Annotated in this window: 64 protein-coding genes and 3 pseudogenes; 39 read left to right on the top strand and 28 right to left on the bottom strand. The window is 70.8% G+C overall.

The annotated features are described in order from the left end of the window. Positions 1–96: 96 nt before the first annotated feature. On the bottom strand, positions 97–1,095 hold the full coding sequence (locus tag ABZ624_RS33325; RefSeq protein ID WP_360097515.1) for a TAXI family TRAP transporter solute-binding subunit: 999 nt from the start codon (positions 1,093–1,095) through the stop codon (positions 97–99). 106 nt (positions 1,096–1,201) lie between these two features. Here ABZ624_RS33325 and ABZ624_RS33330 point away from each other — a divergent pair, with 106 nt between their 5' ends. Beyond that, positions 1,202–1,630 carry a MazG nucleotide pyrophosphohydrolase domain-containing protein gene (locus ABZ624_RS33330; RefSeq protein WP_360097518.1) on the top strand — a complete coding sequence of 143 codons (429 nt, stop codon included), beginning with the start codon at positions 1,202–1,204 and terminating at the stop codon, positions 1,628–1,630. A 67-nt stretch (positions 1,631–1,697) separates the two neighbouring features. On the opposite strand, the gene ABZ624_RS33335 is transcribed toward ABZ624_RS33330, so the two are convergent. The 3 genes from ABZ624_RS33335 to ABZ624_RS33345 all read right to left on the bottom strand — a co-directional run bounded on the left by ABZ624_RS33335 (position 1,698) and on the right by ABZ624_RS33345 (position 4,261). Next, positions 1,698–3,134 (bottom strand): hypothetical protein, encoded by a 1,437-nt coding sequence (locus ABZ624_RS33335; RefSeq protein WP_360097521.1) that lies wholly within the window; start codon positions 3,132–3,134, stop codon positions 1,698–1,700. A gap of 246 nt (positions 3,135–3,380) precedes the next feature. Beyond that, positions 3,381–3,824, bottom strand: coding sequence for a MarR family transcriptional regulator (locus ABZ624_RS33340; RefSeq protein ID WP_360097524.1), 444 nt, complete (start codon positions 3,822–3,824; stop codon positions 3,381–3,383). 77 nt (positions 3,825–3,901) lie between these two features. Further along, complete coding sequence (locus ABZ624_RS33345; RefSeq protein WP_360097527.1) at positions 3,902–4,261, bottom strand: DUF6204 family protein; 360 nt, start codon at positions 4,259–4,261, stop codon at positions 3,902–3,904. 171 nt (positions 4,262–4,432) lie between these two features. Between ABZ624_RS33345 and ABZ624_RS33350 the strand changes: the two genes are divergently transcribed. Continuing rightward, positions 4,433–5,182 carry a protein phosphatase 2C domain-containing protein gene (locus ABZ624_RS33350; protein ID WP_360097530.1) on the top strand — a complete coding sequence of 250 codons (750 nt, stop codon included), beginning with the start codon at positions 4,433–4,435 and terminating at the stop codon, positions 5,180–5,182. A gap of 64 nt (positions 5,183–5,246) precedes the next feature. Continuing rightward, positions 5,247–5,525, top strand: a complete 279-nt coding sequence (locus ABZ624_RS33355) for a hypothetical protein (RefSeq protein ID WP_360097532.1) — start codon at positions 5,247–5,249, stop codon at positions 5,523–5,525. A gap of 49 nt (positions 5,526–5,574) precedes the next feature. Here the strand turns inward: ABZ624_RS33355 and ABZ624_RS33360 are convergent, their stop codons facing one another. Beyond that, positions 5,575–6,000, bottom strand: coding sequence for an SRPBCC family protein (locus ABZ624_RS33360; protein WP_360097535.1), 426 nt, complete (start codon positions 5,998–6,000; stop codon positions 5,575–5,577). Between the two features lie 30 nt (positions 6,001–6,030). On the opposite strand from ABZ624_RS33360, the gene ABZ624_RS33365 reads away from it, so the two are divergent. Beyond that, a complete protein-coding gene (locus ABZ624_RS33365) occupies positions 6,031–6,540 on the top strand; it encodes an ATP-binding cassette domain-containing protein (RefSeq protein ID WP_360097538.1) in 510 nt (169 codons plus the stop codon). Then, complete coding sequence (locus ABZ624_RS33370; RefSeq protein WP_360097541.1) at positions 6,467–6,940, top strand: ATP-binding protein; 474 nt, start codon at positions 6,467–6,469, stop codon at positions 6,938–6,940. The genes ABZ624_RS33365 and ABZ624_RS33370 overlap by 74 nt, the downstream gene beginning before the upstream one ends. Before the next feature lie 305 nt (positions 6,941–7,245). On the opposite strand, the gene ABZ624_RS33375 is transcribed toward ABZ624_RS33370, so the two are convergent. Continuing rightward, positions 7,246–10,467 carry a CHAT domain-containing protein gene (locus ABZ624_RS33375; RefSeq protein ID WP_360097544.1) on the bottom strand — a complete coding sequence of 1,074 codons (3,222 nt, stop codon included), beginning with the start codon at positions 10,465–10,467 and terminating at the stop codon, positions 7,246–7,248. Between the two features lie 68 nt (positions 10,468–10,535). Here ABZ624_RS33375 and ABZ624_RS33380 point away from each other — a divergent pair, with 68 nt between their 5' ends. The 6 genes and pseudogenes from ABZ624_RS33380 (at position 10,536) to ABZ624_RS33405 (ending at position 18,105) form a co-directional block, all read left to right on the top strand. Continuing rightward, positions 10,536–10,880 carry a hypothetical protein gene (locus ABZ624_RS33380; RefSeq protein ID WP_360097547.1) on the top strand — a complete coding sequence of 115 codons (345 nt, stop codon included), beginning with the start codon at positions 10,536–10,538 and terminating at the stop codon, positions 10,878–10,880. Then, complete coding sequence (locus ABZ624_RS33385) at positions 10,877–11,356, top strand: hypothetical protein (RefSeq protein WP_360097550.1); 480 nt, start codon at positions 10,877–10,879, stop codon at positions 11,354–11,356. Before ABZ624_RS33380 ends, ABZ624_RS33385 begins: the two co-directional genes overlap by 4 nt. 5 nt (positions 11,357–11,361) lie before the next feature. Beyond that, positions 11,362–11,472, top strand: a pseudogene (locus ABZ624_RS33390) (IS5/IS1182 family transposase); the annotation flags it as partial. A gap of 431 nt (positions 11,473–11,903) precedes the next feature. Continuing rightward, positions 11,904–15,854, top strand: a complete 3,951-nt coding sequence (locus tag ABZ624_RS33395; protein ID WP_360097553.1) for a beta-ketoacyl synthase N-terminal-like domain-containing protein — start codon at positions 11,904–11,906, stop codon at positions 15,852–15,854. Between the two features lie 54 nt (positions 15,855–15,908). Next, positions 15,909–17,354: a radical SAM protein gene (locus ABZ624_RS33400; protein WP_360097556.1), complete on the top strand. Its 1,446-nt coding sequence runs from the start codon at positions 15,909–15,911 to the stop codon at positions 17,352–17,354. Continuing rightward, positions 17,344–18,105, top strand: coding sequence for an SDR family NAD(P)-dependent oxidoreductase (locus ABZ624_RS33405; RefSeq protein WP_360097559.1), 762 nt, complete (start codon positions 17,344–17,346; stop codon positions 18,103–18,105). The genes ABZ624_RS33400 and ABZ624_RS33405 overlap by 11 nt, the downstream gene beginning before the upstream one ends. Positions 18,106–18,153: 48 nt before the next feature. Here the strand turns inward: ABZ624_RS33405 and ABZ624_RS33410 are convergent, their stop codons facing one another. Next, complete coding sequence (locus ABZ624_RS33410; protein WP_360097562.1) at positions 18,154–19,053, bottom strand: acyl-CoA thioesterase domain-containing protein; 900 nt, start codon at positions 19,051–19,053, stop codon at positions 18,154–18,156. 153 nt (positions 19,054–19,206) lie between these two features. On the opposite strand from ABZ624_RS33410, the gene ABZ624_RS33415 reads away from it, so the two are divergent. Further along, positions 19,207–21,453, top strand: coding sequence for an MMPL family transporter (locus ABZ624_RS33415; protein ID WP_360097565.1), 2,247 nt, complete (start codon positions 19,207–19,209; stop codon positions 21,451–21,453). 131 nt (positions 21,454–21,584) lie between these two features. Here the strand turns inward: ABZ624_RS33415 and ABZ624_RS33420 are convergent, their stop codons facing one another. The 5 genes from ABZ624_RS33420 to ABZ624_RS33440 all read right to left on the bottom strand — a co-directional run bounded on the left by ABZ624_RS33420 (position 21,585) and on the right by ABZ624_RS33440 (position 27,828). Beyond that, entirely contained in the window at positions 21,585–22,649 is a 1,065-nt protein-coding gene (locus tag ABZ624_RS33420; RefSeq protein WP_360097568.1) for an NlpC/P60 family protein, read from the bottom strand. A gap of 60 nt (positions 22,650–22,709) precedes the next feature. After that, entirely contained in the window at positions 22,710–23,192 is a 483-nt protein-coding gene (locus ABZ624_RS33425; RefSeq protein WP_360097571.1) for a poly-gamma-glutamate biosynthesis protein PgsC/CapC, read from the bottom strand. Continuing rightward, complete coding sequence (pgsB, locus tag ABZ624_RS33430) at positions 23,189–24,466, bottom strand: poly-gamma-glutamate synthase PgsB (RefSeq protein ID WP_360097574.1); 1,278 nt, start codon at positions 24,464–24,466, stop codon at positions 23,189–23,191. Before pgsB ends, ABZ624_RS33425 begins: the two co-directional genes overlap by 4 nt. Before the next feature lie 6 nt (positions 24,467–24,472). Continuing rightward, on the bottom strand, positions 24,473–26,713 hold the full coding sequence (locus ABZ624_RS33435) for a HAMP domain-containing protein (RefSeq protein ID WP_360097577.1): 2,241 nt from the start codon (positions 26,711–26,713) through the stop codon (positions 24,473–24,475). Positions 26,714–27,609: 896 nt separating this feature from the next. Further along, positions 27,610–27,828, bottom strand: coding sequence for a hypothetical protein (locus ABZ624_RS33440; protein ID WP_360097580.1), 219 nt, complete (start codon positions 27,826–27,828; stop codon positions 27,610–27,612). A gap of 295 nt (positions 27,829–28,123) precedes the next feature. On the opposite strand from ABZ624_RS33440, the gene ABZ624_RS33445 reads away from it, so the two are divergent. Then, positions 28,124–29,224: a hypothetical protein gene (locus ABZ624_RS33445; protein ID WP_360097583.1), complete on the top strand. Its 1,101-nt coding sequence runs from the start codon at positions 28,124–28,126 to the stop codon at positions 29,222–29,224. On the opposite strand, the pseudogene ABZ624_RS33450 reads toward ABZ624_RS33445, so the two are convergent. Then, a pseudogene (locus ABZ624_RS33450) lies at positions 29,209–30,271 on the bottom strand (IS5 family transposase). The gene ABZ624_RS33445 and the pseudogene ABZ624_RS33450 sit on opposite strands and share 16 nt — an antisense overlap. An 83-nt stretch (positions 30,272–30,354) precedes the next feature. Next, positions 30,355–30,774: pseudogene (locus ABZ624_RS33455) on the bottom strand (transposase); the annotation flags it as partial. Between the two features lie 731 nt (positions 30,775–31,505). On the opposite strand from ABZ624_RS33455, the gene ABZ624_RS33460 reads away from it, so the two are divergent. Together ABZ624_RS33460 and ABZ624_RS33465 are read left to right on the top strand one after the other, a co-directional pair. Then, on the top strand, positions 31,506–32,243 hold the full coding sequence (locus ABZ624_RS33460) for a G1 family glutamic endopeptidase (protein ID WP_360097586.1): 738 nt from the start codon (positions 31,506–31,508) through the stop codon (positions 32,241–32,243). A gap of 525 nt (positions 32,244–32,768) precedes the next feature. Further along, positions 32,769–33,809 carry an IS630 family transposase gene (locus tag ABZ624_RS33465; protein WP_360097589.1) on the top strand — a complete coding sequence of 347 codons (1,041 nt, stop codon included), beginning with the start codon at positions 32,769–32,771 and terminating at the stop codon, positions 33,807–33,809. Between the two features lie 570 nt (positions 33,810–34,379). On the opposite strand, the gene ABZ624_RS33470 is transcribed toward ABZ624_RS33465, so the two are convergent. Further along, on the bottom strand, positions 34,380–35,735 hold the full coding sequence (locus ABZ624_RS33470; protein WP_360097592.1) for a glutamine synthetase family protein: 1,356 nt from the start codon (positions 35,733–35,735) through the stop codon (positions 34,380–34,382). 277 nt (positions 35,736–36,012) lie between these two features. Here ABZ624_RS33470 and ABZ624_RS33475 point away from each other — a divergent pair, with 277 nt between their 5' ends. The 10 genes from ABZ624_RS33475 to ABZ624_RS33520 all read left to right on the top strand — a co-directional run bounded on the left by ABZ624_RS33475 (position 36,013) and on the right by ABZ624_RS33520 (position 47,344). Then, complete coding sequence (locus ABZ624_RS33475; protein WP_360097595.1) at positions 36,013–36,588, top strand: MarR family transcriptional regulator; 576 nt, start codon at positions 36,013–36,015, stop codon at positions 36,586–36,588. A gap of 225 nt (positions 36,589–36,813) precedes the next feature. Further along, positions 36,814–38,283: an aldehyde dehydrogenase gene (locus ABZ624_RS33480; protein ID WP_360097598.1), complete on the top strand. Its 1,470-nt coding sequence runs from the start codon at positions 36,814–36,816 to the stop codon at positions 38,281–38,283. Then, a complete protein-coding gene (locus ABZ624_RS33485) occupies positions 38,276–39,211 on the top strand; it encodes a 3,4-dihydroxyphenylacetate 2,3-dioxygenase (protein ID WP_360097601.1) in 936 nt (311 codons plus the stop codon). Before ABZ624_RS33480 ends, ABZ624_RS33485 begins: the two co-directional genes overlap by 8 nt. Before the next feature lie 9 nt (positions 39,212–39,220). Beyond that, positions 39,221–40,066, top strand: a complete 846-nt coding sequence (locus tag ABZ624_RS33490) for a fumarylacetoacetate hydrolase family protein (RefSeq protein WP_360097604.1) — start codon at positions 39,221–39,223, stop codon at positions 40,064–40,066. Between the two features lie 42 nt (positions 40,067–40,108). Beyond that, complete coding sequence (locus ABZ624_RS33495) at positions 40,109–41,473, top strand: aminotransferase class I/II-fold pyridoxal phosphate-dependent enzyme (protein WP_360097607.1); 1,365 nt, start codon at positions 40,109–40,111, stop codon at positions 41,471–41,473. A 158-nt stretch (positions 41,474–41,631) separates the two neighbouring features. After that, the gene (locus tag ABZ624_RS33500) at positions 41,632–42,438 is read left to right on the top strand and encodes an acetoacetate decarboxylase family protein (RefSeq protein WP_360097610.1); all 807 of its coding nucleotides are present in this window, start codon (positions 41,632–41,634) and stop codon (positions 42,436–42,438) included. A 20-nt stretch (positions 42,439–42,458) separates the two neighbouring features. Then, complete coding sequence (locus tag ABZ624_RS33505; RefSeq protein ID WP_360097613.1) at positions 42,459–43,949, top strand: aldehyde dehydrogenase; 1,491 nt, start codon at positions 42,459–42,461, stop codon at positions 43,947–43,949. Further along, a complete protein-coding gene (locus ABZ624_RS33510) occupies positions 43,946–44,659 on the top strand; it encodes a gamma-glutamyl-gamma-aminobutyrate hydrolase family protein (RefSeq protein ID WP_360097616.1) in 714 nt (237 codons plus the stop codon). Before ABZ624_RS33505 ends, ABZ624_RS33510 begins: the two co-directional genes overlap by 4 nt. Before the next feature lie 317 nt (positions 44,660–44,976). Further along, positions 44,977–46,506, top strand: a complete 1,530-nt coding sequence (gene miaB / locus ABZ624_RS33515) for a tRNA (N6-isopentenyl adenosine(37)-C2)-methylthiotransferase MiaB (protein WP_360097619.1) — start codon at positions 44,977–44,979, stop codon at positions 46,504–46,506. 124 nt (positions 46,507–46,630) lie between these two features. Beyond that, positions 46,631–47,344 (top strand): class III extradiol dioxygenase subunit B-like domain-containing protein, encoded by a 714-nt coding sequence (locus ABZ624_RS33520; RefSeq protein ID WP_360097622.1) that lies wholly within the window; start codon positions 46,631–46,633, stop codon positions 47,342–47,344. Between the two features lie 411 nt (positions 47,345–47,755). On the opposite strand, the gene ABZ624_RS33525 is transcribed toward ABZ624_RS33520, so the two are convergent. Both ABZ624_RS33525 and ABZ624_RS33530 read right to left on the bottom strand, forming a co-directional pair. After that, positions 47,756–48,040: an antitoxin gene (locus ABZ624_RS33525; RefSeq protein ID WP_360097625.1), complete on the bottom strand. Its 285-nt coding sequence runs from the start codon at positions 48,038–48,040 to the stop codon at positions 47,756–47,758. Between the two features lie 23 nt (positions 48,041–48,063). After that, positions 48,064–48,351 carry a hypothetical protein gene (locus ABZ624_RS33530; protein ID WP_360097628.1) on the bottom strand — a complete coding sequence of 96 codons (288 nt, stop codon included), beginning with the start codon at positions 48,349–48,351 and terminating at the stop codon, positions 48,064–48,066. A 181-nt stretch (positions 48,352–48,532) separates the two neighbouring features. Here ABZ624_RS33530 and miaA point away from each other — a divergent pair, with 181 nt between their 5' ends. The 6 genes from miaA (at position 48,533) to hflX (ending at position 57,234) form a co-directional block, all read left to right on the top strand. Then, complete coding sequence (gene miaA, locus ABZ624_RS33535; protein ID WP_360097631.1) at positions 48,533–49,471, top strand: tRNA (adenosine(37)-N6)-dimethylallyltransferase MiaA; 939 nt, start codon at positions 48,533–48,535, stop codon at positions 49,469–49,471. 107 nt (positions 49,472–49,578) lie between these two features. Next, positions 49,579–50,202: a hypothetical protein gene (locus ABZ624_RS33540; RefSeq protein ID WP_360097700.1), complete on the top strand. Its 624-nt coding sequence runs from the start codon at positions 49,579–49,581 to the stop codon at positions 50,200–50,202. A gap of 139 nt (positions 50,203–50,341) precedes the next feature. Further along, positions 50,342–51,211 (top strand): diaminopimelate epimerase, encoded by an 870-nt coding sequence (gene dapF / locus ABZ624_RS33545; RefSeq protein ID WP_360097634.1) that lies wholly within the window; start codon positions 50,342–50,344, stop codon positions 51,209–51,211. A gap of 283 nt (positions 51,212–51,494) precedes the next feature. Further along, the gene (locus ABZ624_RS33550; protein WP_360097637.1) at positions 51,495–53,762 is read left to right on the top strand and encodes an HD domain-containing protein; all 2,268 of its coding nucleotides are present in this window, start codon (positions 51,495–51,497) and stop codon (positions 53,760–53,762) included. Positions 53,763–53,931: 169 nt separating this feature from the next. Continuing rightward, complete coding sequence (locus tag ABZ624_RS33555) at positions 53,932–55,587, top strand: M1 family metallopeptidase (protein WP_360097640.1); 1,656 nt, start codon at positions 53,932–53,934, stop codon at positions 55,585–55,587. Between the two features lie 156 nt (positions 55,588–55,743). After that, the gene (gene hflX, locus ABZ624_RS33560; RefSeq protein ID WP_360097643.1) at positions 55,744–57,234 is read left to right on the top strand and encodes a GTPase HflX; all 1,491 of its coding nucleotides are present in this window, start codon (positions 55,744–55,746) and stop codon (positions 57,232–57,234) included. An 81-nt stretch (positions 57,235–57,315) separates the two neighbouring features. Here the strand turns inward: hflX and ABZ624_RS33565 are convergent, their stop codons facing one another. Continuing rightward, positions 57,316–58,539, bottom strand: a complete 1,224-nt coding sequence (locus ABZ624_RS33565; protein WP_360097646.1) for a hypothetical protein — start codon at positions 58,537–58,539, stop codon at positions 57,316–57,318. Positions 58,540–58,915: 376 nt separating this feature from the next. Here ABZ624_RS33565 and ABZ624_RS33570 point away from each other — a divergent pair, with 376 nt between their 5' ends. The 3 genes from ABZ624_RS33570 to ABZ624_RS33580 all read left to right on the top strand — a co-directional run bounded on the left by ABZ624_RS33570 (position 58,916) and on the right by ABZ624_RS33580 (position 63,288). Further along, a complete protein-coding gene (locus tag ABZ624_RS33570) occupies positions 58,916–60,352 on the top strand; it encodes a diaminobutyrate--2-oxoglutarate transaminase family protein (protein ID WP_360097703.1) in 1,437 nt (478 codons plus the stop codon). 168 nt (positions 60,353–60,520) lie between these two features. Further along, positions 60,521–62,476 (top strand): IucA/IucC family protein, encoded by a 1,956-nt coding sequence (locus tag ABZ624_RS33575; RefSeq protein WP_360097649.1) that lies wholly within the window; start codon positions 60,521–60,523, stop codon positions 62,474–62,476. A gap of 68 nt (positions 62,477–62,544) precedes the next feature. Next, positions 62,545–63,288 carry a GNAT family N-acetyltransferase gene (locus tag ABZ624_RS33580; RefSeq protein WP_360097652.1) on the top strand — a complete coding sequence of 248 codons (744 nt, stop codon included), beginning with the start codon at positions 62,545–62,547 and terminating at the stop codon, positions 63,286–63,288. A 24-nt stretch (positions 63,289–63,312) separates the two neighbouring features. On the opposite strand, the gene ABZ624_RS33585 is transcribed toward ABZ624_RS33580, so the two are convergent. Both ABZ624_RS33585 and ABZ624_RS33590 read right to left on the bottom strand, forming a co-directional pair. Then, entirely contained in the window at positions 63,313–63,942 is a 630-nt protein-coding gene (locus ABZ624_RS33585) for a ScbR family autoregulator-binding transcription factor (protein ID WP_360097655.1), read from the bottom strand. Positions 63,943–64,096: 154 nt separating this feature from the next. Further along, positions 64,097–64,699 (bottom strand): TetR/AcrR family transcriptional regulator, encoded by a 603-nt coding sequence (locus tag ABZ624_RS33590; RefSeq protein ID WP_360097658.1) that lies wholly within the window; start codon positions 64,697–64,699, stop codon positions 64,097–64,099. A 297-nt stretch (positions 64,700–64,996) separates the two neighbouring features. On the opposite strand from ABZ624_RS33590, the gene ABZ624_RS33595 reads away from it, so the two are divergent. The 4 genes from ABZ624_RS33595 (at position 64,997) to ABZ624_RS33610 (ending at position 69,732) form a co-directional block, all read left to right on the top strand. Next, positions 64,997–66,058, top strand: a complete 1,062-nt coding sequence (locus ABZ624_RS33595) for a ScbA/BarX family gamma-butyrolactone biosynthesis protein (protein ID WP_360097661.1) — start codon at positions 64,997–64,999, stop codon at positions 66,056–66,058. Further along, complete coding sequence (locus ABZ624_RS33600) at positions 66,055–67,290, top strand: acyl-CoA dehydrogenase family protein (RefSeq protein ID WP_360097664.1); 1,236 nt, start codon at positions 66,055–66,057, stop codon at positions 67,288–67,290. Before ABZ624_RS33595 ends, ABZ624_RS33600 begins: the two co-directional genes overlap by 4 nt. 185 nt (positions 67,291–67,475) lie before the next feature. Beyond that, a complete protein-coding gene (locus tag ABZ624_RS33605; protein WP_360097667.1) occupies positions 67,476–68,471 on the top strand; it encodes a LuxR C-terminal-related transcriptional regulator in 996 nt (331 codons plus the stop codon). A gap of 238 nt (positions 68,472–68,709) precedes the next feature. Further along, on the top strand, positions 68,710–69,732 hold the full coding sequence (locus tag ABZ624_RS33610) for an enolase C-terminal domain-like protein (protein WP_360097670.1): 1,023 nt from the start codon (positions 68,710–68,712) through the stop codon (positions 69,730–69,732). A gap of 899 nt (positions 69,733–70,631) precedes the next feature. Here ABZ624_RS33610 and ABZ624_RS33615 read toward each other — a convergent pair. From ABZ624_RS33615 to ABZ624_RS33650, 8 genes are all read right to left on the bottom strand, one after another. Continuing rightward, positions 70,632–71,672, bottom strand: a complete 1,041-nt coding sequence (locus tag ABZ624_RS33615; protein WP_360097673.1) for a TauD/TfdA family dioxygenase — start codon at positions 71,670–71,672, stop codon at positions 70,632–70,634. 5 nt (positions 71,673–71,677) lie between these two features. Further along, positions 71,678–72,811, bottom strand: coding sequence for an aspartate kinase (locus ABZ624_RS33620; RefSeq protein ID WP_360097676.1), 1,134 nt, complete (start codon positions 72,809–72,811; stop codon positions 71,678–71,680). Beyond that, a complete protein-coding gene (locus ABZ624_RS33625) occupies positions 72,808–73,851 on the bottom strand; it encodes an aspartate-semialdehyde dehydrogenase (RefSeq protein ID WP_360097679.1) in 1,044 nt (347 codons plus the stop codon). The genes ABZ624_RS33620 and ABZ624_RS33625 overlap by 4 nt, the downstream gene beginning before the upstream one ends. Beyond that, positions 73,848–74,843 (bottom strand): DMT family transporter, encoded by a 996-nt coding sequence (locus ABZ624_RS33630; RefSeq protein WP_360097682.1) that lies wholly within the window; start codon positions 74,841–74,843, stop codon positions 73,848–73,850. Before ABZ624_RS33630 ends, ABZ624_RS33625 begins: the two co-directional genes overlap by 4 nt. Positions 74,844–74,877: 34 nt before the next feature. Next, complete coding sequence (locus tag ABZ624_RS33635; protein ID WP_360097685.1) at positions 74,878–75,813, bottom strand: transporter substrate-binding domain-containing protein; 936 nt, start codon at positions 75,811–75,813, stop codon at positions 74,878–74,880. After that, a complete protein-coding gene (locus ABZ624_RS33640) occupies positions 75,810–77,150 on the bottom strand; it encodes a methylaspartate mutase (protein WP_360097688.1) in 1,341 nt (446 codons plus the stop codon). Before ABZ624_RS33640 ends, ABZ624_RS33635 begins: the two co-directional genes overlap by 4 nt. Then, entirely contained in the window at positions 77,147–77,608 is a 462-nt protein-coding gene (locus ABZ624_RS33645) for a cobalamin-dependent protein (protein WP_360097691.1), read from the bottom strand. The genes ABZ624_RS33640 and ABZ624_RS33645 overlap by 4 nt, the downstream gene beginning before the upstream one ends. A gap of 176 nt (positions 77,609–77,784) precedes the next feature. Further along, positions 77,785–78,684, bottom strand: coding sequence for a LysR family transcriptional regulator (locus ABZ624_RS33650; RefSeq protein WP_360097694.1), 900 nt, complete (start codon positions 78,682–78,684; stop codon positions 77,785–77,787). 314 nt (positions 78,685–78,998) lie between these two features. On the opposite strand from ABZ624_RS33650, the gene ABZ624_RS33655 reads away from it, so the two are divergent. Then, positions 78,999–80,990, top strand: a complete 1,992-nt coding sequence (locus ABZ624_RS33655) for an ATP-dependent DNA helicase (RefSeq protein ID WP_360097697.1) — start codon at positions 78,999–79,001, stop codon at positions 80,988–80,990. The last annotated feature ends 130 nt before the right edge of the window (positions 80,991–81,120 follow it).

An 81,120-nucleotide genomic window follows, 5' to 3' on the forward strand; every position in this document is an offset into this window, starting at 1 on the left:
CCTCCGTGCGGTGCAGTCCTAGACAGCTCCACCACACCGGAGGTCTTCGCCATGATCAAGCCCCGCGGCTGTCAACAACGCTCGTGATCAATACACCTAGGGCTTCATCGAGCGGTAGTAGCGTCGGGCGCCCTCCTGCAAGGGCAGGGGGTCGGTGTAGATGGCGGTGCGCAGGTCGACCAGCTGGGCGGAGTGGACGTGGGCGCCGATGCCGTCGCGGCTCTTGATGACGGTGCGGGTCACCCACTCGGTCAACCGGGGGTCGACGTCCGTACGGGTCATCAGGACGTTGGACACGGCGATCGTCGGGATCTCACTGCCCTGCTGCACGCTCGGGTAGGCGGACTCAGGGATGTTGGTGGCCCGGTAGTAGCGCGCCGCCTGGCCCTCGCCGTGCAGCTTGGTGACGAGGTCACCCTCGATCGGCACGAACTTGAAGCCGGACTTCTTCGCCAGCGTGACCAGCCCCTTGGTGGGCAGCCCGCCCGACCAGAAGAAGGCGTCGATCTTGTGCTGCGCCAGCCGGTCGGGCCCGGTGTCGATGCCGTCCGCGACCGGGGTGATGTCCTTGCGCGGGTCGATGCCGGCGGCTTTCAGCACCCGCTCGGCGATCAGCCGCACCCCGGAGTCGGGCAGGCCCGTCGCCACCCGCCTGTGCCGCAGATCCGCGATGCTCCTGATGTCCGAGTCGCTGCGCACCACGAGTTGCACGTAGTCGTCATAGAGCCGGGCCACCCCGCGCAGCCGCCCGGCACCGCGGCCCTGATCCAACTGGTACGCCTCCACCGCGTCGGCCGCCGCGATGGTGAAGTCGGCCTTGCCGGTGGCCACCCGCTGCACGTTCTCCTGCGAACCGGCGCTGTTGAGCAGCTTCACCTTCAGGTCGGGCATGTCCTTGGCGAACTCGGCGCGCAGCCGCTCGCCGTACTCCTGGTAGACCCCCCGGGGAGTGCCCGTGCTGAAGACGATCGTCCCGCTCGGCGGCCTCTCGCCCAGGGGCAGCAGCCACCACAGCAGAAGCCCGAGCACCACGGCACCGGCGACCGCGGCCGGCAACGCCCGGCGCCGGCCGATTCGGGGGAACACCTTGGACATGCGGCGATCCTGCCAGGCCGGGAGCGCCGCTGACCAGGGCCGAGGTCACTCCGGACCCGGAGACGGACCACGGGGCCCTGTCAGTGGCGGCCGATACAGTCGTCGCATGAGCACTTCTCCCGCCGGCCTCGTCCGTGAGTTCCATCGCGCCTTCGGCCTCGACGCCCGCAGCACGCCGACGGAGGTGGACCCCGAACTGGCCGCGCACCGTGGGGAACTGCTCGCCGAGGAAGCCGCGGAGGTCGCCGAGGTCGCGGTCGACGGCCCGCTGGACAAGCTCGCGCACGAACTGGCGGACGTGGTCTACGTGGCGTACGGCACCGCCCTGGTCCACGGCATCGACCTCGATCAGGTGATCGCCGAGATCCACCGGGCCAATATGAGCAAGCTGGGCCCGGACGGGCAGGTCGCCCGCCGGGCCGACGGCAAGGTCCTCAAGGGGAAGCACTACCGGGCACCGGACGTGTCGTCCGTCCTGCGCCGCCAGGGCTGGATACCGGCGGGGCAGGACGGTTCTCCGCAGCCGAGCGCCTAGAAGATTTCACAGGCGAGCGCCTAGAAGATTTCACGGGCCAGCGCTAGAAGGTTTCGCAGATGAGTGCCTAGAAGGTGCCGGCCGCCAGCTTCCACTCGCGGTTCAGGGTGCCCAGCGGGATGCTCCGCTGGATGACCGGCGTGCCGAAGACGGACAGCTGGAACCGCAGGGTCCCGGACAGGTCGACCCCGCCGTACACGCTCCAGGCACCTTCGGTCTTCGCCCCGCCGCCGGAGGAGGCGGTGACCGTGCCGGAGGCCTCGCCGCGCAGATACGGGGCCAGGTCGGCGGTGACACCGACGGCGCCGTAGAGGCCGACCGAGGCCTCGGCGCCGAGCGCCGTCTTCACGGTCCCGGCGGTGGTGACCGAGGCGCGTACGGGCGTGCTCGTCATGTCCGACGAGCTGACCGGCGTCCAGCCCTTGGCCAGGCCGAAGGTGCCGCCCGCTTTGAAGTCGCCCTTGAGCTTCTGTTCGACGTCGACGGTGACCTTTCCGTCGCCGCTGATCTGGACGTAGCAGGTCAGATCGAGATTGACGACGACGGGGACGGGGCCGACCTGGAGGACCGGGTCGGCGTGCAGCTTGGCGAACGGGATCCGCAGCGGGGTGCCGGTGGTCATGGCGGCCCGCCCCTTGACCGCCCAGCCGGAGGTCCAGTCGCCGGACACGCCGAGGTAGGCGGAGCCGGGGGGCGCGTCGGTACCGGCGCCGCCGTAGGTGAAGTCGACCTGCGGGGCGACCTGGACGTATCCGTTCACCGAGGCGGCGGCCGAGGCCGGGGCGTGCTGGGCTGCCGGTATGCCGGCGCTCACGTCGAGGCGGAGGCTGCCGAGCGGCACCGTCGCCCCCTTGGGGCCGACGCGCACGTCACCGGCCTTCGCCCAGGACACCTTCACATCGGGGAGCAGCTTGTCGACGGTGAAGGACGACGGGTCGACCGGCACCTCGCCCTTCGCTGTCTCGTCGCCGAGCAGCGCGTTGAGCGTGGCCGGTTCCGTCTGCACCTCGGTGCCGCCGTCCCTCTCGCCCACCACCTCGGTGACCTTGGCGAGCAGCCCGTGCGGTGCCCCGGGCGCGGGCGCACTGGCGATCACGTCACCGACGGCGGCCTTCTGCGGGGCGCCGGAGGGGGCGGGGGAAGAGGTGGGGGAGGGGGTGGGGGAGGGGGTGCCGTGTGAACTCCCCCCGTGTGCGGGCTTGTCGGAGAGCACGGCCCGCCGGGTGTGGCTGTCGTACGAGCTGATGGCGAGCGCCGTCTTGTGCGCCCGCCGTCCGGAACCGGCCGGTCCCGCCGTGGCGGTGGCGGTGGCGCCGGTGGTGGGAGCGGCGGCGACGGCGAGCGAGTGGTCCGGGGCGTCGGCGGATGTGTCGGCGACCTCGACCTGCGGGTGTCCGTTCCCGGCGGTTCCCGTCGGTTCGGCGTGCGGTGCGGAGGAGCAGCCCGCGGAGAGAAAGAGGGCGGTCACGGCGAAGGCGGGCAGCAGGGCACGTCTGTGCCGCATGCGTCTGCGCATGGAGGGTCCTGTGTGGGGTGGGGGGTGGCAGAGAGGTACCGTGCAAGCGGGCTACTCAGAGGTAGAACCGACCGGTAACTCGTGACAGCCCTGAGCATGCCATGCCCTTGTGCAGGGCTCCCTCACAAACCGGCCACAACTCAACGTGACCTGTACCACGGCGAGTTCGAGTCGGCCGTGTCTGAAACCACCGCGGCGGCAGGCATGTTGGCAGCGTCGGCCGGGGTTCGAGGGTCAGCGGCCGGTCAGGCCCCGGCCGCCGAGGCGGGTCAGCAGGGAGGACAACTGGGCGATGTCCTCGGCGCTCAGGGCCCGGGCGGTGAAGATCTCGGTGGCGGTCTCCTCGGCCGTGGCGCGCATCTCCCGCAGTCGCCGTCGGCCCGTCGTGGTCAGCGACGCGTAGGCCACGCGCGCGTCCCGGGCGTCCGCTTCGCGGGTCACCAGCCCGATCCGCTCCAGCGGGGCCAGCCCGCGCGTGACCCCGGAGGCCGTCAGGCCCAGTGCCTCGGCCAGGTCGACCCGGCGCATGCGCCACCCGGGCGCCTGTTCCAGCCGTAGCAGCAGCGTGAAGTCGGCGAGGCTGACGCCGTGCAACCCGCTCAGCCGGGCGTCGAAGCGCCGTACGAGCGCTGCCTGCGCCCGTACCAGCCGTAGTGCCGTGTCCAGGGTGTCACTCATCGCCGCAGCTCACGCCCCTTCCGCCGCTGCCTCGGCCTGCCCGCCGTACTCATTGCCATCTCCTTGAGTGCTCAAGCTCATGAGCCGTTCGAACGGGCCGCGCGCCGCTGCCGCTTGCCCATCGGCGCTTGGGAGAGGTCCTCGGCGGTGGAACGGAGGTTCTTGAAGCCGTAGCCGCGCTCGGTCAGCCAGGCCTTCGCCGACTCCTCGGCCCGCTCGGTCGCCTCCACGACGTCCTGCTCTTCCTCCCCGGTGTCGGAGAAACGGAAGACGAAGGCCGGGCGGGCGGCGATGTCGTAGGTGAGGTTGCCCTCGGGTGTGAACGCGGCGCGCAGCACGTCGTGCTCGGTGGCGTCGGCCAGCAGCGCTGCCCGCTGGGCGTCGGTGAGGCCGTCGAAGACGCCGCGGACGGTGATCCGGAAAGTGCGGGTACTCATCCCGCGACCCTAGGCACAGCAGGACCGCCGCCTCCACCGGGTTTCCGGGGACCGGCGCGCAGCACGCCCTCACCGTCCGTCCCGACGGCCGCGCCCGCATCCTCGCACCACCGCGTAGTGCCCTCTTCCCGGGAGCGCCTACGCTGGAGCTATAAAGGCGGTGGCTGTTCCATGCGGTACGTGGCGGTGAGTGCGCTGAGCCATCCCGGGCTGCTTCGCGAACGGAACGAGGACAGCCTCGTGATCGGGCCGTGGACCCTGTGCGCCACGGTGACGGAGAGTCCGCAGACCCTGGTCTTCCCGCTCGGCAGGCCCCTGGTCGTCGCGGTCGCCGACGGGCTGGGCGGGCATCCCGGCGGCGACGTGGCCAGCGCCCTGGTGGCACGCCGGATCGCGTCCATCGGAGCCGCCCTGACCAGCGAGGACGCCGTCCGCGATGCCTTGAACGGCTGCAATCGCGTCGTGTACGAGGCCGCCGGCGGCGACGCGGGAGGTGAGCTGGCGGCCATGGGGACGACGATCGCCGGCACGGTCGTGCAGCCCGCCTCCCTGCTGCTGTTCAACGTGGGCGACAGCCGGGTCTTCGCGGCCTCCCGTGACGGGTTGCGCCAGGTGAGCGTCGATGACAGCCCCCCACTCGAACCCGGGCGGCGTACCACGTCCATCGTCACCCAGTGCCTGGGCGGCAGCCGCTCGTACCGCGCCATCCGTCCCCATGTGACAGCCTCGCCCCTGTCCCCCGGCGACCGGTACCTGATCTGCACCGACGGCCTGACCGACCCTGTGCCGCAGGACGTGCTCGATGAGGTGATGCGGGAGCAGGACGACGGCCGGGCGGCCTTCCAGCTGTGGAAGGCCGCCATCGGGGCGGGCGGCCCCGACAACATCACGCTGGCGGTCGTACGCATCGCGGACGCTTAGTCCGCCGGTTCGGTTCCCCGGTTCGGTCCGCCGGTTCGGTCTCAGGACCGCCTACGGTGGAGACATGACCGAGATCGTCGTCTACGAAGTCGACAAACCGGTGGCACACCGCTCCTCCACCGGATCGGCGAGTGGCGTGGAACGGCGCGTCCGTAAGGTGCACGTGGCCCCCGCGGCCCCGGGTTCGCGCACCACTGCGGGACCGCGGACGCTGTGCGGCAAGGACACCTTCGCCATGGAGACGGCCCGCTGGACGCCCTCCGAAGAGCCCGGAGCGCTCTGGTACCCCGCGGAATACGCATCCGTGGTCTGCCCGGACTGCGCTGCCGTGATCGAAGTCTGACCGGCGTACCGGCGGCCCGGCACCGCCGGACCCGCCGCGTCCCGGTCGCTCACCCTCGTTCCACGTACTCCTTGAAGTGCTCCAGATCGCTGCGTACGAGCCGTTGGATCGCGTTCGTCTGGGCGAACCCCTTGGGCCCGCCGAAGGTGTCCCGGACCGTGCCGGGGTCGTACTCCAGCCGAGCCTGGATCCGGGTGTGGTTCTGGTCGATCGGCTGAACGGAGAAGGAACCCGTCAGCTCGGGGGTGCCCGTGGTGAGCCACTCCATCACGCGCTCACCGCGGTCGGTGACCTCGGCCTCGATCTCCCGGGCCCGGCCGCCTGTCTCGACGTCCAGGTGCGCGCGGCCCCCCGCCTCCGTACGCGCGCCCCGCACGCCGTCCACGAAGCGCGGATAGTTCTCCACCCGGTGAAGTGTCTCCCAGGCCTTGTCGACCGGAACCTCGACGTCGACGTGCAGTTCGAGGGTGCTCATGGCTCACCTCCATGTGCGGCTCATGGGCGCATGCCCTTCTGCTTACAGTGTGCGCCCGGTGGGAGAAGGTGCAGGCACCGTAATCTGCAGACAGCCGGGGCCGGGGCCGGGCTACGGGACGGAGGACTTCACTTGTTACGTCTTCAAGCAGTGAGCAAGCGCTATGGCCGCGGCGACTGGATCCTGCGAGACGTCGATGTGGAGGCCCCAGCGGGAGAGGTCGTCGCCTTCACAGGCGGGAACGGTTCAGGGAAATCGACGCTGTCGCGGATCGCGGTGGGCCTGTCCCGGCCGACCCGTGGCCGGGTGACCACGCGGCCACCGGTCGTGGGCTACGTACCCGACCGCTTCTCCCCCGACGAACGCATGGTGGGAACACTGCTTGCTGTCTGGCTGCGTTCTGTGGCCCGTTGGGGGTATATGGGTCCCCGTGGGGCTGGGCTGTTTGGGAAACAAGGCGGGCCGTATGGACCGGACGGCAGACGACGACGATCGGGAATCGCTTGTCGGCGGGCTCATTTCAGCTTCCGAGGCGTTTGAGGGCAGTGAGGGGATCGCTGCCGCTCGTGCTCTGGCCCGGTCTTTCCTGACGAAGGTGCAAGCCGTTCACGGACTTCCCGTGTCCGACCGCGTGATGGGCATGGTGCAGCTGGTGGTCAGTGAGCTGGTCACCAACGCCCGCAAATACGCGCCGGGGCCGTGTCTGCTGACGCTGCAGGTCCAGGGCGGCGCCGTCGAGGTGACCGTGTGGGACAGCAGCACCGCTTTGCCCTCGATCCTGGCACCGGATCCCAGCCGGGTCGGTCAGCACGGGCTGGAGATCGTGATGGCCGTCTGCCAGGGCTTTCAGGTCTACCGGGAACCGGTGGGCAAGAGGATCACTGCGGCCATCGTGCTGGCCGATGATCCGGGCGGCGACGTGGCCGGCCGACAGCTTTGACGGCCAGTCGATCACGGCCTTGAAGTGGTCCGGCGTCGACGGCCGCGGCCGGAGCTTCCGTGCGGAAGCTCCGGGCAGGTCGAGTCCATCCGTGGGCGGCCGTGGGCGGCCGTGGGCCGGCGTCCTGACCGTTCCCGCCGTCAGCCACGAGCCGCACCCGTATGACCTCCGTCGGCCGTTCAGGCGTATGCGCTGTCGCCGGGGACGGTGAGCCGGAAGCCGATTCCGCGGACGGTGGCGATCCAGGCCGGGTCGCCGGGCTTGCGATCGTAGCGTCCCCGCGCCGAGCTGGGACCCGGCGGCGATCAGGGCCCGTTGTGCGCGAAGGGCGCCCACACCGTCGGGTCGTGGAGGTGCTCCTTGCGCAGTTCCGCGACCGCGAGGTGCAGGGCCTCGGCGCTGTTCGAGACATCCGCGCCCTTGGCGAGGAGATTCCCGTAGAAGGCGGCTGCGACGCGGGGAGCGGCCTGGTCATGGATGGACCACAACGTGGCCACCACGTGCCGGTAGCCCGCCATGCGCAGCGCTGCCGCGGTGTGGATGGCCTCGTCCGGCAGCTGACTGCTGCCCACGTGCGTGAGACAGGCGGACAGGAACGCCAGTTCCGCTTCTTCCAGGCGGAGGTTCGCGAAGTCGAGGACGTTCATGTCACCGTCGCGCAGGCACAGGCCGGACGTGGACGGCGCTGTCATGTCGAGCTTGCCGTGGCACGCGAAGTGGCTCCACGCGTAGGACGGGAGATGGGTGCGGACCGCCTCCATGGTGCACGCGTCGTCGGCCAGCACTTTCATTCGTCGGCCGGAGAAGCATTCCTTCAGCGCCCTGATTTCCACCTCCACGCCGGGAAGCGGGGTGTGGCCCCGGCGGGTGTCTGTCAGCGCGACCGCCAAAAGCCCCGAAGCAGCGTGTGTGGGAGGCCGGCGGGCCATGACGAGCGAATGCAGGGTGGTGGTGTACGAGGACACCACCTGGTACGGCACTCCGACGGGGGGCCAGGTGTCCCCGGCGCCGCGCGGATAGCGCCCGGCCGCGTGCAGGGGAAGCATCGCCAGTGACGCCGTGGGACACCACCACACGCGCGCCGGCATGCCCTCCCCCGCGGAAGCGAGCCGGGCGAGGACCGGCTGGGCGACGTGCTCCCACAGCCATTCGAGGGTGTCGTGCACGGTGTGCCGCGCGCGTTCCTTCTGCAGAGCGGTGGCGCCCTGTTCCTCCGCCTGCGCGAGGTGGGCGACGTAGGTGTTGGCCACGCGATCCACTTCGGGAACGGTCACGCCGGGTAGCGGGACGACCTGCGGTTGTCCACTCGGCCGGACGATGAGCGCGTCGCAACGGATCGTGCTGATGTTCACGATGACGACCGGCCCCGCTGCGGCGGCCCCTGTGAGCGCGCGGAACGACGGCGGCTTCAGGAACGCCTCGAAACCGGGCTCGGCCCGTACCTCTTCGAGCAGTGTGCTCCACTGGCGTGCCAGACTCACGCGGGTCTCCGCTTCCAGGTCTCCGGTGGTGTGGAGCCGGATTCGGATCTGCTCCAGCTTCTCTGCCGGCACCGGTTGGCGCTCGGCGAGAACGGACAGGTCACCGCGCATGTGCATCGTCGTGCGCCACAGTACCGAGCGGCCCTGCTCCAGTAACTCCACCGCCAGCTCCGGCTGGTCGGTGAGGATGGCCAGGGCCGCGGCCTCGCGGGGCATGGCCGCGCCGTCTCGCAGGCCCTGTTCCTGATCGGCGCGGTCCAGTCCCATCCAGCCGTACCTCTGCAGCAGGGACACCGCGACGCGTGCTCCGGCGAGCGCGTCGACCGGATCACCCGCCTCCAGGGCCACACCGCTCCACACCTGCGAAGCGAACAGGCGGTCTCCCAGGGCTGAACCCGTCGCGTCCGCAGCGGTCCGCAACAGCTTGAGCGCTTCGGTGCGATCGGAGGCGACTGATCGGCTCATGAAGCGCATGAGCAGGGCGGATGCCCACTTGATCAGGACGTCGGCGTAATGGACGGCGCTCTTGTCGCATGCCAGGGCCGCTGCCGCCAGTGTCCTGACCGCTTCGGCCACCGCGGCGTCCGCCGGAGCGACGCCCTGTTCCCCACCGGTCAGCAGCACGCTGCCGAGCATGTGCCGCGCCGCCACCCCTGCCTCCTTGGTCGTCGCGGTACGCACTGCTTCCCGCGCCACCGTGACGGCTTCTTCCCGCTCACCTCCCCGGTGCAGTTCCATGGCCAGCTGAGCCAGGAGCGCCGGGCGTTCCGCATGGGTGGGGGGCAGGACGGCCAGGGCACGGCGGAGGGAGCCGAGGGCGAGCTCGTCGCCGGCGACGCACGCGGCGCGCAGCAGCGTCTGCGGGTGGACCGAGCCGTCCGCGCCCAAGGCAGCTGAGGCTTCGGCCGCGATCGCGCGTGCCCGTCTGGCGTCCTCCGACCTGCCGGTGAGCTCCGCCCGGATCCCCAGCGCCGAAGCCAGGTTGACGGCGGCGACCGGGTAAGCCGAGCCCGGGTCCGCGTCGATCGCCCTGTTCAGCACGGTGACGGCAGCGTCGATGTCGTCCAGGTCGCCTTTCCGCTGTCCTCGGTGCACCAGTGCCCCGCCGAGGTTGACGAGCACCGCACCCCGCCCGGGCAGTCGTTGCAGTGCTGCCCGCCCCAGTTCCACCGCCTCGTCACAGTCCTCGTCGTCCGTGTGCCTGGCCAGCGACACCAGGGCTGCGGCCACAGCCGAAGCGAGCAGTGCCCACGCCTCTTCGTTCTCTTCGCCGTGGCGCAACTCCCTTCTGGCAGCGCTGAGCTGCGCACGCAGTGGCCCGGAGTCGTGCGTCAGTTCGCAGTGTTTGCGCAGTAAATCGATCGTCACCCGCGCGGCGGCCAGACGCTCGGTACTGCCCTGCGGCAGGGCTTGCCAGACGTCCAGGGCCGCCGAGACCGCGTCCCTCAGGTCGGTGTCGTGCCCCCGCAGCTCGTAGCGCTGCCACAGGATGTCGCGCAGATGCGTCAGGAACAGGAGCCGCTGGGGGTGGTCGGCCGAGGCCGTCCGTACCGCTTGCCTGTGCAGGTTCACCGCCCGCACCAGACTCGCGTCCGTCCCGGTCGCGGCGAAGTGCTCATAGGCTGCCTCGGCCTGCAGGTCGAGCACCACAGGCCGCAGCAGTGGGTCGCCGCCGTGGGTCGGTGCAGGCCGGTCCGTGCACAGCTTCAGATTCTCGGCGGCCTGAGGATGGCCGGCGTCGGCGGCGACCCGGAACCAGACCACGGCGGCCCCCGGGTCGTCCGCGTTGAGCAGCAGGCAGCCGAGGTTGTTCGCCGCCTCCGGATGCCCGGCCAGATGGGCACGGACGTACCACTTCCCGGCCTCTTCGGCGCGCCCCATCCGCTCGGTCAGAAGTCCGAGGTTGTACATGGCGTTGAACTCGCCCTGGGCCGCTGCCCGGAGAAAGGCACGTTCGGCCTCCTCGTTGCGGCCGTACGCGACGAGTCGGCATCCGTCGGCATTCCACTTCGACCTGTCGCCGTCAGGCTGTTCGTTCCCGCGCACGCGAAGCCCCCCTCGCAGATTCGGCTCAACTGCCCTGACGATAGGGGCTTTTCGCTAAAGTTGACGGCATGTCGGGATCGCCTGCCTACCTGGCCACCACTGATTTCAACTGGACTGAACGCGCGTTCGAACTTCTGGCGGCGGGGCGGCTCACCGTTGCCGATCACGCCGCGGACGGCGTATCGGGGGTTGTCGTGTCCGGGCCGTGCCCGCGCTGTGACCACCACTTCGTCGACCGGCGCTCCCTCGACGCCCTGACCGGTCTGGCCGGGGTCAGCCGCAACGGTGACAGTGAGCCTTCGGACATCATCCTGGTGGATGTGACCTGCGTGTGCGGCACATCGCACGAAGGAGCGCCGGAGGGCGTGACCGGGTGCGGCGTCAGTTTCCGGATCGAACTGAAGCGGCTGTGACGTTCGAGGCCCGGCCGCCACGTCGGCCGCCCAGCCCGGCGGACCTCGCCGAACGGGACCGCTTCCAGAACCTGGTCCGCAGCTCCCTGCCGAGTGCACGGGCCAGCGCCGAGGCGTGGCGCAACGGACTGGCCGCCTTCATCACCCTGGTCGGCACGGCCATCGTGGTCAAGGGCCGCACCAGCACCGCCGACCTGCCGACCGCTTGGAAGGCCGCCGTCACCGCCCTGGTCGGAGGTGGGCTGGCGCTGGCCGTGGCCGGTCTCTGGCAGGCCCTGGCCGCACAGGCGGGAAGCGATACGCAGCTGCGGTCGCTGGATGACATCCACCGCGTTCACGGATCTATCGACATGTACGAGGTGGCCATGGCCGTGCGCGTCGCCCGCCGGATCACGTTCGCCCGCCGCTTCGTGGCATGCTCCCTGGTACTGCTGTCCGCCGGTACGGTCCTGACCTGGTGGGCGCCGGGCCGCTAAGCCCTGAGGCCGGGGTGTGGCCCCGGCTGCACGAGGTCCTCCTCGCCGGACTCCGCAGCGCGAACGCCCTGGACTTCTCCCGGGCGGCGGTCGACGGCTCCCACCTCCGCGCGCTGAAGAGGGCCCCACGATCGGAGCGATCGTCACGACGGCTTCGTAGTCGCGGTCGGAGTGGTCGACGATCCGCTGCAACGCGTAGATGCCTCCGATGCGGCGCATCAGTCGCGAGCACGGCACGTGTCGCGTGCGTAAACACCTCGTTGCGCCTCGCGGGCCGCCCAGATCACCGGAGGAACACACGGCGCGGGCACACGCTCCCCGTCATGCGCCCCCGCTCTCCGCACGCCCTTCAGGAGCATCGCCCGCCCCGATAGCGCTCCTTGTTACCTCTTCGACCCGCGCCTAGCCTTATGCAGGTGCGCCGAAATGAAACTCGGCCCATGTGCGCCTGTGGAGCCTTGATTCGTTCGGCGCACAGGAATTCAGAATCGAATTCGCTATGACAGTGCCGTTCCCCGTCCTCCGTCCACCGAGGGAGAAGTCTGGCATGGATGCTGAGCCCATTGCATTGGTAGGTATCGGGTGCACTCTCCCCGGTAACGTGCACGGGCCGGAGGACATAAACACAGTGCTGCGGGAAGGACGGGACTGTGTCGAGGAGATCCCGTCGAGCCGCTGGGACGTGGACAGGTTCTACGACCCCGATCCGCTGGCTCCGGGCAAGACCTACATCCGACACGGCGGATTCGTGGACGACGTCGATCGTTTCGACGCGGCGTTCTTCGGGATCTCGGACGCCGAAGCGGTCCGTATGGACCCGCAGCACCGGCTGCTCCTGCAGACCGTGTGGCACGCCCTCGAACACGGCGGGCAGAACCCCGACGAATTCAGGGGCACCGACACCGGCGTTTTCCTGGCGCTGATGAACAGCAACAACTACTCCTTCCTCAAGCACGAGATCGAGGGCCTGAAGGGCGTCACGGCCTACGACGCGATGAGCGACGCGAACAGCATCAGCGCCGGCCGTATCGCCCACTTCCTCGACCTGAAGGGCCCGTGCTTCGCGGTCGACACGGCCTGTTCCGGATCGCTGGTCGCGCTCCACCTGGCCCGGCAGTCCATCCTCACCGGCGAGTGCGACTCCGCCGTCGTCGCCGGTGTCAATCTGATCCTCAACCCCGATGTCCATGTCGCCTTCTGCAAACTGGGGCTGTTCTCCCGCAGCGGCCAGTGCCGGGCGTTCGACGCCAAGGCGGACGGCTACGTCCGCAGTGAGGGCTGCGTGGCCGTACTGCTGCGCCGTCAGTCGCTCGCCGAGGAACGGGGCGACCCCATCCTGGCCACTATCGTCGGTACCGCCATCAACCACGACGGACACACTCCCGCGCTGACCGCCCCCAACGGCCGGACCCAGGAACAGGTGATGCGCTCCGCGCTCCTGCGCAGCGGTGTCGTCCCCGCCCAGGTCGGCTACGTGGAGGCGCACGGTACCGGAACCCCGGTCGGCGACCCCATCGAGATGGGCGCCATCGCCAGCGCCTACGCCGGGTCCCGCACCGCGGACCGACCGCTGTACGTCGGCTCGGCGAAGAGCAACTTCGGCCACACCGAGGCCGCCGCCGGGCTCCTCGGCGTCGTCAAGGCCGCCCTCTCGCTGCACCGCGAGACCATCTACCCCAGCCTCCATCTCGACCGGCTGAATCCCAAGATCGACCTCAACGGCGCCTCGGTGGAGGTCCCCACCGAGTCCATGCCCTGGCCCCGGACGGACGTCCCGCGCCTGGCCGCCGTCAACTCCTTCGGCTACAGCGGCACCAACGCCCACGCGATCCTGCGGGAGGCCCCGCAACCGAGGCGGCCCACCGGCACCGTCAAGCCGCGCCCGGCCGAGTTGCTGGTGCTGTCCGCCAAGTCCCCCGCGAGCCTGGACGCTCTGGCCGAGCGGTGGGCGGAGTACCTGTCCCGGACCGATCGGGAGACCCTGCCGGCGGCCGTCTTCACCGCAGCCGCCGGGCGCTCCGCGCACCGCCACCGCCTCGCGGTGACCGGGCGGGGCGGCATGGAGATCGCGGGTGACCTCCGCCTGTGGCGGACCCGCCGGACACCTCCGTCGGTCACCTGCGGGCACCCGACGAAGCCTGCCAGGACTGCCTTCGTCTTCACCGGCCAGGGCGCGCAGTACCCCGGCATGGCCCGTGAACTGTACGACAGCGAACCGGCCTTCGCCGCCGCCCTCGACCGGTGCGCCGAGCTGCTCGACGCGGAGCTGCCCGTGCCGCTGCGGCAGATGCTCTTCGAGGAGCAGTCCCCGGAGGCGCTCGACGACACCCGCCTGGCCCAACCGGCCCTGTTCGCCGTCGAGTACGCGCTCGCCACCCTGCTGCGTTCCTGGGGAGTCGTTCCGGACGCGGTGGTCGGGCACAGCATCGGCGAGGTCGTCGCCGCCTGCGTCGCCGGCATGCTGTCCCTGGAGGACGCCGCCCGCTTCAGCGCGGTGCGTGGCCGGCTCATGGGCGAACTGCCCCCGGACGGAGTCATGCTGGCCGTCGCCGCCGACCCGGAGACCGTGCGCGGCTGGGTGTCGGGGCGGGAGGCGGACGTCTCCGTCGCCGCCGTCAACGGCCCGCGCGCCGTGGTCGTCTCGGGGCGGGCCGAGGCCGTGGCCGAGGTGGCGCGCCTCGCCGAGGCCGAAGGCAGCCGTACCACCCGGCTGCGCACCTCGCACGCCTTCCACTCGCCGCTGATGGACCCGGTCCTGGCCGAGCTGGGCAAGGCGGCCGCCGGGCTGCGCCCGACCGCCCCGGCCGTCCCGGTGTTCTCCAATGTGACGGGCGAGGCGCTGACGGGTGCGGAGGGGCCGGAATACTGGTGCCGGCAGGCTCGCGGGCCGGTCCGGTTCCGCGACGGCATGCGTGCGGTGGCCGCGCTGGGCTGCACCGTGGTCGTCGAGATCGGCCCGCATCCCGCCCTGCGGCCGTACGTCCCGGAGGCGTTCGGCGACACCGGCGTGACGGTGATCCCGACCCTGCGGCGCGACCGGCGGGACGTGCGCAACGTCCTGACCGCCGCGGGCGCCCTGTTCACGGCGGGCGCCGCCGTCGACCTCCCCGCGCTCTACCAGGGCCCGGGCTACCGCCGCACCTCCTCCGCCCCGCGGTACCCGTTCCGCAAGGACCGGTACTGGCTGAAGCCGGCGCCGGACGCCGGCCACGGCGACACGGCAGACACGGCACCGCGGCGGCAGGCACCGCCCACCGCGCCCGAGGCCGCACCGCAGCCGGCCGGCGTGCGCACCGTCCACCGGCACGAGGTGCAGCCCGGGACGCCGTGGGCCGACCACCGCATCCTCGGGTCGACCGTCTTCCCGGCCACCGGCTATATGGAACTGGCCGTGGACGCCTACACCTCGGCCGACGGCCACGCCTTCGCGCCGCTCGAACTGACCGGCGTCGACTTCCTGCGCCCGCTGGTCCTGGGTCCCGCGAAGCCCAGCAGCGTCCGCGTGGACCTGGAGGGCGACGGCCCCTCGGCGGACGGCCGCTTCCGGTTCACCGTGGCCGGTGGCAACGGGGACGGCCGATCCACCTACTGCCAGGGGAAGGTCGGGCCGGCCGCGCCGCAGCACGGCCCCGGGACACCTCCCGGGGAACTGCGCGCGGCGATGTCCACGGCACTGGCGCCCGGGCGGCTCTACGGGCTGCTGCGGGAGGACGGGATGGAGTACGGCGCGAGTTTCTCCACCGTCCGCGAAATGTGGCTCGACGAGGCGGGCGGGCAGGCGCTCGGCCGGATCACGGCCGCTCCCGACGGTGCGTCGCCCGTGAGCCATGCGCACCGGTTCGCCACGATGCTCGACGGCTGTCTGCACCTGACCGCCGCGGCGGCCCGGGAGGGCGCGGCCAGGGGCACCCACGTCCCGGTCGGCGTCGGCCGGATGGTGCTGCACAGCCCCTTGCCCGACCAGGTCTGGGGCCATATCCGTCTGCGGCCGAACACCACGGGGACCGCGTTCACGGCCCGGTTGAGCGTCCTGGACGACACCGGAAACATCGTCGCGGACCTCGACGACATCGAGTTCCGGCGCGTCGCCTCGCTGACCGACACCTCGGCGGCCTCGCCCGCACCGGTCGACGGCCGCCTCCGGGAGGCCGGCGACTCGCGGCAGGGACTGCGGGAACGCGTCGAGCCCCGGCCGGCCGGAGAGCGCCGGCAGGTGGTCATCGACTGGCTCAGGGACGAGATCGTCGACACCCTCGGGCGGATGTCGACCGAGTTGGAGATCGACCTCCACGAACTCGACCCGTCCCTGGCCCTGCTGGAGATCGGCCTCGACTCACTGAGCATCACCGAACTCCAGCGTCGCATCCAGGAAAAGCTCGACTTCCGCTTCAAGACGATGGAGGCACTGGAGTACCAGAGCATCGAGGAACTGGCGGAATACCTCCTGCACCGCGTGATCCTGGCGGACCCGGCCGCCACCGCCCCCCAGGGCTCCTGAGCCCTGCCTCCCGCCCGGCCGGCAGACCACCGGCAGATCCCACCCAGAGGGGAAGTGCCCGTCACCGTGTTGAGCCCCGACCACGTGAACAGCTACCTCGACAGCCACCTCGCCGAACGCCAGGTCAACAAGATCCAGCACGGCTTCCCGTCCCCGCGCTTCTGGAACGAGCTGTCCGTTCCCCTGGACGAGATCGGCGAGGACCGCCGACGCCTGCGCGCCACGGGCGACCAGTCCACCGTGTTCCTCTACGTCGGCGTCCCGTACTGCATCCAGACCGACCCGGGAAAGTGCGGCTACTGCCTGTTCCCCGTCGAGGAGTTCCAGGGCAACGCCGCGCTGGAGAACTACTACGGCTATGTGGAACGCGAAGCCGAGATGTACCGGGAGCAGATGGAGGGCTCCGTCCTCGCCGGAGCCTACTTCGGAGGCGGCACCTCGAACCTGTACCGGGCCCCCGTCTACCACCGGCTGATGGACATGGTGCGCCGCCTCTTCCCCGAGATCTCGGACCAGGCGGACCTCACCCTGGAGGGCATCCCGCAGCTCTTCTCCCGGGAGAAGATGCAGGCCATCCGCGACTCGGGGATGAACCGGATCAGCATGGGCGTCCAGCAGGTCAACGAACGGCTCAACAGCTTCAGCGGCCGCAAACAGACGACCAAACACGTCATCCAGAGCCTGGAATGGGCCCGCGAACTCGGGCTGGCCGCCAACGTCGACCTCATCTTCGGCTGGCCCCAGCAGACCGTCGACACCATGCTGGAGGACCTGCAGACCCTGGTCTCCTGGGACGTCCACGACATCACCCACTACGAGCTGAACGTGGGCGGCCCCACCGACTTCGCACTCAACCGCTACCACGAGCTGCCCAGCACGCTGGCCAACCTGGAGATGTACCGGGCGGGACGCGACTTCCTGCTCGACCACGGCTACCAGCAGCTGTCGACGTACAACTTCCGCCGTCCCGGCGACCCCGCGGCCCGGGACTTCCGCGAAGGCTACTCCCGCTTCGAGCACGTGGACACCCTCGGACTCGGCTACGCGGCGATCACCTTCTTCGGCAACCCCGCGCTCGCGCCCGGCCGTTCCTGGTCGTTCATCAACCACCGCAGCCTGCCGCAGTACAAGGCGGCCGTCGACAACGGCCGGTTCCCGGTGGAACGGGGCTTCAGGCACACCCCCGACGACTGGCTGCTGATGGTCCTCTTCCGCAGCCTCGTCAGCACCGAGATCGACCGTGTCCAGTACCGTGCGGCCTTCGGCCTCGACGTGTACGAGAAGTTCGCCACCGTCTGGGACGCGCTGGCCGAGCGGGGCTACGCGGCGATCACGGCCGAGCGGATCAAGCTGGTCGGCGACGGCGCGTTCTACGCCCCCATGATCTCCGCGCTGCTCGCCGAGGAGCGCTACCGCGAGCTGCGTGAAGAGGCCGCACGGCGCAAGAAGGAGTCCGGCCGGCTCGCCTCCGTGACGCCGGGGGTGAGCAGTGGCGGATGACCTCCCGCTGGCGGGCCGCGGCTGTGTGGTCACCGGTGGCTCGCGGGGCATCGGCGCCGCCGTCGTCCGGCTGGCGCTGGCCCAGGGCGCCGACGTCGTCTTCGGCTATCACAGCGGCGAGAAGCAAGCCCGCGCCCTGGCCGACGAACTGTGTGCGGCCCACCCGGGGCGGCGCTGCACCCCGCTGTACACCGATGTCGCGGACACCGCCGAGGCCGAACGCTTCGCCGCCTCGGCCCTGGACCACCTGGACCGGTTCGACGTCCTCGTCAACAACGCGGGCATCACCCGCGACACGCTGTTCGCCCGCATGGGCCCCCAGCAGTGGCACGAGGTCATCAGCACCAACCTCGACAGCATGTACACCGTCACCAAGCCCCTGCTCATGCCCCTGGTGAAACAGCGCAGCGGCGCCATCGTCAACATCACCTCCTTCGCCGGGCTGCACGGCACCCCCGGTCAGACGGCCTATTCCGCCGCCAAGGCCGGGATCATCGGCTTCACCAAGGCGCTGTCCAAGGAGATCGGCGCCCGGGGCGTCACCGTCAACGCCGTCGCCCCCGGTCTCATCGAGACCGACATGACGGCCGCGCTGTCGCAGGACAAGGCCGAGTTTCTCAAGTCCCTGATTCCCGGCCATGCTTTCGGCTCCCCGGAGGACGTGGCACACCTGGTGTGCTTCCTGGCCTCCGACCGGGCCCGCTACATCACCGGACAGGCCATCGAGATCTCCGGCGGCCTGGTCGTATAGCCGCCGCACCCGGGGTGACGGCGCCCGGCGGGCCACCGTGAAGAGCCCTCAGCCGACGCCCCCGTGGCCCCCGCTCACCCGCAGCAGGCCCTCCTGGGCGAGGGTGGCGACCAGCACCCCGTCGCGGGTGAAGACCCGCCCCAGGACAAGTCCCCGTCCCCCGGAAGCCACCGGGGTCTCGTGGGCGCACAGCAGCCAGTCGTCCGCACGGAAGGGCTGATGGATCCACACGGTGTAGTCGAGGCTCCGGCCGGTGGCGTGGAACCACGACACCCCGTGCCGGACCGCCACCGTCTCCAGCATGGTCACGTCACACACATACACCAGCAAACAGGCGTGGAGCAGCTGTTCGAGACCGGCGGTCGCCCCGGCCGGCACCTCCCCCTTGACGCGGACCCACACCCGCGTCCGGGAGGACACCAGCGCAGGGTCTTTCTCGGCGTCGAAGCTCAACGGCCCGACGAAGCGCGTCTCGTACGGCTTTCCGAGCGGGGCGACCGCCTCGCCGAACGCCTTGGTCAACCGCTCCTCAAAGGTCGGCAGGCCCTCCGGGTCCGGGACGGCCGGCATCGGGTCCTGGTGGCCGAGGCCCGCCTCCGGGCGGTGGAAGGAAGCGGTCAGGGCGAACACCTCCCGGCCGCGCTGGGTCGCACAGACCCGCCGGGTGGCGAAGGCGGCGCTGGTCTTCACCCGCTCCACCCGGTGGTCGAAGGGCGCGGTCGGCAGACCGGGCCGCACGAAGGAGCAGTGCACCGAGTGCACGGACAGCTCGCCGGTCACCGTACGGCCGGCGGCGGCCAGCGCCTGAGCCGCCACCAGCCCTCCGTACACCGGGGAGGACTGCTCCAGGGGAGGGCGCCCGACGAAGTGCTCCCCGTCGTCCCGGCCGGGCGCGGGGCCGACATCGAGGAGGCCGAGGAGTTCCAGCAGTGGGCGTTCCTGGTGCATGGGCCTCACTTCGCCTCGGCGTCAGTGCTCGGTCGAGCCAGTATCGCCAGCTCAGGCCCGCTCGATCAATCGAACTGGCAGACGGCGAGCGGCGGTTCAGCACACCGTCGGCCCGCTGCCCGGACGGACCGCTCACCTCAGGGAGGACCTGTCATGTCGGACCGCGTCAGCGCGGCACTGTACCGGCGGCGCGTCGCCGTGCTGTGGGTGAGTGCGATCACCCTCGTCCTCGCCTGGACCGGCGGCCTGGGCGTGGAACACCGGCTGGTCCACGGCGGTTTCACCGACCCCGGCGCGCAGTCCGCCCGCGCCGAACGCCTGGTGGCCGAGCACTTCCCCGCCGTCGGCGACGACCTGGTGCTGCTGCTGAGCGGCACGAGTCCCGTCGACACCACGCGGATGACCTCCGTCGGTACGGCCCTGACCCGGCGCGCCGGGCAGCTCCGGGGCGTGCGGGCCGCCACCTCGTACTGGACGGCGGGGCGCGCGCCCTCTCTGCGCTCCCGTGACGGTTCCATCGGGGTGATCACGCTCTCCCTGAACGGTGACGAGGACGACCGGGCCAAGACCGCCGACCGGGTGGTACCGGACATCCGACGGCACGCGCCGGGGCTGACGGTCCAGGCGGCCGGGCCCGCGCAGGTGCAGTCGGAGGTAGGCAAGCGCACCGCGCACGATCTGCTGCTCGCCGAGGCGATCGCCGCGCCGATCACCCTGGTCCTGCTCCTGCTGATCTTCGGCGGCGCTGTGGCCGCCACCCTGCCGCTGGTCATCGCGCTGCTGTCGGTCCTGGTGAGCCGGGCCGTGCTCAACGCGCTGGCGGGCGCCGTGCCGATCTCGGTGTACTCGATGAACTCCACCACCTCGCTCGGCCTCGGACTCGCCATCGACTACAGCCTGTTCATCCTCGCTCGTTTCCGGGAGGAACTGCGCGCCGGCGCCACGGTGCAGGAGGCGCTCGGCCCCACGGTGCGCCGGGCCGGGCGGACGGTCGCGTTCTCCGCGCTCACCGTGGCCCTGTCCCTCGTCGCCCTGCTGGTCTTCCCCCAGTTCTTCCTGCGGTCCTTCGCCTACGGCGGCATCGCCGTCGTGCTCTCCGCGGCGGCGGGCGCGGTCTTCGTCCTGCCCGCGCTGCTGGCCGTCGTGGGCCATCTGGTCGACCGCTACGACGTCTTCGTCCGGCTGCGCGGCCCGGCGGCGGACCCCGACAGCGGACGCTGGTACCGGTTCGCCACGGCAGTGATGCGCCGTCCCGTGCTCTACGGCGGTGGCGTGGTGGTGCTGCTGGCCGTTCTCGCGTCCCCGTTCACCCGGGTCGCCTCGGGCCTGTTCGACGACCGCTCACTTCCCGCCACATCCCAGGTGCACCGTGCCACGCAACTGCTGCGCGACCGGTTCGACTCCGACGCGCTGGGCACCGCCCCCGTGGTGGTGAAGGGCGTGGGCCGCGACCGGCTCCAGAGCCTGGAGCCCTACGCCCGCTCGCTCTCCGCGGTGCCCGGCGTCCGCCAGGTGACCGCGCCTACCGGCACCTACGCCGCCGGGCGCCGGATCCAGGGGCCGGGCCCGGCCGCCGCCCTGGTGGACGGCGACACCACGCTGCTCACCGTGGTCTCCGCAGCCGAGCAGGACTCGCCCGCCGGCACCCGAATCGTCCGCCGACTGCGGGAGGTGGTCCCGCCGGCCGGGGCCACGGTGTCGGTGGGCGGACGGGCCGCCGAGGTCGAGGACAGCACCTCCGCCATCGCCCGGGACACTCCGGGCGCGATCGGCATCGTGGTGGGCTCCTCCCTGGTGCTGCTCTTCCTGTTCACCGGGAGCGTCCTGATGCCGGCGAAGGCCCTGGCGCTGAACACCCTCAGCCTCAGCGCCACCTTCGGGGCGATGGTGTACGTGTTCCAGGAGGGGCACCTGTCGTTCCTCGTGGGCAGCCCGCCGCACACCGGCACACTGGACGCCACCATCCCGATCCTTACCTTCTGCGTGGCCTTCGGGCTCTCCATGGACTACGAGGTCTTCCTGCTCGCCCGCATCCGCGAGCGCTACCTGCGCACCGGCGACAACACGGAGTCCGTCGCCTTCGGCCTCCAGCACACCGGCCGCATCATCACGGCCGCGGCGGTCCTCGTCGCCGCGGTGCTGTTCGTCTTCTCCGTCTCCGGGGTGACCATGCTGAAACTCCTCGGTGTCAGCCTGGCACTGGCGGTGGTGCTGGACGCAACGCTCGTCCGGGCCGTACTCGTGCCGTCGCTCATGCGGCTGGCCGGCCGCGCCAACTGGTGGGCCCCCGGGCCGCTGCGCCGCCTCCACGACCGGGTCGGGCTGCGCGAGGACGCTGGGAGGCTGAGCACTCCGAGACTGGTCAGGGCACCGGAAAGCGCAGTGCGGAGGCGTACATGAGCGGTTGGTCGGAGCCCGAGGTCGGCATGGCCGGTGAGGTCGGGACGGGCTCCGGTCGGCGGTGCGGGGCTCTGCCCTCGACATGCCCGACACCCGCTCCGACGCGCGCGCCTACGGCTTGGCATGGGGCGTCAGAGGCGTCGGGCCCCGCGCAGCCCTTGTGCGTAGTAGCCCTCGCCGTCGAGCCGTGAGGTGCCGCCCTTGTCGCCCATGGTGGGGCCGTTGGCGTTCTTCCTGCTGGAGATGAAGCGCGGGTGGTCGGCGGTGTCCAGGCCGAGGTAGATGCCGATGTGACCGATCCGTCCGCCGGGCGCCTCCCGTGTTCTGAAGAAGACCAGGTCGCCGGGCTGGAGCCCCTGGATGACATCGGGGGTGCGGTCGGTGAGGGGGATCACCGGTACGCCGAGCGGCCCGTGGGCGATCGCGTCGGCGGTCCGCTGCAGCCCGCTGCCCGCCGGGCTGTCCCTGCTGTCCAGCAAGAACCCCGAGCGGTATCCGTACACCAGCCGGACATAGCCGGAGCAGTCGACGGAGCGCCGGCGGTCCTTCTCGGGGCGGCGGGTGACCCCGTCGGGGAAGGTCCAGGGGGTGCCCAGGTAGTCGTAGAAGTCCGAACCCATGCGCTGCTTCCCCGGCCGAGCGGGGCCGGAGTCGCTGGTGGTGCCGGGTCCGTAGCGGGCGGCACCGCTGTAGGTGACTCCCGCTGCCGTCGTCCGGGCCGGGGCACCGGCGACGTAGTCGAAGGCCGTGGCGAGGATGTCGGGATCGCGGCTGCCGAGGCGGGACCTGAGCCAGGTCTTGAACCAGTCGCTCCGCTCCGCGCCACGGGCCCATGCCTTGGGCAGCAGCCGCACCCAGCTTTTGGTGACGACCTCGGCATCCGTCGTACGCGGCTCCGCGAAGGTCCTGCTGGGCCCTGTCAGTACGGCCGTACGGGCGCCGTCGGTGAACGTGGCGACGACGGTGCCGTGCTGGTCGCGGGCGACCGTGCGGGCGGGGTTGCCGATCCGCTCGAACTCCAGCGGGCCGCTCCTGGCCCGGATTCCGGCACCCGGTGATGCGGGTGGTGGGTCGGTGCGGTGCCTGAACTGCAGGGTCAGCACGCAGCTCGCCGCGAGCAGGGCGGCTGTCACCAGGAACAGGGCCGCGTTCCTGGTCAGGGAGAACTTCCGGATTCTGGGCAGGAGGCGTTTCACTGGTCAACTCCGGTGGGGAGAGAGGGGAGATGCCGCAGCATGTCGGGGGGAGGGGGCGGCTCAGATCGTGGGCAGGGCACCCAGCAGCAGCCCGGACACCAGAATCACGTAGGTGGCGAGGGTGACCGTGCCGGTGGAGAGGACCGTCGCTGTCTTGGGCTGCCTCTCGAGCTGGTAGGCGATGAGCCCGGGGACGATGAACCCGAGGGCCTGATGGGCGAACAGCAGGGGGAACTCCCGCTGGAGCAACAGGGACAGCCCGGCCTGGAGCAGGACACCGGTGAGCACGACGGCGGCGAACAGCCGCTTGCCGTAGAGGATGACGAAGCGCTGCAGCAGCTTGGTCAGTAGGTAGGTCAGCCCTGCCATGCCCGCGACCATGGCGGCGCGCCGCAGATCGTCGACGAGGGTGAGGGCGAGCCAGCCGGGGGTGATCATTCCGCCCGGTGAGAGGTTCGTGGTCAGGTAGCACAGGAGGGAGAACACCAGACCGAGTGCGATGCCGATGGCGGCGATCTGGGGTGTGACTACTGCGGGGATCAACGCGATTCTCCGTGGGGGGAGTTGTGGTGAGCGCCGGGCGATGTGGGGGCGTCGCTCGGGTCGGCGGGGTCGGTGTCGGTGCCGGCGTCGGTGTGTTCGGGCGCGAGTGCCGTGAGCCGCTCCAGGAAGAGTTCGCCCTGCCCGTGGATGTTGCCGATGGCGACGAGTGAGGAGTCCGGTCCCAGGTGGGCCAGCAGGTCCGTGGTGAGCCGGTCGGGGTCGCGGCGGTCGCCGCCGAGATCGACGACGTTCCCGGTCCAGTGGGCGGGTATGGCGTCGGCGGCCGACTTGGTGGGATGGCCGATGAGGAACACCGTCTCCGGGTCCAGCTCGGGGATGAGCGCGCCCATCTGCCCGTTGCGCTCCACACGGTCCGGACGGCAGTTGATGACGACGTGCAACGGACGGTCGACGGCGCCCAGTTCGAGCAGCTGCCTGATGTTCATCAGCGTCGACTCGGGGTCGTTGGCGGCGAAGACGTTCGCGAATCGCAGCCGCTTGCCGTCAGGGGTGCGGTACCGCTCGACGGACAGCACACCCGGGTCCGGTGGCGCCTCGTACATTCCCTTCAGCGCCGTCTCGCGGTCGACGCCGAGCAGTTCGGCGACCGCGAGTGCGATGGCGACGTTCTCCTTGAAGGTGAACCAGCTGAAGCCGCGCAGTTCCTCGTCGGTGACGGTCTCCGGGTCGGCGTAGACAAGCTTGCAGTTCCGGGCGTCGGCCTCCTCCTGGAGGATGGGGAAGCGCTCCTTCTCCGCGGTGACGCAGACGCCGCCCTCCGGCAGGGACCGGCACAGGGAGCGTGCCACGTCGTCCAACGTCGGGCCCATCTCGGCGAGATGGTCCTCGCGGACGTTGCAGAGCACGCCGATGGTGGAGCGGATGAGTTTGGACTGGTTGATCTCCTGGAGTGCGGGCATGACGGCCATGCACTCCATGACCAGGACATCGGGCTGGTAGGCGGCGGCCCGCCGGACGATGCCGATCTGCTCCACGACGTTGGCGATGCCGAACTTGCGGTAGACCGGCTCCTCGGTGGCATCGGGGTGGATGAACCGGGCCGCGGTGCCCGTTGTTTTGGCCACGGTCACCAGGCCGCTGCCGCGCAGCGCGCCCGCGCACAGCCGGGTGATGGAGGACTTGCCGCGAATGCCGTTGACCAGCACTCGGGTGGGTATGGCGGCGAGATTCGCGTCATGGCGGCGCTGTTCGACGACGCCTGCGACGAGCAGGCCGGCGCAGCACGCCGCAAGGACGCAGTACAGGAAGAGCACGGCGGGTCAGCTCCTGGGACCGGGGCCGGACAGGGGCGTGGAGGCGGTGGGCGGCGCGTCCGGGGAACCGGGCGCGGGCGGTGCGTCGGCGCGGGGGAGTCGCTGTCTGATCAGTTCGAGGCTGCGGGCGACGGACCCCACCTCGTCGTGGTAGCGCGGGTAGAGCACCGTTCTGCGGTCCCCGGCTGCCAACGCCTCGGCGCGCTGGGTGATTTCACGCAGCGGACGTACGACGACGAGGTACAGCCAGCCGAGGCAGAGGGCGCCCGCCGTCAGCCCCAGCAGCCCGACGAGCAGGATCCGCCGCTGTGCCTCGTACTCGGGCAGCCCGATCCAGAACACCGGCCTGATCGAGGCGACCTTCCAGCCGAGTGCGCTCGCGACACCCAGCTTCTCGTTGAACGGCGCCACGGCGGCGACCGCCGGATTCCTCCAGCCGAGCAGCAGCCCGGCGGAGCCCTTGGTCGTGCGGGCGGCCTCCATGTGGGCCCGCAGCCGACCGTCGGAGACCTGCCCGAAGGCCACGAACCCCTTGTTGGACGCGATGACCCGATGCGCGGAGTCGACCAGCCACACCGAGCCGAGACCGGGCCGGGTGAGGATGCCGACCAGGTACTGGACCTTGAGCTCGCCCACGACATAGCGGCGTCCGGACCTCGCCGGCGCACCCTTGACCGGCTGAGCGGCCACGGCGGCGATCACCGGTTCCCTGCCGGAGGTGTTCGTCTGCATGACCCCGGGCTTGATGCGGACTTTCTTCGGGGTACGGGGTTCGTCGCCGGCGCGGACGAGGATCTCGCCGGCGCCGTCGACGACGTACAGGGACTGATACCGGCCGTGCTGCTCCAGGGAACTGTCGAGAACCCTGCGCGTCTCCTCCGGCCGGGAGGCGTCGATCACGGTGGCGAGATGGGCGAGATCCGCGTATCCGTCGTTGATCCCCCTGCGCACGCGATCCGCCGTCGTCTCGGTGCGTTGCCGCTGGTCGTCGGAGATCAGCCGCGGTACGACCGTGGCTGTGTGCGGCCAGGTGCTGCCCAGCGTCAGCAGCATCGACGCGGGCCAGGCCAGCAGAGCGAACGAGCAGACCACCAGGACGGTACGCAGTCCGAGCCGACGCCGGCCCTTGCCGGTCCCGAGCAGAACGCGGCTCTCGGCCGAGGGCTGCGGGACGGTTTCCCGCATCTGCCCGCCGCTTCCGCGGAGTTGAAGGCGCAGTGCCTCCAGCGCGGCACCGACCCGGGCAGGTTCCCCGAAGCGGGCCACGCGGACGGGAGCCGTGAGGTCACCCCGGCCGAGCCTCTGCGCTTCGTGACGCAACCGCAGCAAAGGACGCTGCACAACCAGGTGGAGGGCGACGGTGACCCCGGCCGCGAGGGTCAGCAGCACGGCCGCGGCGAGCAGGGCGAGACGAAGGTCACCGGTCCCGGCCCCATGACGCTCGGTTCGCACCGTCGTGACGACCGTCAGTCCGAGTGCGCTGCTCGGACTCTGTTTCGTGGCGGGCCCCCGGGCCACTCCGGCGTACCCGACGGCGGTACGGGTGTTGCCTTCCTCCGCCCCGACGAGACTGCCGCTCGGACCGTCGAAGCCGCCGGCAGCGGCGGTGTCCGACGCTCCCTTGCCCTGCGCCTCGCGGACGGCGGCGCCGGCCAGCGCCTTGGCCTGATCGGTGCGGGGGCGCGGCCCGGCGGAGGTGAGGGTCGCCCCGTCACGGTCCACGACGGTGAGCGTGTGATTCCTGCCGACGGTGATGCCCGGCACCTTCAGGCTCTGGGAAGCGACGAGCAACTCCTGCCTGTCGCCTTGCGACAGCGTCGCGAAGACCAGCAGCCGGGTGACGCCCGAGTCGTCCCGCACCAGCCTCGGAGGCGGGTTCGCCGGCAGTCCACGAAGGTCCACCTTCCCGAGCGGTACGTCCTCGCCCCGCGCGGCGAGCAGCCGGCCGGTGGACAGGTCGACGACGGCGGTACCGCGCCACTTGCGGTAGGTCCGGTCGAGGAGGGTCAGCATTCCGTCCGCCGGTACGGACTTGGAGCCACCGAAGTCCGCGGCTGCTGCCCGCAGATCGGAAACGCTCTCGTCGACGGCGGCCTGCAGCGCGACCGCCCCGTCCTCGGCGATGTGCTGCTGGGAGCCGAGGACGGCCTCGGGAACGCCCCGTTCGGCATCGCTCCCGACGGCGAACACCGTCAAGCCCGCGACGAGCGCCAACAGAACCGGCAGGGCCGCCAGTGGCGGCCGCACACCTCCTAACACAGCCATGTCCGCCCGACGCCGGGCCGGGCGCCGCTTGGATATCGGGGATCGAGTGGTGGTCAAGAAACATCCTTTCCGAGCTCCGCCGTATGTCGCGTGAAGCAATGAACAGAAGTCCTTGACCTGCCTGACGGCGGGAATACGTCGCCGGTTTATTGGAGAGGTGTGACGATGCTCACCCTCTGGCGATAAAGTGCCGTTTCCTTTGTGGCAGAAAAGTAAAATCACGCGTCTGGCCTGCTGGTTCGCAGGGTTACGAGACCGGGTTCGATGGCTGGAATGAGCGGTTCGCGGTGTCTGCATAAATGGCGAAATTAGGCTCCAGTAAGCGCGAACGAATTATGTGGACTAGTCGGCAATTGCCATCAAGGGTTACTGTGTATTTCTTCCGCCTTGTCCATGACGAGGCGGAGTCCTGGGTGGCGGCGGCCACCGACGCGGCTCGGTTTCGGAGCCGTCAGAGGCCGTGGATGGCGACCGGCGTGAGTCCGAGGCCACGCGGTTGTATCTGCCCCGGCACGGCTTCCCGAACGAGGGGGCGGAAGCAGGAGCAGATGGACTGGGCCCGGTTTATGAATTCATTCCGTGGTCAGCAGGTGTCATGGCGGCGGTGGGCGAGAGCCGACAACAGCGGCAGGCGCAGGGGACGGGGGCCGCCTTCCCCGGCGAGGTGAATCTTGCAGGCGAGGCCCGCCACAGCTCCTTGCAAACCCCGCCACAGCACCTCGTAAGCGCTGTGGCGGCAGCGCCATGCACCGGGCACCAGGGCCGGACCTGCGATCTTCGGGAACCGCCTACCCATGACCAGCAGCAGCGACCGGAGCCCGGCAGTGGACGTTCAGTCACCCAAGACCTCCGAAGTGCGCACCTACGGATGGTGACTTTCACAAACCCGGGGCAAGCTCCTGACCAGCTGTGATGCGGAAGGGAGGCTTGGGGTAGTTCGTCGGCGAGGGCGGTGAGACTGTCTCGCCGTCGTAGTGGAGGGAGATGACACTCGCCGCGGCCACGGCGCCGCCGAAGTCGGCTTTCTGGTTTGGCTTCCCAGCCTCCAAGAGGCGCTGCCGGTTCTCCTGCCGACCGCCTGCGGAGCCGTCCAGCACGCTCCCCGGGACCTTTCCGCCCTGACGACGTCGCTTGCCTCAAGGTGGTAACGGTCGTGTCGAAGACGGCTAGGGAAGGAGGAATGGCGCCGGGCGGGTGCGGGAGGTCGCTGCGCCCAATTCCGTGCGGGGGCGGACTGGGACGAGCGTAGGCGTCTGCTGCCGGATGAAGACCGAGCCTGGTGACGGCGCCGCCTGAGCGGCTGGCGCACGCCGGGGGCGGTCACGTTCGACTAGGGCCCGTATCGAGTCCCGATCAATCTGCCCTGTCTGTCCTCGTGGATAAGCTGACGGCATGTTGCGAACGCTCCCGCCCCTGATCAGCGAGGAGGCGGCCCTGTCTGTTGCTGGATCTGGCCTGATTCAGTACGAAATGGGGCCCGCGCTGATCGGGGCGGGAGCTGACGCAACCGTCGTCATCGTCGAGTCCGGGGACCATCCGAAGGTCAGCGGCGTCCAGGACTCCGACTGGGTACTTCTGCGCGGAGATCGGATTCCGGAACTCCACTCTCGGTTCGAGTTCCGGGGTGCCTTGCCCATTTACGTCTTCGCGCGACTGAAGGAGGGCTGCCTCCCGCTCGGCACCGCCCAGTGCAGGGGGATGCCCACGGCGCCGGCCAACTTCAACCGCGCCAAACTGATGTTCAGCCAGCCGCTGACCCGCGAGGTGCTGGAGGCGGTCCGCCCAGTCCCATCACCCGGGCCCGTGCCAGGCGTGGACTGGGTCGACCTCGTGGAATCAGATCCGATCCGGGCCTTGGAGTCGTTCGTCCTCGGTTGGTTTTCCGAAGCGGAGTCGGCTGCCGACGAGACCACGGCGATCGAACTGGACAACCTCCCGGAGGCATTGGCCGCCTTCCACCGCCTGGCCCGCCTCCGCCCGGCCATTCACAGTTTCATCGACCCGGTGCTGAAGAAGCCCCGACGTGCCTCCGGGCCACTGGGCGACCGGCTGGTCATCGCCATGTGGAACGGGGCCGGGAAGGACTGGTCCATCCCGTGGCCACTGAAGGAGCCGGACGAGGCCGACCCACGTGTGTGGTTCACCGAAGACCCCGATGATCCGAACCCGGAGACGATCCTTGAAGAGGAACCGCTGAGCCGCTTTCTCTTGCAGTTCACCCTTAACGGGGCCATGAACATGGCCCCGTACGGCGCACGCACCTACTGCATGCCGACCGCGCGCCTTGACGCGCTGTGGAACATGCTGCGCCCAGTACCCCTGAGCCCCTTCATGCCAACCTATGCGGCCGAGCGGTTCTTCGTGGCGCCGGGACTGCTCGCGCATGTCAGCGGCGACGAAGACGAGGCAATTGTGGGCTTTGGCGCACTTCACCGCGGGACCCTGACGCAACTGCTCGAACACGGCTTCCGCTGGTGTCACTTCGACGGGTGAGGCATCAGCCCTCCAACGAGGTCGCATGTCTGCCCATGCCCAAGGCCGTTCCGTGTGAGGTCTTTGACCCAGATCATGGAGGCTCGGAGGTGGAGTCCGGCGAGGTAGCTCTCCGGTGTCTTGTCGTACCGGGTCGCGATGCCTCGCCAGGCTTTGAGCTTGTTGATCAGGCGCTCGACGGTGTTCCTCACCTTGTAGAGGTCGGCGTCGTGGCTGACGGGCCGACCACCTCGGGAGCCCTTCTTCTTCCGGTTGGCGGCCTGGTCGGCCTTCTCGGGGATGACGGCCTTGATGTGGCGTTTGCGCAGGTGAGCCCGGATACCGCGGGACGAATAGGCCTTGTCTCCGGCGACGGCGTCGGGCCTGGTGCGGGGCCGGCCAACGGATCCGCGGATCCGGATCTTGTTCAGCACAGGGATGAACTGTGGGCTGTCGGCTGCCTGGCCCGCGGTCAGGATGAACGCCAGCGGGCGGCACTTGCGGTCTGCGGCAAGGTGGACCTTGCTGGTCTGCCCACCCCGAGAGCGCCCGAGCAGGGCGGCCTTCAGTCGGAGCTTTCGGCGGCGCCGGACGCGTCGTCGTTCCTCCCGTTCGGGGTCGGCTTCGGTGTCCTGTCCTGTCCGGTTCGTTCCTCGGGACCGCCCCCTTTGACCTGGCCTTCTCCTCCTCAGCCGCGGCCTTCTCCAGGGCGGTGAGCACGTCCTCGTCGAGGTGCATCCCAGCGGCGTCGTGGTGGGCCCGCGCAGTGGTGGAGTCGACGCTGACCAGCGACAGATCCACCTCGCCCCGCTTCGCAGCCTCCGCGATCAGCCCCTCCAACAGAGCCTCGAATACGCCGGCGTCACGCCACTGCCGGAAGCGATTGGAGACGGTCGACCACGCCCCGAACTCTTGCGGCATCTCCCGCCACTGCCCGCCCGTCTTGAATCGCCAGACCACACCCTCGAACTGCTGCCGCAGCCGTTCGGGATACGGCCCGTACGCGCCGATCGGCAGGTACGGCCCGATGAACGCCCACTCCGCATCGGTCAGTTGCGCTCGTGTCACGCAAGATGATCTCCGGGTCAAAGGCAGCCACGAGAGCGAATCCCGCGGATTGATCACGACCCGATACGCGGCCTAGTGCCGCATCAGGCGACGTTCGCCCTGTCAACTACCTCGCGGAGGCGTTCGTTGGCGGCGCCCTGCTCCTTGTGGCTGGCATGGTCGGTGCCGTCCAGTGCGAAGTAGCGCAGGGTGGTGAACTGGGCCTCGATGAGGTTCAGCCAGGAGCACTTGGCCGGTGTGTAGGCGAACTCCATGTTGTTGGCCACGGCCCAATCGCCGACCCGGGTGTCCTTCTTCGTGGTCAGGTGCGGGGAGAAAATATCGAGCACGATCGCGATCCGGATCTCGAGTGGGTAGAGGCTGCGCAGGTAGCGGCAGAATTCCAGGAACCTCGTTCGATTCTTCTTCGGCTTGATGTGGCCGTAGAGCTTGTCCTTGGCCAGGTCGTAGGCGGCGAAGAGATGCCTGACCCCGTGCGGGCGGGTGTAGGTCGCCCGTCGGCGAGGCTGGCGGAGCGGGCCGGGCTGGCGGACCTGACGGATGCCGCGATACGGATCGGCGGGGCGGCCAACGGCGGCGGAGCGAACCCGGCGGCGAAGGTGATGTCGCTGATGGCGGCGATGTCGCGGGAGCGGACAGCATCCAGGACGCCGGCCGGTTGCGGCACGGGGCCATGGCGACTTGCTTCGGCGGCATCCGTGCCCCGTCGACGCTGGGCACGTTCCTGCGCTCCTTCACCCATGGGCCACCCTCCAACTCCACCGTTTTCACCGCCAGTTCCTGGCTCAGCTGGCCGCGCATACGCCGCTGCCGCCCGGAGCCGACCAGGTGGCCTTCGTCGACATCGACTCTACCCACAAGCGGGTGTTCGGCCGCGCCAAGCAGGGCGCCCGGACCGGCTGACGGCCCGCCACCCGTCGCTCGTTCCGGACGCCGACGGCGCACGGATCCTGCGTAGCGTCCCGATGAAGCCCGAGGCTGAGGGGTTCGTGGACCATCTGCACGCGCGCGTGGAAGAGCTCCCCGGCGGTGAAGCGAAGGCTCGTGACAGCGCACCAGTTCCGTTGCCTGTGGGTCAGCTGAGAATCGGGCAAATCGCCTTGTGGCTGCCGACCCCTCCCTGGTTTGATACCAAGCAAGCTCAACGTTTGGGGCCAAACGTTTGACTTCCCTGGCCCTTTGAGCCCCCGCAATCGACCCGTCCTGGCCCCAGGCCAACGCGAAGGGACAACTCATGCGTGTGACAACTCGCCGGGCAGTGATCGGCGGAGCAGCGGCACTGGCGTTGACGATCGCCTCCAGTGCCTTCGTCTCCGCCTTCGCCGGAGGCAGTTCCGGCCACAGCGACACCGGCACCAGGTACATCACGAAGTCCGGGTGGGGCGGCTACGTCACGATGGGCAAGACCAACGCCTTCAACCAGACCAGTGCCGAATGGCAGGTGCCCGCGGTCACCTGCCACTCCACCAAGGACCTTTTCGCCCCCTGGGTGGGGATAGACGGATACACCTCGGCCACCCCGCACACCGTCGAACAGGCCGGAGTGGAGACCAGCTGCAAGACCGGCTCCCCGGTCTACCGGGCCTGGTACGAAATGGCGCCGCTTCCCCCGGTCTACTTCAAGGGCACGGTGAAGCCGGGCGACGACATCAAGGCATCGGTGGTCCGCAGCGGCAGCACCTACACGCTGACGATCCAGAACCGGACGCGGAACTGGATCCAGTCGACCAAGCAGACCTGTCCCAAGGGCTCCACCTGCCCGAACAACTCCGCAGAAGCGGTCCTGGAGTCGCCGACCAGGAGCTACCCGGACTTCGGCAGCGTGGACTTCCGCCACGTCACGGTGAACAACAAGCCGCTCGCGGTCTACAAGGCGTACTCCATCAACTCGGTCAACTCCCAGACACAGGCGGAAACGCAGAACACTCCGCTGCGGTTCGACCGGTTCTCGGTGGACTACGCGCTGGAGTAGCGCGACAGCGGCCATGCGCCGGGAGGAAGAGGAAGGGGAGAGAGGGGGGCGGGCCCAACGGGCCCGCCCCACTTCGCCACGGCTGGTGACCGCTGCGCTCACGCTCACTCCGTTCGCAGTGCCGCCGGGTCCGGCCGCTGGCCGCCGACGATCAGGGGCTTCCTCCGGAGAGTCGGCGCGTAGTCCGCTGGGCAGGATGTTGTCCCTGTAGCTGCCGTTGCTGGCCAGGCAGAGGCGAAGCCCCAGGTGTGCAGCACGCCGGTGAAGCGCAGACGACACAGCGGGAGGCTGTGCCCGCCGGGCAATTGGGCTGCCACGTAAGCGAATCCCGCACGGAAACGGGCGGTGATGGCGTCCACGTGGGGCCACCGCTCGCGGGCATGACGGTTCAGGCGTTGGCGCAGGTGGTGCTGCATCGATTCCGGGGGTTCTTCGGCACAGGCCCCATCCTGCCGGGTGCGGCATCGGCCCGCGTGATCGTTGGCTGTGAAGGGCGGGCAGCGGGAGGGGACGGCGGTTGCGGTGATGCTGGCGGCGGATGTCCGCGAGCGGCTGGTGCGGACGGTGGCCTCGGCGAAGTCCGAGGTCCGGGCAGCGTTGCGGGCCGAGATCGTGCTCGTGGCAGCGGACGGGCTCGCCAACGGGGCCATCGCCCGGGAGCTTCAGGTCAGCGTGAACACGGTGCGCAAGTGGCGTGGGCGGTTCGCGGCCCGCGGCATGGACGGCCTGCGCGATGCCGAACGGTCGGGACGGCCGAGATCGTACGGGCCCGAGGTGCGGGTGGCGATCGTGGCCACGGCGACCAGCGCGCCACCGCATCCGGAAGCGACCTGGTCGCATCGGGCCATCGCCCAGAAGGTGGCCGGCACCTGCTTCGCGCCGGTCTCCGTCTCCCAGGCCGGCCGGATCCTGGCGGATCTGGACCTGAAGCCGCACAAGGTCCGTGGCTGGCTCACCCGCCGGGACACCCCCGGCTTCTGGCAGCGCGCCGCCGTGGTATGCGCCCTCTACCTCGACCCGCCCGAGGGGGCGGTCGTCCTGTCCATCGACGAGAAGACCGCGATCGCCGCCCGCTCGCGCCGCCATCCCGGGCGGCCGGCGCGCCCCGGTGAACCCGTCCGGCAGGAGTTCGAGTACCGGCGCCACGGCACCGCCTCCCTCGTCGCCGCTCTCGACGTGCGCACCGGCGAGGTCCTCACCGAGGTGATCCGCCGCAATGACGCGGTGACCTTCACCGCCTTCCTGGACAAGCTCGACCGGGCGATCACACCCGGCAAGGAGATCCACATCGTGCTCGCCAACGGCTCCTCCCACACCGCCAGGCACACCAAGACCTGGCTGGCCGCGCACCCTCGCTGGCACGTCCGTTGGACCCCGCCGCACGCTTCCTGGCTCAACCAGGTCGAGCTGTTCTTCTCCGCCCTGACCCGCCGGGTCCTGCGGCACGGCGACTTCGCCAGCCGCGACGACCTGATCGACAAGCTGGAGGCGTACGCGATCGGGCACAACGAGACCGCCAAGCCATACCGCTGGACCTACGAAGGCACCCCACTCAAGGCCACATGATCAACGCCCCTCAACGAACTTCTGCGGTCTCGTCGAGGCTGGCGGCGCCAGGACAGCGTGCCCCGACCTGCTTCGGCGGCGGAATCGCGTGGGGTGCGAGGCGTTGCTCGAACAGGCCGTGCAGGGCGCTTGACCTGCGGTTCTGTTGATGTGCGGGAGGTGTGCTTCGTGGTCATTGCGGATGTTGTCCTGATGGTGCAACGACACGCTGACGCTCACTCGATGTTGGTTCTGGCGGGGCGCCAGGCGACTGGATCGGCGATTGTGCCCCGGTTCAGACTGCACGTGGGGCGCTTGGCGTGGCCCGGTGGCCGCGATGGGGTGGGTGGCCTGTGGGGGCGCCCTCTGGAAGTCCTTACACAAGCGCCGGGATACGGAGGCGACCCCGCTGCGGCGGGGCGGCGGGGGGCGAAGGCCGGCCCGCGCGGCGCGGCGGGCAGGAGGAGGCCGCGGAAGGCATGCGGAGGCAGCGCTGCGGCGACGACCGGTCCGGCGCACCAGGCGGAGGGCGGGTCAAGGCGGCCGAGCAGGTGGCTGGATCAGGTGGTCGACCAGGGGAAGCGGGCGGTGTCAGTTGATCTGGGCGTACTCGCGGAACTCCCAGTCGGTGACGTACTGGTGGAACCGGTCGAGTTCGTCCCGCTTGAAGGTGAGGAAGGCGTCGACGAACGACTTGCCGAGGACGTCGATGAGCTGATCGTCGGCCTGCAGGGCGTCGAGGGCTTGGCCGAGGTCGGTGGGCAGCCGGTCGGCGGTCCCGGTGTCGGCGGCGAGGCCGGTTGCCGGCGCCGGAGGATCGGCCGCGGCCGTGATGCCGAGGTGGATGGCGGCCAGGAGGCCGGCGACGGCGAGGTACGGATTGGCCGTGGCGTCGCCGAGGCGGACTTCCAGTCGGGATGCGGCACCGCGCTCCGGCGGGATGCGCACCATGGCGTTCCGGTTGTCCAGGCCCCAGTTGATCAGCCAGGGGGCGGTGGTGTCGGGACCGAACCGCTTGTAGGAGTTGACGGTGGGGTTGAGCAGCGCGGACAGAGCGGGCGCGTGTACGAGGACGCCGGCCAGGGCGTGACGGGCCGTGGCCGAGAGGCCGTGGGCCTGGCGGGGGGCGTCGAAGACGTTGTTCCCGTCCGCGTCGATCAGGGAGACGTGCAGGTGGAATCCCGATCCGCCGCCGTCGTTGAACGGCTTGGCCATGAACGTCGCCAGTCGGCCCTCGGCTCGGGCGAGTTCCTTGACCGCGGCCTTGAACCGGAAGGCGCGGTCAGCGGCGTTCAGTGCTTCTGAGTGGTTGAGGTTGATCTCGAACTGTCCGCCGTCGAACTCGCGGTTGCCGCCGCTGACGTCCAGGCCGAGCGCGTGCAGGGCGCGCACCGTGCGCAGAAGGTGTCCGTCCGGGTCGGCGCGGCGGCCGGTGGTGTAGACGTTGCCCGGGGCGGGGGCGTAGCGCCGCCATCCGGTGGGCGTGTCGGCGTCCGGGGTGAGCAGGACGTATTCCAGTTCGGGGCCGACGAGCGCGGTCAGGCCCGTGTTGTTCAGGCGGGTGAGGACCTGGCGCAGCAGGTCCCTGGGCGATTCGGGCACGCTCTGGCGGGTGGCCGGGTCGAGGACGTCACCGATGCACCAGGCGACGTGCGGCTCCCACGGCAGCGGGACGACGGTGTCCAGGTCCGGGCGCACCAGGACGTCGGGCATGCCCGCCTCCAGGCCACCGGCGATGTCGGAGTGATCGCCCAGAGCGCCGGTGTGATAGACGGCGCGGCTGAAGGCGAGGCCGTGCCCGGCCGCGTGCGGCAGATGGTGCAGCAGGATGTCCCGGCTGCGGTCGGATCCCATCAGGTCCGGGTAGGCGACGCGGAGGACATCGATCCCCTTGGCGTCGAGCGCCTCGATCGTCTGTCGGACCTGGCGGTCTGTGCGAGCGCTCAAGGGATACTCCAGGGATGCGGTGAAGGCTTGCCTTCTGTCCTGATCTGCTCGCTCGGATCCATGCAGCCTCATGACCGAGACGGCCGAGCGGTGGCGCCGGTGACATTCATTTGATGTCAAACGATAAGAGTCGGCTGTACCGGCCAGCAAGAGGGGCGCGAAGGTTCGCCTGCCTCCACCCGGGGCCGAGGGCGCCGGATCCGGCGGCTGCGGAGATACATTTGAGCTCAAATGAAGCTTCGGCGGCCCGCACCGCCCCAACGACGAGGAGAAGCCCGTGTCCGGGCCCCGCCGATCCATCACCGAAACCGAGCGAGCTGTCCAGCGGCGGCTGGGTGGCCTGACTCTGCAGCGCGAGGCCATGGCGGCCGTGGGCAACATCCACCGGGCGGCCGCCGCCGTCCGGCAGCACCTGGAGAACTCCGTGCTGCGTCCGCACGAGCTGACGTGGACCGGCTTCGTCGTGCTGTGGGTGTTGTGGATCTGGGGCGAGGCGGAAACCTGGTCCGTGGCCGAGGAGGCGGGCATCTCCAAGGGCACCCTGACCGGCATTTCGCGCACCCTCGAATCGCGCGGCCTCGTGGCCCGTTCTCCCCACCCCGAGGACCGTCGCCGGGTCCTGCTCTCGCTGACCCAGGAAGGCGGGAAGCTCATGGAGGAGCTGTTCCCAGCCTTCAATGCCGAGGAAGCGTTCGTCGCCGCCCCGCTCAGCCCCGACCAGTGCCTGCAACTCGCCGACAGTCTGCGTGTCATCGTCGGCCGGCTCGAGGAGCACGGTGAGCAGCGCAGGCGGGAGCTCCTCGACGGCGAGAACCTCGCCCCACGGCGCTCGGGCCGCCGTCCGCGCCCCTAGGGCCTGTCGGAGCCCACGGTCCCCGTTGACGTGCCGTGCTCGCCTCGGAGCGTCGCGCTCTTCGTCGGAGGCGGCGTGCGCTCGCCGGATCCGCAGGGGCGTGCCGCGGAGGACAGCCGTCGGCCTCCAGCCAAAACGTTTGGTCCCAAATAAATCTTCGCGCAGGGCTTGACGCTCTCGCGACTCGTCTGTTTATTTGGGGTCAAACGAACTGGAGGTTGGGACATGACCCGCGAGTCCCAAGCGGCTGTCATCGCCGGGGTATCCGTTGACACCCGGCACTGGATCGGCGGCGAGCGCGTCGCCTCCAGTGAGACGTTCACCGACATCTCACCGATCGACGGCAGCGTTATCGGGGAGATCGCCCGGGGTACCGCGACGGAGGCCGCCGCGGCCGTCGCCGCCGCCAAGGCCGCCTTCCCGGGCTGGGCCGCCACCCCGCGCCCCGAGCGCGCCCGCATCCTGCACGCCGTCGCCGAGGGAGTCGAGAAGCGGCTCGAAGAGCTGGCCCTCGTCGAGACCACCGACAACGGCGCCCTCCTGCGCTCCCACCGCCGCGGCGTCATGCCCCGCGTCGCGCACAACTTCCGCTTCTTCGCCGACTGGCTGCTGAAGCTGGAGCACGAGGACTTCGAGACCCGCGGTCACACCAACCACGTCAGCTGGGACCCGGCCGGCCCCTGCGTGCTGATCACGCCCTGGAACGCACCGCTGATGCTCGCCACGTGGAAGGTGGCACCGGCGCTGGCGGCGGGCAACACGGTCGTCCTCAAGCCGGCCGAGTGGTCTCCACTGACCGCCTCGCTGCTGGCCGACATCGCGGCCGAGGCCGGGCTTCCAGCCGGTGTCCTGAACGTGGTGCAGGGCTACGGCTCCGAGATCGGCGACACGCTCACCTCGCACCCGGACGTGCGCCGGATCAGTTTCACCGGCTCCGTGGCGACCGCGCAGCGGATCGCCGCGTCGGCCGCCGCCAACCTGACGCCGCTGAGCCTGGAGCTGGGTGGCAAGTCCCCGCTGCTGGTGTTCGCCGACGCCGACCTGAACCTGGCCGTCGACCTGGCGGTGGAGCAGTACGACAACGCCGGGCAGGTATGCCTCGCCGCCACCCGCATTCTGGTCGAGGAGACGGTCGCCGAGGAGTTCACCCGCCGCTTCGTCGACAAGGCGTCCCGGTTGAAGCAGGGCGACCCGCGGGACGAGGCCACCGACATCGGCCCCACCATCCACCCCCACCAGCTGGAGAAGATCGACGGCTTCGTGCAGCGGGCACTGGCGGCCGGCGCCCGTGCGGTCATCGGCGGACACCCCGAGGAGGGGCAGTACTACGCGCCGACGCTCCTCACCGGCGTCGCCCAGACGTCCGAGATCGTCCAGGAGGAGGTCTTCGGCCCGGTGCTGACACTCCAGACCTTCACCAGCGAGGAAGAGGCGGTCCGGCTCGCCAACGACACCCGCTTCGGCCTGGCCGCCACCGTCGCCACGAGCGACCCCGAGCGCGCCGAGCGCGTCACCGCGCAACTGGTCGCCGGCACCGTCTGGGTCAACTGCTTCTTCGTCCGAGACCTGAAGGCGCCCTTCGGCGGCTCCCGCCACTCGGGCATGGGCCGCGAGGGCGGCACCTGGAGCTTCGACTTCCACTGCGACGTGAAGAACACCGTCACCGCACCGAACGGATGGAAGCACCATGGGTGAGATCGTCGGCGCGGGCCTGCTCGCCCACGTCCCCACCATCGTGCTCCCGGAGGAGACCCGGCGGGAGCTGAACGAGGGCAAGGAGATCACCCTCGTCACCGGCCTGAGACAGCTCCGCAAGGACGTCTTCGAGCGCGATGCCGCCAACGAATACGACACCGTCGTGGTCCTCGACTCCCATTGGGCCACCACCGTCGAGTTCGTCGTCACCGCACAGCCCCGCCGGGCCGGCCTGTTCACCTCCGAGGAACTGCCGCGCGGCATGTGCCGAATGCCGTACGACTTCCCCGGTGACCCCGAACTCGCCCACAACATCGCGTCGTTCGCGGACAAGCACGGCACGTTCATCACGGCGATCGACGACGTGTACCTGCCGATCTTCTACGCGACCGTCAACCTGTGGAAGTTCCTCGGTGAGGGACTGCAGGACAAGCGGTGGGTGACGATCGGCGTCTGCCAGACCGGCGACATGGAGGACCATCTGCGCCTCGGCCGGGCGCTGGCCGACGGCATTGCCGCCACCCCGGGACGCCGGGTGCTGCTGATCGCCTCCGGAGCGCTGTCGCACACTTTTTGGCCGCTGCGTGAGATCCGCGACCACGAGGCCAGCGACCCGACGCACATCTTCACGCCCGAGGCGCGCGCGGCCGACGAGGAGCGGATCGCCTGGTTCAAGGAGGGCCGCCACGACAGGGTCCTCGACACCATGGACGCGTTCTGGAAGTACAAGCCCGAGGCCAACTTCTTCCACTACCTGATGATGGCCGGCGCACTCGGCGAGCGGGCGTGCAGGGCCAGGGCCCGCCAGTACGGCGAGTACGAGAACTCGGTGGGCACCGGTCAGGTCCACCTCTGGTTCGACCGCCCCGCCGACGGCTGGACCGGCACCGGCCTGCCCGCCTCGCGCACCCCTCACAGCCGTATCTAGGAGCCCTTCATGCCCGAGTACCGCCGCGTTCTCCTCGACGGCGCCGCCGTCCAGGTCACGGTCGACGGGGACGAGCTCGTCGCCGGGGACGGCCGTCGCGTCAGGACCGAGGAGGCCCACCATCTGCCCCCCGTGCTCCCCTCGAAGGTGATCGCGGTCCACCTCAACCACCGCAGCCGCGTGGACGAGTTCCGGATCGGCCTGCCGGACTCCCCGACCTACTTCCACAAACCGGTCTCCGCACTGAACAGCCACAAGGGCGCGGTCGTCCGCCCCGCGGGCTGCAAGTGGCTCAACTACGAGGGCGAGGTCGCCCTGGTGATCGGGAGGACGGCCCGCAACATCTCCCCGGCCGAGGCGGGGGAGTACATCGCGGGCTACACGATCGCCAACGACTTCGGCCTGCACGACTTCCGCGACACGGACGCCGGGTCCATGCTCCGGGTCAAGGGGTCCGACACCCTGTGCCCGCTCGGTCCCGGCCTGGTCACCGACTGGGACTTCCACGGCAAGCGGCTTCGCACCTACGTCAACGGCAAGGTCGTCCAGGACGGCTCGACCGACGAGATGGCATGGGACATGCACTACCTCGTCGCCGACATCGCCCGCACCATCACCCTGTGTCCCGGCGACGTCCTGCTGTCCGGCACCCCCGCCAACTCCCGTCCCGTGCAGCCTGGCGACGTTGTCGAGGTGGAGGTCGAGGGACTGGGCAGACTCACCAACCACGTCGTCACCGGCCCCACCGCCGTCCGCACCGACGTCGGCGCCCAGCCCACCGAGTCCGAGGAAGTGCTCTCGACCGCCCTGGGCGGCGACTGGGAATTCCGCGGCGTCCGCCCGCCCAAGCGCTGAGCCCCACCGCGTCCATACACCAGATCGAGGAAGAGGGACGGAATGGATCTGAACAAGTGGCTGGCTTCGGCGGTCGCGTCGAACGCCGAGTGGGCGAAGACCTTCGGACCCTTCGACCCGCACCCGGCACTGGCCGTCGACGACAACCGGTTCGCCGCCGCGTTCGACGTCTTCACCGAGCGGCTGAAGGACAACTACCCCTTCTTCCACCCCCGCTACGCGGGCCAGATGCTCAAGCCGCCCCACCCGGCAGCGGTCGTGGGCTACCTGACCGCGATGCTGATCAACCCGAACAACCACGCCCTGGACGGTGGTCCGGCCACCGCCGCGATGGAGCGGGAGGTGGTCCAGCAGCTGGCCACGATGTTCGGCTACGACACCCACCTGGGGCACCTGACCACCAGCGGCACCGTCGCCAACCTCGAGGCGCTGTTCGTGGCGCGCGAACTGCATCCGGGCAAGGGCGTCGCGTACAGCACCGAGGCCCACTACACGCACGGCCGGATGTGCGGGGTTCTCGGGGTGGAAGGCTTCCCCGTCCCCACCGACGGCCTCGGCCGCATGGACCTCGACGCGCTCGAGGAGCTGCTGCGCGGCGGCCGGGTCGGCACGGTGGTGCTCACCGCCGGTACGACCGGGCTCGGCGCCGTCGAGCCGGTCCACGAGGCGCTGGCGCTGCGTGAGCGTTACGGTGTGCGGATCCACGTCGATGCCGCCTACGGCGGATTCTTCGCCCTGCTGGCCGGCGCGGACGGCCCCGAGGGCCTGCCGGCCGAGCCCTGGCAGGCCGTCGCCCAGGCCGATTCCATCGTGGTCGACCCGCACAAGCACGGCCTGCAGCCCTACGGCTGTGGCGCGGTCCTCTTCCGCGACCCCTCGGTCGGCCGGTTCTACCTGCACGACTCGCCGTACACGTACTTCACCTCCGAGGAACTGCACCTGGGCGAGATCAGCCTGGAATGCTCCCGGGCGGGTGCGGCGGCCGCCGCGCTGTGGCTCACCTTCCAGTTGCTGCCGCCCACCCGTGAGGGGCTGGGCCAGGTGCTGGCGGCCGGCCGGCGGGCGGCGCTGCGCTGGGCGGAACTGATCGAGGGTTCCGAGCACCTCGAGCTCTACCAGCCGCCGCAGCTCGACATTGTCGGCTACTTCCCGCTGACCGCGGGCACCACCCTCTCGGAGATCGACGCGGCCAGCAACCGGATCCTGCAGGAAGGGATGACCGACACCCAGGACCCGGTCTTCCTCAGCACCCTCCGCGTGGGCGCCGAGCGCTTCACCACCCGACACCCGAAGATCACCGCCGACGCCGACGGCGCGCGCATTCTGCGCAGCGTGCTGATGAAGCCCGAATCCGAGACCTACGTCGAGCACCTGCACCAGCGGCTGGAGCAGCTCGCCCGCTCCTGACCGCCCCGTGCGTCACCGGATCACCGCAACCCGTCCGACGGTGATCCGGAAGCCGGGCGGTCGATTCGAACCTCACGCGACGGCGCACCTCTCCCCGCCCGCCGCGTCTGTCGCAGACGGCGTATCCGCCACTGCTGATCTCTCTGGAGCGTGATGGCATGGCCCGCGTCCGTGGCTACTTCCACCCCAGGACGGCGACGGGTGCCTCGTCGCTGATTCCCTCCCCACCGTGGCATTACTCCGGCGACCTGCTCACCGTCGAGTACCGCACCGACCCGGCCCGGGTGCGCGAAATGTTGCCCGAGCCGCTGGAACTCGCCGACGAGGACCCCGGCGCGGTCGCGCTGATCTGGGCCGACTGGCAGTCGTGTTCGGCATCCGGCGCCGAGCTGCTGGATCCGGTGCGCGCCCAGTACAAAGAGGCGTTCGCCGTCGTCCGTTGCCAGTACAAGGGCCAGACCTACACCCGCTGCGTGTACATCTGGGTCGACAAGGACTTCGCCCTAGCCCGCGGACTGCATCAGGGCTACCCGAAGAAGCTCGGCTCGATCCACCAGAGCCGCCCGCACCCCTACGGGCCGGCGCCCCGGATCGAGGCCGGGGCACGGTTCGGCGCGACCCTCGCCGCCGCCGACCGGCGCCTGGCCCAGGCCGTGGTGACCCTGCGCGAGCCGGCGGAGACGAACGGGTTCGTCAACGCCCACCCGATGGCCCACCACCGCTGGCTGCCGTCGATCGAGAAGGGGAAGGGCCTCGCACTTGACGAGCTGATCGAGTCCGGCGCCGCCTCCGTCGAGGGCGGTCGGCCCTGGGTCGGCGACGCCGAACTGGAACTGTTCGAGTCCCCCACCGAGGAGCTGGCCCGGCTGGAGATCCGCGAGCCGATCGCCGCGTACTACCGGCAGGTCGGCGTGGTGTGGGACGGCGGCCGGCTGCTCGAATCCGGCACTTCGGGCGCCGAGTGAGAGGCCGTCCGGAGACCTCCATGCACACCGTCACCCATGAGGAACTGCTGACCCGGGCCGAAAAGCTCCACCTGCCCACTCAGCACCACATCGGCGGCCGGGCCGAAAGCGGCAGCGGCGCAACGTTCCCCGTCGTCGCCCCCCGCGACGGACGGATCCTCACCCACGTCGCCGACGCGCGCGAGGCCGAGGTCGAACTCGCGGTCGCGGCCGCACGCCGTGCCTGTGACTCCGGCCCCTGGCCGCGCATGGCGCCCGCCGACCGCGGCAGGACCCTGTTGCGGATCGCCGACCTCCTCGAAGAACGACGCGAGGAACTCGCCCTCACGATCAGCCTGGAGATGGGCAAACCGATCACCGAGGCGCACGACATCGAACTGCGTGCTGCGATCAACACCTTCCGCTGGTACGGGCAACTGGCCGACAAGCTCACCGGCGAATCCCCGCACACCGCACCCGACACCCTCGCCCTCGTCACACGGGAGCCGGCCGGCGTGGTCGGCGCGGTCGTGCCGTGGAACTTCCCGCTCACCCTGGCCGGCTGGAAAGTCGCCCCGGCCCTCGCCGCGGGCTGCGCCGTCGTCCTGAAGCCGTCCGAATCGACCCCGCTGTCGGCCCTGTTGCTGGGCCGCATCGCCACCGAAGCCGGCCTCCCTCCAGGTGTCCTCAACGTCGTCACCGGTGACGGCCCGACGGCAGGCCGGGCCATCGGCCTGCACCCGGACGTCGACGTCGTGGCCTTCACCGGCTCCACCGCCGTCGGCCGCCATTTCCTGCGCTACGCCGCCGACTCGAACCTCAAACGCGTCTGGCTGGAGCTCGGTGGCAAGTCGCCCAACATCATCCTTCCCGACGCCCCCGACCTGGAGAAGGCCGCCGCCACCGCCGCCTGGGGCATCTTCTTCAACCAGGGCGAGATGTGCACCGCCCCCTCCCGGCTCCTCGTGCACTCCTCCGTCGCCGAGCAGGTCACCGAGGCCGTCGTCCGGCGGGCGCGGGAACTGAAGGTCGGCGACCCGCTGGACCCGGCGACGGAGATGGGCGCCCTCGTCTCGGAAGACCACCTGGAGCGCGTCCTCGAGCACATCGCCACCGGCCGGGCGGAGGGCGCCCGACTGCGCACCGGCGGGGACCGCACCGTGACCGCCACCGGCGGCAGCTTCCTCCAGCCCACCGTCTTCGACCGGGTCGACCCCGGCATGCGGCTGGCCCGTGATGAGATCTTCGGCCCCGTCCTGTCCGTACTCACCTTCGACGACCTCGAGGAGGCCGTACGCCTCGCCAACGCAACCGAGTACGGCCTCGCCGCCGGCCTGTGGACCTCCGACCTCTCCACCGCCCACAAGGTCTCCCGCGTCCTGAAGGCCGGGACGGTCTGGGTCAACTGCTATGAGGAAGGTGACCTGACGGTGCCCTTCGGCGGCATGAAGCAGTCCGGCAACGGACGCGACAAGTCCGTCCACGCCCTCGAGAAGTACACCGAACTCAAGACCACCTGGATCCAGCTGTGACGCGCCCGCTCATAGCCATCCCGGCCCGCTTCTCCGCCACCACCTCCGTGCTGCGGTACGCCGCCGAGGTCAACGCCCGCGCCCTCGTCGAGGCCGTCTGGCGGGCCGGTGGCGAACCGGTGAGCATCCATCCGTCGGACCCCACCCATACCGACGTCGCCACCCGGCTCGCCCGCTTCGACGGCGTCCTGCTCCCCGGCGGCGGCGACATCGCCCCGCACCGCTACGGCGCAACCGACCGCCACGACAGCGTCTACGACGTCGACCACCTCCAGGACGCCTTCGACCTCGAAGTCGCCCACCAGGCACTGGAGACGGGGATCCCGCTGCTGGCGATCTGCCGGGGCCTCCAAGTCGTCAACGTCGCCCTCGGCGGCACCCTGCACCAGGACATGGGCGGCCCGGACCACGAGCATCGCCATCTGCTGCACCCGGTGACCATCCGCCCAGGAACGCGGACGGCACACGCAGTGGGTGCCGAAAAGGCCGAAGTATCCTGCTACCACCACCAGCGGGTCGAGCGCCTGGGCAACGGCCTGACCGTGACAGCCACCGCCGAGGACGGCACGATCGAAGCCCTCGAAATACCCACCGCAAGAGGCTGGTTCAGCGCCGTGCAGTGGCACCCGGAGGACACCGCGCACAGTGACCCCGCCCAGCAGAACCTGTTCGACGCTCTCGTACGCATGTCCATGGCCGTCTCCTGCTGAGCAGCCCGGACGGCACACCAGCGACTCCCGGTCCGACCCTGTCGATCGCGATCCGCAAGGCAGACCGTTGTCATCGCCATGTCCTGCGGATGCACTCTCGACCGACGCACGCACCACGTGACGCTCGGGCCGTCCGTAGCTGCGCGCCAGCCAGTGAAGCGACGCTTGACCTCCGGCTTTGCTGCAATGGTCCCCGCGTACACCTTTCCGATGACGCATCGTGCGAAGAGAGTCGCAGATTGTGGAACCGGTCGATGAACTGCTGCGGACAACCAGGGCCACGGCAGCGGTCTCCGGGAACCGCCTACCCTTGACCCATGACCAGCAGCAGCGACCGGAGCCCGGCAGTGGACGTTCAGTCACCCAAGACCTACGAAGTGCGCACCTACGGGTGCCAGATGAACGTCCACGATTCCGAGCGGTTGGCCGGGCTGCTCGAAGGGGCCGGGTATGTGCGGGCCGCCGAGGGCTCGGACGGGGACGCCGACGTGGTCGTGTTCAACACGTGTGCCGTCCGGGAGAACGCCGACAACCGGCTGTACGGCAACCTCGGCCGGCTCGCGCCGAAGAAGGCCTCGCGGCCCGGCATGCAGATCGCGGTCGGCGGCTGCCTCGCGCAGAAGGACCGCGACACCATCGTGAAGAAGGCGCCCTGGGTGGACGTCGTCTTCGGCACGCACAACATCGGAAAGCTGCCGGTCCTGCTGGAGCGCGCCCGTGTGCAGGAGGAGGCACAGGTCGAGATCGCCGAGTCGCTGGAGGCCTTCCCCTCCACCCTGCCGACCCGGCGCGAGAGCGCCTACGCGGCCTGGGTGTCGATCTCCGTCGGCTGCAACAACACCTGCACCTTCTGTATCGTCCCGGCCCTGCGCGGCAAGGAGAAGGACCGCCGCCCCGGTGACATCCTCGCCGAGGTCGAGGCGCTGGTCGCCGAGGGTGTCTCCGAGATCACGCTGCTCGGCCAGAACGTCAACGCCTACGGCTCCGACATCGGCGACCGGGAGGCCTTCAGCAAGCTGCTGCGGGCCTGCGGGACCATCGAGGGCCTGGAGCGGGTGCGGTTCACGTCCCCGCATCCCCGTGACTTCACCGACGACGTCATCGCCGCCATGGCCGAGACACCGAACGTGATGCCGCAGCTGCACATGCCGCTCCAGTCCGGGTCGGACACGGTCCTGAAGGCGATGCGCCGCTCCTACCGCCAGGAGCGTTACCTCGGGATCATCGAGAAGGTCCGGGCGGCCATCCCGCACGCCGCGATCACCACCGACATCATCGTGGGCTTCCCCGGCGAGACCGAGGAGGACTTCGAGCAGACCCTGCACGTCGTCCGCGAGGCCCGGTTCGCGCAGGCCTTCACCTTCCAGTACTCCAAGCGGCCCGGCACCCCTGCCGCGACCATGGAGAACCAGATCCCCAAGGAGGTCGTCCAGGCGCGCTACGAGCGGCTCGTCGCCCTCCAGGAGGAGATCTCCTGGGAGGAGAACAAGAAGCAGGTCGGCCGCACACTGGAGCTGATGGTCGCCGAGGGCGAGGGCCGCAAGGACGGCGCCACGCACCGCCTCTCCGGCCGCGCCGCCGACAACCGGCTGGTCCACTTCACCAAGCCGGAGCAGGAGGTCCGCCCCGGTGACGTGGTCACCGTCGAGGTGACCTACGCCGCCCCGCACCATCTCCTCGCCGAGGGCGCCGTCCTCGACGTGCGCCGCACGCGCGCGGGAGACGCCTGGGAGAAGCGCAACGCCGCCGAGGCCGCCAAGCCGGCCGGTGTCATGCTCGGCCTGCCGAAGATCGGCGTGCCCGAGCCGCTGCCGGTCGCGACGGGCTCCGGCTGCGGCTGCGACTGACCGGGCGGAGTTCACCCACCACTTCCTCTTCGCCGAGCGGGGGTGGGAGCGGGAGTGGGAGCGGGAGCGGGACTGGTCCCGACCCCTACCCCTACCGACCGCCTGACCGCGTACCCTGCCGATCATGCTTGTCGCCGCAGCAGTCTGTCCCTGCCCTCCGCTGCTCGTGCCCGAGGTCGCCGCGGGTGCCGCACCCGAGATGGACGCCGCGCGCTCGGCCTGCGCCGACGCGCTCGGTGTGCTCGCGGCCGCCCGCCCGGACCTCCTGGTGGTGGTCGGGCCCGTCGAGGAGAGCGGGCGCGGATCGTTTCCGCAGGGCACCCGGGGATCCTTCCGCGGGTTCGGGGTCGACCTGGACGTACGCCTCGGGCCCGGGACGGACACCGTCGGTGAGCGTGAGCTGCCGCCGTCGCTGGCCGTCGGCGCGTGGCTGCTGCAGCGGACGGGCTGGGCCGATGCCCCGATCGAGGGACTCGGTGTCGGGGAATCACTCGCGCCCGAGCGGTGCATCGAAGCCGGAAGGGAGATCGGCGCCAGGGCCGGCCGGGTGGCCTTGCTGGTGATGGGGGACGGCAGCGCGTGCCGCACGGTCAAGGCGCCGGGTTACCTGGACGAGCGGGCGGCACCCTTCGACGCGGAGGTCGCGCGGGCGCTGGGTGCGGCGGACGTGGCGGCCCTCCGGGCCCTGGACGCCGAGCCGGCGCACGAGCTGAAGGCCTCCGGCCGGGCCCCCTGGCAGGTCCTGGCCGGCGCCGCCGAGGGCGCGGCCCTCGCCGGCGCGCTGCTGTACGAGGACGCGCCGTACGGTGTGGGGTACGTGGTGGCGGCCTGGTCCTGACGAGGCATGGCGCCGACCTGGCCCTGCCCGCGTGCGCGGGGGCGACCTGGTCCCGGCGGGGTTGTTCGTGGTGGGCACCTGGCCGTGGTGGGCATCGGCCCGTGGTGGTCTGGCCGTGGTGCGGATCTGCCGTGGTGGGGTTCGTGGTGGCGGTCTGGGCCCTGTCGTCACATTCCCGCCTGCCCGGCGACGTCCGGCACGCACTCCCCCGTAGGGGCACCCCCAGCCGCGTTGCCGGACGTCCCGGCCAGGTCCGTGCCGGCCCCCCGGCCGCAACGGGGACATGGCGGCCACCCGGTCCGCCCGGCAGGGCACGCGCGGAGGACCCCCGCCGTACGCGCGAAACGGCGGACGGCCGGGAGCGCTGCTGTGCTCACGACCGTCCGCCGATCCGCATGCCCTTCAGGAGACTCAGGAAGCCGGTGGCGGGCCCTCCGGCCGGGTGGGGGCCGTCGGTTCGCCGGTGACCGTCTGCGGGCCAGGGCCTTCCTTGTGCGCGAGGCGGTCCATCGCCTCCTTGGCCTTGCCGGTGCCCGCCTGGATCCTGTCGCTGTACTTGTGCTTGGTCCGCTCGTCCACGACCTTCGCGGCCCTGTCGATACCGTGCTGGACCTTGTCCCCGTGCTGCCGGGCGAGATCCGACACCTTGTCCCTGGCCGGGCCGAGCTTGGCCTTCATGTTGTCCTTCAGACCCATGGTCCACCTTCCCTCGCGGGCGGTTACCTGCGGGCGCCCTCGCCGGCCTCGTTGTCGGCGGCTTCCTCGGCGGACTGCTGCTTGGGGATGCCGGAGCCGTCGGACGCGTCGTCCGCACCGGCGTCCGACCCGGCCGCCACGTCCTCGCTCCCGTCCCCGGACGAACCCTTCGCCTCCGCCGAACCGGCCGCCTCTGCCGACTCCGCTTCCGCCACCTCGGCCTCTGCCGACTCCGCGCCGGCCTCCGCCTCGGCGACCGACGCCTCCGGAGTCGCCTTCGACCTGCCGAGGAGTCGTGCAAAAACGCCCATATCCACTCCATACGGTACTCGTGCGGGCGAATTCCCGCGTTACCCGGTGCGTACGGTTGCGCCGCCCGGGTCACCGCCTCCGGCGGACCGGAGGGGGTATCTCGCACGGGGAACGACCCGCGACCCGACCCGTCACGTAACTCGTTCGAGGCACCGCCAGCAGGTTTGCGAGACTGGTGCGGTGAGCAGTGCACCCCCCAGCCCCCGCGTCATCGCCGTTGTCGGACCCACCGCGGCCGGAAAGTCCGATCTCGGCGTCTTCCTGGCACAACAGCTCGGCGGGGAGGTCGTCAACGCCGACTCCATGCAGCTGTACCGAGGGATGGACATCGGCACCGCCAAGCTGACGCCGGAGGAACGCGGCGGCATCCCGCACCACCTGCTGGACATCTGGGACGTGACGGTCACCGCCTCCGTCGCCGAGTACCAGAAGCTGGCCCGGGCCCGGATCGACGCACTGCTCGCCGAGGGCCGCTGGCCGATCCTGGTCGGCGGGTCCGGCCTGTACGTCCGCGGGGCCGTGGACAACCTGGAGTTCCCCGGCACCGACCCCGAGGTCCGGGCCCGTCTGGAAGAGGAGCTCGCCCTGCGCGGCTCGGGCGCGCTGCACGCCCGCCTGGCCGCCGCCGACCCGGAGGCCGCCCGCGCGATCCTGCCGAGCAACGGCCGTCGTATCGTCCGGGCGCTGGAGGTGATCGAGATCACCGGCCGGCCCTTCACCGCGAACCTGCCGGGTCATGACTCCGTCTACGACACCGTCCAGATCGGCGTCGACGTGGCTCGTCCGGAACTGGACGAGCGCATCGCGCGCCGCGTCGACCGGATGTGGGAGGCGGGCCTCGTGGACGAGGTGCGCGCACTGGAGGCGCAGGGTCTGCGCGAGGGGCGCACGGCGTCGCGCGCGCTGGGTTACCAGCAGGTGCTCGCGGCGCTCGCCGGGGAGTGCACCGAAGCGGAAGCGCGGGCCGAGACCGTCCGTGCGACCAAGCGCTTCGCGCGCCGCCAGGATTCATGGTTCAGGCGCGATCCGCGGGTCAACTGGTTGAGTGGGGCCGTGGCGGACCGCGGGGAACTTCCGCAGCAGGCCCTGACGTTGGTCGAACGACCGGTTACAGCCTGATCACGTCATGGCATCGGGATGCGCCGCCGGTCATCGCGGCCTTCGGTGCCGTGCCATCATCGAGCTTCGATCGACCAAGTGGAGCCTAGTTGGGAGGGCGCGTGGCGATGGAGGCCGGCCCTCGCGACACCGCACAAAGTGCCGAGTGCGTCACCACCGAGGGTGACGAACCGGGCCCGGCCGAGGGCCGCCCGAACGGAGACCGCCTGGGCGAGGAGCGGCTGACCGGACCCCGTCTCGCCGAAGGCCGTCGTACGGAGGACCGGTCGCCCGAGGACCCGCTCGCCGAGGACGCCCTTGCCGAAGCCCGGCTGACCGACGACGGCCCCGACGAGACGCCGGACGGGGTGACCGACGACGGGCCGGAGCCCGAGGAGATGTACCCGGGCGGTCCGGAGGTCGAGGTCGAGCTGCGCCCGCAGCGCCGGCTGCGCCTCTGGCAGCTCGCCCCCATCGTGGGCCTGTCCGCTGTCGGCTCCCTGATGTTCGCCTTCCCGCTCGCCTTCGACTTCGGTGACAGCGGCGCCGTCATCGCCATGCTCGGCCTGCTGATCTGCTCCTGCGCCGCCGGCTGGGCCATGATGGCCGCCCGCAAGGTGGGCTACACCCTGCCCGGCCTGCCGGCACGTGGCTCGGGCCGTCGCCCCGACTGGCGGGTCGTACTCGGATACGTCCTGCTGGTGGCCGTAGTGGTGATCCTGGCCATGTGGCGCGTAGCTCGGTTGCGCTGAACACGCCGAGCCGACGCGCCCCGCAGGGGCGCGGGGAACGGCGCGGGCAACCTCCAGCGGCCCGCGGCCTCGCGCAGTCCTGTACCACCCCCTGCCTCCTTCGGCCAACCCCATCGGAGCGCTCCCGTACGATCGAGGAATGAGCACACGGATCGCCTTCCTCAAGGGTCACGGCACCGAGAACGACTTCGTGATCGTTCCGGACCCCGAGAACGCCCTCGACCTGAGCCCGGCCGCCGTCGCCGCCCTGTGCGACCGCCGGGCCGGAATCGGAGGCGACGGGGTGCTGCACGTGGTGCGCTCGGCCGCGCACCCGGAGGCCACGTCCATGGCGGCAGAGGCCGAGTGGTTCATGGACTACCGCAACGGCGACGGCTCGGTCGCCGAGATGTGCGGCAACGGAGTCCGTGTGTTCGCGCGCTACCTCCAGCACGCAGGACATGTGAGCGAAGGTGACCTCACGATCGCCACGCGCGCGGGCGTGAAGACCGTCCACATCGCGAAGGACGGTGACGTCACCGTCGGTATGGGCAGCGCCCGCCTGCCCGAGGGCGACGTCACGGTGAGCGTCGGCGAGCACAGCTGGCCCGCGCGCAACGTGAACATGGGCAACCCGCACGCGGTGGCCTTCGTCGACGACCTCGCGCAGGCCGGCAACCTGTACGACCCGCCGCCGTTCAGCCCGGCCGCCGCCTATCCCGACGGGGTCAACGTCGAGTTCGTCGTCGACCGTGGCCCCCGCCACGTCGCCATGCGGGTGCACGAGCGCGGCTCCGGCGAGACCCGCTCGTGCGGCACGGGCGCGTGCGCCGTCGCCGTGGCCGCCGCCCGGCGCGACGGCGCCGACCCGGCCGTCACCGGCACCCCGGCCACGTACACCGTCGACCTGCCCGGCGGCCGCCTGGTCATCACCGAGCGGCCCGACGGCCAGATCGAGATGACCGGACCCGCCGTGATCGTCGCCGAGGGCGAGATCGACGGCGAATGGCTGGAAAACGCGCTTCGCTGACCCGGCGGAACGACGAGGACAACGCCCTCCAGTCCCTGGATCAGCGGTTTCCCGCGACCGGGGGCGTTCCCAACCGCGAGCGAGCGGAGGGCGGTTGGCGCAAACCTAAACCTTCTTTCCGTCGCTCGAATGGGTGATCCGTTTCACGGTCGCCGAGAGGCGGTCGGTCGCACGTGGTGGGCTCGATAGCATCAAGCACCGGCACGGACGGGGGAACGTCGCCATCCCTGAGCCGCGTACGCCCTGGGGCCCCCGTCCGCCGGTCCACGAGCCGGAGGTGCCCATGAGTGCGGAGGCCACGAACCCTGCGACCCCTGGCCCGGTAGCGCCCACAGCATCCGCGGCGGCCTCCGCCCCCGCGGTGCCCCGGGCGGACCGCAGGAAGTCCCGGCCACGGCTCGATCTGCGCAGACTGGGCCGGGCCGCCCTGCTCGGCCCCGCCGTCCGCGGCAAACTGCCCGACGCGATCGGCCATGTCGTGGAGGCACACCGCGCCCATCACCCCGACGCGGACCTCGACCCGCTGCGCCGCGCCTACGTCCTCGCGGAGTCCTCGCACCGCGGCCAGATGCGCAAGAGCGGCGAACCGTACATCACCCACCCGCTCGCCGTGACCCTGATCCTCGCGGAACTCGGCGCCGAGACCACGACCTTGACGGCCTCTCTGCTCCACGACACCGTCGAGGACACCGATGTGACGCTGGATCAGGTGCGGGAGCAGTTCGGCGAGGAGGTCCGTTATCTCGTCGACGGTGTCACGAAACTGGAGAAGGTCGACTACGGAGCCGCCGCCGAGCCCGAGACCTTCCGCAAGATGCTCGTCGCCACCGGCAGCGACGTGCGCGTGATGTCGATCAAACTCGCCGACCGCCTGCACAACATGCGCACCCTCGGCGTGATGCGCCCCGAGAAGCAGGCGCGGATCGCCAAGGTCACCCGTGACGTCCTCATCCCGCTCGCCGAACGCCTCGGCGTGCAGGCCCTGAAGACGGAGATGGAGGACCTGGTCTTCGCCATCCTGCACCCCGAGGAGTACGAGCACACACGGGAACTGATCGCCGAGAACGCCGCCCGCCCGGACGACCCGCTCGCCGAGGTCGCCGACGAGATGCGCGGGGTGCTGCGCGAGGCCGGTCTCCAGGCCGAAGTCCTCATCCGGCCCCGGCACTTCGTCTCCGTCCACCGCGTGGCCCGCAAACGCGGACAGCTGCGCGGCGCCGACTTCGGCCGCCTGCTGGTGCTGGTGGGAGAGGACGCGGACTGCTACGGCGTCCTCGGTGAACTGCACACCTGTATGACGCCGGTCGTCTCGGAGTTCAAGGACTTCATCGCCGTACCGAAGTTCAACCTGTACCAGTCGCTGCACACCGCCGTGGCCCGCCAGGACGGCCAGGTCGTCGAAGTCCTCATCCGCACCCACCAGATGCACAAGGTTGCCGAGGCCGGCGTCGTCGCCCTCGGCAACCCGTACGCCCCCGCATCCGACGCCTCGGCATCCGACGCCGCCGCATCCGACGCCTCCGTATCCCATGCCTCCGAGCACCCCGCCGACGGCGAGCGCGCCGACCCCACCCGTCCCGGCTGGCTCTCCCGCCTCCTCGACTGGCAGCGGGCCGCGCCCGATCCCGACACCTTCTGGTCCACGCTGCGCGAGGACCTCGCCCAGGACCGGGAGATCACCGTCTTCCGCCCCGACGGCGGCACGCTCGGCCTGCCCGAGGGCGCCACCTGCGTGGACGCCGCCTACGCCCAGTACGGCGAGGACGCGCACGCCTGCATCGGCGCCCGCGTCAACGGCCGCCTGGCCACCCTCAGCACCGTCCTGCGGGACGGCGACACCGTCCAGCTGCTCATGGGCCAGGACCCGGCCTCCGAGCCCTCCAGGGAGTGGCTGGAGCACGCGCACACCCCGGGCGCCCGCATCGCCATCCAGCGCTGGCTGGCGACGCACCCCGGCGGCGGCACCGGGACGGACGAGATGACCGGCGCACGCGCCGAACCGGCCGAGGACACCGCCGCACCTCACCCCGCACATGCCGCTGCCCCCGCCGACTTCACCGCCGCCCCCGCCGGGGAAGCTCCGCCGTCCCGCCCCTGGCGCGCCGATGTGCTCGCGGACCGCCCGGGGGCCGCCGTGCGGCTCGCCGGGTGCTGTACGCCCGTGCCGCCGGACGAGATCACCGGCTTCACGGTGCGCGGGGGAGTGGTGACCGTGCACCGGGTGGAGTGCGCGGCGGTGACACACATGAAGGGCCGGGGGCGCACGGAGATCGGCGTGCGCTGGGGGGACACCACCGAGTGCCGGGTCACGCTGGTCGCTGAATCGTTCGGCCGCCCCCATCTGCTCGCCGACCTCACCGAGGCGATCGCTTCGGCGGGCGTCGACATCGTCTCCGCCACCGTCGAACCGCCCACCCAGCAGCGGGTACGGCACACCTACACCCTCCAGCTCCCCGACGCGGCCCACCTCCCGGCCCTGATGCGCGCCATGCGGGACGTCCCGGGCGTCTACGACGTGACCCGCGCCCAACACCAGGCCCCTGCCCCCTGAGTGACGCCGGAGCGTGACGAAGGGACGCCGGACCGTGATGCGGGGCCCGGTACGACGGCCACGCGCCCCGCGACAGGAGGTACGCGGAAGGCCCCCGGACGGGACCCGTTCGGGTGGGTCGGGCGCGCGTCGCCGTCGTAGCGCCGGAGCGCCCTGGTAGCGGTGGTGCATGCCGCTCACCCTCCGCTCCAACCGCCGCGCCCGCTCGCAGTCCCGGACCCGAACCCCCCGTGTCTCCCGGCACCGCAAGGCGGCCCTGCTCGCCTCGGCCGTCTCCGTCTGTCTCCTCGCCGCCGGGGCCCCGGCCAAGCCGCTCGGTGTCGGCGACCGGCTCTACCCGTACCTGGGCAACCCGGGCTACGACGTGACGTCGTACGACCTGTCGCTCACCTATCCCGGCACCAACGACAAGCCGCTCCAGGCCGTCACCACCATCGACGCCTGGACCACCGCCGACCTGGAGCGGATCAACCTGGACTTCGCGCACGGCACCGTGCGGTCCGTCGAGGTCGACGGGCAACCCGCGAGCTTCACCAGCGCGGGCGAGGACCTGGTCGTCACCCCGGACCACCCCCTCTCCGAGGGCAGCTGGACCAGGATCACGGTGAAGCACACCAGCGATCCGGCCGCGGTCAAGGAGCAGGACGGCGGCTGGGTGCGCACCACCGACGGCCTCGCCATGGCCAACCAGGCCGACGCCGCCCACCTGGTCTTCCCGTGCAACGACCACCCGTCCGACAAGGCGATGTTCACCTTCCACGTCACCGCCCCGACCGGCTACACCGTCGTCGCCAACGGCCTGCCCGCCGGGGTTCACCGGGCCGGCCGCACCACCACCTGGACCTACCGCACCCGCCACCCCATGGCCACCGAACTCGCCCAGGTCTCCATCGGCCGGTCCGCCGTGCTGCACCGCGAGGGACCGCACGGGCTGCCGCTCCGTGACGTCGTGCCCAGCGCCGACGCCAAGGCCCTCGAACCGTGGCTCGCCAAGACGCCCGCCCAGATCGCCTGGCTGGAGAGCAAGGTCGGCCCGTACCCGTTCGAGACCTATGGCGTGCTCATGGCACAGGCATCCACGGGCTTCGAACTGGAGACACAGACCCTGTCGCTCTTCGAGAAGGACCTGTTCACCGCGTCCTCCCTGCCCCGGTGGTACAAGGAGTCGATCATGGTGCACGAGCTGTCCCACCAGTGGTTCGGCGACAGCGTCAGCCCCCGCACCTGGTCCGACGTCTGGCTGAACGAGGGGCACGCCACCTGGTACGAGGCGCTGTACGCCGAGGAGACCGCGCACCGGTCCCTGACGAACCGGATGAAGTCCGCCTACGCCGCCTCCGACAGCTGGCGCGCGGCCGGCGGCCCGCCCGGCCTGCCCAAGCCGCCCTCCCCGGGCCAGAAGATCGGCATTTTCCGGCCCAACATCTACGACGGCGCGGCGCTCGTCCTCTACGCCCTGCGGCAGGAGATCGGCCGGCCGGCCTTCGAGCGGCTGGAGCGGGAATGGGCCCGCGCGCACCGGGACTCCACGGCCACCAGCGCCGACTTCGTCCAGCTGGCCTCGACGGTCTCCGGCCGGGACCTGAGCGGGTTCTTCAAGGCCTGGCTGTACGGCGAGAAGACCCCGCCGATGCCCGGCCACCCGGACTGGAAGGTGTCGGACCCCGACAAGTCGGCCAAGCCGGACCGGAAGGCCTCGGGCCCGGCCAAGGCGCCGAAGGCGCACGGGAAGGCAGCGGGGCAGGCCAGGGCGACGCAGGCGAACCGGAAGCCCTCGGTACCGGTCAAGCCGGTCAAGCCGGTCAAGCCGCGGACCGGGCGATAACACGGTGACGAGACGTGCCGCCTCGTGCGACCATCTTCGGGTCGGCGCGGGGCGGGACACGGGAATCTCCCGGGGTACCCGTGCGTTGACCCAAGCAGCGGTCCCGCGGGACCGCCGTACCACACCGTAACGGCATCCCATCGACGTAAGGATCCAATGACCTCCTCTTCTTCCCCTTCCCAGGACACCAAGCGCCTCGCGCACGCCTATCCCGAGGGTCTTCGGGCCGATGCCCTGATGGAAGAGGACGTCGCCTGGAGCCACGAGATCGACGGCGAGCGGGACGGAGACCAGTTCGACCGCTCCGAGCGCGCGGCCCTGCGCCGCGTGGTGGGTCTGTCCACCGAGCTGGAGGACGTCACCGAGGTCGAGTACCGACAGCTCCGCCTGGAGCGGGTCGTGCTCGTCGGGGTGTGGACCACCGGCACCGCCCAGGACGCCGACAACTCCCTCGCGGAGCTGGCCGCCCTCGCGGAGACCGCGGGCGCGCTCGTGCTCGACGGCGTGATCCAGCGCCGCGACAAGCCCGACGCGGCCACCTACATCGGCTCCGGCAAGGCCCTGGAGCTGCGCGACATCGTCCTCGAATCGGGCGCCGACACCGTCATCTGCGACGGTGAGCTGAGCCCGGGCCAGCTGATCCAGCTGGAGGACGTCGTCAAGGTCAAGGTCATCGACCGTACGGCCCTGATCCTGGACATCTTCGCCCAGCACGCCAAGTCCCGGGAGGGCAAGGCGCAGGTCGCGCTCGCGCAGATGCAGTACATGCTGCCGAGGCTGCGAGGCTGGGGCCAGTCGCTGTCCCGGCAGATGGGTGGCGGTCGCGGCGGCCTCGCCACGCGTGGCCCCGGTGAGACCAAGATCGAGACGGACCGGCGGCGGATCCGCGAGAAGATGGCGAAGATGCGCCGGGAGATCGCGGAGATGAAGACCGGCCGCGAGATCAAGCGCCAGGAGCGCCGGCGCAACAAGGTGCCGTCCGTCGCCATCGCGGGCTACACCAACGCCGGCAAGTCCTCCCTGCTCAACCGCCTCACGGGCGCCGGCGTCCTGGTCGAGAACGCCCTGTTCGCGACCCTGGACCCGACCGTCCGCCGGGCGGAGACCCCGAGCGGGCGGCTGTACACGCTGGCGGACACCGTCGGCTTCGTCCGGCACCTGCCGCACCACCTGGTCGAGGCGTTCCGCTCCACCATGGAGGAGGTCGGCGACTCCGACCTCATCCTGCACGTGGTGGACGGCTCGCACCCGAACCCGGAGGAGCAGCTCGCCGCCGTGCGCGAGGTGATCCGGGACGTCGGCGCCACCGACGTGCCCGAGATCGTGGTGATCAACAAGGCGGATGCGGCCGACCCGCTGGTCCTGCAGCGGCTGCTCAGGGTCGAGAAGCGCTCGATCGCCGTCTCGGCCCGCACCGGCCGGGGCATCGACGAACTGCTCGCCCTGATCGACAACGATCTGCCGCGCCCGTCGGTCGAGATCGAGGCGCTCGTGCCCTACACGCACGGCAAGCTCGTCGCCCGCGCCCACACCGAGGGCGAGGTGATCTCCGAGGAGCACACCGCGGAGGGCACCCTGCTCAAGGTCCGGGTCCACGAGGAGCTGGCGGCCGACCTGGCACCGTACACACCGCTCTCGGCGGCCTGACCCACGGCTGGACGAAAGGCCCGCTCCCGCTTCGGGGGCGGGCCTTTCGCGCCCCTTCAGGGGCGGGGGACTCCAACCCCCTTACTGCCCGGCGAACTTCTTGCTGACCGACTCGTACACGCCCTTGGCCACGGAACCGAACCGCGGCCCGGCCAGCCACCCCGACGTCACCGGACCGATCGACGTGTTGGACACCAGCGCCGGCTTACCGTCGGAACCGGTCTCCACCCAGCCCCCTCCGGAGGAACCCGCGGTCATCGTGCAGCCGATCCGGTACATCGTCGGGTCCGCCTGCGCGAGGGACAGCCGGCCCGGCTTGTCCGTGCACTGGTAGAGCAGCTGACCGTCGAACGGAGCCGCCTCCGGGTAGCCGGACGCGGTGATGCCCTTCACCTTCGGCACCGCCGGAGCGTTGAAGTTCACCGGCAGCGCCCCGCCGACCGTCTCCTCCAGCGACCTGCCGCCGTTGCCCTGCTCCGGCGTCACGTGGATCACCGCGTAGTCGTAGGAGGCACCGTTGCCGCCGGTCTCACCGCCCTGGTCGATCCACTGCTGCGAGGTCTTCGCCGCGTCGGCCCACCAGACGCCGTACGGGGCGACCTCCGACCTGCTGGCGTGCTGCAGCTGAGCGACCGGCTTGCCGGAGTTGTTGTACGACGGCACGAAGGCCATGTTGCGGTACCAGCCGCCGCTCTTGCCGGCGTGCACACAGTGACCCGCCGTCCAGACGAGATTCGACTTGCCCGGGTGCGCGGGGTCCTCCACGACCGTTCCCGAGCACACCATGTGGCCCTCGGGGGAGTCGAAGAACACCTTGCCGGAGGTGGCCGCGTTGGTGTGGTACGGCGGCGCCACCGCCCGGGCCTTCACCGGCTGCGGGGTCGGGTCCGTCACGCCCTGGTCACCGGAGATGTCGTTGTCGTTGACACCCTTGTTGGGGTCGTTGGCGTGACGCATCCGGTCCGGGTCCCACAGGCCCTTGATGATCGGGTTGATGAAGTCGTTGGCCTCGCGCAGCCAGTCCTGCTTGTTCCAGTTCTTCCAGGCGCCGTTCTTCCACTTGTCGATGTCGATCCCGTGGTCCTTGAGCCTCTTCCTGAGGTCGTCCGGGATTTTGATCTTTCCGTCGCCGCTGCCGGCCACGGTCGCGGAAGCGGTCGGGCTGCCGCCGGCGTTGTCGTCGCCGTTGCAGGCGGTGGCGGTCAGCGCCAGCGCCGAGGCGAGGGTGACCGCCGCCAGTGCGGGGGAGCTGCGGCGGGGGCCCCTCCCTCGCCGAACACTGAACGACGGCCGTATGGATCGCATGCTTGTGACTCCCCCTGTGATGAAGGTATCTGGCGCTTCGGACGTGGCACCGGCCGCGAACCCATGGGGAGTTCACTCCGGTCCCACGGCCGTCCGGGAACGGCATCACACACTATGCGCTCGCTGTGGGGGAGTTCCGACGGAACGGCAACGGTTCGGCTACAAGCCGTCTGACCTGGCCAATCAGCCGGAGATCTACCGATTTGACGTCCACTCACCCGTGACTGCCCGACGGACGATCTCGGGGCAACCCGTAACCCGTCGAACGGTCCGGGGTTGTAGCGGTGGGGGGCCAGCTGCCTGCACCCGGTCCCCGGCGGATCAACACGCCTCTGAACAGCGGGGAGGACAGCGCGCCGTGGCCGTAACCGAGTCGATGGCTGGAGGCTTGCACGGGGAAGCGCGTGCTGTGCACGAGGGGATCCTCAGACGCCAGTCGGCGCGCGAGTCCTCGGCCCGGACCTACGCGCGGGCCCTGCCCATCGTGCCGGTCCGGGCGCGAGGGCTCACCATCGAGGGCGCCGACGGCCGCCGCTATCTGGACTGCCTCTCCGGCGCCGGCACACTCGCCCTCGGCCACAACCATCCGGTCGTGCTGGAAGCCATCCGCGGGGTCCTCGACTCCGGCGCTCCTCTCTCCGTCCTCGATCTGGCGACCCCCGTCAAGGACGCCTTCATCACCGAGCTGTTCCGCACCCTCCCGCCCGGCCTCGCCGACCGTGCCCGTGTCCAGTTCTGCGGACCGGCCGGCACCGATGCCGTGGAGGCCGCCCTCAAACTGGTCCGGGCGGCGACCGGCCGCACCGGCATCCTCGCCTTCACCGGCGCCTACCACGGCATGACCGCCGGCGCCCTGGCCGCCTCCGGCGGTGCCCGTGACCTCCAGGTCGCCCGCCTGCCCTATCCGCAGGACTACCGCTGTCCCTTCGGCGTGGGCGGCCCCCACGGCGCCGAACTCGCGGCCCGCTGGACCGAGTCCCTCCTCGACGATCCCAAGTCCGGCGTGCCCCTGCCCGCGGGGATGATCCTCGAACCCGTCCAGGGCGAGGGCGGGGTGATTCCCGGGCCGGACGACTGGCTGCGCCGCATGCGGCAGCTCACGGCCGACCGGTCCATCCCGCTGATCGCCGACGAGATCCAGACCGGCGTCGGCAGGACCGGCGCCTTCTGGGCCGTCGACCACAGCGGCGTCAGCCCCGACGTCATGGTCCTGTCCAAGGCCATCGGCGGCAGCCTCCCGCTGGCCGTGATCGTCTACCGCGACGATCTGGACGTCTGGCCGCCCGGCGCCCACGCGGGAACCTTCCGAGGCAACCAACTCGCCATGGCCGCGGGCACCGCGACCCTCATCCATGTCCGGGAGAACGGCCTCGCCGAACGAGCCGCCGCCCTCGGCTCCCGCATGCTGGACCAACTCGGGGAACTCGCCGACACGTTCGCGTGCGTGGGGGAGGTGCGGGGGCGTGGGCTGATGATCGGGGTCGAAATGGTCGACCCGGAGGGCACCGGCGCCGAGCCCGACGACCACCGCCCCATGCCCACCGGTCCGGAGCCCGCCCGCACCCCGCGTCGGGCCGCGCCCGAACTCGCCGCGGCCGTCCAGCGGGAGTGTCTCCAGCGAGGACTGATCGTCGAACTCGGCGGCCGTCACTCCGCCGTGGTCCGGCTGCTTCCGCCGCTCACGATCAGCGACGAACAGGCGGCAGCCGTACTGGACCGCCTCGCGGACGCGGTGGCAGCGGTGGCCCGCACCCACGGGGAACACGACCCACACCGCAGCCGACACCACGACTCGGCGCAGCACGCAGGCTGAGAGCCGAACCGACACCAGACCTCAACTCCGCCAGAAAACAACGAGGTTCGGGTCGAGAGCGGCCTTCCGTGACACACCCCCGCCCTTTCGTTCACGCCCGCCACGCGGGAACGGCGACCGAGCGACAGCACGAGCCCCGCACCACCAGCCGGCCAACGAGGAGCCGTCATGAACGCCACCCCCACTCCCGACGGCAGCTCCGGTGCTCCCGACGAACAGGGAGACCCCGGCATCCCGGCCCCTCATGTGCCGCTCGCCGAGTCGGTTCCCCCGCAGAAGAGGCGCACCGCGGACCTCACCCGGGTGACCGAGCCCGGCGCCGACCTGCTGGAGGATCCCGACCCGCGCACCGCGGCCCAGGCCGCGGCCGTGGACAACCTGCTGCGGTGCTGGGTACGGGAGAGCGACCTCGCAGCCCCGCACAGCGGCACGCTCTGCCTTCCGCTTCCGGCCAGCGGCACCTCCCTGCTCGTGCCGGTCCGCTACTGGTCACCGACGGGCTTGCACCGCTTCGGTCCGCCACGCCTGATCAGCGCCCCCGCGGCCGCCCCTGCGGTCGACGCCGTCACCCTGGCGGCTCTGCTCGCCCGGGAGACCGCCGGTGACACGGGCAGTGCCGCTTCCGTCCCGGACCCCACAGCCACAGGCCACTTGGACGACGGTGGTCTCGTGGCCAGGGTGGCGGACTCCCAGCGTCGCACCGCGACCTTCCTCCGCGACCGGCGCGAGCACCCCCGCGATGTCCCCGACCTCTTTCTCTCCGCCGAGCAGGCCCTCCTCCTCGGACACCCGCTGCACCCGGCCCCCAAGAGCCGGGAAGGCCTGACCGAGGCCGAAACCCGCCGGTACTCACCAGAGCTGCGCGGCTCCTTCCCCTTGCACTGGATGGCCGTCGCCCCAGCCCTTCTCGCCACCGACTCGGCCTGGACCGAGCGAGGCCGTCCCGTCCCGGCCGTTCACCTCATCCGGCGCCTGGCGGAAACCGACCTCCCGCTGCCCACGGGCTACGCCGCCCTCCCCCTGCATCCGTGGCAGGCCCGTGAGCTCTGCCACCGGGAACCTCTCGCCGCCCTGCTCGACTCCGGACTCCTGCGTGACCTCGGCCCCCTCGGCACCGGCTGGCATCCCACCTCCTCCGTCCGCACGGTCCACCGATCGGGCGCCCCCGCGATGCTGAAGTTGTCCCTCGGCCTGCGCATCACCAACTCGCGCCGCGAGAACCTGCGCAAGGAACTCCACCGAGGAGTCGAGGTGCACCGGCTGCTGCGCACCGGCCTGGCCCAGCGATGGCAGGCCGCGCACCCCTGCTTCGACATCGTCCGCGACCCGGCCTGGCTCGCCGTGGACGCCCCGGACGGACCTCCCGTACCCGGACTCGACGTGGTGATCAGGCACAACCCGTTCGCCCCGACCGACGACGTCGGCTGCGTCGCCGGGCTCCTCTCGCTCCGGCCCGTGCCCGACCCGGACGGCGACCCCTCGCCGCAGCGGACCACCTGGCCCATGCGTTCCCGGCTGGCCCAGCTCGTCGAACGGCTCGCCGCACGCACCGGACGGCCCCTCGCGGCCGTTGCCGCGGAGTGGTTCCTCCGGTACCTGGAACAGGTCGTCCGTCCCGTGTTGTGGCTGGACAGCGAGGCCGGCATCGCCCTGGAGGCCCACCAGCAGAACACCCTGCTCCTGCTCGACGGCGACGGCTGGCCCGCCGGCGGCCGCTACCGCGACAACCAGGGCTACTACTTCCGCGAGTCCCGGCGAGCAGAACTGGAAGCCCGGCTGCCCGGTATCGGCGAGCGCAGTGACACCTTCGTCTCCGACGAGGTGACCGACGAACGCTTCGTCTACTACCTCGCCGTCAACAACGTGCTGGGTCTCATCGGTGCGTTCGGTGCGCAGCGCCTCGCCGACGAGCGGCTGCTCCTCGCGGCCTTCCGCCGTTTCCTCACCGACGTCGCCGCAGGGCCCACCGCACTGCGCACCTCCCTGCCCCGCCGTCTGCTCGACTCACCCGTCCTGCGCTGCAAGGCCAACCTGCTGACCCGGCTGCACGGCCTCGACGAACTCGTCGGCCCGGTCGACACCCAGTCCGTCTACGTCACCGTCGCCAACCCCCTGCACTCCTGAGCGAACCCCACCTCTCCCCGCACCACCCGAGGAACATGACCCACCTCGTCTCCTGAGAGGAGCGCACCATGCCTCCCACCGACGCGAACGCCGGCCCCAGCCCTGCCCAGCCGGCCGCTCCCGTCGCCCCGGGCGCCCCCTACACGGGGTTCGCCATCGAGGACGACGACGCGGACTGCGAGGACACGCTGGACCTGCATCTGCCCGCGGACTTCCTCGCCCTCTTCGCCAGAGGGACGGCCCATCTCCCGGACGAGCTCCCCACGTGGGGCACAGTGCTCACGCGCGTCGGGCCCTTCCACCTCGTGCCCGTGCGCATCGACGAAGACCTGCCGCTCATCCACCGCTGGATGAACGACCCCGCCGTCTCGGAGTTCTGGAACCTGGCCGGGCCCGAGAACCGGACGGAGCACCACCTGCGCACCCAACTCGGAGGCGGCGGACGCAGCGTGCCGTGTCTCGGCGTACTGGACGGCACGCCGATGAGCTACTGGGAGATCTACCGGGCGGACCTGGATCCCCTGGCCGGCCACTACCCGGCCCGTCCCCATGACACCGGGGTCCATGTGCTCGTCGGCGGGGCCGCGGATCGAGGACGGGGGCTGGGGTCCGCCCTGCTGCGAGTCGTGGCCGATCTGATCCTCGACCGGCGCCCCGCGTGCGCCCGGGTCGTGGCGGAACCCGACCTTCACAACACCCCCTCCGTCGCGGCGTTCCTGAGCGCCGGCTTCCGGTTCGCGGACGAGGTCGAGCTGCCCGGCAAGCGGGCCGCCCTCATGATCCGGGACCGGGTCCTGCGTGAGGTGTTGTAGCGCAGGCCGGTTCGGCCGGGCCGGTCAGTCGTGGGGAAGGAGGGCCTGGAGTGTGACGGTGCGTAGTTCCTGCCAGCGGTCGAGGAGGTCGGTGCGCCGGTGCAGGACGTCGGAGATGTGCTGCATGCCGTAGAAGGAGGCGACGACGACCTGGGCGGCGGCGCGCGGGGCGAGTCCTGCTTTGAGCTGTCCGGCCCGTTCGGCCTCCTCGAAGAGGCCGGTGAGGAGGTCGATCCAGCCGACGTAGGGCTCGGGCAGGGGGGTGTGGATGAGTGAGCGCTCGGACTGCAGGCGGGTGGCGGCCTGGATGGTGCGGTCGGTGTGGAAGGCCTCGGCGGTTCGGTCCAGGAGGGCGAGGATGGTGTCGCGGGGGTCGAGGTCCGGGGTGCGGACCTCCTTCAGCAGGGCGGGCCATCGCTCGTAGTTGTTCTCGACGATGGCGATGGCCATGGCTTCCTTGTTCTTGAAGTGGAAGTACACGGCGCCCTTGGTCATGCCGACGCGCTCGGCGATGTCGACGATCGAGGTGGCTTCGTAGCCGCGTTCGGCGAAGAGTTCGGCGGCGGTGTCGAGGACCTGGGCGCGGGTGCGTACGGCACGTTCCTGCTTGGGTTCCCGGCCGGTCGTGGTGCGGGCGGACGATGTGCTGTTCATGGATCTCCGGCTTTCCGGCGGGCGTGGCGCATGAAGCGGACGCAGTGTTTCAGGTTTCTTCCGCCCAAGGTTCGGGGCCTTGGGGGCCGGGCTCCCGTGCCTCACCGCTCGGGGCTGAATATACCGTCACGAAGGTATGAGCTGCTGCCGAGGGTCAGGCGTCGAGGACGGCCCCGGGGGAGCGGAGTGCGGTCGCGACGATGACCCACAGCTCTTCGACGCGGTCCTTGGCGGGCAGGTCGCCCCGCGGGACGGGAAGGTGCTGGAAGCCGAGGACCAGGGAGAGCAGCAGCTGCGCCACGGACTCGGGTGAGCAGCGCATCCGGATCTCGCCGTCGGCCTGCGCCTGTTTCGCGTTGCCCACCAGGAAGTCCCAGACCTCGGTGAGCAGGGGGCCGCTCTCCAGGGTGTCCCCCGGCATCTCCGAGGCGAGGCGGAAGGCTGCCCGCACCCGCAGGTCGGACCAGAGCCGGCCGGCCAGCGACACGGTGGAGGTGCGCAGCGCCCTCAGTGGCGCGAGCCGCGCGGACTCGATGTCCGCCAGAAGCCCGGCCCACACCGCGGCGCCATGTCGTACCAGGGTCCGGGCCAGCTCCTCCTTGGAGGAGAAGTGGCCGTAGAGCGCGCCTTTGGTCAGGCCGGTGCGGGCGACCACGCCGCCGAGCGTCGTGCGCGTGTAGCCGAGGGAGACGAACTCTTCCGCGGCGGCGTCCAGTATCGCCTCGTACGTGCGCCGCGCGCGTTCCTGCTTGACCATCCTGGGACCCCCCTTCACCCGGCATTGCGACCTCGGAACGAAAAATACCATCCCCAAGGTATGTTTCCTGCGTCCGAGCCGCCCGGTCAATGGGAGGCGGCTCTGGCGGTGACGCTCCGTGACCCGCGCCGGCGCGCGCGGGTCGTCGATTACCGGTCATGCATCCCACGATCCCAGAGATCGCCATTGCAATATACCTTCCCGCAGGTATATTTCTCGCCGGTTGCCGGGGAAGATCTCCCCCGGCCGTCTCTGTGTGCTCAGCGTCTGATTCGTCTATCTGTGTGGGGGCCAGTGATGAGTGGCGACGTGTTGGTGACGGACATACCGAAGGACACGTGGGGGGAGGGCTTCGAGCGGACCGTTCCGCAGCAACTGGTCCACAAGGAGGCGGCACACGAGGTGCTGCTGACCGACGCCGTACGGGTGCGTCCCGGACTCTTCTATCTGGCCGTGCGGCAGCCGGCCGGCCACGGGCTGTACCGCCCGGACGTCGCCGGGGGGACCGACCCGACGCTCTTCGTCGAGATGCTGCGGCAGACGGCGATCTACCTCTCGCACCGCTTCTACGGGGTGCCGCTGGAGCACCCGTTCGTGTTCTGCGGACTCGACTTCGACATCCCGGCGCCCGGTGCGGACGGCGCCGAGGACGAGTCCGTGGTGCTGGAGGTCCGCTGCCGGGAGACCAGGGAACCCACTCCGAAGCGCGCGGTGATGAGTCTGGAGGCCCAGCTCGTCTCCTCGGGCGGGGTGCGCGCCACGGGCAGCGTCTCCTGGCAGGCGGTCGACCGCGCGAGCTACGCGGCGGTACGCCGTCGCGGCGCCGACGGGGCCGTGCCGCCCGCCCCCGGTACCGCGGTCACCGCGGTGCAGCCCGGCGCACGCGTGATGGCGCCCGAACTCGTGGGCCGCGAGCGGTCCATGGACGTGGTCGTCGCCGAGTCCCGACTGCCGGACGAGACATCGGTGGGTGAGGAGCCGGGTGGCACGTGGCTGCTGCACGTCGATCAGTCCCACCCCGTGTTCTTCGACCACCCCAGCGACCATGTGCCGGGGATGCTGCTGCTGGAGGCCGTCCGGCAGGTCTCGCGGGCGGCCCTGGGGCCGGCTCCGGCGCCGCTGTACGAGTGGACGATGTCCGGTGGCGGGGTGAAGTTCGCCGCCTACTGCGAACTGACCGCACCCACCCGGCTCGTCGTACGGCAGCCCGGCGCATCCGGGACGGCGGACGAGGTCACCCTGACCGTGGAGGCCGTGCAGAACGGCAGGATCGTGGCGTCCGGCAGTGCGCGCTGGCAGGCGGCCCCGGCTGCCGCCTCGGCCGCGGTCCGTCCCGGCGTGCAGGAGGTCTTCGCGTGATCCGGTCCTCCGCTTCCACCCCCGGCGACTCCGAGCGGGAACAGCACACCTCCCCGGCCGCGGGCCTGTCGGTGCGCCGTGCGGCCCGGGTCGCGGCATGGCACGCCGACGAGGCCGACGTACGGCGCCGACTCGATCTCGACGTGGTCGTGGAGATGGCCCGGGCCGGCTTCAACCGGCACTTCGTGCCCGCTGAACACGGGGGCACGGAAGGCTCGTTCACCGATCTGGTGCAGGCCGCCGCGCACGTCGGTGAGGGCTGCACCTCGGCGGCCTGGGTGGGGACGCTCTTCGCCGCCCATGGCCGGCTCGCCTCCTACCTGCCCGGGCGCGCCCGGCGGGACCTGTGGGGCACGTCCCCCGACACCCGCATCGCGGCAGGCATCGCACCGCCGGGGCTGCGCGCCGCCACCGTCCCCGGCGGCTGGCTGCTCAGCGGCGAGTGGCCGAACGTCAGTGGCGTGGACTTCGCCGACTGGGTTCTGCTCTCGGCACTCGCCGAGGGATCGGGCGGCGTGGGGTCCGATGGCGTGGGATCCGGCGGCGTGGGCTCCGGCGGTGAGGCCTCCCGGGGTGAGGGCTCCGGGGGCGAGGTGCCCACGCTCCTGCTCGTCCCGATCGAGGACTGCGAGGTCCTCGACACCTGGAACCCGCTCGGTATGCGGGGCACCGGCAGCAACACGGTCCGGCTCGACGGTGTCTTCGTGCCCGCGCACCGCGCGGTGCCCCGGGCCCGGCTGCTCGTTCCGCGCGAGCAGGGCGCGGCGCGCTGTCACAGCGTTCCCTACCTGCTCGTGGCGGCGCTGATGTTCGCGGCACCGGTGCTCGGCGCCGCCCGTGGCGCGCTGACGGACTGGACCCGCGCCGCCGTGGACCGCAGGGGTCCGGACGGCGGCCGGGCGGACTCGACGCCCGCCCTGCACACGGCACTTGCCCGCTCGTCGGCCGGGCTGCGGGCCGCCGAGCTGCTGCTGGACGGTGCCGCCCGGCGCGCCGACGCGGCACGGATCGAGCCCCTGGCGGTGGCGGAGACGGTGCGGGACGTGGTGGCCGCCGTCGAGATGTGCGTGGCCGCCGCGGACCGGCTGTTCCGTACGACCGGCAGCCGGGGGCAGGCCCAGCAGGACCCCGTCCAGCGCCGCTGGCGTGACATCCAGTCCGCGTCGACGCATGCGATGCTCCGCTTCGACGCTTCGGCGCAGTCCTACGCGCAGGCCGTCTTCGGAGCCTGACTCGCCCGACTCACGGGAGTCTCCCGTTCCACTCGCGGCCGCCGCCGCGCGGCGCGCGCAGCGCGCCCGCGTCGGCGGCCGGCCGCAGGTCGCGTGCACGGCCGTTTCTTCTCTGGAAAAAATACCTTCGAGAGGGTATGTTATTAGCTACTCGGAGGGTCAGGGGGACGGAGGCAATGGACGGTATGAGCGCACCGACCATCGGGTCCCAGGCCCTGAGACTGTTCGAGTACGCATCGGCCCGCAGCGACTGGACCGTGCGTACCGCCTGCGAGCAACTCGACAGCAGCGTCGACGAGATCGAGCAGGCCCGTCAGGAACTCCTGGGACTCGGCCTGCTCATCGAGGTGTCCGAGGGCGCTTCGGCGACCGGGGAGCGGACCGTCAGGGCGACCGCCCCGGAGGCCGCACTGCTCAGGCTGCTCACGGCCGAGGAGCAGGCGGTCATGGAACTGACCGAGCAGATCCGGCGGACCCGCGAGCGCGTCGGCGCGATGCGCGAGGCGTTTCTGCCGCTGCACACGGCGCGGACGAGCGGCCTCGAGGTGGTCACCAGCCCGGAGAAGATCGCACGCGTCCTCGGCGATGCCGCCGACATGGCCACGTCGGAGATCCTGAGCATGCACCCCGGCCCCGTGATGCCGCCGGACGTGCTAGCCCAGGGACTCCGGCGCGACCGGCGGGTCCTGGACCGGGGGGTGTCGATGCGCAGCATCCATCTGCGGCCCATGACCCGGATCACCCATGCGATGACCCATCTGCAGGAGCTGCGGGCAGCGGGCGCGGACCTGAGGATCGCCAGCATCGTGCCGTTCCGGTTCATCCTGGTCGACCGGGTGCAGGCGCTGGTGCCCGCCCTGCACGTCCGATCGAGCGGCGCGATGATGGTGCTGCGCGGTGAGGCCGTCACCGCACTGCTGGCTAAGGTCTTCGAGATGTGCTGGGCGTCCGCCGCTCCCCTGGACGCGGCCGAGTCCGGCCAGGAGTCCGGGTTCACCTCCCAGCAGCTGTGGATGCTGCGGCTGATGGCCACCGGCCGCAAGGACGAGGCGATCGCCCGCGAACTCGGTGTGTCCGTCCGGACGTTGCGCAGGATGATGGCGGACCTGATGGCGCGGCTGGGCGTGGACAGCCGGTTCCAGGCAGGCATCACGGCGGCGAAGCTGGGCCTGCTGGACTGAGGGCCTCTCGCCCGGATCCTGTCGGCGTCGCGGGGCTCCGGTCGGCCGGCAGGCGGCCGTAGCCCGAAGCCGGCCTGATGTGTGAGGAGCGGCCCTGGGCGGTCGGGGTGGCTGCCGGCCTTCGGTTGTCCGGTTGGGGCCAGGCCGCCATGGGCAGGGCTTTCGTGCTGGCCCTTGCCGGGGCCGGTGGACAGGATGGTGCTCCGGCAACGTGCCAGTTGAGTCAGGAGCCCTCCTCGTGTTCGACCCGGTACTCCTCAGATCCCTGACGGGGACACCGCTGCGGGTCCAGTGCGCCGTACTGCCCGTGCCCGCACCCGACGGCGGAGCCGTCGACGTGCCGCGCGAGTGGGCCGTACTGCGCGTCAGGCTGCGGGGAGCGGGCAGCACCGGGCGGGGAGAGGCCACGCTCCTGCCGTATCTGGAGGCGGACAGCCGCGAAGCCGTCAGCGAGCAACTGGCCTCGGTCGAAGCCCAGCTGGCGCATGTGATCAGCCCGGTCGAACTGCTGGACATGCTGCCGCCGGGCCCCCTGCGCAGCGCCCTCGACACCGCGCTGTGGGACCTGCTGGCCAAGCGCAGCGGGCAACGGACCTGGGAACTGCTCGGGGTTCCCCGGCCGCGCCCGGTACCGGTCGTCCGCACCCTCCCGCTGCTGGAGCACACCCGGCTGGAGACCGAACTGCGCCACAGCGACGGCTTCTCCTCGCTCAAGCTGAAACTCGGGGCCGGCGCCGTCGAGGACGACCTCGCCCGGCTCGACGCGGTGCGCCGTCATCGGCCCGACGCCTGGCTGATGGCCGACGCCGAGGGCGGGTGGGACGTGGACCGGTTGCACGCGATGCTGCCGAAGCTCGCGGACCACGGGGTGCGGGTGCTCGAACAGCCGCTGCCCGAGGCCGAGTCGGCGGCGCTCGTCACCCTGCGCCGCCCGTTCCCGATCATCGCCGATCTGTCCCGGGGCGAGGTCGGGGACATGGGGCGGCTCGTGGCCCGGTACGACGGGATCAACCTCAAACTGGACGCCGTGGGCGGTCTCACCACGGCCCTCGCCATGATGGAGCAGGCGGAGCAGCGGGGTCTGCTCGTGCTGCTCGGCTCACCGCCCGCGACCGCGCGGTCCTGGGCGGCGACCCTGCACGCGGCCACCGCGGCGGACCTGGTGAACGTGCCGCAGACGCTGTGCGTCCCGGGGGAGCCTCACGAACCACAGCGGCCGAACGGCCCCCGGGCGCGACCCGCCACGGACCTCTGGGGCTGACCCCGCCCGCCCCGAGGCCCTTCGGCCGGGTGGGCGAGTCGTCAGCCCCAGATCAGGTCGTCCTCTGCCGCCGCGGCCGGGGCCGGCGACGCGGCGGAGTCGGTGTTGCTGCGACGGAACTCTCGCGTAGTGCTCATGGTGGTCTTCCTCCGTGCGGGGGCGCTTGCCGGACCGGCAACAGGTGATGTGGTCGGCCCCACCGATCATCCGACGTACCCGGGCGGGAAACAGCCGCCCACGCCTGGCCGTCACGGGAATGACCGGTTGATGCCACAGCGGCCGGGGGCCGCCCCGGACCGCGAAACGGCGGGCTGCAAAGCGCCGGGCCGAAGCCGCGGGTCGGAAAGCCGCAGCTCGGGAGGCCCGGTTCAGGTGGCGAGCCCGCCGGTCGCCGGGCCGGAAAGCCGCGGGCCGGAAAGCCGCGGGCCGGAAAGCCGCGGGTCGGAAGGCCGTGGTTTGGGAGGCCGCGGTTGCGGTGGCGAACCCCGTCGGTTCCGGGCCGGTAGCGGCGGGTCGGAAGGCCGCAGTTTGGGAGGCGGCGAGCCCGCCGGCTCCGGGCCGTAAACGGCGGGCCGCAAGGCCGCGGACAGGGAGGCGGCGAGCCCGCCGGTCGGCGGGCCGGAAACGACAGGCCGGACAGCCACGGGCCGTAAAGCCGTGAGGCGGAAGGCACGGGCCGTAAAGCCGTGGGCTGGAAGGCACGGGCCGTAAAGCCGTGGGGCGGAAGCCACAGGCCGTAAAGCCGTGCGGCGGAAAGCACGGGCCGTGAAGCCGTGGGGCGGAAGGCGGCGGGCCCCGCCGGTCGCCGGGGGGTGAGCCGGGCGGCCTGCGGGGCGCGCGGGGGTGGGCAGGTGCCGCTCTGCGGTGAGCGGCACGCCCGGTCGGAGCCGGCCGGCGGCTCAGTAGTGCACGCGGCGGTTCTGCTCCGTCACGCGGTACCGCACGTTCCACAGGCTCCGGCGTACATAGGTCCGCTGCAGCCAGCGGTCCCGGCCGTCGTACCGCGCCGTGAACGTGGACCGGGCGTGCACCCCCTTCCGGTTGTTGATCAGCAGCGCCTGGCCCGGGCGCAGCTGGACGCTGTGCGCTACCTGGCGGCAGACCTGCTGCAGCGTCTCCAGCGCCTCCCGCGCCCCAGTGGTGAGCGGGTGCACACCGTTGGCGGAGATCGCGATCTCCGGGAAGTCGTGATGGCCGCTGATCATCGGCACCGGCTCGGACAGCACGTCCTGCCCACCGGCGACGTCACGCACGTAACTGCCCGGCGCGTTCAGCCGGAACAGCGGGCTGCGCAGGGTGTCGAGCATCTCCGGCGTGAGCGCGGCCGAGATGTCACGGGCATCGGCGTAGAAGGTGCCGGCCACGCCCTCGTGGTCGGAACGCAGGCAACTGAGTACGAGGAAGTCGGGGTTGGCCACGTCGTACCGGCCGATCACGTCGTGCATGATGTCGCTGTGGAAGTTGAGGAAGGTCTCGGACCCCTGGTTGGTCTGGGTCCGCGCTCCTCCCTGGACCGGAATGACGTCGTGCACCAACTGGCCGGCCTTCTCCGTGAGCACGCCCATGGGCTCACCGAGCAGACCGCTGAGGCCCAGCAGCACGCCCTCCGCCACGAACGACGTCTTCTCCCGGCTCGGCCCGCCGTCCGACGGCGTGTCGGGCAGCTCCGGGTCCACCGGCAGGTTGCTGATCAGGCTGACACCGGGAGTGTCGATGTGCCGGCCGAAGTCCAGGATCTGCTGCAGCAGCGCCGTCGGCAGCGTCGCGAAGGTCTGCAGCAGCCGGGTCATCGAGTGGTCTATGTCGATGTTCGGGTCCGGCAGTCGCTCCAGCTGTTCCCCGAGCGCGTCCCGTACCGCGTCGGGCAGGGCGATCTCGCGGAAGGTCTCCCTGGCGACGGGTTCGGTGGCCGGCACGGTGTGGACGGTGGTCGCGGTCATGGCTGTCACACTCCTTGCATCTCGAGCAGCGGCGCGTCCGGGGCAAGGTCCGCGCCGGGACGGTTCACGTAGTCGTGCAGGCGCTGCGTGAGGTGCAGCGCGTCCTCCTCGTCGGCGGCGAGCCGGGTGGCCACCTGGCTGCCGCGCACCGCGGTCACCGGAATGCCCGCGTACTCACCCGGAGTCAGCCCGTTGCGCCGCTGGAACTCCGGCAGGTCGACGAAACCGCCGGTGACGGCGACCAGCGGGCCCGACGTCAGACGGACGACATCGATGTTGGCGCCGTGGAAGACGGTGTACGCCTGGTCGGCCAGCTCCTCCGTCGCGTACCGCAGGGCCGCCGAACGCTGGTTCAGGACGACCGCGGCCACCGAGGAACCCGCGGTACCGATCACCGAACCGCGCGGGAACGGCGGCCGGTTGTAGCGGCACACGATCTCGATCCGATTGCGCTGGGCGAGCCGGACGGCCCTTCGGTGCAGCACCTTCGCGCCGTACAGTGACATCAACGCCGCCGTGTTGTACGACACTTCGCCGAGCAGCCGGGCGCCCGTGATCAGGTGCGGGTCGGAGCTGTAGATGCCGTCGACGTCCGAGTGGATCTCGCAGCTGTGCGCGCCGACCGCCGCCGCGACCGCCACCGCCGACAGGTCCGAGCTGTTCTTGCCCAGCCAGGTCGGCCGGCCCTCCTGGTCGGCGGCCTGGCCGCCCGGCACCACCACGACCTCGTGGTCGCGGACCGCCGTACGCAGCGGCTCCGGGTCGGTGTGCTCCAACCGGGCCCACATGAACGACGAGTCCGTGGTCAGCCCCAGCTGGTGGCCGGCGAGCACCGTGGCGCTGCGGCCCGTCCGGTGCAGTGCCGTGGCGAGCAGCTGCGCGCCCACCGTGTCGGCGAGGGTCAGCAGACCGGCGACGGTCTCGTCCTCCGGGTGCGGGTTGACCTGGCTGAGCCGCTCGCGGAACTGCTCCGTCTCACCGGGCTGGCCGCTCACCACGACCACCAGGCGGCTGCCCTCTTCGTCCATCCGCCGGGACAGAGACTCGGCGAGTTGCTGGTACGCGGCCAGGGTGCGGAAGCTGGAGCCGCCGAACTTCAGGACCGCGGGCGGCTGCTGCGTCGGTGGTGCGGCTGTCACAGGGTCCCCCGGGCGATCAGTTCTTCGGCGATCTGGATGGCGTTGAGCGCGGCGCCGATGGTGAGGTTGTCGGCGACCAGCCAGAGCCAGAAGGCGCGCGGATTGTTCGGGTTCACGCGGACGCGGCCGACGTGCACCCGGTTGGGGTCGTCGATGGTCGTGGGCGTCGGGAACTCGCGCGGCGACTCACGGTCGTGCACCGTCACCTCGGGCAGCGCCGCCAGCACCTCGACGAGTTCGGCGCGGTCGACCACGCCCTGTGCCTCGATCCACACGGTCTCCGAGTGGCCCGTGACGACCGGCACCCGCACACAGGTGGTGGTGACGTCCAGATGGGGTATGCCGAGGATCTTGCGGGACTCCTGGAGCATCTTCTGCTCCTCCAGCGTGAAGCCGGTGTCCAGGAAGCGGTCGATCTTCGGAATGACGTTGAAGGCCAGTGAGGGCGTGAACTCCTTGGCGGGGTACGGCTCGTCGGGGTTCTCCAGGGCGGCCCGGCTCGACTCGCGCAGTTCCTCGACGCCCGGGTGCCCCAGCCCCGACGCGGCCTGATAGGTGCTGACCACGGCCTGCCGCACACCCCACCGCTCCTCGATCCCCTTCAGCAGCCGTACCAGCGGGATGGTCGAGCAGTTGGGGTTCGCGATCACCCCGGACTTGGGGCGCCGGTCCAGCTCGTGCGCGTTGACCTGCGGTACGACCAGCGGGGTGTCCGGGTCCATGCGGTAGGCGATGGTGTTGTCGATGACCACGGCGCCGGCGGCGGTGGCCTTCGGCACCCACTGCTGGCTGGCCTCGGTGCCCGCGGAGAAGAACGCCAGGTCGACGGTGGAGAAGTCGAACTCGTCCACGGCCTGCACGGGATACCGCACACCGTCGACGCTCAGCTCGGTGCCCGCCGAACGGGCCGAGGCGACCAGCTGGATGTCGCGGTAGCGCAGGCCGCGCTGCTCGATCAGGTCGATGAGCGTGTTGCCGACGGCGCCGGTGGCGCCGACGATGGCGATCCGGGGGGCGGCGGGGTCGGTGACGCGTGTCATCGGTTTCCTCCAGACTTGATCTCGACCTTGGGCTCGGTGCCGCGTACGGCCTCGGTGCCGGCGGCGGGCGCGGTGGCCGCCGCCTTGGCCGCGCGGCCCTTGAAGGACCAGCCGAGGTTGATGCCGAGGCTGGCGGCGACGATCATCGGGATGCCGAGGGCCTGCAGCAGGCTGACGCTGTGCCCGTACACGGCCCAGTCCATGAGCATCGCGACGGCGGGGTACACGAACGCCAGGACGGCGATCTTCGGGGTGGGCAGCTTCTGGTACGAGGAGTACATGAGGACGTACATCACGCACGTGTGGATGACGCCCAGGCCGACCAGCCAGCCCCAGCCGGCGCCCAGGTTCTTGGCCTCGCTCAGCGTGGTGAAGGGCAGCAGCAGGAAGATGCCGAGCACCAGCTGCACCAGGGCGACCAGATGCGGCTTCACACCGGTGACCCGCTTGGTGATCAGGGTCGAGACGCCGTAGAAGACGGCGGCGAGCAGCGCGTAGCCGAGGCCCGCCAGATAGGCGCTGTCCCCGCTGCCGGTCAGGTCGGACGCCGACACCCCGGCGACCAGGACCAGTCCGGCGAAGGCCACCCCGAGCCAGCCGACCTTGCTGGCCGTGATCTTGTCACGGAAGATCAGCGAGCCGAGGAGCATCACGTAGAAGGGCTGCGTGTGGTAGACGACCGTCGCCACGGAGATCGACGTGCCCTGGTACGACTTGAAGAGGAAAGCCCAGTTGAACACGATGAACGCGCCGCCGAGCGCCGCCAGGCCGAGCTTCTTGGCGGTGAAGCCGTGGTTCTTGAAGAAGCCGCGCACCAAGCAGTAGAGACCCAGCGCGATCGTGCCGAACAGGCAGCGGAAGAACACCACGTTGAAGGGTGAAGCGCCGGATTCGATCACGAAGACGCCCAGGGTGCCGGAGAGCACCATGGCGAGCGTCAGCTCGATCGCTCCCTTTGTCTCCTGGTTCGGTGCCCGAGTGTCGGTACTCATGTGAAGTGCCTTTCTGGGGGGTAGGGGCGGTTGGTCAGTGCAGGGGCACGGCGTAGTGCAGGCCGCCCCTGGTCCACAGCTCGTTGAGTCCGCGCGGCACGGCGAGGCCGGTCGCCGGGCCGAGATTGCGTTCGTAGACGTCCGCGTACGTGCCGACCGCGGACAGGACCCGGGCGGCCCAGTCCCGGTCGAGGCCGACGGCCGGCCCGTGCACGCCCGCGGTCTCGGCGGCCTGGGCCAGCGCCTTCTCCCGCTCGCCCACCTCGTCCACCTGGTGTTCGGCGGACACGAGGAGCTGCAGCACCCACCGGCACAGCCGGAACCAGGCCGGGTCGTCGTCGCGTACGGCCGCCGCCATCGGCTCCCGCGAGATGGCCGTGTCGAGGATGCGGTGGGCCGCGGGGTCGTCGAGCGCGGCCCGCTCCCCGGCGAGCGCCACCCGGTCGAGGACGTAGGCCGTGCACGCGCCGGCGGCGTAGGCGGCGAGCGTCTCGCCCGGCGTGGTGTACGCCACCGGTTCGACGGCCAGTCCCCGACCGCCGTACCAGGAAGCCAGGTTGGTTGCGCTCGTGGTTCCGGCCTGCACGGCCACGCGGTGCCCGGCCAGCTCCTCGGGACGGGTGATCCCGCTGTCCGCGCGTACCAGGAAGCCCTCGCCGTCGTAGCAGGTGACTCCCGCGAACAGCACGGGCAGGGAAGCCTCCCGGCCCAGGGTCCAGCTGACATTGCAGACGGTCAGGTCGACCTCGCCGGACGCCAGCCGGCCGAGCCGCTGCGCCGGATCGGTGGGGGCCCATTCGACGGCGTCCGCGCTGCCCAGGGCGGCAGCGGCCACGGCCCGCGCGACATCGGTGTCGAGGCCGCTCCACCGGCCGTCGTCGCCGCGCAGCGACAGCCCGCGGATGCCGCGGCTGACCGCGGCCCGGAGGACACCGCGCTCGCGCACGGCGTCCAGGGTGGGTGTGCTCATGACATGCTCCTGGTGGGGGAGTACTGCAGCCCCCTGAGGTGCTGCACATTGGTCAGTTGCTCGCGGTCGAAGCGGCGTTCGTTGAAGCCGAGCATCGTCAGCAGCCCCTTCGCGCTGACCGGCCGGCGGGTGCCGCCGTGCGCCACCCGCAGGGGCATCCGCCCGGGCTCCGCCCAGCGCAGCATGCCCCCCCCGTCCACATACGCCCGCGATCTGTTGGCGTTGTCCTGGTGCAGGCAGTACGGCACGTCCAGATGGCCCCGTGCGAAGGCCCGGACCAGCGACTCGCCGACGGTCGGCGCCAGCTCCAGGGTGCTGTCGATCAGCAGCCGGGCCTCTTCGTAGATGCCCGTGTCCGTGGCCTCGACGTCCGGCACCCGGCCCGCCTCGTCCCGCGCGATGGCGTCGGCGAACTCCAGGGCGTCCACGTTCTCGGCGATCGTGGGAATCCGGTGCGCCTCCGCCGGGGTCTTCACGATCAGCCGCTCGCTGCCGCTGCGCACCGCGAGGCGGACGCTCTCCTCCAGGATCCGGTACGAGCCCACGGGAGTACGCGGGAACACCCCCATGAACGTGTAGAGCACCACGTGCCAGTCGGCCTGCGGCAGGCGCTCGCCCGCGAGCCGGCGCAGGGCCGCGATCGCCTCCAGATCCTGTCCCGGGTGGGTCTGCTGCGCATAGCTCAGGGAGATGTCGCTCAGTCCGTGCTCGCGGAAGAACAACGCCTCCAGCACGCTCAGCGCGACCAGCAGACTCGGCGGGCACAACTGCCCGAGCATGCAGCCGCCGAAGCTCTCCAGATGCATCGGCACCGGCTGCGCGGCGATCAGCTCGCAGCACTGGGCCCAGGCCTTCACCGCTTCGCTGATCGGCGCTCGGCTGTAGGGCAGGCAGTACGAGACGGGACCGCCCTCGGTGGCGTCCACGCCGGCCGCCACCATCGCCTGGAACAGCGGGTATGGCAGCGCGGAACCGTGCCTGACCTGGACGGGGAAGTCGTCCCCCGACACCGCGTCCAGCAACTGCCGGGTGGTCCCGGGTCCGTGCGCCACCAGCGGGAAACCGTTCAGCTCCGCGCCGGTGCGCAGGGCCGCCCGCGCCGAGTCGTGGTCGTTGACCCGGGTGTAGCTGTCCAGGGTGATCGTGCCCACCGAGGTGGCGTCGGCGGCCCGCACCCCGAGCAGTCCCTCGCGCATCGTGGCAAGATCCGCGAAGCCCATCCGAGGCTGGACGACGAGACGCCCCTGTCCATGCGCCTCCCGAATGTGGCGGGAGAACCGCCCCAGCGGCCCGCTCCCGGCCACGGGATATTCGTTTGCGCGCGCCGGTGTGTTCACGCGGCGGCCCCGGAGGTGAGTTCGGGCCGTTCCGCGCTTTCCAGGGTCGCCAGGAATTCCTGGAATCCGTCGATACCGCCGTCCGCCTCGAATACCGCGTCGAATCCGCTGAGCGCGAGCTCCTCGGCGAACACGATGTTCTCAGCGCCGCGCACGCCCAGCTTTCCGCCGATGACCACACGCAGGTCCGCCAGATCCGGCTCGCTGCGTATGCGGCGGATCAGACGCAGTCCGTCGAGATGGCCATGGCCGTTCACCGTGCTGATGACCAGCGCGTCCGGCCGGGACCGCCGGCACTCCTCGATGATGAGCTCATCCGGCACGCAGGCACCCAGATTGACGACGTCCGCGCCCTGCTCCTCGAGCAGCAACTGCAGAAAGACCAGATTCCACATATGGGCGTCGGAAGACACGCTCGACACGACAAACTTCTTCGCCGGGAGCATGACTTGAGACATAAGAGGTTCTCCTTGCCGCTGAAACTGTGACTCTCTGAGTCTCCGTACCGGGCTGTGGCAGAGTCCAGAAAACCGGTTCGGTATTACAGATGGGCTTTATCGAGCCGCTCGATCGACGAGAACGAGGTCGGGCCCTGACCGCATACCGCTCCTGCTTTTCCGGACGCTCCCGCCGCTCAGGGCTCCTGGTATTCCCGGCTGAGGAATTCGATGACCTGCTCCACGAACACCTGGCGCTCGCGCGACAGCTGCGACCCCTTGCGCCAGGCGAGCTGGGTGTACAGCTCGAACGGCGGCTCCCAGGCCAGCGGCACCAGCGATCCGGCGGCCAGTTCGTCGGCGACCGTCATCCGCGGGAGCAGACTGATCCCGAGCCCCGCGCCGACACCGCGCTTGATCGCCTCGATGTTGCCGAACTCCAGGAACGGCACCGGTTCACCGGAGCCGTCGTTCAGCTCCGCCTCCAGCAGCTCCCGGTAGGCGCACCCCGCCTCCGGCGCGAGCACCGACTCCTGGCGCAGCTCGTCGGTCTCCACCTTGGTCTCGTCAGCGAGCCGGTGGCCCGGAGCGGCCACGATGACGAGCGGCTCGACGCCGAGGACCTCGCTGTGCACACCCGAGTGCTGGGTCTCGGCCTCCATCAGGAAGCCCGCGTCGAACACCCCCTGCCGCAGCGAATGCAGGGTCTCGGCGCACAGGCTGGGCCGCAGCGCGATCTGCAGCCGCGGGTAGCGGTGGTGGAAGTACTCCAGGACGGGCGGCATGCGGTAGGAGGTGATGCTCTCCATCGTGCCGATCGTCAGCACCCCCTCCGGCCGCGCGTCCGGCGATGCCGCACCGCGCGCCTCGTCCGCGAGCGACAGCATCTGGGCCGCGTACGGCAGCAGCCGCGTACCCGCCGGAGTGAGCTTGACCTTGCCCGCGACCCGCTCGAACAGCTCGCTGCCGAGGGATACTTCGAGGCCCTTGATCTGCGCGGTCACGCTGGACTGCGCGTAGCTGAGTTCGGCCGCGGCCCGGGTGAAGCTCCCCAGCGTGGCCACACGGTGAAAGGTCCGGAGTTGCCGGATGTCCATTGGTCTCTCCCGGAGGGATGCGGACGGAAATAGATCCACGGTGGTCGAGACATCGAGCCTGCCGACCCGCCCCGCGCGGCGGAAGGAGATCGCGGTGGCACACAGTGCCCACGGCAGAGATGTGCCGGGGGGCGGGAGCCGCGCGGACGTCGGCAGCGTGGGCCGGCCGGGGGCGGACGTCGGTGCGTTGCGGGGCGGTACGAGCGGCGTCACCCGTGAGGATGTCGTCTGCGGGCAGCCGGCCCGGAGCCCCGCCCCCGCTGTCCGCTTCCGGCCCACGTTTGTCAGTGCCGGGCCGTAGGGTTGGTCACGCTATGACGAAGCCCCCACTCCCTGAACTCCTGCATGCCGCCGTCACCGCTGTCGGCGGTACGGAGCGCCCCGGCCAGGTGACCATGGCCGAAGCGGTCGCCGAGGCGATCGACGACGGATCCCACCTGCTGGTCCAGGCCGGCACCGGCACCGGTAAGTCGCTCGGCTATCTCGTGCCGGCGCTCGCGCACGGGGAACGGGTGGTCGTCGCCACGGCCACCCTCGCCCTGCAGCGCCAGCTCGTGGAGCGCGACCTGCCCCGCACGGTCGATGCCCTGCACCCGCAGCTGCGCCGCCGCCCGGAGTTCGCGATGCTCAAGGGCCGGTCGAACTATCTCTGCCTGCACCGCCTGCACGAGGGAATGCCGCAGGACGAGGAGGACGGCCTCTTCGACCAGTTCGAGGCCGCGGCGCCCACCAGCAAGCTGGGCCAGGACCTCCTGCGGCTGCGTGACTGGTCGGACGAGACCGAGACCGGCGACCGGGACGATCTCACCCCGGGTGTGTCGGACCGTGCCTGGGCGCAGGTGTCGGTGTCGTCGCGGGAGTGCCTGGGCGCGTCGAAGTGCGCGTACGGCGCCGAGTGCTTCGCCGAGATGGCCCGCGAGCGTGCGAAGCTCGCCGACGTCGTGGTCACGAACCACGCACTGCTCGCCATCGACGCCATCGAGGGCGCGCCGGTGCTGCCGCAGCACGAGGTGCTGATCGTGGACGAGGCCCACGAACTCGTCTCGAGGGTCACCGGCGTCGCGACCGGCGAACTCACACCCGGCCAGGTCAGTCGCGCGGTGCGCCGCGCCGCCAAGCTCGTCGACGAGAAGGCCGCCGATCAGCTCCAGACCGCTGCGGAGGGCTTCGAGCGGCTGATGGAGCTGGCCCTGCCGGGCCGCCTGGAGGAGATCCCGGAAGATCTCGGTTACGCCCTCATGGCACTGCGGGACGCCGCCCGTACGGTCATCACCGCGCTCGGCTCCACCCGCGACAAGTCGGTGCAGGACGAGGACGCGGTGCGCAAGCAGGCGCTCGCCTCGGTGGAGTCGGTCCACGACGTGGCCGAGCGGGTCCTGAACGGCTCGGAGTGGGACGTCGTCTGGTACGAGCGGCACGACCGCTTCGGCGCGTCCCTGCGGATCGCCCCCATGTCGGTCTCGGGCCTGCTCAGGGAGAAGCTCTTCGCCGACCGCGCCGTCGTCCTCACCTCCGCGACCCTCAAGCTGGGCGGCGACTTCAACGGCGTCGGCGCCTCGCTGGGGCTCGCCCCCGAGGGCGTCGAGGGCGAGGATCTGCCGCAGTGGAAGGGCGTCGATGTCGGCTCGCCGTTCGACTACCGCAGGCAGGGCATCCTCTACGTCGCCAAGCATCTCGCACGGCCCGCGCGTGACGGTGAGCGCTCCGACATGCTGGACGAGCTGACCGAGCTCATCCAGGCGGCCGGCGGCCGCACGCTCGGGCTGTTCTCGTCCATGCGGGCCGCACAGCTCGCGGCGGAGGAGCTGCGCTCCCGGATTCCCGAGTTCCCGATCCTGCTCCAGGGCGAGGAGACCCTCGGTGAACTGATCAAGAACTTCGCGGCCGACCCGAAGACCTGCCTGTTCGGCACGCTGTCCCTGTGGCAGGGCGTCGACGTCCCCGGCCCCAGCTGCCAGCTGGTCGTCATGGACAAGATCCCGTTCCCGCGGCCCGACGATCCGTTGATGAGCGCCCGGCAGAAGGCGGTGGAGGACGCGGGCGGCAACGGCTTCATGGCGGTGGCCGCCACGCACGCGGCCCTGCTCATGGCCCAGGGCGCCGGCCGGCTCGTCCGCGCGTCGGGGGACCGGGGCGTGGTCGCCGTACTGGACCAGCGACTGGCCACCGCACGGTACGGCGGCTATCTCAAGGCGTCACTGCCGGACTTCTGGTACACGACGGACCGCAACCAGGTGCGCAAGTCGCTCGCGGCGATCGACGCGGCGGCCAAGGAGGCGGAAGCGGAGCCCGCGGAGGCGAAGTGACCGCGGGGTGGGGGGGGGGGGGGCCGGGGGGGGGCCCCCCCCCCGCGCCGACCGCCCTGACCCCCCCCCCCCGGGAGGCGCGGGGGGCGCAAGGATTAAGCGCGGTCTCGCAAGGCCCCACCACCGACAC

Origin of the sequence: Streptomyces sp. NPDC007205 (genome assembly GCF_040634095.1) — a bacterium.
Taxonomy (GTDB): domain Bacteria; phylum Actinomycetota; class Actinomycetes; order Streptomycetales; family Streptomycetaceae; genus Streptomyces.

Bases quoted from the DNA above. Each gene is read 5' to 3' on its own strand.
- ABZ624_RS33580 (WP_360097652.1), top strand. From the start codon at position 62,545: ATGCCTCCCACCGACGCGAACGCCGGCCCCAGCCCTGCCCAGCCGGCC.
- ABZ624_RS33605 (WP_360097667.1), top strand. From the start codon at position 67,476: ATGAGCGCACCGACCATCGGGTCCCAGGCCCTGAGACTGTTCGAGTAC.
- ABZ624_RS33370 (WP_360097541.1), top strand. From the start codon at position 6,467: ATGGACCGGACGGCAGACGACGACGATCGGGAATCGCTTGTCGGCGGG.
- ABZ624_RS33340 (WP_360097524.1), bottom strand. From the start codon at position 3,824: ATGAGTGACACCCTGGACACGGCACTACGGCTGGTACGGGCGCAGGCA.
- ABZ624_RS33355 (WP_360097532.1), top strand. From the start codon at position 5,247: ATGACCGAGATCGTCGTCTACGAAGTCGACAAACCGGTGGCACACCGC.
- ABZ624_RS33525 (WP_360097625.1), bottom strand. From the start codon at position 48,040: ATGGGTCTGAAGGACAACATGAAGGCCAAGCTCGGCCCGGCCAGGGAC.
- ABZ624_RS33460 (WP_360097586.1), top strand. From the start codon at position 31,506: ATGCGTGTGACAACTCGCCGGGCAGTGATCGGCGGAGCAGCGGCACTG.
- ABZ624_RS33530 (WP_360097628.1), bottom strand. From the start codon at position 48,351: ATGGGCGTTTTTGCACGACTCCTCGGCAGGTCGAAGGCGACTCCGGAG.
- ABZ624_RS33625 (WP_360097679.1), bottom strand. From the start codon at position 73,851: ATGACACGCGTCACCGACCCCGCCGCCCCCCGGATCGCCATCGTCGGC.
- ABZ624_RS33345 (WP_360097527.1), bottom strand. From the start codon at position 4,261: ATGAGTACCCGCACTTTCCGGATCACCGTCCGCGGCGTCTTCGACGGC.
- ABZ624_RS33655 (WP_360097697.1), top strand. From the start codon at position 78,999: ATGACGAAGCCCCCACTCCCTGAACTCCTGCATGCCGCCGTCACCGCT.
- ABZ624_RS33645 (WP_360097691.1), bottom strand. From the start codon at position 77,608: ATGTCTCAAGTCATGCTCCCGGCGAAGAAGTTTGTCGTGTCGAGCGTG.
- ABZ624_RS33485 (WP_360097601.1), top strand. From the start codon at position 38,276: ATGGGTGAGATCGTCGGCGCGGGCCTGCTCGCCCACGTCCCCACCATC.
- hflX (WP_360097643.1), top strand. From the start codon at position 55,744: ATGACCTCCTCTTCTTCCCCTTCCCAGGACACCAAGCGCCTCGCGCAC.
- ABZ624_RS33550 (WP_360097637.1), top strand. From the start codon at position 51,495: ATGAGTGCGGAGGCCACGAACCCTGCGACCCCTGGCCCGGTAGCGCCC.
- ABZ624_RS33410 (WP_360097562.1), bottom strand. From the start codon at position 19,053: ATGCACCAGGAACGCCCACTGCTGGAACTCCTCGGCCTCCTCGATGTC.
- ABZ624_RS33540 (WP_360097700.1), top strand. From the start codon at position 49,579: ATGGAGGCCGGCCCTCGCGACACCGCACAAAGTGCCGAGTGCGTCACC.
- ABZ624_RS33350 (WP_360097530.1), top strand. From the start codon at position 4,433: ATGCGGTACGTGGCGGTGAGTGCGCTGAGCCATCCCGGGCTGCTTCGC.
- ABZ624_RS33630 (WP_360097682.1), bottom strand. From the start codon at position 74,843: ATGAGTACCGACACTCGGGCACCGAACCAGGAGACAAAGGGAGCGATC.
- ABZ624_RS33465 (WP_360097589.1), top strand. From the start codon at position 32,769: ATGCTGGCGGCGGATGTCCGCGAGCGGCTGGTGCGGACGGTGGCCTCG.
- dapF (WP_360097634.1), top strand. From the start codon at position 50,342: ATGAGCACACGGATCGCCTTCCTCAAGGGTCACGGCACCGAGAACGAC.
- ABZ624_RS33360 (WP_360097535.1), bottom strand. From the start codon at position 6,000: ATGAGCACCCTCGAACTGCACGTCGACGTCGAGGTTCCGGTCGACAAG.
- ABZ624_RS33365 (WP_360097538.1), top strand. From the start codon at position 6,031: ATGCCCTTCTGCTTACAGTGTGCGCCCGGTGGGAGAAGGTGCAGGCAC.
- ABZ624_RS33615 (WP_360097673.1), bottom strand. From the start codon at position 71,672: ATGACCGCGACCACCGTCCACACCGTGCCGGCCACCGAACCCGTCGCC.
- ABZ624_RS33595 (WP_360097661.1), top strand. From the start codon at position 64,997: ATGAGTGGCGACGTGTTGGTGACGGACATACCGAAGGACACGTGGGGG.
- ABZ624_RS33480 (WP_360097598.1), top strand. From the start codon at position 36,814: ATGACCCGCGAGTCCCAAGCGGCTGTCATCGCCGGGGTATCCGTTGAC.
- ABZ624_RS33490 (WP_360097604.1), top strand. From the start codon at position 39,221: ATGCCCGAGTACCGCCGCGTTCTCCTCGACGGCGCCGCCGTCCAGGTC.
- ABZ624_RS33650 (WP_360097694.1), bottom strand. From the start codon at position 78,684: ATGGACATCCGGCAACTCCGGACCTTTCACCGTGTGGCCACGCTGGGG.
- ABZ624_RS33575 (WP_360097649.1), top strand. From the start codon at position 60,521: ATGAACGCCACCCCCACTCCCGACGGCAGCTCCGGTGCTCCCGACGAA.
- ABZ624_RS33380 (WP_360097547.1), top strand. From the start codon at position 10,536: ATGTCGGGATCGCCTGCCTACCTGGCCACCACTGATTTCAACTGGACT.
- ABZ624_RS33335 (WP_360097521.1), bottom strand. From the start codon at position 3,134: ATGCGGCACAGACGTGCCCTGCTGCCCGCCTTCGCCGTGACCGCCCTC.
- ABZ624_RS33495 (WP_360097607.1), top strand. From the start codon at position 40,109: ATGGATCTGAACAAGTGGCTGGCTTCGGCGGTCGCGTCGAACGCCGAG.
- miaB (WP_360097619.1), top strand. From the start codon at position 44,977: ATGACCAGCAGCAGCGACCGGAGCCCGGCAGTGGACGTTCAGTCACCC.
- ABZ624_RS33635 (WP_360097685.1), bottom strand. From the start codon at position 75,813: ATGAGCACACCCACCCTGGACGCCGTGCGCGAGCGCGGTGTCCTCCGG.
- ABZ624_RS33500 (WP_360097610.1), top strand. From the start codon at position 41,632: ATGGCCCGCGTCCGTGGCTACTTCCACCCCAGGACGGCGACGGGTGCC.
- ABZ624_RS33505 (WP_360097613.1), top strand. From the start codon at position 42,459: ATGCACACCGTCACCCATGAGGAACTGCTGACCCGGGCCGAAAAGCTC.
- ABZ624_RS33565 (WP_360097646.1), bottom strand. From the start codon at position 58,539: ATGCGATCCATACGGCCGTCGTTCAGTGTTCGGCGAGGGAGGGGCCCC.
- ABZ624_RS33520 (WP_360097622.1), top strand. From the start codon at position 46,631: ATGCTTGTCGCCGCAGCAGTCTGTCCCTGCCCTCCGCTGCTCGTGCCC.
- ABZ624_RS33585 (WP_360097655.1), bottom strand. From the start codon at position 63,942: ATGAACAGCACATCGTCCGCCCGCACCACGACCGGCCGGGAACCCAAG.
- ABZ624_RS33555 (WP_360097640.1), top strand. From the start codon at position 53,932: ATGCCGCTCACCCTCCGCTCCAACCGCCGCGCCCGCTCGCAGTCCCGG.
- ABZ624_RS33325 (WP_360097515.1), bottom strand. From the start codon at position 1,095: ATGTCCAAGGTGTTCCCCCGAATCGGCCGGCGCCGGGCGTTGCCGGCC.
- ABZ624_RS33330 (WP_360097518.1), top strand. From the start codon at position 1,202: ATGAGCACTTCTCCCGCCGGCCTCGTCCGTGAGTTCCATCGCGCCTTC.
- ABZ624_RS33415 (WP_360097565.1), top strand. From the start codon at position 19,207: ATGTCGGACCGCGTCAGCGCGGCACTGTACCGGCGGCGCGTCGCCGTG.
- ABZ624_RS33445 (WP_360097583.1), top strand. From the start codon at position 28,124: ATGTTGCGAACGCTCCCGCCCCTGATCAGCGAGGAGGCGGCCCTGTCT.
- ABZ624_RS33590 (WP_360097658.1), bottom strand. From the start codon at position 64,699: ATGGTCAAGCAGGAACGCGCGCGGCGCACGTACGAGGCGATACTGGAC.
- ABZ624_RS33570 (WP_360097703.1), top strand. From the start codon at position 58,916: ATGGCTGGAGGCTTGCACGGGGAAGCGCGTGCTGTGCACGAGGGGATC.
- ABZ624_RS33395 (WP_360097553.1), top strand. From the start codon at position 11,904: ATGGATGCTGAGCCCATTGCATTGGTAGGTATCGGGTGCACTCTCCCC.